Genomic DNA, 115,343 nt, shown 5'->3' on the forward strand with positions numbered 1-115,343 from the left:
ATGGTATGAAGAAGTCAATGAAGCGTATACCACCCAAACGTGTTCGTGCTGTGGCTCACGCTGTAGTAGTCCGAAAGGTAGAGCAGGCTTAGGAATAAGAGAATGGCAGTGTATGGAGTGCGGTACGCTCCATGATCGGGATGTAAATTCCGCACTGAATATTCTTGCGCTCGGACATGAGCGTCTAGTAGTAGGAATCCCCGTCCTTTAGGTCGGGGAGGATGTCAATGGCAGTTGGGTGAGCAGATTGTAGAGCAGCAGCAAAACTACGCATGGGGCGATGGGTTCTTAAAGCAACTTAGCCATGATTTGATGATGGAATTTCCTGAGATGAAAGGATTTTCTAAACGAAATTTGGAATATATCAGGCGTTGGTATTTGTTTTGGTCGAAAGATATGTCAATTGCGCAACAGGTTGTTGCGCAACTAGGGCAAATTCCTTGGGGGCAACTAAAAGATGCTAGCTGGCTTGAGCGTGTAGGTGGAACTCGCGGCTATTGGATGGTTAAAAAAGAATTTGGGGGTGAGGTGTGAGTTTTTATGTACTTTTAAAGGAAATAGCAGAAATTGAAATGGGACAATCCCCTACAAGTAATAACGTGAATAGTAATAGAATTGGTTTACCTTTGTTAAATGGACCGACAGAATTTACATCTAGGTATCCTATTCCTATTCAATTTACAGAATCTGCAAAAAAAATATCCCAAAAGGGTGATATATTATTTTGTGTTCGTGGTTCAACTACTGGTCGAATGAATTATGCAGATAGACCTTATGCGATTGGTCGAGGTTTAGCAGCAATTCGTGGGAAAAATGGTTATCCAACTTCTTATATCAGGGTAATTGTTGAGCAAAATTTAGCTAAACTTTTAGCTGCTGCAACTGGTTCAACTTTTCCTAATGTTGGACGAGATTTGCTATTAAATTTTAAGGTACAAGTTCTATCTAAAAATGAAGCACAATATATAAGTAATATCGTGGATTTAATTGATAATAAAATCCATCTCAATAATCAAATCAACCAAACTTTAGAATCTATCGCTCAAGCCATTTTTAAATGCTGGTTTATCGACTTTGAACCTGTACGTGCCAAAATTGCAGCGAAGCAAGAGGGTAAAGACCCTGAACTTGCTGCTATGTGTGCGATTAGCGGTAAAAGTGAAGTTGAGCTTAAGCAAATGGCATCGGATGATTTTGCAGAATTGCAAGCCACTGCTGTACTGTTTCCTGATGAGTTGGTTGAGAGTGAGTTGGGGGAAGTGCCGAGGGGGTGGGAGGTTGGTTGCATTGGAGATGAGGTTAATACGGTTTCAAAAACTTACCCGTTAAAACAAGTTGAAGAAGTAATATTTTTAAATACGGGTGATATTCTTGAAGGAAAGTTTTTGCATGCGAATAAATCACGCACGGAAAGTTTGCCTGGACAGGCTAAAAAATCTATTCAAAAAGATGACATTTTATACAGTGAAATAAGACCTCAGAATAAACGTTTTGCTTATGTTTATTTTGATGCAGAAGATTATGTTGTATCAACTAAGCTAATGGTATTAAGGAAAAAATCAACGATACCATCTCACTTTGTGTATTTTATTCTTTCTAGACAAAGTACAATTGATTTTTTACAAGTAATGGCAGAGTCACGGTCGGGGACTTTTCCACAAATTACTTTTGATGTGTTGTCAAAAGTAGAATATTTGAAACCAAATAACAATGCTTTAATTGATATATTTACGCGAAAAGTTTTGAGTCCTTTTTTTGATAAAAAAGTGATGAATGAGACTGAAAATAATAAATTGATCGGAGTTAGGGATAATTTATTACCTAAATTATTGTCGGGTGAAATGGATGTGTCGGATTTGCAGAGTGAGGGGGATTAATTATGAATATAATATTCAGATTCCTACTCACTTTAAATTCGACATCATTATTGTTGATAATTTTTCTGATTAAAGAAAAGTATGTTTTGTGGCAAGGAGTGTCTGAATATTTATCATATATTGTATATGTTATTTCACCAATTTTGATGACATATCTTAGTATCCTTTTATCACCAGTTGAAGTTCCTGAAATGCAATTGGCTGCTAAAAGAATTATTGAAAGATTGAGATGTGATGCTGAACAATTTCAAGGCTTATTAATTAGTGTTGGGGAGCAAGAGACTATACTGTGAACGGAAACTCAACCCAAAACCTTTATATAACCTTAAAGGACTAATCATGCCATACCAACCGCCCTATACGTTAACCACACCAATTTTAAATGAAGTTGCTTATATTAGTGAACAAATCGGGCGGATAACGGCACAAACCCAACAACAGGATTTACGATTAAGACGAATTAACCGTATTCGTACCATTACGGGTTCACTTGCGATTGAGGGAAACACTTTAGACGAAGCACAAATCACAGCAATTTCAGATGGTAAACGAGTGCTTGCGCCACCAAGAGAAATACAGGAAGCCCATAACGCCTTACAAACTTACGAGCAGTTGCCGAACTGGAAAAGTGATACTGAACACGATTTATTACAGGCACATCACACCTTAATGATAGGATTAATCACCGAAGTTGGACAATATCGACAAGGCGGTGTTGGGGTGATGTCAGGCGAACAAGTGATTCATATTGCACCACCTGCATCTCAAGTGCCACGTCTAATGAATGATTTATTACATTGGTTGAAACATAGTCCCGATCATCCATTAATTAAAAGCTGTGTATTCCATTATGAATTTGAATTTATTCACCCTTTTGCCGATGGTAATGGGCGTATGGGGCGATTATGGCAAACGCTGATTTTGTCGGAATGGCAGCCGATTTTCCGTTATATCCCTGTGGAAAGCCTGATTCATCAACATCAACAGCAGTATTATCAAGCCATTCAAGAGAGTACACAGCAAACAGATATTGCCCCATTTATCCAGTTTATGTTATCCATGATTCAACAGGCGGTTTATCATCAGGTTAGCCCCCAAGTCACACCTCAAGTCAGCCCCCAAGTCGAGGCTTTATTACAGTGTATGATTGGGGAAATGAGTCGAGAGCAAATTCAGCAAAAATTAGATTTAAAAGATAGAAAGTCATTTAAGAATAGATATTTACAACCTGCATTACAGGCTGGTTTAATAGAAATGACTATTCCAGACAAACCCAATAGCCGTTTGCAACAATATCGTTTAACTGCGCAAGGTAAAATGTTACAGGTACAAGGACTGAACCCATGAACGAAACCCAACTTGAAAACCTATGCCTAGACTGGTTCTCTGAAAATGGCTGGGAAGTCGTTCATGGTGTGGATATTGCACCTGACAGTAGCAATCCTTTACGCAAAGACTATAAGCAGGTTCTGATTGAATCAGATTTACAAACTGCTTTTGAACGCTTAAATCCACATTTGCCAGTGAGTTGTTTTGAGCAGGTTTTACAGAAACTCACTAAACCTGAAAGTCTGGATTTAATCACCAATAACCGTGCTTTTCACCGTATGTTACTGGAAGGCGTACCCGTCAGTTATAAAAAAGAAGATGACTGGGTGAATGACCATGCGTTTTTGGTTGATTTTAATCATATTTACCAAAATCGCTTTGTTGCCATTAATCAATTTACCATCCAAGGTACAAAGCAACCAAGACGGCCTGACATTATCTGCTTTATTAATGGTATACCATTTGCTGTACTTGAGCTAAAAAGCCCCACCGATGAAAATGCAGATATTTGGGATGCGTTTAATCAACTACAAACCTATAAAGAAGAAGTTTCTGATCTGTTTGTATTTAATGAAGCATTGGTGGTAAGTGATGGCATTACAGCTCGGGTCGGTTCATTAACAGCAAGTCAAGAACGTTTCTTGCCGTGGCGTACCATTAAAAATGAAGATGATAAGCCGCAGTTGGAGTGGGAGCTTGAAACTGTTATTCGAGGCTTTTTTGATCGTGAGTTATTCCTCGATTACATCCGTTTCTTTGTGCTATTTGAAACTGATGGTGGATCTCAACAAGCCGCAGGCGCTACCATTAAAAAAATTGCGGGTTATCACCAGTTCCATGCAGTGCGTGAAGCTGTTCAGTCGACTATTGCCGCATCGAATCCTACAGGGGATAAAAAAGCAGGGGTGGTTTGGCATACCCAAGGTTCAGGCAAAAGTATCTCGATGTGTTGCTATGCTGGGAAGCTGCTTCAACAACCTGCAATGCAGAATCCTACCTTATTGATTGTGACTGATCGTAATGACCTAGATGGACAACTCTTTGAAACCTTTAGTCAGGCACAAGAACTATTAAAACAAACGCCAGTACAAGCCAATAATCGTGATGAGCTAAGACAACTCCTTGCTGAACGTGAATCAGGCGGAATTATTTTTACCACGGTACAAAAGTTTGCTTTGCTTGATGGAGAAACTGAACATCCATTGCTGAATGGTCGGCACAATATTGTGGTGATGTCTGATGAAGCACACCGTAGCCAATATGGACTCAAAGCCAAACTGTCTAATGATGGGACTTATAAATTTGGCTATGCCAAGCACATGCGTGATGCTTTAAAGAATGCAGCTTTTATTGGTTTTACGGGTACGCCAATTTCCAGTGAAGACAAAGACACCCGAGCTGTCTTTGGTGATTATGTTTCGATTTATGATATTCAAGATGCGGTCGAGGACGGCGCAACCGTGCCGATCTATTATGAATCCCGCTTGGCAAAATTGGATATTAATAAGGCTGAAATTGAGGAACTCTCTGATCAAGTTGATGAGGTGGTGGAAGATGAAGAAGATGTCGGTAGTCGTGAGAAGACCAAGGGTGAATGGAGTCGCTTAGAAAAGTTAGTGGGTGCAACCCCACGCCTGAAACAGATTGCTGCGGATTTGGTAACACATTTTGAAGCCCGTACTGAAGCCACAGCAGGCAAAGGCATGATTGTGACCATGAGTCGTGAAATCTGCGTGCATTTGTATAATGAAATTATTGCTCTGCGCCCAGATTGGCATGATGATGACCCGAAAAAAGGCAAAATCAAAATTGTGATGACGGGTTCAGCATCGGATAAACCGTTATTGCAACCCCATATCTATAATAAGCAAACTAAAAAACGCTTTGAGAAACGCTTTAAAGATGTGAATGACCCGTTACAGTTGGTGATTGTACGGGATATGTGGCTGACAGGTTTTGATGCACCCTGTACCCATACCATGTATATCGACAAACCAATGAAAGGTCATAACCTCATGCAGGCCATTGCTCGTGTGAACCGTGTCTTTAAAGACAAGCAAGGTGGGTTGGTTGTTGACTATATTGGGATTGCCAATGAGTTAAAGCAGGCATTAAAAACCTATACCGATGCAAAGGGTAAAGGTGAACCGACTTTACGTGCGGAAGAAGCCTATGCCGTGCTTGCTGAGAAAATGGATGCCATTCGTGGGATGTTTGCCAAGACCAATGACCAAGCTGGGTTGGATTTAAGCAGTTATGAAACACAAGCACATCGACTGATTATTCCAGCAGCCAACTATGTGCTGAGTTTGAAAGATGGCAAAAAACGCTTCTTGGATTTAGTACTTACAGTCAATAAAGCCTTTTCATTGTGTGGTACTTTGGATGAAGCCAAGACATTACATAAGGAAATTGCATTTTATTCAGCCATTAAGGCCGTGATCAGTAAACATACTTCTGTGGATCGTAAATTATCGCAAGCAGAAAAGGATAGTACGCTTAAACAAATTTTGGATAATGCTGTCCTTGCTGATGGTGTAGCAGATGTATTTGCACTTTGTGGTTTAGATAAACCTAATATTGGCTTACTGTCGGATGAGTTTTTAGAAGATGTTCGGCAGATGCCATATCGTAACTTGGCTGTCGAATTATTAGAAAAATTATTGAATGATGGTATCAAGGCAAAAACGCGTAATAACCTTGTGCAGGAGAAACGCTTCTCTGACCGTTTGCAGGAAACTCTAAGGAAATATAATAACCGTGCGATTGAAACCTCTCAAGTCATTGAAGAACTGATACAAATGGCGAAAGACTTTCAAGCTGAAATGGAACGTGAAGCGTCGCTAGGTTTGAACCCTGATGAAATCGCTTTCTATGATGCTTTAGCAAATAATGAAAGTGCGGTGCGTGAATTGGGTGATGATACGCTCAAGCAAATTGCCCGAGAGATTACCGAGAAGTTGCGCAAATCAACGACTGTGGATTGGCAAGTACGGGACAGTGTCCGTGCCCAGCTTAAAATCTTGGTACGTCGTACTTTACAGCGATGGAAGTACCCGCCTGATAAAGCGGCAGAGGCGATTGAGTTAGTCATGAAGCAGGCTGAAATGTTATCGAATGCTTGGACAAGTTGATATAAGGTTAAGGAGTAGGTTGTTCTGCTCCTTATTAAGGGCTTGGATTGAAAAATAATTTTTGATGTCATTTTAGAATTCATCAGCAACCGATCAAGTCACCGTACATGATACCGATCAAGCTACCGTACAAGCTGGTGATCATGTTCAATGCTTTGTTTCAGTTATGGGGCAAGAAGAGTATAGTTTGATAGAAGTAATGTCTTTACTGGGCTTATCCCACTATCCAACAGGATTACCTTAATCCAGCAATAGGGGCAGGACTGGTTGAACGTACAATTTCAGACAAACCAAAAAGTCCAAAGCAAAGATATAGATTGAGTGTATAAAACTAGATGGCTCAAACCCATATGAGCGACTGGATGACCCACTATGCCTATATAACTCTAAATCTGCTACAATTACGCCAATTTTGAATTCCCACTTTTTCAGTTTTAGTACATATTTAGAAATGTGTACATAACTGTGTACATATTGTAGATTTTTCTCATGAGTTTTAAAGATGAACTAGCGGCACAGGTTGCCCAGCGACGCACCTTTGCGATTATTTCCCACCCCGATGCGGGTAAGACCACCATGACCGAGAAACTGCTGTTATGGGGTAAGGCCATTCAGGTTGCGGGAATGGTGAAAAGCCGTAAGTCTGACCGTTCCGCAACATCCGACTGGATGGAAATGGAAAAGGAACGTGGTATTTCGATTACCACCTCGGTGATGCAGTTTCCCTATAAAAAGCACACCATCAACCTGCTGGATACCCCAGGACACGAAGACTTCTCGGAAGATACCTACCGTACCTTAACTGCCGTGGATTCTGCCTTAATGGTGATTGATGGTGCAAAAGGCGTTGAGGAGCGTACCATTAAACTGATGGAAGTGTGTCGCATGCGTGACACACCCATCATTTCATTCGTCAACAAAATGGACCGTGAAATCCGTGAGCCTTTAGAGCTGTTGGATGAAATTGAAAACGTTCTCAAAATCAAATGTGTGCCGATCACTTGGCCGCTTGGTACAGGTCGTGACTTCGCTGGGGTGTTTAACCTGATCGAAGAAAAGTTTTATGTGTATAAAGCAGGTTTTGGTTCAACCATTACTGATATTGAAGTGCGTGATGGTTATGACCATGCGGATATTCGTGATAAAGTCGGCGAATTGGCCTGGGCCTCTTTTGAGGAGTCACTTGAGCTGGTACAGATGGCAAATGAACCATTAGATCGCGAGCTGTTTCTGCAAGGCAAGCAAACCCCTGTGCTGTTCGGTACGGCATTGGGTAACTTTGCGGTTGACCATGTACTGGATGCCTTTATCAACTGGGCTCCAGAGCCTAAGGCGCATCCAACTCAGGAACGTACTGTCGATGCCAATGAAGAGGGTTTTACGGGCTTCGTGTTTAAAATTCAGGCCAACATGGACCCGAAACACCGTGACCGTATTGCCTTTATGCGTATTTGCTCAGGTAAATATGAAAAAGGCTTGAAAATGAATCATGTGCGTATCGGTAAGGATGTGCGTATCAGTGATGCCCTAACATTCCTTGCGGGTGAGCGTGAACATCTGGAAGAGGCTTGGCCTGGAGATATCATTGGTCTGCATAACCACGGCACCATCCAGATCGGTGATACCTTTACCAGCGGTGAAAAACTTCATTTCACGGGTATTCCACACTTTGCACCTGAAATGTTCCGCCGAGTTCGTTTACGTGATCCGTTAAAGTCCAAGCAATTGCAGAAAGGCCTGAAAGAGCTGTCGGAAGAGGGCGCGACACAGGTGTTTATGCCACAAATCAACAATGACCTGATTGTGGGTGCGGTGGGTGTGTTACAGTTTGATGTGGTCGCGTACCGTCTAAAAGAAGAATATAAGGTGGACTGTATTTATGAGCCTGTAAATGTACATACCGTGCGATGGATTCATTGTGATGATGAAAAGATTCTGAATGAATTTAAGAAAAAGGCCCATGATCAGCTTTCAGTCGATGGTGGTGGTCATCTGACTTATCTTGCGCCAAGCCGTGTCAACTTGCAGTTGATGCAGGAACGCTGGCCAGATATTCAGTTCCGTAACACACGGGAACACTAAAATATATAAAAACAGCTTCTAATTTAGAGGCTGTTTTTAATTGAACAAACTAAAAATAAGGCATGATGAGATGAACACTTTAAAACCACTTTTTGCTGTCAGTTTAATGATTGGAATGATGGCTTTAACGGCATGTGATCATCCAAAGAAAAATGAAACTGATTCAGCACAGGCAACTGAACAGCATACTGCAGCAGTTGAGAAAGCTGAGGTTTTACCCTATCTCAATATGCAGGAGGCCAAGGCGGACTATGCCTTGCCATTTTGTGAAAAGAAAAACTGTATTGATGTCGATATTCAAACCATTAAGACTCAGGATGAATGGTTGAACGCATGGATTGCAAAAAATCAGGCCAACGTGATCCAGCAACAGATTGAGCAGAATAAAAATCTGACCCTGCAACAGGCCATCAACGCCTATGTGAAAAAGTCAGATGAATGGCAGGATAAATATTCAAAAAACAAGGCCTACGAGCTGCATTTGAATACCCGTATTGCATCACAGCGAAATCAGTATGTGTTGCTGCAAGTGGGGGTAAATGCTCAGCAGGAAGATATTGCGGTCAAGGATCGTTTTTATTTCTTTGTTGCAGACCGTAAACTACAAAAAAGCCTTAGCGTGTTGGATGTGATTCAGAAGAATCAGCAAAATGCACTGAATGACATTATTCAGGCACACTATCAACAATGGATTGAAAAACAATCCCCAGAAGTCAAAAAACAGGTGCCGAAAAAGCTGTATTGGGGACAGGCTGACTGGTTCTTCGATGGTGAGGGCATTGGTGTGCATTACCGTGCCAATGAAATTAGTAAGGATGCACCACAACTGGATATTTATTTAAGCACCGAACAGAGTAAACAGATGCTACAGCCTGATATTTATCAACAAATGTTCTAATCTTTGTAACAAGCGTATAGGAATTGCATGTATCACTAGCGGTTTGCGGTGAAGTCCGCTAGCATTTAAAAATCTTGTGTCATCACAATGCTTGCAGGTTCTTCGATGAAAACATTTTATAAATCTAGCGTTCTGGCGTGTGCAATTCTACTTGCCGCATGCCAGCCAAAATCAGAACCTAAGCAGCCAGAGGACAACCCACAAGAGCAGCCTGTTGTGCAGACACAGACTGAGCCGACCTTGCGTGGTGAAACGGTCAAGGTGCAGGTAAGTTTGCCTGAGTGTAAGGGCAATACCTGTCCAGATTTTAGCGTTGAACGCTTGCAGAGTAACTTTCCGTTTATTGATCAGTTACTTGATCAGGAAATACTGAACCAACTCAGTAAGATGCTTGAAATTGTCGATCAGGATACCGCCGCCTCTAGCGTACAGACCGCTGAGCAAAAGCAAAATCTGGACGCGCAGGCCCAGTTGTATGCCAATTTATTTATCAAGATTGATGAAGAACTGAAAGCATTGAGCAGCAGTCATCAAATCAGTTTGATGATTAAACCAAAGATTTTACAGTCTAAGGGCACACTGGCAACGGTTGTGTTGAATAGCAGCAGTTATTTGGGTGGCGCACATGGTTCAACCTCGCAACGCTACTATAACTTTGACCTGACCAATCAAAAACAGGTGCAATTGAACGACCTGCTATTGCCAAAACAAAAGGCAACGTTGGACAAGCTGGCACATGATGCATTCAAGGTCTGGATTGTAGACACCAAACTTGCCAATAACCCTCAAGAATATGAACAGGCCTGGCCGTTTAAGGTCACTGACAACTTCCTGTTGGGAGAGCAGGGCTTAATTCTGCAATATGCTGAATATGAAATTGGTCCTTATGTGGTTGGCCTGCCACGTTTGGTGATTCCATTTGACAAATTACAGGGGGTGTTAAAACCTGAATATTTGCCAAAGGTGGAAGCACCAGCAGCATCTACGCCTGTGGCAAATAAATCTCCTTAAATCCCTCTTTTATAAAGTGGGATTTTTAATAAAATGATGCAACTATTTGATACCCATACCCATTTTGATGTTGCCGATTTTGACCATGATCGGCAACATTTGGCTGTACAGGCGAAACAGGTTGGGGTAGAGGCTTTGGTTCTCATCGGTTTTATTGAATCCCGATTTGATGAACTCATTCAGACCCACCAACAGTTACAACACTGGGAAAATGTCCCGCAATCCTATCTCGCACCTGGTTTGCATCCTTTTTATATTGAACAACATCGACAGGCCCATCTACAGCGATTGGAGCAGGTGTTAAAGCAACATGATTGTGTCGCCATTGGTGAGATTGGTCTGGACACCTTTTTAAAGCAACATAAACAGCCTGAGCTTTTTGCCAAACAGCAGCATTATTTTAATGCCCAACTTGAACTGGCAACGCATTATCAAAAACCTGTGTTGCTGCATATTCGTAAGGCCCACGCCGAAACCCTTGCCATTTTAAAGGCGCAGAAATTCAAGCTCGGTGGTATTGCGCATGCCTTTAGTGGTGGTGTGGAAGAAGCCAAGGCACTGGTCAAACTGGGTTTTAAAATTGGTGTGACGGGGCAGATCACTAGTCCGAATGCCAAAAAGTTACATCAGGTGGTACAGGCGATTGGGGCTGAACATTTGGTGATTGAAACTGATTGCCCTGATATGACACCGTTGTGTTGCCAGACCTCAACCGAACACCGCACGAGAAATACACCTGTGAATCTGCCTTATGTTTTAGATAGTTTGGCGCAAACCCTTGGGCAACCACGAGACCAGCTTGCTGAGCAATTATGGCAAAACTCATTGGCAGCCTTGCGTTTAGGATAATAACAATAATCCCATTAAAAATAAGATAACTAAAAGGGAACACATCATTTCCTAAACTGGCTTAGAATGAATAAAGCACCTTATAACAAATAAACGAAATCGCCAAACTGGGAGGGTAACCCGATGGCCAGATATAGCAAAATCAATAGCTTTAATTCATTACAAACACTCAGTGTTGGTTCAAGGCAATATCAAATTTTTAGCTTGGCTCAGGCAGCGCAGCGTCTGGGCAATATTGATCAGCTCCCAAAATCATTAAAAGTTTTACTGGAAAATTTACTGCGCTTTGAAGATCAAAAAAGTGTAAAAGTTGAGCATATTCAGGCCTTGGTGGATTGGCAAAAAACCAGAAGTTCCGATCAGGAAATTCAATACCGCCCAGCCCGTGTGTTGATGCAGGACTTTACGGGAGTGCCTGCGGTGGTTGACCTTGCCGCCATGCGTGCCGCGATGGCTCAGGCAGGTGGTGATCCAAACCGTATCAATCCATTGTCTCCTGTGGATTTGGTGATTGACCATTCTGTCATGGTCGATCATTTTGCTAACCAGAATGCCTTTGCCGAAAATGTTGAAATTGAAATGCAGCGTAATGGTGAGCGTTACCAGTTTCTGCGCTGGGGCCAGTCTGCCTTTAATAACTTTAGTGTAGTGCCGCCTGGGACAGGAATTTGCCATCAGGTCAATCTGGAATATCTGGCCCAAGCGGTCTGGCTTGGGGAAGATGAGGGTCTGACTTTTGCCTTTCCAGACACCTTGGTGGGAACAGATTCACATACCACCATGATCAATGGATTGGGTGTGTTGGGTTGGGGTGTTGGTGGTATTGAGGCAGAAGCGGCCATGCTGGGACAGCCTGTCTCCATGCTGATTCCTGAAGTGATTGGCTTTAAGCTGACTGGAAAGTTAAGTGAGGGAATCACCGCCACCGATCTGGTTCTGACCATTACCCAGATGTTGCGCCAAAAGGGTGTTGTGGGTAAGTTTGTTGAATTTTATGGAGATGGCTTGGCGGATTTGCCGTTGGCTGATCGCGCCACCATTGCCAATATGGCACCTGAATATGGCGCGACCTGTGGTTTCTTCCCGATTGATGACGTGACTTTGGGCTATTTGGCCCTGACAGGCCGTCAAGAGGACCGTATTGATCTGGTGGAGGCTTATAGTAAAGCACAGGGTTTATGGCGCAATGTGGGTGATGAACCAATTTTTACTGATGTACTGAGTCTGGATATGGGAACGGTTGAGGCCAGTCTGGCTGGACCAAAACGTCCACAGGATCGGGTGCTGCTTTCAGATGTACCCAAAACCTTTAATACCTTGATGGAACTGACCCTAAAACCTGCCAAGGAAGCAAAGGAACGTTTGGAAAATGAGGGTGGCGGTGGCACTGCCGTGGAAGCCAAAGCCGCAAACCTGCCCCATGAAAATCCATCCTGTACGCTGGATGGACAAAGCTATCCTCTAAATCATGGTGATGTGGTGATTTCAGCCATTACTTCATGTACCAATACATCTAACCCGAGTGTGATGCTGGCTGCGGGCCTGCTTGCCAAGAAAGCCATTGAAAAAGGTTTGCAGCGTAAGCCGTGGGTGAAAAGTTCCCTCGCCCCTGGTTCCAAAGTGGTGACAGACTATCTTGCTGCCGCAGGACTAACCCCTTATCTGGATCAACTGGGTTATAACCTTGTCGGGTATGGCTGTACCACCTGTATTGGTAACTCTGGACCCTTACCAGAACCGATTGAAGAAGCAGTCCAATGCCATGATTTAAATGTTGCATCTGTGCTTTCGGGGAACCGTAACTTTGAAGGCCGTGTCCATCCGCTGGTCAAAACCAATTGGCTTGCCTCACCGCCGTTGGTGGTTGCGTATGGTCTGGCAGGTAATATCCGTACCGATTTAACCACCCAGCCGATTGGTGTAGGCAAGGAGGGGCAGGAGGTCTATCTAAAAGATATTTGGCCGAGTCAGGCGGAAATTGATCAAGCCTTGCAGCAAGTGAATACTGCCATGTTTCATAAGGAATATGCAGCAGTATTTGATGGCGATGCGACATGGCAGGCAATTCAGATTCCGCAAAGTCAAACCTATGCATGGCAAAACAACTCGACCTATATTCGCCATCCACCATTTTTTGAGGAGATCAACCATCCGCCTAAAGCCATTACCAATATTGAGCAGGCGCGTATCCTGGCCGTGTTGGGAGATTCGGTCACCACAGACCATATTTCTCCAGCAGGGAATATTAAAAAGGACAGTCCAGCGGGGCGTTATTTGCAGGATCAGGGGGTGGAACCCAAAGATTTCAACTCTTATGGTTCTCGGCGCGGTAACCATGAAGTGATGATGCGTGGCACTTTTGCCAATATTCGCATTAAAAATGAAATGCTGGATGGAGAGGAGGGTGGCAACACCATTTACATCCCGACAGGTGAGAAACTGGCAATTTATGATGCTGCCATGCGTTATCAACAGCAAAAAGTTCCTTTGTTGATAGTGGCGGGCAAGGAATATGGAACGGGTTCATCACGGGACTGGGCCGCAAAGGGAACCAACCTACTGGGTATTAAGGCGGTGATTGCGGAAAGCTTTGAGCGGATTCACCGTTCCAATCTGGTGGGAATGGGCGTATTGCCCTTGCAGTTTATTGATGGGCAAACCCGACAGTCCCTGAACCTGACAGGTCGCGAAGTGCTATCCATTTATGGATTGTCAGATAATATCCAACCGCATCAAATCCTTGATATTGAGGTGGTACGTGAGGATGGTAGTCAGGAGCAGTTTAAGGTGTTATGCCGAATTGATACCCTGAATGAGGTGGAATACTTTAAGGCAGGTGGCATTTTACATTATGTACTGCGCAATCTGATTGCTGCATAAAGTGTTAGGACACCTCCTCAAGCAAAGATGAAAGCTGGTCTTTCATCTTTTTTATTTGAATTTCAAGCATTCAGCGTTAAGGTAGTCAGGCCCGATGAAACTGGATAAAGGCTTTGAATCAATTACCACGCTATGTTTATTATCTCTTGGCTGCACAGGCACTGAACTTAATTGCGGCGGTCTTATCGGTGACCGTGGCGGCGATTGTCGGCTTAAAGCTTGCACCTACGCAGGCCCTAGCCACAGTTCCTTATGGTTTGCAGTTTTTAGCGATGTTACTGACCACCTTTATTTTTTCTTTTCTAATGAAAAAGTTTGGACGTCATCTGGTGTTTCAATTTGGCTGCATCTGCCTATTCCTAGCGGGTGTTCTAGGCTATCTGGCATTACAGCAGCAACAGTTCTATCTATTGTGTCTCAGCCATTTTTCACTGGGTTTATTTATCTCGACTGCGAATTTTTATCGCTTTGCGGCCTCGGATCGTCTTGCAACAGAACTCATTCCGAAAGCAACAGCCATGGTGATCTCAGGTGGTGTGATTGCTGCAATGATTGCCCCCATATTGGCGATTCAGTTTCAGCAGGTGCAGGGTTTACCCGATTTCACTGCAATCTATTTCATTTTTAGTCTCTTGGCCTTGTTACTCTCTCCAATCCTGTATGGATGGAATAAAAAATTCCAACGTCAACAGACACAGCAGATAACGGTTGAACCAATTCAGCGCGCCAAATTGCCGAGCAGCTTGATTATCGCCGCCGTGATGAGCTGTGCGTTTGCCTACTATATTATGAATGTGATGATGATTATGTCTTCTTTGCATTTAAAGGAACATCATTCATTTCACTATGCCTCGATTTCCATTCAGTTGCATGTATTGGCAATGTTTATTCCGTCATTCTTTGTATCTAAACTGATTCGACGATGGGGCACACACACCACGATTTATGTGGGCTTTGCTTTGCTGATGTTATCGTCATTGATTCCAATGAGTGGACAGGTTGGAATTTATATTAATGTTGCGCTGATTATCCTCGGTGTGGGCTGGAATTTCGCTTATTCAGGTGCATCCACTTTATTGGCTGGTTTAAATGAGCAGCAAAAACATCGAGTACAAGGTATCAATGAGACAGGAATTGCCTTGTTTGCAACTTTAGGAGCGTTTTTACCTGCCCCAATTTTGAGTAGTCTGGGTTGGATCAATGCAAACCTTTTAGCCTTATCCATGAGCTTCATGGTTTTTATTCTGTTGCTGGTTTTAAGTCGCCAAGGTCAATCACCAAGGAAAGTTTCATCGGGCTAACCTAAAAGAAGCTAAACACGCTAAAATACTGCTTTGACTGAAAAGATAGACCACGACTGTTATGACCGATCTCCAAAATGATGAATATGACCGCCGTTTCGCTGGCGTAGCCAAAATTTATGGAGAAAATGCATTTGCACACTATGAGCAAAGCCATGTCATGGTGATTGGTATTGGCGGTGTGGGAAGCTGGGCGGTTGAGGCACTGGCACGTACAGGCATTGGTGAGCTGACGCTGGTGGATATGGATGTGGTTGCCGCATCCAACATCAACCGTCAACTGCCTGCAATGAGCTCGACACTTGGACAGGAAAAAATTGAGGTAATGGCGGAACGTTGCCGTCAAATCAATCCACGAATGAAAGTCAATGTGATTGATGACTATCTCACACCTGAGAATGTCAAAGAGATTCTGGATCCTGTCCCAACCATCGTTTTAGACTGTATTGATGATGTCAAAGCTAAGTTGGCTTTGATACTGCACTGCCGTTTTAACAAAATCCCGTTGATTGTGTCAGGTGGTGCAGGTGGAAAGCTCGATCCCCTCAAGATTCGGGTGGCGGACTTATCCAAAACAGAACAGGACCCAATGCTTGCCAAACTACGCACACAACTACGTTCCAAAGGCATTTGTAAAAAGCCGAAAGACAAGTTTGGAATTACCTGCATTTACTCCATCGACAATCCGTTTTCAAGCGCTGATGTTTGTGCAACTGCAGGTTTGCGCTGTGGTGGCTATGGATCGGCGGTGGTGGTGACTTCAAGCTTTGCAATGGTTGCGGTGGCTGAAGTCCTGAAGAAGCTGGATAAAATCAGGGCTTAAACAGCCCAATAAATTAAGCCTGCGGATATTGTGGTGCCAGGCGGTAATAGCTGTAGGTGACATTGGGATCTTTGTACACGTCATAGCTGGTTTGTTTAAAATCAGAAACCCATTGCGAACCTGTAAAACCTGCAATATGTCCATAACGATGTTTTTTGGTGCGATGAATAATATAAATGTCACCTGGTTGTGGATTATTAAACTCAGGTGTGATTTTTTGATAACCAATCTGCTGCAAGGTACGGCCCCAGTCTGATGCAGCGACAGGATGCTGAACAATATTGGCGCCCGCAGATTGCAGGGCGATCCTAACGAATTTGGCGCACTGGGATGAGCTACGATAGGACGCACGCGTGGTTAACTTTTCAGAAAACTTGCTTACATCAATGGTTGGCGTTGATGGCAGCCTTGGAATCTCCCGATAAGGAATAACCAGTTGATGTGCTGGTGGATATATTATGCTGTGGTCAACTGAAGGTACATCATAAATCATTGTAAATCTCTACCGCATTTTCAAAAAAACTGAACGTGTGCCAGAATCCGTACGCGGCACATAGTAAGCGATAAATTTTAAAAAAACTAAAATGTAATGTAATAATATAACAATTTGGGGTTTTTATAATAAATTATTTAAGAAAACTTTTTGAAGATTTTCTTAATTTTAAATAGCTTATATTTCCATCAATTTGAATCTTAATATTTGTAAAATGATATTTCTTGATGTGACTTATGTCACATTTTTGTGAAACATCAATCAGGATTGATGTTCTGTTATGTAGTCTTCAGTACGTTGCATGGCTGCCTGAATATTCTGAATGGCATTGTCAATATCGGTAATGGTTTTTGCATTGCCACCACTCAGTGCCTGACGCCATTTACGTGCACCTGGCAAGTTCTGGAATAATCCCAGAATATGACGTGTGATAATTGAAAGTGGTGCGCCCTCAGCTACTCTCTGGTGAATATACGGCATCATCTGCTGCATGATGTCAAAACGATTTGGTGCTTCCAAATTCCACAATTGACCCATTTCAGCTAATAAATAAGGATTGTGGTAGGCTTCACGGCCAATCATCACCCCATCGACATGCTGTAAATGTTGCTGCGTTTCTGTAAAGGTTTTGATGCCACCATTGATTTCAATGGTCAGGTGAGGACGTTCCTGCTTGAGACGATAGACATCTTCATAACGTAAGGGTGGTACTTCACGGTTCTCTTTTGGAGACAGGCCCTGCAAAATGGCAATCCGCGCATGCACGATAAAGTGAGTACAGCCCGTTGCCGCAACAGTGTCAACAAAATGCAGCATTTCTTCATAAGACTGCATGTCATCAATTCCGATCCTATGTTTCACGGTGACAGGAATCGACACTGCTTTTTGCATACTATGAATACATTCAGCCACCAAGTCTGGTTCAGCCATTAAACATGCACCAATCTTATTGTTCTGGACACGGTCACTTGGGCATCCGACATTCAGATTAACTTCGTTATAACCCCAATCTTCAGCCATTTTGGTACAGGTCGCCAGTTCCTGTGGATTTGAGCCACCGAGCTGCAACACAATGGGATGTTCTTCCTTGTTGAAATCCAAATGGCGGTTGGCGCCACCATAAATGATCGCACCTGTAGTGACCATCTCGGTATATAAAACGACATTTGGATTAAATAGGCGGGCAAAGAAACGGTAGTCACGAGTTGTCCAATCCATCATAGGTGCAACACTGATGCGAGGTTCTTTCGTGCTTTCAATGGTTTTGTTGATATTCATATTAAAAAACATACCTTTACAGTGTTGCATATTTTGGACTATTTCGGTTTTTTACACCTCATTTCGCACCATTATTTTTGAAATTTACGCCAAATTACGCCATTATGGTCTTTGAAAAAGAGATAAGGCGTAAATTATGGGAACAATTTCACAGCGCAAATTGGCGGATGGAACAATACGTTTTCGTGCTGAAATTAGAATAAGCCGTAAAGGCCTTGCAAATTTCAAGGAGAGTAAAACGTTTAGTTCAATGCGACTTGCCCAAAAATGGTTAGCAATGCGTGAAGAGGAAATCGAAGAAAATCCAGAGATTTTATTAGGCAGATCGGATGTGACCAACATCACTTTAGCCAATGCCATAGAGAAATATCTTGATGAAGTTGGCAATCAATATGGTCGTACTAAAACCTACTGTCTTCGCCTAATTCAGAAATTTCCAATAGCGCAGCATATTATCACAAAAATAAAACCAGCAGATATTTCAGATCATGTTGCTTTGCGTAAGAATGGCTATGACAAACTCGGTACGGTTCAGTCCTTTGAAAGCAGCCTATTCTGAAATTTCCAGTTTTAAAATGGCTGCTGCGTAACATCAGTTATTAAAAGGTTATCCAGTAAACTAAACAGCATACACGCAAGAACCAGACATAGGCCTGCCAAACAGGTCATGGTCCAACCGCCATGATTCCATGCAAAAATGCCAAGTGCGGAACCACAGGCACCTCCAATAAAATAGGCGGTCATATAAATCGCATTGATACGTGACTTGGCATCGGGGCGTAAACGGAAAATAATGCTCTGGTTGCTGGTGTGCACCAATGCCAAAGCCAACTGGATTAGGGCAAAGCCAACAATATAGCTGATGAGGACTGTTTGCCCGTAATAGAAGCAAATCCAGCTGATAATGAATAAGGCACAGCCCATCCAGGTCAGTTGCCTGGTGTAGCCCTGATCAGCATATCGGCCAATATATTGGGTGGATAAGGCACCAAAGATACCCACCAGACTCACCATTCCAATCATGAGGTCAGGTAAATGATGGGCCGAGCTGAGCAGAAGTGCGATGGTTGAATAGAGGATACTGACCGCCGCAAAGGCAAACCCACCTGTAAGTGCCCGTAACAATAGGCGCTTTTCCTGCTTCAAGAGTTGGGCCATCGAAACAAAGATTTGCCCATAATTCATTTTCATGCGCATGACGTAAGGCAAGCGGCTTTTAAGCGCATAAGCCAATATCAGCATCAAGACTCCACTAAGCACATAGATGACTTTCCAGTGAAACAGGTTGGAGAACAATCCTGCTAGACTGGTCGAAAGCAAGATACCCACCAATAAACCACTCATGAGAAAGCCCACAACTTCGCCAGTCTTTTCAGGCTGTACCGTCATGGTGGCAAGAGGGATCAGTACCTGAGCCGCAACTGAAAACAGCCCGACCAGTACGGTTCCCACCCAGAGCATAGGTAGGTTGACCGAGAACGCACTCAGAAACAAACCCATTGCACATAAAGTCATAAGTAGTGGGATAAACTTGGTCTTATTGGCCACATCACCTATAGGTACAATAAACAGCAAACCCAAAGCATAGGAAACCTGTGCAAAAGTGACGGTCAGGGCAGCCTTGCTTTCTGTTACGGCAAAATACTGCTGAATGGAGTGGATTAGTGGCTGGCTATAATAGTTGGCACCTGCACATAGACCGCACGCCGCAGCCATAAACCAGAGTAAGGCCTTATTTTGACTAATATCTTGAGGGGCTGACATAATTTTCTCTATCACGGGTTTATGCAGTATATGCGGTTGCTTTAATTTCAACGAGCATTCCTGCTCATGCCAATCTAGAAACAGGAATCAATGTGCATACAGGAAATGCATGATTTTTCCACAAACTTTGCATGATGCCTGCCAATACCTGAAGTTTTTCAGAATCATGGTCAACAATCAGCATACGCAAAACGGCTATATCTGAAAGTTGTGCCTGAGGGGCGATTAAAGCATGTTGAATATTATAAAAGACTTGTTGTACCTGTTGGTCAAAAAATGGAAAGTTCACCATTTTTGTTTTCTTCTCTCTGACCTGCAATATGGATGATACGCATATTGGGTTCCACAATAACAACATGGCTATAACCATTGGCTGTGGTTGCCTATCACTAGAACAATGTCCACTGAGAAATCCTGATGATTGTCTGGCAGAATGATCAATGGGGACGTATTTTCAGGAAATTTTACTGTTGCTGAATCAGAAAAATAAAATGATGAATGAAATAGAATGATTTTTGCACCAATATTGTGCGTTAAATCTATTTTGATCAGACAAAATTACATAAATATCACTTGAAAAAATGCCGATTCAAGTTTTTACATTTCTTTTTAGTTTTTCTGAGGGATGACATTCATACAATTCAGATTTATTGATAAAACCTACTTTGATGTCTTGAAATAGGCCTTGTACTTTGCGAAATAAATAGTCGCCGAAAAAACCAATAAAAGTTTATGTAAGCCAATTTCTCTACAGAGCTGCACGATTATGATGCGGTTTCAGTCCATAGACCCGTTTTAGCCAAGCCTGAATATGAACAATGTTTAAAGAGTTGCTGTGTATTCTATCTATGATGCTCGATAAAACATGGGGTTATTTAATCTATACCGCTTTGGCATTGAATGAAAACAACGCACAAGGCATATAAATGAACGGATAGATACTGAGAGAATGAAATTTTTATATTGTATATGCATGGTGAAATAGCTTGGCTTTATCAAAAGCTAAACATCATGAGCATACAAGGTTTCAATATCAATATGAATCATCAGTTCAGAATATGGGTATTTATTAAATAAATAGTGGGTGGAATTTTAAAAAAGTTCCATTAGAATCCAAAATTCTACAAAGAATACTCCTGGGGGAAACATTGCTATCCGCGATGTTTACTTAAGAAAAACTAGCTTGAGGAACGCTCATGCAGATCGGAATCCCAACCGAAACTGTTGCAGGTGAAAGTCGTGTAGCGGCAACACCAGAAACAGTTAAGAAGTTGATTAATGCAGGTCATAGCATTGTCATTCAACGTGGCGCTGGTGTTAAAGCAGCCTATATTGACAGTGCTTATGAACAAGTTGGCGCAACCATTACAGACGATGCATATACAGGTAGCCAAATTATTTTGAAGGTACGTGCCCCTAAGGGTGAAGAAATTCAAAAGCTTGCGGCGAATACGACTGTGGTTGCAATGTTTGACCCTTACCGCAATCCAGAACTGGACCAGTTTGCTGCTCAGCAAGTGTCTGCTTTTGCTTTAGAGTTACTTCCTCGTACGCTTTCACGCGCACAAAACATGGATGTACTTTCTTCGCAGGCAAACCTCGCTGGTTATAAATCTGTATTGCTAGCTGCGGCTGAATATCAACGTATGTTCCCAATGTTAATGACTGCTGCGGGTACCGTAAAACCTGCGCGTGTCGTGATCATGGGTGTTGGTGTTGCTGGTCTTCAAGCGATTGCGACTGCAAAACGTTTAGGTGCAGTTGTGGAAGCAACTGACTTACGTCCAACTGCTAAAGAACAAGTTGAGTCTTTAGGCGGTAAATGGTTAGACGTACCAATGTCCGATGAAGAAAAACAACGTGCTGCTGAAGCTGCGAAAAGTGGATATGGTTGGCAGCCGGGTGAGCAATACATCAAGGATCAAGCTGCGATTGTAGATAAAGCTGTATCAAATGCTGACATCGTAATCACGACTGCATTGATTCCAGGTCGTAATGCTCCGCGTCTGATCAAAGCTGAAACTGTTGCCAAGATGAAACCAGGTTCTGTCATTTTAGATATGGCAGTTGAAACGGGTGGTAACGTTGAAGGTTCTAAAGAAGGCGAAACTGTTGTTACTGAAAATGGCGTGAAAATTTTGGGTATTCCAAACATTCCAGGCACAGTTGCAACTGAAGCATCTGCACTGTATGCACGTAACGTTTTCAACTTCCTTGAGACATTATTCGACAAAGATAAAAACTTTGCGATCAATCAAGAAGATGAAATCCAAAAAGCGTTACTCGTGACTCATGGCGGTCAAGTACTGCTCAAGCGCGGTTAAGGAGAGTTCTCATGGTTGAAACGATTACAATTTTCGTCCTTGCCATCTTCGTAGGTTACTACGTAGTTTGGGGAGTAACACCTGCGTTACATACACCACTTATGGCGGTAACGAACGCATTGTCTTCAATCATTATCGTTGGGGCAATGATCCAAACCGTGGGTATGCCTGTGATTGGTGTTGATGCCAATGTAGCTTTCCAAAGCGTAAATGTTGTAAGCATCTTGGGTGCGATTGCTGTGTTCTTGGCAAGTATCAACATTTTTGGTGGCTTCGCTGTAACTGCTCGTATGCTTGAAATGTTCAAGCCGAAGCAAAAGAAAAAAGAGGGCTAATAGATGGAATTTATTCGAGACTATGCGGATTGGTTCTACCTGATTGGTGCCGTCCTTTTTATCTTAACTTTGCGTGGTTTGTCAGGTCCTAAAACTGCCATTCAAGGTAACCGTTACGGCATGATCGCAATGGCGATTGCTGTAGTAACAACATTCTTTGTTGCAGAACATCCAGTTGTTTGGATGATCGTTGGTGCGATGGTATTGGGTGGTGTGGTTGGTATCGCTCGTGCGCGAACTGTTCCGATGACACAAATGCCTGAAACAGTGGCTTTAATGCACTCATTAGTTGGTTTGGCTGCGGTATTAATTGCGATTGCAGCGATTTTACACAACAACCAATTAACAGCATTGTTTGCTGAAAATGAAGCTGCTTTGACTGCTGCTGGCGTACAGCATGCTCATATGAGCAAAGTTCATTTATTTGAATTGTTTGTAGGTTGCTTCGTTGGTGCGATTACATTTACAGCATCAGTATTTGCTTACGGTAAATTAGCTGCTAAAAAATGGGCAAAAACGATTTCTGGTGCATGGGTTAAACCTGTTCAAGCGCTTATCTTTGCTGCAATGCTTGCGGCAGGCATTATGTTCTTCTTGACGAATAACATGACTGCTTTCTGGGCGATGACAGCACTTGCACTTGCATTTGGTTGGGTTTGGATTGCGCCAGTTGGTGGTGGTGATATGCCAGTTGTGGTATCGCTTCTTAACTCATTCTCTGGTTGGGCTGCAGCGGGTATTGGTTTCACACTAGAAAACAATATGTTAATCGTTGCGGGTTCACTTGTAGGTTCTTCTGGTGCGATTCTTTCTTACATTATGTGTAAGGCGATGAACCGTTCAATCATCAACGTATTGTTTGGTGGTGCAATGGGTGGTGCAGCAGTTGCTACAGCGGACAAAGGCGAACAAGTTCAACGTAACTATCGTTCTGGTTCAGCAGATGACGCAGGTTTCTTGATGTCAAATGCAGACAGTGTTGTGATTGTACCAGGTTATGGTATGGCGCAAGGTCGTGCACAAAATGCAGTTAAAGAATTATGTGAAATCTTAAAAGAACAGGGCGTAAAAGTTCGCTTTGCGATTCACCCAGTTGCGGGTCGTATGCCTGGTCACATGAACGTATTGTTAGCTGAAGCTGATGTCGCGTATGAAGACATCTTGGAAATGGATGAGATCAACTCTGACTTCCCAGCAACTGACGTGGTACTTGTGATTGGTGCGAATGACGTTGTTAACCCAGCGGCGAAAGATGATCCAAGTTCACCAATCTATGGTATGCCGATTCTTGAAGCTCACAAAGCTCGTACCATTATGGTGATCAAGCGTTCTATGGCAACAGGTTATGCTGGCTTAGACAATGATTTGTTCTACAATGAAAAAACCATGATGATCTTCGGTGATGCGAAGAAAGTTGTTGAAGATATGACAAAAGCAATCAATGGTGGTGGTCACTAATCTGACCTCATCAGGATTGAAGAAGCCACCGTTAGGTGGCTTTTTTGTTAGCGCATATTTATTAAAGGTATTTTTCTACAAGATTCATCGATTGTGTATAAAGATCACGGGCAAGTTGCTGGTTTTTAGCATGTGGTGATTTCCAGTCTGGCATGTGTGCACTGACATATTCTCCATTACGCTTTGCCCAATCATCTCCAGTCGCCATTTGCGTAATCAACTTTGCAGGAACTGAGGTCGGCACTAAACCAATTTTCATCACTTCATAAACAGGTTTTGGCAGTTCGCGATAGATGTCGGAGGCAACACCCCCTGGATGCAGTGAGTTGTTGGTAATGGTGCTATTCGCCATACGTTCAGCTAAAGCATTACTGAATAAAAGATTCGCTAACTTAGATTGACCATAATAGAACAGGGGATTATAAAAACCCTCAGCACGGAACTTATTCGGTTTGATTGAACCAGCCCAATGTGCAATTGAGGCAAGGTGGATGATGCGAGCTTTTGGTGCCTGTTCCAAGACAGGAATCAGCTTATGTGTCAGTAGAAAATGGCCCAGATAATTCACACCAAACTGTTGTTCAAAACCATCTTGCGTCAGCTGCTTGGTCTTGGCAAATAGTCCTGCGTTGTTAATCAGGACATCAAGACTACCGTAGCGGTCTGCAATTTCATCGGCTGTGTTACGGGTTGATTCAAGGCTGTTTAAATCGAGGGAAACCAAATCAACCTGCCCCTGACCCAATGCACGCAATTTATCTTGCGCAATTTGCGCTTTTTGCGGATTACGGCAGGCAAGAATGACATGCTGTCCCTGCTTTACCAACTCTTCCGCTGTGGCAAAACCAATACCTGTATTTGCACCTGTAATTAGAATTTTCACTTCATCTACTCCAATAATGCTTTTTATTTGATGAATTTTAAAGCAGGTCCTATAGTGCGTTAATTTTGACAACTTGTCATGTCAAATTTGAAATGGAAGAAGAGATTGTTGTTGATAAAAGGTGTATAAAGGTTTGGATATTAAGTATTTAGTTTAGATCATTTTTTTATGATGAATAAATATAAATCGATGAATTATTAAAAGGAAAAAATAATTTATTTTGGCATTTTTTTTGCATTGGATTAGATGATTTTTTAGGGGAATTCTATGAAAAGTATAATTTTAGTATTGCTGTTTTTACTATCTCTCACCTCCCATGCATCTGCTGAAACCACGACAAATATTCAGGAAATCCGTATTTCTCTGGATAGCGTGTGGGTGGTCGTTGGAGGAATTTTAGTTTTCTTTATGCAAGCAGGATTTGCTTTAATCGAAAGCGGATCTGTTCGTAGTAAGAATACCGTGAATGTACTCATGAAGAACTATATGGATACCTGTATTGGAGGACTTATTTTTTGGCTGTTTGGCTTTGGCCTGATGTTTGGCCTGAATCAAACAGGGTGGATCGGACTCAGTCATTTCATGCCAGATCAACTGGATGACTGGCACTGGAACCTGTTGTTCTTTCAGATGATGTTTGCGGCGACAGCCACCACGATTGCCAGCGGTGCCATGGCAGAGCGAATACATTTTGTGGCTTATGTGGTCAGTGCGGTTTTTGTAAGTGGCATCATTTACCCTGTATTTGGTAGCTGGGCATGGGGCGGCCTGTTCGGTGGTGATGGCTGGCTGAAAGCTTTGGGGTTTATTGATTTTGCTGGTTCAACTGTGGTGCATTCAATTGGTGGATGGGTGGCACTCGCAGGCATTATTGTGTTGGGACCACGTTTGGGACGCTTTGGCCGTAAGGGGCAAAGTCATTTTTTGGCAGGACATAATCTGCCCTTGGTGGCATTGGGTGGCTTTGTGCTATGGTTTGCGTGGTTTGGGTTTAATGCGGCATCCACGGTTGCTGCAAGTGTGAGCATTGGACGTATTGCCCTCAACACGCATTTGGCTGCCTGTGCTGCGGCTGCAACGTATATGGTTCTGGCCTTGCTTCAATCCAAGGCGGTGCTCATGCGCAATACTATTAACGCATCACTGGGCGGTCTGGTTTCAATCACGGCGGGTTGTGCCACCATGTCCCCCGTATTTGCGGTTATCACAGGCGCTATAGCAGGTTTGCTGATGACTTTTGTACCTTTGTTGATTGAAAAGATGCGGCTGGATGATGTGGTGGATGCTGTTGCAGTACATGGGGTGTGTGGAGCATGGGGAACCATTGCCGCAGGTATCTTCTTTCTGGAGAAACCGTTTAACCTTGATGTGATCTCAGTTCAGACTTTGGGTGTGGGGGCCGCATTTGTCTGGGGCTTTGGTGCTGCGTTTATCATGTTTAAGGTGCTCGACAAGGTTCTCGGTGGCTTAAGGGTTTCCCCGCAACATGAACAACGGGGGCTGGATTATACTGAACATGCTGAATTGTCATACCCAGAGTTTCAGAGGGATGTCACTTTTGAAACTGAAAATATCACTCATCGCCATTAAGGGAGGTGATTGTTATGGCTGAATTAAGCATTGAACAAAAAAGGCTGGCAGTGGAAAAGGGGCTTGCACAGTTCTTGCCAGATACCGTTTTGCAACGTGTTTTACAGTACTGGGAAAGTGAATATGGTCACCAGCCATCCTTTGTATTAAATCGTTTTCTCAGTGAAATTTGTACCAGTGATGACCTGCGCTTGCAACGCAAGGAGATGTTGCGGCAGGTATTGCATGAAATTTCGGTGGTTGAGAAACAGGAACGCCTCAAGGTAAAAACGGATAAACCAGTTATGGCCGCTGAGACAAGTCCCGAAACACTGGACCTGTTTCAGGTGTTCCATGACTTTGTGATGGGCGTGTTAAAAGGCGTCAGTCAACCTGATTATCTGGATTTTGTGGCAGAAATTCAGGGCAAAATGAAGAAAAATCGTTTACTTGCTGGATATTGGTATATTGCAGGTTTAGAGAAACAGTGCTTGATGCAAATGCCGAAAGAGGTTTATGCGGTCATGATTACAACGCTGTACGCGATCTACTGTAGTTTTTATGGTCCAGGCAAGGCGGACCAACTGTATGCACAAATTAAGCATGAAATAAAACAGCATTACCCAGCAGTCGACTTAAGCCAGTTGTTGTAGGAATGAAAAAAGCGACCTTATCGGTCGCTTTTCTTAAGCTTTAGGCAACGGATTCAGGTGCGCGCCATAAACTTTCAAGGTCATAGAATTTACGGGCTGTTGGCAACATTACGTGTACCACAACGAAACCAAGGTCAATGAGGATCCATTCAGCATCACGTTCACCTTCGACCCCGATTGGGCGAAAACCTGCTTTACGTGCTTCATCAGCAACATTGTCAGCAAGTGCTTTGACATGACGAGTAGATGTTCCGCTTGCAATCACAATTGCATCGGCAATATTACTAATAGAACTTACATCAAGTTCTAGAATATCTTTGGCTTTTACATCAGTAAGGGCTTCATGTACAACTTTTAAACAAGCATGTACATCTTTGTTTGCTGTTTTGATTTTTAGGTCGTGAGAATTAGAAGCGCTGGGCGATGGTTCTAAATTCATAGAGGGTATATTTTCCTGACAATTGCTCATCGTCAAATATAGCGTTTTTCTCTATAAAATTCAAATTTCAGCAGTAACAGTTTATGTATTCACGTCATTGGAAAAGTACTTTTCTTTCCATGCAAAAGATTGATCTGATTGAGTTTTTGGTCGGTATTCTGCACCAATATAACCTCGATAGGCACTTTGACGTAACCAGTCAAAAATTTGCTTATAGGGAATATTTCCTGTGTCAGGTTCGTGTCGGCTTGGACAATCAGCAAATTGAATATGACCAATTTGATGCAAATTTTCTTGCAAACCAGTCAAAACATCTTCACCCATCATGGCCATATGGTAGCAGTCATATTGCATTTTCAGTGCGGGATGGTTGATAGCCTCCAGCATTTCCTGTGCCTGTGCAATATTCTGCACCAAAAAGCGTGGCATGTCGGTGCCGTTGATCATTTCAAAAACAGGTTCAATCCCTTGCTCTGTCAGCATGTGGCAGGCCAGTTTGAGATTGCTTGAGAGGGTGTTTAAACAAGGGAGCAGGTCAGCGTCTAAAGGTTGTTTGCCCGCTAGAATATTGACTCGAGGAACATTCAAGGCCTTTGCATAACGAATTGCAAGCATAAGGGCATGATGAAATTCAATTTCTTTTCCAGGAATACCTGCTAGGCCATTACCGCCCTGCATTAAATCGCCAGCAGGCACATTAATGAGGCAAAGTGAGAGATCGTATTGTTCAAGCTGAGTTTGAATATCAAAAATTTCTAATTCATATGGAAACTGAATTTCGATATGTTGGAAGCCATGTGTATGAGCTAAAGCAAAACGCTCAATCAAAGGGACTTCCTTAAAAATCATAGACAAATTGACTGCAAGATGGCTCATATTCAATCTCCTTCAATCAATTATTATTGTTCTATATATTGAATGATAGTTGCTAAATCTTTCTCAGCAAAGCCGTTTTCTTGGTGGGCTTGTAACTGTAGTAGAGCTTTTTGTGCAACAGGTATATTTAAGTTAAAACTATGTGCAAGTTTTAATGCATTGTTAAGGTCTTTGGATAAGGTCTGTACTTTCCATTGCACAGGCTCGAAAGTATGGGTTGCCATACGAGGAGCTAAAATTTGAAATGGTTTAGAATCTGCAAAACCGCCCGCGAGAGCAGGGGCAAGCAAGTTAGTATCTACACCTGCTTGGCTCGCTAATGCAACCGCTTCTGCGATCAACGTGCTATTTGCTGCAACAATTAATTGATTACAAATTTTGGTGGCTTGTCCAGTCCCTGTTTCACCCATACGGGTGACACGTTGGGATAAGACCTTATAAATAGGCTCGAGTGCTTGGATGACGTGCGCATCGCCACCAGCAAAAATGACCAATGTACCTTGTTCTGCCCCTATAGTCCCACCTGAAACAGGCGAGTCAATCCAAGTCACTTGTTGCTGTTGGGCGGATTGCGCCAATTGCTGTGTCACGGTTACCGACAAGCTAGAAAAATCAATAATCACTTGCTCTGCTTTTAAATAGGGCTGGATTTGGGCAAAAACGCTTTGAACAGCCTGATCATCAGCCAGACAGGTGAGAATAATGGGATAATTTCCAATATCTTCCAATGCTAAAGTTGCCGCGCCCTGTTGAATAAGTGGCTCACATGCATGAGGACTACGGTTCCAAACTGCTACCGTATAACCCGCCTGTAATAATCGGGTTGTCATTCGACTTCCCATTAACCCCATACCTAAAAAAGCGATGGGGGTTTGTTGATCAACACGCATGTGAATTTATCCAAACTGTAATTACTTATACTGACGCGGTAAGAACTGAATCTCAGGATTCTTGTCTTTCTTGCGTGCGAGACTACTGTTTTTACCCAACAAAAGTTTAAGCTGCCATAACTTTTCTAAACGTAGTGCCTTTTCTGGCTGGTGTTCCATGGCATCTAGTACCCGTTTCGCTGCCATGATGGCATCAGGGGAACGTTGTAGCATTTCCTGTGCAATCACATTGGCCTTTGCCAACGGATTGTTGTCCAGATGTGTGACCAAACCAATTTCTTTGGCGTATTCTGCGTCAAAGACACGTGCGGTCAGGGTAAGTTCCTTGGCTAAATCAACGCCGATCAGTCCTTTTAATGAGCGGGTGAGACCCATGTCTGGAACCAGTCCCCAACGACTTTCCATAATCGACATTTGCGTGTTTGGCGTTGCAATACGGATATCCGCAGCAAGCGCAAGCTGCATGCCCGCCCCAAAGCAATAACCCTCAATGGCGGCAATCACTGGAATTGGCAGGTTTTGCCAAATCAGGAATGCTTTCTGAAACAGGCTTTGACCTGGCTTGATCAGTTCCCATGCGGCAAATGCGGTATTTTTAGGGTTGTTCAGGTCAGATAGGTCAATACCCGCACTAAATACCTGTGCCTCACCCGTTAAAATGACGCAACGAATCGAACGGTCTTTTTCAATTTTCTTTGCAGTTGCCACCAGCTCTTTTAATAACGCAAAACTCATGGCGTTGCGTTTTTCTGGACGGTTAAGGTAAACCGTTGCAATACCATTGTTCTTTTCAACTCGTAACAGTGCCATTTGCCTTACTCTTATTGTGTTTAATGATGGGCAGCATAACATGAGTCTTTTAGCTAAAACATGACACCACAGTCACAAATAGCGGTGATGACCACCATCTTGTAGATGCCAGCAGACCCTATGTATCGTGGGAATGTAAAATCAGGCTGGCGGCCTGTCTCACCTGATCAATCGCAAAGTTCAACTCATTAAAACGATGGTTGGTTTCCCGTATAAAGGCATCATCTGCTTTGCGGCGCTCTTTACGCAGGGTTGAAACAAATTGCTCAAATTCCCCTGAAACCTTTTGTAACGCTGGAGTGCCAACGTAACGTGTTGCACCATACAGACGGTGTAGCACATGCTCAAGCTGGGGAAAATCCTCCAGTTCAATCAGTTGCTGCATTTCGGTGAGTTCAGTATCAAAACTATCCACCAACATATTTAATAAGTCTTGTGCCAATTCTTCTTTATTCGCAGCGAGTTGAATGCTTTGCTGCCAGTTTAAAATCTGTGGATCAATTGATTCTGTCGGGTGCTTCTGCTCAGTATTGACAGGCTGAGAAGAGAAGTTATTTTTGGTCCAATGGGTCAGGATTTGAATGATCTGTTCCATCTGGATTGGCTTGGTCACATAATCATTCATACCCACTTTTAGCAATTTCTGTTTTTCATCGGCCAGTGCATGTGCGGTCAGTGCAATAATCGGAAGTTGCATGCCTATATCCAGCGTTGACTCAAGCGAGCGAATGGCTCGGGTGGTATCAATTCCAGACATGACAGGCATTTGAATGTCCATAAACACAAGGTCAAAGGGTGGCAGCTTTTGTTCAATCCGCTGCTGAATCATGTCAATCGCTTTCTGGCCACTTAATGCCTTGGTGGTGGTGACATTCAGTTCACCCAACAGTGCTTCAAGCACAATCAGGTTGGGAAGATGGTCATCAACCGCCAATACGTGTAAGCCCTGACCATTGAAATCCTCAGATTCCTGTTCAAACACAGGCTGATTGCCCAGCAACTGCACCAGTTCACGGCGGCTTAAGGGCTGATACAGTGGACGGGCACGGTATTCATTCAGCATGTTCGGCTCAAGGCTCATTTGATAACCATAAACTGCTAAGTTTCCTTGGTAACGCTGACGAATTTCTTTGAGTAGGGCTTCTGTATCACCACTATGGTCAACAATGAGCCACGTATTTTCTTGCTGATTTAAATGGTTCAGACGACTGAATAAATCCAAAATTGATTGTGTTTCGATATGTGAGACACGGTAGTTTTCTAAATATGAGCGCAGCACACTCGCGGTTGCAGGATGGGCCAGATAAGACACTACTTTCAATTGGTCGAAATGAGGATGCTCTACGGTTTCATCCTCTTCCTCAAGCTTGAATAAGGCGGTAAACCAGAAAGTTGAACCTTTTTCTGTCGGGGCACGTTCTTGGTTGTCTTCAAAGCCAATTTGACCATGCATCAGATGAACAAGTTGTTTGGAAATTGCTAAGCCTAATCCTGTACCACCAAATTGACGAGTAACGGAAGCATCGCCTTGAGAGAATGATTCAAATAGTTTTTTACGGTCGGTACCACTGAGACCAATCCCACTGTCCTGTACACTAAAGTGCAGTAGGCATTGTCCAATGTCCTCATCTTCCATGCGGACACGAACGATGATTTCACCATCTGGAGTGAATTTAATGGCGTTGGAAATGAGGTTGGTCAGAATTTGTTTAAAACGTAAGGCATCGCCAACTACATGCTGTGGGATGTTCTCGGCATAATAAAACGCCATATTGATATGCTTTTGTGCGGCCAAGGGCGAAAGCATATCCATCACATCAAAAATAGCTTCTTCCAAATCAAATGGCGCTGTTTCGAGCTCTAATTTGCCCGCATCAATTTTAGAAAAATCGAGGACATCATTAATGAGTGCTAAAAGATGAGCTGAAGATTTACGAATAGTTTGAAGATACAGGTTCTGTTCATTAGTTAAGTTTTGCTGACGAAGTAAGAGGTGAATAAAACCGTCAATACTGTTTAATGGCGTTCTGAGTTCATGGCTGATATTCGCTAAAAAGACGGACTTGGATTGATTCGATGAAATCGCTTGGTCACGTGCTTGACGATAGGTAATGTTCTGAACTTCCAGCGTATCCAGTGTGCGGCGTAAGTCTTCCTCAGTTTGTTCGGTATGTTCTTTAAGTTCCAGAAAACTAAAATGCAGACGTTTAACCACATTGGCAATGTCTCGCTGGAGCAGGCGTAACTCGCCTGTACTGTTCACCACAATATGCTGATCCAGTGTATCGGCATTCAGGCGCTGCATCTGCATACGGATTTCATACAGTGGTGCCAGCCAGCGCCGTGAAAAAACATTCAGGCAAAATAGTAAAATCATCAGGGTGATCAGCCCTGTCGCTACCAGTGAAAGCAGGATTTTATAACGGGTCAGTTCCAGTGGTTGATTGTCCAGTTCAATCACTAACCAGACTGAATCGGGCTTGCTGCTATTCAGTTTGGCACCATAAATACTGTTGTGGTTGTGTGGAATCGGGCCAAAGAAATTACTGTTGTCAGGGAAAGTTGGCCAGAAGCGATTATTCTGGTAGCCCACGCTTAAGTAGGTCTGCCCCTCGTTGTCAATCAGGGCCGCCCGTTGCAGGTTTCGCTCATCAAACATCTTCTGCATGATGTTCTGGGCGCGGTCATATTGGTCAGGATGTTGCTGTACCAGTTGCAGTAGATCATTTGCGGTCTGGTGGTAGCGTGCCAGAATGGCGGAGGCATCGGAGCGTTGCTGTTGTTTGGCCGCATTGGTGGTTTCAGATAAAACCCAGAAAATTCCCACACCTGTCAAAATTGCGATTGGCACCAGAATGAGGGCAATCAGTTGTCCATAAGCATGATTGAGCCGTAAGCGTTTTGACAGGGTTTTATTGAAATTTGACATAATGCGGTCAGATTTATCATTCTGTGCAATATCTTAGCATGCTTTGTGGCAAACAGAGGTACGGGCTAGCCAATAAAAAGCATAGTGAAAAGGTGCAGTAGTTCCATTTTTTTCATACAATAGGCGCCACCTTAATATCGGTGTCGATCATGACGAATACGCAAACTGATTTTTTAGCAGATGAATTTTTACTGGACTATTATGTTGGTAAAACCCCTTTAGTCCGTTTGCAGCGTTTGGCGTGTCATACACAGGCTACGGTATTGGCAAAACTGGAAGGCAATAATCCCGCGGGTTCGGTCAAGGATCGCCCTGCTTATAACATGATTGTCCAAGCAGAGAAGCGTGGACAAATTCAACCTGGTGATACTTTAATTGAAGCCACTAGCGGTAACACTGGCATTGCTTTAGCCATGGTTGCAGCCATGCGTGGTTATAAAATGAAGCTGATCATGCCAAATAACATGAGTCAGGAACGTAAGGATGCCATGCTGGCCTATGGTGCTGAACTGATTGAGGTGACGCAGCAGCAGGGTATGGAAGGTGCGCGTGACCTTGCCACGCAAATGCAGGCGGATGGCAAGGGCTTTGTCCTGAACCAGTTTGACAATCCAGATAATGTTGAGGCGCATTACCTCACCACAGGACCTGAAATCTGGAAACAGACAGCTGGAAAAATCACCCATTTTGTCAGCTCAATGGGCACCACAGGCACCATCATGGGTGTTTCAAAATATTTAAAAGAACAAAATCCAGACATTCAGATTGTCGGTTTACAACCCGAAGATGGGGCGAGCATTGCGGGAATTCGCCGTTGGCCTGAAGCATATCTGCCGACCATTTTTGACCGTAGCCGTGTGGACCGTATCATTGATATTCCACAGCTTGCAGCGGAACAGACCATGCGTAAACTGGCACGTACGGAAGGTATCAGTGCGGGCACCTCTTCTGGTGGGGCAGTGTGGGCATCACTCAAAATTGCTGAGGAAACACCTGATGCCGTGATTGTGTGCATTATCTGTGACCGTGGTGATCGTTACTTGTCAACAGGGCTGTTTTCAGTTCAAGATGAAGATTAGACCTAACTGATTACATTGAATGATGAGCTTGCGTTTTCCAATTTTAGTTTTTGATATTGAAACACTGACTGACTTAAAGGCTGGTGCTCATCTTTATCATCTTGATTTGCCTGAAACCGATGTGGAACAGGCATTGACCAAAATCCGCCGTCAGGAATCAGGCAGCGATTTTCAGCGTTTGCCCTTGCATGAAATTGTCTGTATTTCAGGTTTATGGCTTGATGAAAAGGGCTTTCGCCTGTTTTCATTTAGTCAGGAGCAAAGTTCAGAAGCTGAAATGCTGACAAAATTCCTGTCCATTTTTGACAAGAAGCAGCCGACGCTGGTGAGCTGGAATGGCTCGCAGTTTGACCTGCCCGTGATTCTGTTCCGTACCATGTATCATGGACTTTCTGCGCCAAGCCTGTTTGATCAGGGTGAAATTGATAACCAGAAGCGCTTTAACAATTACCAGAACCGTTACCATCATCGCCATGTTGATCTGATGGATGTGATGGCGATGTTTAATGGGCGTAATTTCCAGAAGCTGGATGACATTGCCTGTCTGTTGGGATTCCCTGGAAAGCGTGGTGAAACGGGTTATCATATCCCTGAATATATACGTACTGAACAATGGTTGAAACTCACCAGTTACTGTGAGGGTGATGTGCTCAACACATGGTTGGTCTATCTGCGCTGGCTATTACTAAAGGGTCAGTTGAATCTACAGGATCACCAGCAATGGATTCAGGCGACAGCCGATTATTTACAGACACAGACACAACAAACAGAATTTTTACAGGTATGGCGGCAGACATCGCAATATACTGTATTCACCGCAAATACGTTTGCGCCAAAAAATTAGGTTGATCTTTTGAAACATAAAGCGAAACAGCGCCCAGCTCAATATCCAGCATATATCTTTCAAATCGAAGCTTTTTCTCATGAGGGGCGAGGGATTGCGCATTATGGCACGCATCCTGATCATCCAAAAGAAAAGCACGGTAAGAAGGTTTTTATTCGTTATGCTCTCGTGGGTGAAACAGTACAAGCCAAGATTAGCAATCAAACTTCGCGTTTAGAAGAAGCGGATATGGTTAAGCTAGAAAGTGATGCGGCTGTGGGACGAGTCGATCCGATTTGTCCGCATTTTGGGGTCTGTGGTGGCTGTAGCTTGCAACATATTCATCCAGATGAACAGATTTTATTAAAACAGAATGTATTGAAGTCACATTTACAACATTTTGCTGGTTTACAACCAGAGCAATGGTTAGATCCAATCCGCTCTGAAAAAATAGATTATCGCCGTCGTGCTCGAGTGGGCGTTCGCTATATTGCGAAACAAAATCGTTTGGTGATGGGCTTTCGTGAGCATCACAGTAATCATTTAACACCGATTCAGCAGTGTCATGTTCTTGATCAGCGTTTGTCCGAAAGTTTGGTAGAGTTGAGAAAACTACTCGAAAGTCTAACAGGCAAAGCCCACATTGGTCATATAGAATTAGCAATGGGTGATAGCGAGGTTGCATTGCTGATTCGTCATTTAGATGAATTAAATATTTCCGATGTCAACCAATTACGTCAATTTGCGTTACTGAAGGATTGGCAGTTGTATTTGCAACCGAAAGGCGCAGATAGTTTGCATCGTGTTGATGATACTCAAGCACCTATGCGTTTGCACTACAGTCTGGATGAGTTTGCAGTTAAATTTGCATTTTCACCTTTAGACTTTACTCAGGTGAATAGCGGTGTAAATGCAAAGATGATTCAGTTGGCATGTGAATTGCTAGATTTACAGAAAGGAGAGAGAGTGCTCGACCTATTTTGTGGATTGGGTAATTTTTCCTTACCTTTAGCATGTTGTGTTGGTGAGACAGGTCAGGTCGTTGGTGTTGAGGCAAGTGATGAGATGGTACAACGGGCAACTGAAAATGCGGAAGCAAATCAATTGTCTCAGGCACTGTTTTTTTCACAAGATTTAACAAAAGACTTTTCGCATCATTCTTGGGCAAAACAGGGATTTGATGCATTATTAATTGATCCTCCTCGATCAGGTGCATTTGAGGTTATGCAATATGTACCTAATTTTGGAGCAAAAAGAATCGTTTATGTTTCATGTAATCCATCAACACTGGCAAGGGATGCGGGTGTACTGGCACAATATGGTTATCAACTTAAAAAAGCGGCAGTAATGGATATGTTTACCCATACTGAGCATGTTGAATCAATTGCCTTGTTTGAAAAAATTGAGCAATTTGAAAAGACCCAAGAAATAAACGATTAGAGAATGAGTTACATATCCAGAGGAGAATGGTATGGTCACAGTACGTGAGCAGTTACCTGGACGACTCCATGAGTTGTCAGAGGAAACGACTGTAGAACATGCCGCTGAAGCGCAAAGTGGTCTGGTCTCTTGGCTAGATCGAGTGCGTGATATTTTGGATGGGGCAGAGCTAAAGCAACTTCAAAAAGTTGCAGAGCTGACCTTGGCAAAAGAATTAGAAACCACGGTTCATCATCGTACCAATACTTTTAGTACAGGTATTGGTATGGCTGATATTTTGGCGCATTTACATGTTGATGAAGATACATTGTCAGCGGCAGTGTTGTATCGAAGTGTGCGCGAAGGTTTAATTACTTTAGAGGATATTCAACAACAATTTGGCGAACAGGTGCTTGGTCTTGTACAAGGCACGCTTGCGATGGGTAAGCTCTCTGAATTGATTGAAAAAAATAAACGTTTAGAAGATCATTTTAATAACAATCAGCGTGAGCACTTAAACGGCATTTATAAAATGCTGATCTCAGTGACAGAAGATGTACGCGTCGTTTTGATTAAATTGGCTGAACGTACTTATGCTTTACGTGAATTAGCCACTGCAAGTAAAGAACGTCAAGAACGCGTTGCACGCGAGATTTTAACGATCTATTCACCGCTTGCACATCGATTAGGTATTGCACAGCTAAAATGGGAATTAGAAGATCTCGCTTTCCGTTACTTGGCGCCTGAGCGTTATAAAGAAATTGCGTCGTTGCTGAATGAAAAGCGTTTAGAGCGAGAGCAATATATTCAGTTTGTGATTGATAAGCTAAAGACTGAACTGGGTATGCATCATATTCAGGCGGAAATCACTGGACGAGTGAAGCACATTTATTCGATTTATCGAAAAATGAAAAGTAAAAATCTGAGTTTTGATCAGCTTTACGATATTCGTGCGGTACGTGTATTGGTAAAAAGTGTACCAGACTGTTATCACGCTTTAGGCATTGTGCATCAATTATGGCGTCATATCCCGAACCAGTTTGATGACTATGTCACCAATCCAAAAGCCAACGGTTATCGTTCATTACACACAGCAGTGATTGCTGAAAATAAATCTTTAGAAGTACAAATTCGTACCTTTGAAATGCATAACGAAGCTGAACTGGGCGTTTGTTCGCATTTTAATTATAAAGAAGGTGCAAAAAATACCGATCATTCATTTAATCATCGTCTACATTCTTTACGTGCGGTATTGGAACATTATCAAGAGCGTACTGAAACGACGCCACATGGCGAAGATGAAGAGTCAAATGGCATAGATCAAATTCAAGATTTTGAAAATTTTGAAAAGATTTATGTATTTAGTCGTGATGGTGATATTAAGGAATTACCACGAGGTTCAACGGTTTTAGATTTTGCTTACCATGTACATACGGAGGTAGGTAATAAGTGTTATGCAGCACGTGTCAATCAACGTTATGTGCCATTAACTTATACGCTGAAAACGGGTGAACAGGTTGAGATTTTAACCAAAAAAGATCGTGAACCGAACCGTGATTGGTTGGTGAACTCTTTAGGTTATATTAAAACTGCTCGTGCGCGTGACAAATTGCGGCATTGGTTTAGACAACAAGATCGTAGTAAGAATATTGAGGTGGGGCGTGAGTTACTCAATAAAGAGTTAGCACGCTTAGCAATTCACCCTAAAAGTATCGATCTTAAAGACTATTCATCTCATTTCAACCTGAAAGCGGGTGATGATATTTTAGTTGCTTTAGTCAGTGGTGATATCAGTTTGCATGCCTTGATGAATCAAGTGAATCGTCAGATGCATCTGGATCAGGATGAGCCTGAGCTGGTGTTGAAACCTGCCCTGAATCCACGTGCCAGCCATACCTTGTCTGCACATGGCATCCTGATTGATGGTCTGGACAATGTGGAGCTGCATATTGCACAGTGTTGCCAGCCTGTACATGGTGAGTCAATTGGTGGTTATATCACCTTGAACCGTGGGGTGAGTATCCACAAGATTGCCTGTCCTGATTATATCCGTATGACCACACAGGAACTTGAGCGTGCGGTTGAGGCGGACTGGGAAATGCAACCAACCCGTGGTCAGAGTGTGCAGATCGTGGTGGAGGCCTATGATCGTCGTGGCTTGCTTAAGGACCTAACCCAGGTGATTTTCTCAGACCAGATCAATATCCGTCAGGTCAATACCATTTCTGAGGCGGATGGCATTGCCAACATGAAACTGCTGATTGAAGTCAAAGGGTTGGCGCAATTGTCCCGTTTGTTGGCGCGTTTGGAGCAGCAACCCGGGATTATCAGTGCCAGACGTTTGGTTCAGGGAAGCTAATTTCATCATATTTCTGAAAGGATGGTCATACGATGCCTCGTGCAAAGTTAATATCAACCACAGGGTGATATTTAGATGCGGTGATGGAGGTTGATCAGCAGACATATCATGTATTTGATGAATTCGGTATCAAAGGGTGGCAACGGGCTTTAACCATGGTTGAAGCCCCTTTTTATTAGCGTTTAGATAGGAAAATATTCGTGAGGCGATTTAAAAACTGGGGGCTGATACTGGAAAGCTGGTACATCAGTTTGGTTTTTATCCCTACTGGCGTATGGGTTGGAATCAGCGCATGATTCTTCTGCTGGGCCAAGTGCAGCACCTGTTTTGCCACATCGGCGGGGGTTAGGTCCACCCCAATGTTCTGGATGCTGCCCGCATCCATATTCTTCACCATATTGGTCTGTACAAATAACGGCATCACATCCAGCACACGGATATTATATTTTTGCCATTCCACATCTAGTGCCTCGGTTAAACCACGAACCGCAAACTTGCTGGCGGAGTAGGAGGCTAAATCGGCCTGCCCATATATTGCCGAGGCTGATGAGAGGTTAATCACTCGGGCAAAACTGGATTTCTGTAGATGGTTTAATGCAGCATGACAGCCATTTAAAACCCCTTTGACATTAATTTCGATGGTATTGTGATGGGATTGAATGGAGGTGTTTTCAAATGCACCAGAATATAGAATTCCCGCATTATTCACTAAAATATTCAGTTCACCCGCCCAGTTTTTAAATTCCTGTAGTGCCATTTGCCACTGGCGATAATTACTGACGTTTAGATAGCCCGCTTTGGCATTTTCGCCCAGTTCTTTGGCCAGAGCGTGTGCCTGTACCTCATTAATATCGTATATGCCCACTTTATAGCCGTGGTTGTGAAATAAACGCGCGATTTCAGCGCCAATTCCCTGTGCAGCCCCACTAATAAACACACTCTGTTGCATTGCTTTCCCTTACTTTATCTTGATATTTTTTGAATCCGTGTATATTACGCATAAGCAGTTTGCTGCTGCAACAATTTAGCTGTACCTGGTTTGGAGATCATCATGGAAAAGTTATTGGCAATCATGCAGGAATTAAGACAAAAATGTCCATGGGATCAGCAGCAAACACCTGAAAGCCTAACCCGTTATGCGATTGAGGAAGCCTATGAGGTAGAGGCGGCCATTCAGGAGGGCGATGTAGATCAAATCCTCAATGAGCTGGGTGACCTATTGCTACAGGTGGTGTTCCAGTCGCAAATGTACACTGAGCAGGGTGCATTTAATTTTCATGATGTGGTCGATGCGATTAGTGAAAAACTGATCCGCCGTCATCCGCACGTGTTTCAGTCGGAACACTATCAAAACCTAAACCCTGAGCAGGTCAGCGAATTATGGAAACAGATCAAGCAGCAGGAAAAGCAGGGTAAACCACAGTCACTTCTGGATGAAGTCAAGCATGCACCTGCCTTGGTACAGGCACATGAGATTCAGAACAAAGCAGCCCAGCTTGGATTCGATTTTGAAACGGTAAAAGATGCCTATGCAAAGCTGGATGAAGAACTGGAAGAATTACAGGAGGTAATTGCAACGCAGGAAGTCGATAAAATACAAGAAGAATTTGGCGACTGTCTATTTTCTTTAATCAATGTAGGACGTAAACTTGGGCTGTCGAGTGAGACCGCCTTGTTGGCGACAATTCATAAATTTAGAAGCCGCTTTGCTTTTATTGAACAACAGGCACAACGACAACACAAAGACTTGCAGGAAATGAGTTTGGCAGAAATGGATGAACTCTGGGAGCAAGCAAAACGACAATTAAAACCTGAGGAAAAAACCAATGACCTTGCCACATCCGTGCAGCAAATATAACGCTGTTTTATTGATTCTTTTATGTGTGGGGTGCCTTTCTCATCTGCATGCGCAGCAGTTTGACCAGTCTTATGGCCAATGGAAAGCCCAGCAGCAGGCACGGGATCAGCAGTTGGCGAAACAGCCTAACAACAATTATTATCTATCACGTCCAACACAGCAAACCAGCTCAAAGCCTGTTTCATCTTCTGTAAATCAGCAGGGTGATAAAATTAGCCTCAATCAGGCGAATGTACAGCAGTTACAGACCCTGAATGGTGTAGGCGAGAAAAAGGCTCAGGCCATTGTGGAATATCGCCAAAAGAATGGCGGATTTAAAACCATAGATGAATTGGTGAATGTGAAAGGGATTGGGCCAAAGTTGCTGGAAAAAAACAAGGCACGGCTGATGCTTTAAGGGAAATTCTGAAATGGTGTCGCTAATAAAGAGGCATGATCTGTTGAAACTTCAACAGAATAAATTGCCCTTTGTGTGGGTTGGAGCTATGATTAGCGACAAATTGTTATTTACGTCCTGACGTAGGAGACACTGTCTTTTGCAAACCTTGCGCGCGTCAAAATGTGGTCTGTCCACAGCTCAACTTCCTCCCTCAATTCTCGATGTGATTGATAGCCTGAACAAAGCTGGCTATGAGGCATATATTGTGGGTGGCGGTGTTCGCGATATGATGTTAGGTCTTAATCCAAAGGATTTTGACGCAGTCACCAATGCCACCCCAGCTCAGGTGAAAGAAGTTTTTGGGCGACGTTGCCGAATTATTGGACGGCGTTTTGAGTTGGCGCATGTCTACTCAGGCCGTGAGCTGATTGAGGTGGCGACTTTCCGTGCACCTCCGAAAAAAGCGGTGACCAGTGCATCTGGAATGATTCTTCGTGACAATAATTGGGGAACGATTGAGCAGGATTTTGCTCGTCGAGATTTTTCGATCAATACCCTGTATTACCAGCCCCGTAAAGGCATCGTACTCGATTTTTGCCATGCGGTTGATGATATTAAAACCCGTACCCTGCGTTTTCTGGGGGAGCCTGCCCAGCGCTTTGAGGAAGACCCTGTACGCATGCTGCGGGCCTTGCGTTTTGCCGCAAAACTGAATTTCCAGATTGACCAATCCATTCTTGATGTTTTCAGTGTTGAGATGACGCAGTTGTTGCGGGATGTTTCACCGCACCGTTTATATGACGAGTCACAAAAACTATTTACCATGGGGCACCTGACCCAGGTTTTACCAATGCTGATTGAGTTTGGTGTTTGGAAACAGTTGTTTGCTGAAATTCCACCAAATCTAACAGCTTTCATCGAACGTGCAGCTAAAAATACTGATCAACGAATTCAAATTGGTAAGACCATTAATCCCGCATTTTTTTATGCAGTATTGTTATGGAAGCCTTTCTTAGAACGTTGCGATTTTTATTTAAATAAAGGTGTTGTTCCTGCTGAAGCACGTGCCCAAGCTGGTTTGGATGTATTGAAACGTCAAGCCACCCGCACCATTATTCCGCGTTTTGCTGAAACTTTTATTCGTGAAGTATGGGAAATGCAAACCCGTTTGCTCAATCCAAAACCACAGCAAATTGAAGCTTTAGCTGGACATGCACGTTTTCGTGCAGGCTTTGACTTCCTGCTGCTGCGTGAAAAATCGGGTGATAGCAGTACCGAGGGCATGGGTATTTGGTGGGAAGCTTACCAAGAAATGTCAATCGATCAGAAAGAAGTCGCAATTCGTCAATACAACCGTCAACGTAGTAAAACACGCCGTAAGACAGTTGAAGTTGATGAGCCAAAGACCACTGAGATTGAACCTTTGGTCAATGTCCCTGAGCCTAGAAACCGCCGTGCCAAGAAAGAACGTGTCAGGTCGGATGAGTCCACCCCCCGTTTTATGGAAAAGGCTTCAGGTGATTCCAGCCAGGTTGGTGCTGATCATCCAATTCTCAAGCGCAAACGGGTAAAACGTGATTTAAGCCAAGTGGTTTTTGGGCCAACGCAATGACCATTCGTACCTATATTGGGTTGGGAAGTAACCTGGGTGATTCGCAGCAGATTCTGCGTGAAGCGGTTGCCAAGTTGGCAGGTTTGGGACCAGTTCAGGTTTCCCGACTTTATCAAAGCCTACCGATGGGTCCACAGGATCAACCCAATTATTTAAATGCGGTCGTGCAACTGGATACAGCACTTGAGCCTTTAGCCTTACTGGATCAATTGCAGCAGTTTGAGCAAGAGGCGGGGCGAGTCCGTTTGCGACGCTGGGGCGAACGCACCCTTGACCTGGATTTACTGATCTATGGTCAGCAGCAGATTCAAAATGAGCGTTTAACCGTACCGCATATCGGTATTTTAGATCGTGATTTTGTGGTTATTCCCTTATTGGATATCGATACTCATTTACAGTTAAATGGCCATCCATTAAAAGATTTAGAACTGGTGCAGCAAGCAAGCTTGACTGTAATCGCAGACCAGTCTTGGGCAACTGCGTAAGATTGTTTCGTTCTGGAAATGCCTGCAGAGGATATCATCATGATTAGTCTAAGTGACTTAAGAAAATTTAAAGCTGATGGACGTAAGTTCTCATGTCTTACTTGTTACGATGCAAGTATGGCTAAAGCGATGGAATTGGCTGAAATTGATACAATTTTAATTGGTGATTCTCTAGGAATGGCGATTCAAGGAAGAGATTCCACACTTCCTGTGACAGTTGAAGACATGGCTTACCATACAGCGGCTGTGCGCCGTGGTAATTCACATGCATTGATCATGACAGACCTGCCATTTATGAGCTATGCAACGCTGGAAGATGGCCTGAAAAGCGCCAAGGCGGTGATGCAGGTTGGCGCACAAATGGTCAAGATTGAAGGCGGTGCTTGGTTAAGTGAATTAGTCCAAGTTTTGACACGTAATGGTATTCCTGTCTGCGTGCATTTGGGTTTAACACCACAATCAGTACACGTATTCGGTGGCTATAAACTTCAAGCACGAACGCGTGAAGCAGCAGATCAATTAATTGCGGATTGCCAAGCTGTGGTTGATGCAGGTGCTGCGGTATTATTATTAGAGTGTGTTCCAGCTCAGTTAGGCAAGGAAATCGCTGAACTATTTCCAAATACCCCTGTGATTGGGATTGGCGCGGGCAATGAAACCGATGGTCAGGTATTGGTGGTACAGGATATGCTAGGTTTAACCTTTGGACGTGTTGCACGCTTTGTGCGTAACTTCATGAAAGAACAGTCTGGTGAAACCGCAATTCTGGATTCCTTTAAGGCCTATCATGCCGCTGTTCAGGACCAGTCTTTCCCTGCAAAAGAACATACTTTTCAAGTTGAGCTGTAATCCATGAAAACAGAAACCACCATACAAGGCTTGACCGCATCACTTGCTCCTGCACGAAGCACAAAAAAGCTGATTGGTTTTGTACCCACCATGGGCAACCTGCATGAAGGTCACCTGACCTTGGTGCGTGCCGCAAAGAAAATCTGTGATGTGGTGGTGGTCAGCATTTTTGTCAATCCGATTCAGTTTGGCGCGGGTGAAGACTTTGACAGTTATCCACGTACTTTGGAGCAGGATAGCCGTTTACTGGCGGATGTGGATTGCGACATTATTTTTGCACCCTCTGTAGAGCAGATGTATGGCACACAGCCACGCTTGACCAATATCAGTGTCGGTCAAATTACCGATGACCTGTGTGGTAAATCACGTCCAGGTCATTTTGATGGGGTTGCTGTTGTGGTGACCAAACTGTTTAACATCGTACAGCCTGATTTCGCGTTCTTTGGGCAAAAGGACTACCAGCAGCTGGCGGTCATTCGCCAGTTGGTGCAGGACCTGAACATGCCACTGGAAGTGATTGGTGTGCCTATTGTCCGTGCTGAAGATGGCTTGGCTTTAAGTTCCCGTAATGGTTATTTATCTGAACAGCAACGCGCGATTGCACCCACGATTTACCAACTACTCAAGCAAGCCGAACAGCAACTGCATGAGGGGCAGGCACTTGCGCAGGTACTGGAAAGTATCTCTAACCAATTGACACAGGCAGGCTTTGTTGTCGATTATGTGGAGGCCCGTCAAACAAATTTACAGCCAATTGCGCAGTTTGATCGAAATGTGGTTTTATTTGTTGCGGCAAAACTGGGTACAACACGTTTGATTGATAACCTACAGGTCGACTTTAAGACTTAAAACTAGAAAATAAAAAGGGTAAACGTCATGAAGCGTATTCTTATCGTGACAGGACAATCAGGCTCAGGAAAATCCTCTGCATTACAGGTGCTTGAAGACTTGGGCTATTACTGTATAGATAACCTGCCTTTGGCGTTGTTGCCTGAAATTGTGTCAAAACTGGATTACGAGAATAATCTTGAGCAGTTGGCTCTGGGCGTTGATGTCCGTAGCACCCGTGCCGATATGCAGGAGTTTGACCATGTTTTTGAACAATTGCAAAAACACGGTACGGTCGATATCATTTACCTGACTACCCAGGATCAGGATCTGGTTTCCCGCTTTAGCGCCTCACGTAGGCCGCATCCGCTGGCAAACCGTTTTAACAGCCTGTTGCAGTGCATACAGGAAGAAAAACAGCTTCTGATTCCGATCCAGTTCCGTTCCACCGTGCATATTGATACCACCGATAAAAGTGTCCATGATTTAAAGCATATCCTACTGTCCAAACTGGGTCAGTCGGACAAGTTGATCGTGATACTGCAATCATTTGGCTATAAGCATGGCATTCCGCTGGATGCGGATTATGTGTTTGATGTACGTCATCTGCCTAATCCACACTGGGATTTGGAACTGCGCCGTTTTTCAGGTTTGGATGAACCTGTGCGCCGCTTTTTAGAGGGTAGTCAGCAAACCAACGAGATGTTTGAAGATATCAATCGCTTTCTGGAAAAGTGGTTGCCCGCTTTCGCAGAGGGGCATCGCCATTACATGACCATTTCAGTGGGATGTACGGGTGGGCAGCACCGTTCGGTTTATATTGTGGATAGACTCAAGCAGGCCCTTGAGGCAAAATGGACTGTCCAAATCTTACATAGAGAAATGAAGCACTGGTCATGATAGACACAACAATTGATGTAATTAATAAACTCGGCTTACACGCACGTGCATCTGGTAAACTGATCGAGGTAACCACCAGGTTTCGTTCCTCCATTCAAATTGGCAAGGGCGACAAGCTGGTTGATGCAAAGAATATTATGTCATTGTTGATGCTGGGTGCGGGTAAGGGCACCACACTGAGACTGGTGATTGACGGTGCCGATGAAGAGAAGGCACTGGAAGAAATTCAAACGCTGTTCGCAGCAAAATTTTACGAGGCAGAGTAATAGTGGCACGTGGACCCCAGCGTTATACCGATGAAGATTTTGAGTCATTAGAAGGGCGTGCGAGTCGAACCGAGCAAAAAAAGGCGGTTCAGCGTATGGCAGCCTTGGGTGAGCAACTGGCTCAACTCAATCCCAAGCAGATTCAAAAACTTCCTGTCGATGAGCGCCTAATTGACGCATTGCTTGAAGTGCAGAAGATCAGCTCATTTGAGGCACGTCGTCGCCAGTTCCAGCGTGTGGGCAAGTTGCTTCGCAATGAGGATGAAAGCACCATTTTATCCTATTTAACGCCGCAGCAGGGCGCGAAGAAACAAATGCAACTGATGCGTTGGGTAGACCGTATGATTGACCAGGGTGATCCAATTATTAACGAGTTCAGCAAGGTGTTTAACGCCTCTGAACGTCATACCCTACGCCAGCATGTACTGCGTATTCATCGGGATATCAAGCAGCAGGTCAGTGAGGAGGAGCTTGAAGCCTCTAAACGCAAGTTTGTCAACTATGTACAGCAAGTGGCCTTGTTATCAGATCAGGGTTAAAGCTCCAAAGAGTGTGTCTCAAAACAAAATATTCTTGTAAATTCTGTTCGAAATTCACTCAAATTGAGCACATAAAAGTAAGCGTCCGATGAACACACCTTATGAATTCGTCCTATAAGCCTTTAAGCCTTAATTTAGTCCCCACTTAAAAACAAGTGGGGACTTAAATTTATGACTACAAATAACCAGACAGAGGTGGCCCCACATGTTTGAACAACTAAAAGCTTATTTATAAGTGATATTCTGCTCTAGTTAAGCTACCTTATTTTGTTGTGGTAGCTGGTCATAGTAAAACTCATCTGGAGTCATTTTGTCCAGACTCGAATGAGGCCGTTTCAAATTATAAAATTCAAAATATGCGTTTAATTGCTTCTTCGCATCCAAAACATTGCTGTAGGCTTTGAGATACACCTCTTCATATTTAACGCTTTTCCATAACCGTTCAACCATCACATTATCAATCCATGAGCAGTATACTGCGCAAGTTTACCATCCATGCTGATTTGGATGTCATTTGATTTCAATGCTTCAATAAATGCATCACTGGTGAACTAACTGCCTTGGTCTGTATTAAAGATTTCAGGTCGGCCATATTTTTTAATCGCTTCATTTAAAGCCGAAATACAAAAATCCACCTCCATACTCATCGATACCCTATGCGCAAGTACCTTGCGGCTATGCCAATCAATCACAGCACATAAATAAACAAAACCTTTTGCCATAGGGATATACGTTATATCCGTAGACCACACTTGATTACTCCGCTGAATACTCAATCCTTTGAGCAGATGTGGATATTTACGCTGAGCTTGATTGGCCTGACTTGGATTTGGTTTACGATATAACGCATTAATGCCCATTTTCTTCATTAAAGTACGTGTATGACGTCGTCCTATATGATGTCCTTGACGATTCAACAAATCACGCATCATACGGCTACCTGCAAAAGGATATTGCATATGTAATTCATCCATACAGCGCATCAGCTTCAGATCTGATGCACTCGCAGGTTTTGGGCGATAATAATAACAACCACGGGAGACTTTCAGCAGCTTAGCTTGCTTAGATACTGAAATCTGAAGTGAGTCGTCGATTAACTTTTGTGGTTGAAGCGGACCAGTTTCTTCAACACACTTTCTAAAAAAACGTGAATTCGGGATAAGGAAGTTGTAAAAGGATAGGCATTTAAGTCAAAATTTAACCATGACAAAAAACAATGATCTCAAAATGCCTATCGACACACCGCTTACAACACTTTTCTGCCTAATTGATGATTTCTGCACTGATATTTCAGAGCAGGTTGAGCAATACATGCTCACTTGTGGCAAGATTAATCGTGTATTTGCCGATAGTGCAACTCGGGGGAAAACTTCTGTCGGCTGGTTTTATGGTTTTAAGATTCATTTGATTTGTGATCATATCGGACGCTTAATTTCTTATTGTATTACAACGGGTAACGTAGATGATCGTAAAGTATTGCCCGATCTAATTGAACATTCACAACTCACAGGTAAATTGTTTGGTGATCGTGGCTATGTGGGTAAGAATTGGAGATCTCGTCTTGCGGAAGTCGGTGTTCAACTCCTCACACGAGTAAAAAGAAATATGAAACCCCAATCCCTGGATGCTTTTGATAGTGCAGTATTAAGAAAACGAGGAATGATTGAAGCTCTCATCTGATGAAAAGCCAGTTTGATCTTGAACATACTCGCCACAGATCAAAAATAGGGCTACTGACTACAATATTTGCTGCTTTAACATTATATGCTTTGATGTTTGTAAATGGATATAAGTCTGGGATTCAGCAGATTTTAAAAAACCGATTGAAGTAAAATCTGCTTAAACCGAATTCACGTTACATAAGTGAATCATTAATAAAACGAGCAGAAAAAGTCTTGTTCTATATTTGAAAGAAATGTTGGAATTGTTTAGTCTTATTGAAAAGTTTTTGATATGTGATTAAAATTTTGATTAAAAAATGATAGACTTCATGCGCTAGAACAACGTTGCATGAAAATTTACTTAGCTGCTATCTTGAGTGGGGGATAATATCTTTCGAGAGTCGAGGGCTAAATATTGCTAAATGCTTGGAAAATTTCTCAAGTGTTTGTATGATTCAACGTGAAATGAATGACTGAGACAGATAGAATAAGTCATCAGTGTTCAAAAAATTACTAGAGCAAGCTTAAATAATTTTTATCTTTGGAGGATATCCATGAAATTGAGTCGTATTGCACTTGCTATGCTTGTTGCTGCCCCTTTAGTTGCTAATGCGGGTGTCACTGTTACCCCTTTAATGCTTGGTTATACAAAGTATGATACGGAGCATAATAATAATGGTGATAAAGGTAGTTTAACAACAGGCGCAGAACTTGATGATGATTTATTCGTTGGCGCTGCGTTAGGTATTGAATTAACGCCTTGGTTAGGTGCTGAAGTTGAATATAGTCAAATCAAAGGTGATGTAAGTAATGGTGGTGAGTATAAAGGTCGTAACCTCGCGGGTAACCTTTATGTTACTTCTGATCTAATCACAAAGAATTACGATAGTAAAATTAAACCATATGTGCTTGCTGGTGCAGGTCACTATAAATATGACGTAGATGCGGTACGTGATGGTGAAGAAGGTACGCTAGCAAATGCTGGTGGTGGTGTTTTCTGGCGTATTAATGATGCTCTATCACTTCGTACTGAAGCTCGTGGTACATACCATTTTGATGAAAAATTTTGGAACTATACAGCGCTTGCTGGTTTAAACGTTGTTCTTGGTGGCCATTTGAAGCCTGCTGCCCCTGTGGTGGAAGTTGTTCCAGTACCAGTACCAGTACCAGTACCAGTTCAGCCACAGCCACAAGAGTTGACTGAAGACCTTAACATGGAACTTCGTGTATTCTTTGATACCAACAAGTCAGACATCAAGCCGCAGTACAAGTCTGAAATTGCGAAAGTGGCAGAGAAATTGTCTGAGTATCCGAATGCGACTGCTCGCATTGAAGGTCACACAGACAACACGGGTCCACGTAAGTTGAACGAACGTTTATCTTTAGCTCGTGCCAACTCTGTTAAGTCTGCACTTGTGAATGAATACAATGTTAACGCAACTCGCTTGACAACTCAGGGCTTCGCTTGGGATCAACCGATTGCAGACAACAAGACTAAAGAAGGTCGTGCTATGAACCGTCGCGTATTCGCTGCGATCACTGGTAGCCGTACTGTTGTTGTACAACCAGGTCAACAAGCTCAGTAATTGAGTCTTGATGATATGAAAGGGCGGCTCAATTGAGCCGCTTTTTTACTAGAGCCAAGCAGTTTTGTTCAGGAACTTTTTGGTATCTTTACGTTCCTTACGATGTTGGGATTTCGGTTTTTCGCTTTCATGAATGCCTCCCTTGTGAAGTAAAGGAGAGAGTGCAACAGGATTGCGAGCCTTAATTTTTGGCATATCTTTAAGTTTCATCGTCTTAGCCTTTAATACATAAAATTTGTTTGAGTGTATGTACAATTTCAATCAAGTCAGACTGGTTTGCCATGACTTGATCAATGTCTTTGTATGCACTCGGAATCTCATCAATTACACCTGCATCTTTACGACATTCTATCCCTTGGGTTTGTTGAATCAAATCATCTTGACTGAACAGTAACTTTGCCTTGTTACGACTCATTTTTCGTCCTGCACCATGTGAACATGAACAGAATGATTCAGGATTTGCCTTGCCCTTAACAATATAAGAGCGAGCACCCATTGAACCTGGGATGATACCGAGTTCATCCTGACCTGCCCGAATAGCGCCTTTACGGGTAATTAATAAATCTTTGCCAAAATGATTCTCCCGACTGACATAGTTATGGTGGCAATTAATCGCTTCTTTAGTCATTTGAAAGGGGGGGAGAAGTGGGCGAATGGCTTCCAGAATTAGTCGCATCATTTCCCGACGATTCTCAAAAGCATAGTTTTGTGCCCATTCCACTGCTTCCACATAGTCATTGAAACTGGCTGAACCCTCAGCAAAGTAGCTTAAATCCTTGTCAGGGACATGACCAAAACGGTGCTGCGCTTCTTTCTTTGCCAGTTCGATAAAATAGGTGCCAATCACATTACCCAAGCCGCGACTACCTGAATGCAGCATGATCCAGACATCCTGATTTTCATCCAGACATAGCTCAATAAAATGGTTGCCACCACCTAAAGTGCCGAGTTGTTTTTGCCAGGTTGCATCAAACTTTCGCAGCATCCGAACCAAGCCTGGATGTTTTTGAATGATCGGCTGCAAGCGTTTTTCCAATGGAATAATGCTGGAAGCCTTGGCTTTGATTTGCTTGTGCAATTCAAAGCCGACAGGAACCTTGCGTTCAATTGCATGCCGTAACGGTGCAAGATTGTCTGGTAATTGGGATGCCTTGAGGTTGAGTCGAACTGCATTCATGCCACAACCAATATCCACACCTACCGCCGCAGGAATAATCGCGTTTTTGGTTGGAATCACGCTGCCAACGGTTGCACCTTTACCCACATGCACGTCTGGCATGACCGCAATATGTGAATAAATAAATTGCAGTTGTGCCATTTTCTTGAGTTGTTCAATACTGTCGCTATCAATGTCGTTGGTGAATATTTTCACTGGAACGCCATAATGCGCTTCTGCATTGAGAATTTTTTGTATGCCCATTTTCTTATCTCGGTTATTTTAATTTTTCTGTCCGAATAGGCATAAAAAAACCTAGCGAATGCCAGGTCTAATAAAGCATTCGGACAAGTGATCAGCAGATTTGTCACTTGTCCGTGAGACGACAACGTGCCAAACCTTAGTAAGTTATTCCTTGTAGTAATGGCATGATGTTGTCCTCCTATAAAATAGTGCCGTTGAAAATATGAGCGTGAATTTTACTCAAATTTTCATAATGGTCAAGTAAAAAATGGTTTTTTATTCGCCCTCTTTCACATTCATGTCTTTGTAGGCAATCAGTTTGGTTTTATGTTTCCATTTATAGCCTAACCAAATGATCAGGAATAATGGAATGCTAATATAGGTTGAAAGTAAGCCTAACCAGTCAATTTTGCCACCCAGAACTGCCTGATAATTTTGACCTAAAATAATGACTGAACAAAGAATAAATGCAAACCACGGTGCGAATGGGAAGAACTTGGCACGGTAGGCAAGGTCTATGATTTTATAGCCCTGTGCTGTATAGCCTTTGCGGAAACGGTAGTGTGAAATGGCAATGCCGAGCCAGACGATAAATCCGCACATGCCTGACATATTCAACAACCAGTTAAAAACCTGTTGCTCGCCAATAAAAGTGGTCAGGAAACAGAGCGCCGCAACGGCTGTGGTTGCATACAAGGCATTCATGGGAACGCCACGAGTATCCAGTTTGGAGAACCATTTTGGCGCACGCCCCTCTTTTGCCATATCAAACAGCATACGGGTAGAGGAGTACATGCCAGAGTTACCTGCTGACAAAATTGCACTCAGAATCACTGCATTCATTAAGCCTGCGGCAAAGGCCAAGCCTGCTTTTTCATACAGTAAGGTAAAGGGTGACAGGGCAATATTTTCACTTTCGGCTGCATGTAATAACAGTGGATTATCATAGCTGACCAATGTACCAATGATAAAAATACACAGGATATAGAACAGCAAAATCCGCCAGAAAATCTGTTTAATTGCCAATGGAATGGTTTTCTTTGGATCTTTGGATTCACCTGCGGCAACGCCCACCATTTCAGTGCCCTGAAACGAGAATCCTGCAATCATGGCGACTCCGACCAGTGCTTGCAGCCCCCCCCACAAAAGGCGCATCCCCCTTGGTCCAGTTGCTCCATACCGATACATCAGGTGTAAGCATGATTTTTACAATCATGGCGATCCCAATGATGATAAAGACGATAATCGCAACCACTTTAATCATGGAAAACCAGAATTCGCTTTCACCAAAACCTTTGACCGTCATGGCATTAATGCCAAAAATCACGGCAAGGAAAATGGCACTCCAGTAAAAACCTGCAATCTCAGGAAACCAGAATTTCATAATGAACTGTACTGCAACCAATTCAAAAGCGACAGTAATTGCCCAGTTATACCAGTAGTTCCAGCCCAGTGCGAAGCCAAAACCCTCTTCAACATAGCGGCTGCCATAGGTAAAGAATGCACCAGAGCTTGGGTTATGGGTGGCGAGTTCCCCTAGACTGGTCATCAGAAAATAAATCATGATACCAATTAAAGCATATGCCAATAACGCACCACCTGGACCTGCGGTGGCAATGGTAGAACCCGAAGCAAGGAATAAGCCTGTGCCAATTGAACCGCCAATGGCAATCATATTTAGGTGGCGTGCCCCAAGCTTACGCTGGAGATGCTGGGGAGCAGATGTATCGCTCATAAAAATTCCTTAAACTGTATAAGGGTCTGTTGACACTTTATATATGGGTTGCGTTATAGGCTGAAATTTCATCAATCAAGGCATGAAACGAAAGTAATAGCGACTCTATTACTAAGTTTCATAACGAAGAGTGAGGGAATTTCAACCATAACCCTTCGGGGCAGGAATATTTTTTGCCGCTATAGCGTTATGGCTGATTCATTTAGAATCACTAAATTTCATCACCCATGCCTTATACCGCCTAAAAAATATTCTCTGCCGCAACCATAGATAAAGTATCAGCTGACCCTGTTTGCACAGGCGTATAACACTTTGAATCCCTGTTGATCTGCTTTCACAAGACATTGACCAAAGCTCTGCTCAATCAGAGGTGGATAATTTAGAAAACGATTAGCCACGATCCATAGTTCACCTGAACTTTTCAGATGCTTTTTCGCCAATTGGCAGAGTTCTTCACTTGCATCGTAATTGGTATGAATACCTTGATGAAAAGGTGGATTACTGACGATGGCATCTAGATCTTTAGGTGCATCAACAAAACCTGTGACAGGCTGTAGATGTAGCTGTGTTAAATTTAAACCGTTTCGTTGAAAGGTCAGTTCAGTGGAGCGTAATGCAAATGCATCAACATCAAGTGCAAAAATGTGCTGGTTTGGATTAAGTTTGGCTAAATAAGCACTAATAATTCCAGCACCGCAACCAAAGTCGGCAATCTTGCCTGATTTTATTTGATTCAGGTAAGGCAATAGTACGGCTGTACCGACATCTAAATGGTTCTGGCTAAATACACCAGGTAGGGCGGTGATTTCTAGCTGCTCTTCTCCAATCTGAATGCTATAGCTTTTAATCCAATGTTCAAGTGGCTTTAATTGCCCAGTTTTTTCGATGATCATCTGCCAAAGTTGACAATGACGTGCGCTGTCAAGTTTCAGGGTTTTACCGTATTGCTGCAATTGTTTGGCAGCACGTTCAACACCGCCTTTTTTTTCACCTACTAAAAATACGCTTTGACCGAGTGTTAACTGGCTAACCACGACATGAAGAATATAATTCAATAACTCTTTAGATTTTGGAACGAAAATAACAACCTGATCAAAACTTGCTTGTGGCAACTCAACTGAAAAATGTGAGTTGATTCCTGCATTGAGAAAAGCTTGATGATCAGCATAATTCCAAGTCCAGACGGAAGCCTGAACCTGCTTGGGTAAATTTTTGGCAAGCTGATCATTTGGGGCATTGATCAATAGCACTTGCCCATTTAAATAATTCTGTTGTCTTAAAACAACTTCACTACGTGGATCCATTTTGATCTCTCATCAAAAACAAAGCCCAGTGGTAAAACTGGGCAGTGCGATTGCCAGATGGTTATTTGTGCGTTTCAGGTAAAACAATATTTAAAATCAAAGCGGCAATACCACCTGTTGCCACGCCTGAACTAAAGATGTTTTTAAATAGTTCAGGTAGGTGCTCCAGAATCTGGGGAACCTGCGCCACACCTAAACCCAATGCAAGTGAAATCGCAATAATCAGCAAAGCGCGGCGGTCTAGCTGGATACTGGCAAGGATATTGATTCCAGACGCAGCAACAGCACCGAACATCACCATTACCGCACCACCGAGCACAGCTTGGGGTACGGCCTGAATGACCGCTGCAACAGCAGGGAATAGTCCCAAAATAACCAGCAGCATGGCAATCCAGATCCCGACATAACGGCTTGCCACACCTGTCAATTGGATGACACCATTGTTTTGAGCAAACACAGAACTTGGGAATGTATTGAAAATACCCGCCAGAAATGAGTTCGCACCATTGACCAATACACCACCCTTAATTCGCTGCATCCAGATTGGACCATCAACAGGCTGGTTGGAAATTTTACTGGTGGCGGTTACATCACCAATCGCTTCCAGTGAAGTGACCAAATAGATAAATGCCATTGGAATAAACAGGCTCCATGAAAAGCTTAATCCAAAATGCATAGGCGTAGGAATCTGAATTAATGGGGCGTCTTGCAATACGGAAAAGTTTAAATGACCCATAAAGCCTGCAAGAATGTAACCAATGACCAAAGCAATTAAAATTGCTGAACTTTTCACCCAAATTATACGGATACGATTGAGTAGAATAATAATTCCCAGCACAGTACAGGACATGATCAGGTTATCTGCATTGGCAAAGGTATTGTCCTGCATCGCAGTATAACCACCGCCCATGCTGATCAAACCTTCTTTAATCAAGGTTAAGCCAATCAGCAAAACCACAATGCCTGTCACAAGTGGAGTAATCAGCTTTTTAACCCAGGGTAGAATTCTGGAGACACCCATTTCAATGAATGAACCCGCAATCACCACGCCAAAAATGGCTGCCATCACCTGTTCAACTGGCGTACCTGCTGCAACCATGGCACTACCGATTCCAATAATCGGACCAATAAAATTAAAGCTGGTCCCTTGGACAATTAGCAATCCTGCACCAAATGGTCCAACTTTTTTGCACTGTAAAAAGGTCGCAATCCCTGAAATAATCAATGACATGGACAGGATCATGTTGGTGTCTTCGCGGGACACGCCAAGTGCCAGACAGATCAATAACCCAGGGGTTACGATAGGCACCAGGATTGCCAAAAGATGCTGTAATGCTGCTAAAAATGCAACAAAAGGTTTCGGTTGATCATTGAGTCCATAGACCAGATCAAGCTGTTGTTGAGGTTGGGAATTTGGCATGGGAGTATAAAAAAGCGATAAGCATTAGTGGAATATTCTAATAGAGTTGGCCTACTTTACCAACGATTCTGTAACGTTTCGTCAGAAAAAAAGTACTCTGTCAATAAACTGTCACTACTAAAGTTTAGGATTCTTCTGTATAATTTGCCCTCAAATTTAAAGCGTATCGAATTTTACATGTCAGATATTAAAACTCTCCGTAACATTGCCATTATTGCGCACGTCGATCATGGTAAAACGACTCTTGTAGACAAACTTTTACAACAATCAGGTGCTCTTGGCGATCGCGCAGGCGAGATTGAACGTGTTATGGATTCTAACGCGCTTGAGTCTGAACGTGGTATTACCATTCTTGCAAAAAACACTGCAATCAAATGGTTAGATGCACGTACCAACACTGAATATCGCATCAACATCGTTGACACCCCAGGACACGCCGACTTCGGTGGCGAAGTTGAACGTGTAATGTCGATGGTTGACTGTGTATTGCTTCTTGTTGACTCTCAAGAAGGTCCAATGCCACAAACTCGTTTCGTAACGCAAAAAGCGTTCGCACGTGGTTTGAAGCCAATCGTAATCATTAACAAAGTTGACAAGCCAAGCGCTCGTTGTGATTGGGTTATTGATCAGGTATTTGATTTATTTGATAACTTGGGTGCAACTGATGAGCAATTGGATTTCCCAATCGTTTATGCTTCAGGTCTTCGTGGTGTTGCAGGTCCATCACCAGAGGAACTTGCTGATGATATGACACCATTGTTCCAAACAATTGTAGATATCGTAGAACCACCAGCAGTTGATGTTGATGGTCCGTTCCAAATGCAGATTTCTTCACTTGACTATAACAGCTTCGTTGGTGTTATTGGTGTTGGTCGTATTCAACGTGGTTCTGTAAAATTGAACACTCAAGTGACTGTAATTGATAAAGAAGGTAAGACACGTAACGGTCGTATCCTTAAAATTATGGGTTACCACGGTTTAGAGCGTGTTGATGTTGAATCTGCATCAGCAGGCGATATCATCTGTATTACAGGTATTGATGCACTCAATATTTCTGACACGATTTGCGACCCGAAAAATGTTGAAGCGTTACCGCCATTGTCTGTAGATGAACCTACAGTTTCGATGACGTTCCAAGTGAACAACTCACCATTTGCGGGTAAAGAAGGTAAATTCGTGACTTCACGTAATATTCGTGAACGTCTTGACCGCGAATTGATTCACAATGTGGCATTACGTGTTGAAGATACGGATAGTCCAGACCGTTTCAAGGTTTCTGGTCGTGGTGAACTTCACCTTTCAGTATTGATTGAAAACATGCGTCGTGAAGGCTTCGAGATGGGTGTTTCTCGTCCACAAGTCATCATGAAAGAAATCGATGGTGAAAAACAAGAGCCATACGAAAATGTAACGTTTGATGTTGAAGAACAGCATCAAGGTTCAGTTATGGAACAAATGGGCTTCCGTAAAGGTGAAATGACCAATATGGAAGTTGATGGTAAAGGTCGTATCCGTATTGAAGCGACTGTACCTTCACGTGGTTTGATTGGTTTCCGTTCAGAGTTCCTGACCATGACCTCTGGTACAGGGATTATGACATCAAGCTTCTCACATTACGGTCCAGCAAAAGCAGGTACTGTGGCGAAGCGTCAAAACGGTGTGTTGATCTCTATGGTTCAAGGTACTTGCTTGGGCTATGCATTATTTACACTTCAAGACCGTGGTCGTTTATTTGCTAAACCACAGCTTGAAGTATATGAAGGCATGATCATCGGTATTAACTCCCGTTCAGACGATATGGTTGTTAACCCAACTAAAGCGAAACAGCTCACCAACGTCCGTGCATCTGGTACTGATGAAGCATTGACTTTAACACCTGCACTGGAATATACGCTTGAACAAGCGCTTGAATTCATTGAAGATGATGAGCTAGTTGAAGTAACACCAAAATCAATTCGTATTCGTAAGCGTTACTTGACTGAAAACGAACGTAAGCGTAACCGTGATAAATAATTTTTCTTAACTGAAAAAGAAAAAACCGCTAATTCTGTTTAGCGGTTTTTTATTATATAAAATAAATGAATACATCATGCTTAAGTTCATATTTTTATTACAATAAAATATGTTGTTAAAGTGTGAAATAACTTTCTTTTTTTCAGAATAATATAATATTATCAATATTATGATGAATAACTGTGCCTATGTAATAAACAATGCAAAAGTAGGTGCGATCACGTCAATTCTGGAGAGTTATAAATGAGTATTATTCAAGAATTTAAAGAATTTGCCATCAAAGGCAATATGATGGATCTTGCCATTGGTGTCATCATTGGTGGTGCATTTGGTAAAATCATTGATTCATTGGTGAAAGATATCATCATGCCACTTATTTCAGTTATTACAGGTGGAGGTGTTGATTTTACCCAGAAGTTTATTGTGCTCGGAGACAATCCAAATAATTTACAGTCTTTAGATCAATTAACAAAAGCAGGTGTCAATGTTTTGACCTATGGTAATTTCTTAACCATCTTTCTTAATTTCATTATTTTGGCATGGGTTGTGTTTCTTATGGTGAAAGTGATGAACCGTATTCGTAAACAACAGGAAGTCGCTCCTGAACCAGCAGCAACACCAGAAGATATTCAGTTGTTACGTGAAATCCGTGATGAATTGAAAAAACAGGGTTAAAAATTCCTGAAAATAAAATGGCATCTCGATATGCCATTTTTTATGCCTGATTGAAAAATAATTGGTAAAAGTTATTTCAATAATTGGAGATACTAAACATGGAAAGTTTAATTATTTCACTTTAACATGCTGAAAAATATTAAAGTGGGATAAATCTATGAATCGCTTGTTTGTCTACGGCACACTTTGCCCAAATCGGGAGAATGCCCATATTCTTGCTGGAATAGGTGGTGACTGGGAAAAAGCTTCTATACATGGAACAATTCATATTTTAGATTGGGGACCAGATAAGGGTTTACCCGCCATTATTTTAAATGAAAAAGACGCATTGGTAGAAGGTTATCTGTTTAGCACTGAAAAATTGGCAGAAAATTGGCAAATGCTGGATGATTTTGAGGGTGTGCAATATACAAGAGTGCAAGTAAAAACCTTTTTAGATTCTGGTGAAATTGTACAGGCATGGACTTATGTCATGAATGAGCAGATATGGGTCCCTCATTCACGATAAAAGAAAGGCTTCAATCAAAAACCCTCCATACGAAATTTAATTTCAACCAGATGAAAACCAAACTGGCTTTTAATTGGACCGTGTAAGACTCTCTCCGCGGCAGTAAAAACCAGTTTGTCGATCACAGAAACAAGCTGCCCTTTTTTCACTTCACCGAGTTCACCACCACGTTTTGCTGAGTTGCATGTTGAATATTGCTTGGCAATTTTCGCAAAGTCCGCGCCAGAATGAATCCGCTTTTTCAGTTGTTCTGCCAAGTCTTTATCCTTGACGAGAATATGTCGAACAATTGCGGTTTGCATAAATCACTCTCCTTGAGAAAACATTGAAATAACTAAGCTTTCTTATTTAAGGGTTGACACTGTGGGCAGAACACACTGGCGCGTTGTCCCAACTTTAAATTCTCCAGCGTGGTTTCGCAGTTGACACACATTTCACCTGCACGACCATAAGCAAGCAGCGTTTGTTGGAAATAACCATTTTCACCCATCGCATTACTATAGTCACGCAAAGTTGATCCACCTAAATCAATTGCTTGTTTTAGGATGCGCTTGACCTCAATCACCAACTTTTCAACTTGTGCTTGAGTTAAAGTTAAAGCAGGTTGCGCAGGATGAACTCCAATATTGAAGAGACTTTCAGTTGCGTAAATATTACCAACACCTACCACCACATGATTATCCATAAGTGCAATTTTAATACCGACATTCTTCTTATTTAGCTTTTCTAACAAATAAGTCGCATTAAAATCTTCACTTAAAGGTTCTGGACCAAGTGTGTCAATAAGCTTGGACTGATTGTCCTGATCTAGCCAAAGAATACAGCCAAAACGACGTGGATCATGATAGCGCAGTTGAATATCTTCAAAATCAATAATTAAATGATCATGTTTCCGCAATTCGTCACTGGGTTGGCACAAGCGAAAACTACCTGACATGCCTAAATGCCAAAGCATTTGATCTTGTTCGAATTCAGCCAAAATATATTTGGAACGACGTTTGAGTTGAATTAAACGTTGACCAATTAATTTTTCAAGATCATCAGGGATAGGCCAGCGCAAACTAGGATTGTGTACTCTTATAGCTTGTACACGTTGCTCTAAAAGCGGCAGTAAACTGGTTTTTGTGGTTTCAACTTCTGGAAGTTCGGGCATTCTGTAATTCCATGCAATGTAATACAATTACTAAGGTATTGATTAATAAAAATATATATGATTTTTGCAATGTATCTAAATGTATGGCAATGCATTGCTAATACCGTCATTTTGACGGTATAATTTAATATACCGTCAAGTAAAATATGAGCCAATTATCAAACATAATGTGGTTCCGTTAATTAGACCACTCAATTCAGTTTTATAAGTGATAAATCCGCTCTAAATATTTAAATTATGCTGCCATTACTTTTAGTAAATGTTGATCATAAAATTCATTTGGTGTTGCCTTATTCAAACTTGAATGAGGACGTATCATGTTATAAAAATCCAAATATTCAGCAATTGATTGTTTCGCTTGTTTAACCGTATCGTAAGCCTTCAAATAGACTTCCTCATGCTTCACGCTGCGCCATAACCGCTCAATCATCACATTATCTCTCCACCGTCCTTTCCCATCCATACTGATACGGATATTTCGCAATTTTAACTCATTCAAAAATGCCTCGCTTGTGAATTGACTGCCTTGGTCTGTATTAAATACCTCTGGACAACCATATTTCACAATTGCTTCTTGCAACGCATCTATGCAAAAGTCTGTTTCCATACTGATCGATACACGATGAGCCAGTACTTTACGACTATGCCAATCTATAATTGCACACAGATAGACAAAGCCTTTAGCCATAGGAATGTATGTGATATCTGTACACCAGACTTGATTAGAGTGATCGATGACCATGTTTTTCAACAGATATGGGAAAATACGGTGTGCAAGATTAGGCTTACTGGTATTGGGTTTTGGATACAAGGCATGTATTCCCATCAAGCGCATTAAACGTCGGACTTTACGCCGACCTATTTGATGTCCTTGACGCTGTAGCATATCTCGTATCATTCGACTGCCCATAAAGGGGTAGTCGAGATGAATTTCATCGATCAGACGCATCAAACTCAAATCAGTTGATGAAATCTCTTTGGGCTTGTAATACAACGTACTGCGATTGATTTGAATCAATTGCGATTGTTGTCGTACCGAAAGTTGATGGGTCTTATCGATCATTTTTTGCCGCTCAGCTGCCCTATTTTTCTGAGCGCACCTTCTAAAAAATCAATTTGCAATGCCTGATGTCCTATCTTGGCATGTAAAGCTTTGAGGTCAATCTCAGGTTCTTGTTGTGCTGTTGGTCGTGAAAAAATATTGACTGATTGCTCAAGCAGTTGATTTTTCCAATCGATGATTTGGTTTTGATGTAAATCGAATTGAGTAGAAAGTTCAGCGAGTGTGTGGTCGCCTTTAATTGCTGCGAGAGCAACTTTAACTTTAAACTCTGCTGAATGATTACGACGTTTTCTTCGTGTCATGGTTGACTCCAAAAACAAGCATTTCCCATGCTTATTGGGGAGTAGATTATCACTTATAGACGTGGTCTAAAATCCTAGAACCACATCACTTATATCGGACAGCGGCAAGTCATTCAATATCAGTCTATTCCTGATATAGTTCAAAAAAATCCAAATACACCTTATCAGGTGGGTGGGGTGATTGATTTTAAACGTGACTACTATGGAACTGATTTCCGATGGACGGGTAAGGATTTACTTCCTCAAACCCAATTTACCGCTGGTGTTTCTATAGATGCCATGAATGAAGATCGGCAGGGTTTCCAAAATTTTAATGATCAGGGTGATAAAGGGATTGTGGGTGCTTTGCGCCGAGATGAGCGAAATAATTTATGGAATATTGATCCTTATCTACAAGCACCATGGTCATTTCTACCCAAAATGCGTTTAGATACGGGGATACGATACAGTAACGTACATTACAAATCCAAAGATCATTATATTGTTGGTCTAAATGGTGATAATAGCGGTAAAACAACTTATGAAGAAATCTTGCCATCCGTTGCTTTAAGTTGGCAATTCATGCCACAGGCATTGATCTATGCAAGTTATGCCAAAGGCTTTGAAACACCAACATTCATGGTTTTTCTCGGGTAGATAACCTGTTTAATAAAAATTATATCGGTTCAGTGATCGTAAATGATGGTAATGGGCGTTTCTATGAACCAGCAGATGGGCGTAACTGGAGTGCGGGTTTTTCCGTAACTAAGCAATTCTAACCATATGAATCACCAAATACCTTATCTTGAAAGAATAGGTATTTGGTGAATTTTTACAATATTTATGGCTTTGCGCCAGATGCTTTAGCTTGCTTTTGTTGAGCTTCAATCTGTTCTACTTTGGCCAAGGATTCTTTAGCTTGAGGGATACCTTGTCTCGCTAGCTCGGTAAAAATCTTTTTCGCCTCAGGTAGATTTTGCTGAAGAATATCACCATTTGCGAGCATATTACCCAAAGCCATTAAAGACGGTGCATAACCTTTTTCAGCAAGTGATTGGATAGATCTAATCGCTTGTTGACGCGTAACAGGATTCTTATTTTTAACCCCTTGTCCAAGATCATATATCGCTCTGATATGCATTGCAGGGTAATAATTCTTCTGAATTAATGGTCTGAGTTGGCGAATTGCAATTTGATCTGTCTCAGGTTTACCCTGAGCAAATAATAAAGTTGCGATTTCAACAATAGCTTCTTCGGACCCTTGTTTAGATGCTTTATCGAGGTACTCTTTAAATTTTTGAGTGTCTTTGCTTAAACCTAAGTTACCTTGACGATAGGCTTGGGCAATCACGAAGCTTGCTTTCCCGAAACCTTTATTTGAAGCATCTTGATAATATTGCAGTGCTTTCTTTTCATCTTTATTGGTTCCTTGACCATGTTGGGTCATGGAGCCAAGATTATAGATTGCTTGAGCATTTCCAGATTCTGCAAGACGTTGCATTTCTGCAAATGCTGCTGGGTAATTTTTTGCCTCGTAGAGTTGAGTTGCTTTTGCAAATACATCGGGCTTATTGGTTGCTTTGTTGTCTGCTGCCAATGTTGAGTGGCTTGCAACGATCATTAGACTGGCAATGAGCAACTTTTTCATCTTTTTTTCCTTTCCTTCATTTCTGCTCAAATCCTTTGTTGTTGGCAGAAAACAATGTTGTGACCCAAGTAAGTTTAAGAGTTTGGCATAAAATGTAAATGTAAATTTTGTATGTCAATATTTATGGCTAAATATATTCTAGCTTTGTAGTATTTTGAAATATATAAATTATTTCAAAATACTGATAAAGAAAAATGTGAATACATCATGTAGAAATAGTCAGTCTACTGTTAATTTATTCATTTATTTAGATTGCTTGCCTGAGTTTAGTAATTGTTCAATCTGTTCTGCATTTTGTGGCATACCAGCGATACGGACACCATTTTTCAAAAATAGGGTGGGTGTTCCGTTAATTTGTAGTTTTTGTCCCAAGATCAAATTCTTTTGAATTGGGGTGGAACATTGTCCTGAATTTTTTGGAGCTTTGCGATGTAGCATATAATCTTCCCAAGCTTCATACTGGTTTTTAGCACGCCAGATTTTGTTGGCAACTTTTTCTGCCTGAGGATGTAGAGTTTTTAATGGGAACGGAAATAAATAGACAGTCACATTATCAATGGCGGTCATATACTGTTCCAGTTTCTGACAATAAGGGCAGTCGGGATCTGTAAATATATAGAGTGTACGTTTAACATCACCTTTAACATATCGAATAGCTTGCTCTAATGGCAGTTGTTTAACATCAATTTTATTGAACTCAATTAAACGTTTTTCGGTTAGATTTTTTTGGTTTTTTGGATCGACCAGTTGACCAATAAACAGATAGTATGATGGAACAATAGCGCCCATTTGAATATTGGGCAATCCTATCGCATAAAAATTATTGAGGCCTCGCCACGTCACCATTTAAAGCTTCTGGTAAATCTAAAACGGTTAGATGAAGTTCTTCCAGTGCGGTCGGTTTGGCAATCACCAAAGCTAAATAACCATCTTCAAAAGCGATACTATTAACGACTTCTACATCTTTACTGAGTTGGGTTGCAGGAGCGGGTACAGCATCATTCCCTTGAATCAAATGCAACCAGTGTTTAGGTTTTGCCTTAAACCATAGGCGTGCCACAATTTCCTGTCCTAGATAACAACCTTTATCAAAATGCACACCCTCTCGTTGATGCAGACGCAGTTCCTGGGGCTGGAACAGATGTTCAGTTGCTTGGGTAATCCAGGCCTGTCCAGATTGAATGGCTTGTATTTGCCATGCATTTATATCTGTTTCTGTTGAAGAAAACTCGGTATGGTTGCCTATAAAACTTGGAAAAACTTGACCAACCTCTTCCAGTTTCATTTTTGAGAAAGCACCAAACTTTTTAATATGTCTGGAAAACTCTTCTGCCTGATCCTGAGTTGTCACCAGTTCAAAACTTTCTGGATTTAATCTTTTGATCCACACACCAAAATGAATACGCCCTTTTAAATCACAAATAGCGGTGTAGCGACTTTCATTCTCTGGCAGACGCTCAACATGTACAGTCACCTGACCTTGTAGGAATTTTTGTGCATCTACACCATTTAAGCTAAAAGCAGTAAAAGCAAGCTGACTCATTGATTCATCCTAAGGCTGTGTTCTAGTCATTAAAATATAGGGAGTTATTTTGCGCTATTTTTCACAAAAAAACAGCTTTAGATTCTGCTTATTTATTTATGACAGAATGGGCAACCAAAGCTATCGCAACGATTGATTCATGGTGATGACAAATATAACAATAGTGATCAACAATGATGGAAAATAAAAATGACAGGTACAGTTAAATTACATCGAGTATTCAAGGCCCCAGCAGAGCGTGTCTTTAAAGCTTTCCTGGTTCCAGATGCATTGGCGAAATGGATGGCAGGAATCCTTATATTTATTGGGCTTGTTGGTGGAAGCTGAAATTCCTGATGAATAAAATGAATGATTGATAAAGTTTTAGTGACATAAATTTTCTGGAGTGATGAAAAATAATAAAAACTAAAATTTTGCAAAAAGCATTCTATCTCGCATAATAATGCTTTTGAGATTTTTTATGTCTTTTCCAAATTGCCCACAATGCCAATCAGAATATACTTATCAAGATGGAGAATTATTCATCTGTCCTGAATGTTCACATGAGTGGAAACAGGGTGAGGGGCAGGCATCAGAGAAACAGGAAATTATTAAAGATGCCAATGGTAATGTGTTGGCGGATGGTGACAGTGTCACAGTGGTTAAAGACCTGAAAATTAAAGGTTCCTCATCAGTAGTGAAAGTTGGTACGAAAGTAAAGACCATCCGTTTGATTACTGATGCGAGTGATGGTCATAATATTGACTGTAAGATTGATGGCATTGGTGCCATGAAACTGAAATCTGAGTTTGTCAAAAAAGCTTAATGCAATTGGTTTAGGAAAGAGCATCAAAATGCTCTTTCCTATTAGGATGATGTTTTATCAACCTACTAATTTTGCAAGCAATTCATCTTTGCTGAGGTTGCTGGCTTCCGTATCACGGCGACCCTTATATTCAAAAGTGCCTGCATCCAGACCTTTTTCACCGATGACAATACGATGTGGAATCCCCATCAATTCAAGATCAGAGAATTTTACGCCTGGGCGTTCATTACGGTCATCCAATAACACATCATAACCCTGTGCCTGCAACTCTGCATAAAGTGCCTCGGCAGCTTCCAGAGTGCGTGGTGATTTATGTGCATTCATTGGCACAATTGCAACTTCAAAAGGTGCAATGGCCTGTGGCCAGATAATGCCTTTGTCATCATAGTTCTGTTCAATGGCAGCAGCAACCACACGGGTCACACCAATACCATAACAACCCATGGTGACTGTAAATGGCTTGCCATCTTCACCCAGAACCTTACAGCCCAGCGCTTCAGAATATTTGGTGCCTAACTGGAAGATATGACCCACTTCAATACCACGTTTGATGAGTAGTGTACCTTTACCATCTGGGGATGGATCACCCTCAACCACATTACGCAGATCATAGACTTCAGTAAAATGTGCATCGCGTTGCCAGTTGACACCTGTGGCATGTTTGTCAGCTTCATTTGCACCTGCAATAAAGTCAGACAATACCGATGCCGCACGATCCACAATTACGGTTAAACCTTTTTTCAGTAAACCTTGAGGACCAATAAAACCAGTCTTCAATCCCAGTGCACTGATTTGCTCTTCAGTGGCAAAGCTAAGTGGAGCAGCAATGAGTGGATGCTTCTCAGCCTTAATTTCATTCAGTTCATGATCGCCTCTCAAAAATAGGGCAATCACAGGAGTGTTGCCATGTTCATCAACCTGACCCTGAACCAGTAAAGCCTTAACCGATTGTTTGGCATCAGCGTTCAGGAACTGGCAAACCTCTGCAATGGTTTTCTGGTTTGGTGTGTCAACAATCGCCAGTGCTTGAGCTGGTGCCGCACGTTCGCCGACCAGAATGGCTTCGGCTTTTTCCATGTTCGCTGCATAGTCAGATTCAGTTGAGAAGATCACATCATCTTCACCGCTTGAAGCCAGTACATGAAATTCATGCGAACTTGAACCGCCAATTGAGCCTGTATCCGCTTCAACAGGGCGGAAATCCAGACCAAGACGAGTAAAGATACGGCAGTAAGTGTCGTACATCACGTCATAGGTTTGTTGTAATGAAGCTTGATTTGCATGGAATGAATAAGCATCTTTCATGATGAATTCACGGGAACGCATCACACCAAAACGTGGGCGAATTTCATCACGGAACTTGGTTTGAATCTGATAAAAATTGACAGGCAACTGCTTATAGCTTTTTAGCTCATTGCGTGCCAAATCGGTAATGACTTCTTCGTGCGTTGGACCCAGTACAAAAGGATTCTCATGACGATCTTTAAAGCGTAACAGTTCTGGGCCATACTGTTCAAAGCGTCCAGACTCCTCCCACAACGCCGCAGGCTGGGTCACTGGCATAAACACTTCTAAAGCGCCCGAACGATTCATTTCCTCACGGACAATAGCATCCACTTTCTTTAAAACACGTGTTCCCATGGGCAACCAAGAGTATAAGCCAGAAGCGAGTTTACGAATCATCCCCGCACGTAGCATGAGCTGGTGTGAAATGACTTCAGCATCATTTGGGGTTTCTCTTAACGTTGCAAATAAAAAGCGGCTTGCGCGCATGGAAACAATCCTAAAGTTAAGTGTGATTGAAAAAAGCTGCGACAGTGGCGGAAAAGATCTCTCCACTTGTGAGTCTTGGCATTATGCCATGAATCATGGAATTTCGGGAAAAGTAAAGTGAGGCAATTCGATCAGGATGATAAAAAGAAAATTAAGGATCTGAAAATAAAAAGTGTTGAATAGGGGGGTTATGGGATATTGGAGGGGTTATTCTGTTCAAATTTACTAAGGCGATTAATAATGTCAGCATATTCTATCTCTGTTCTGCTGTAGGCATTCCTTAAGCTTTCCACCGTTTTTTTCACGCGCTCAATATTCTTAATGTTATTTTCTAAATTGTTTTTGAGCTGGGGGGGGAGGGATTCACCTTTACGGTAATATTCCATTTCCTGACGTTTAAAGCTGATCTTGTCCTGTTGCAGTTGTTGCAATTGCTGTTGTTGATAATTCAACTGTTTCTTTAGGTTGGCCAGAATCAGGTCCCTTTTTGCAGTCGCGATCTTGCTGTTGCCATAAGCGCGTTTAAGTTTTAAGTCCTGTTCGCGCTGACGTGCCAATGATTCGCGGCGTGTGGACTGTTGAATATCCTGGGTGGCATTATAGGGCTGGTTGCGCTTGATCACCTGCATGTTGCGGTCAAGCGCCTCATAGCCATAACGGATATGTTCTGGAGTGACTGAGCTGCTTACATTGGCAATGCCATTCTTGTCATAGTAGCGATACCAGACTGCCCGAGGTTGCTCTGTGGCCGCAAAACTTGAGCCATAAAAAAGAAACATTAAAACCAATGTACAAATGCAATTACGAGTTATCGTTGTAAAGTGACCAATGCGGAAACCGCACTTTAACGAACCAGTCATTACATTCCCCGCAAAAAGTTAACTAAATCACTTATTTTTAAATAATAATCACTTGTATATTAGTGGCTATTTATACAATTAAAAATAGTTAGTATACAAAAAATTTAGAAATTTGTTCAAAAGTGTGCGCTATTTGTTATTGTTAAGGAAAACTGATAAGTTGGTTCAAAAAGCTTCGTTGATAATGCAAGTAAAGATATGTTAAAAATATCAAATAATCTGTATAAAACAAATTAAACCAAACATAATTTGTATTGAGTGATGGGGCAGGACAATTATATGGAAGATAAATTTCAAAATTTGAAAGTAATGGTGATTGACGATTCAAAAACGATTCGCCGTACAGCGGAGACTTTGTTGCAACGTGAAGGCTGTGAGGTCATTACGGCGGTAGATGGTTTTGAAGCATTATCAAAAATTGCGGAAGCAAATCCAGATATCATTTTCGTTGATATCATGATGCCACGCCTGGATGGTTATCAGACCTGTGCATTGATTAAGAACTCTTTAAACTACCAAAATATTCCAGTGATTATGTTGTCAAGCAAAGACGGTTTGTTTGATCAGGCTAAAGGGCGTGTTGTGGGGTCGGATGAATATTTAACTAAGCCATTCAGTAAAGATGAGCTGTTAACTGCGATTCGTAACCACGTTAGCGCATAAAATTAGATTGAGGAAAAAATGGCTCGTATTCTTATAGTAGATGATTCACCTACTGAAACATTTCGTTTTAGAGAAATTTTAACTAAGCACGGTTATGAAGTTTTAGAAGCGACCAATGGGGCGGATGGTGTTACCATGGCGCAGGCAGAGTTGCCAGATTTGGTCCTTATGGATGTGGTGATGCCTGGAATGAATGGATTTCAGGCAACACGCCAGATTAGCAAGGGTAAAGACACACAGCATATCCCTGTTGTGATCGTAAGTACGAAAGACCAGGCGACAGACCGCGTATGGGGTAAACGTCAGGGGGCTTGCGACTATTTGACCAAGCCGATTGATGAACAGCAACTTATCGATGTGATTAAACAACTTTTAAGTTAACCAATACGAGCCTTTTCATTACTCAATACGGGATAGGGTATGGCAGCAAATGGATTTATCGAATTGCTTCGCTTATCCAAGCGGGGCAATAAACAATATGCTTCAACTCAGAATGAAGTCAGCCGATGGTCTGGTATCGCTTTTGAGATGTTAGGGCAATATTTTGTTGCACCATTGGGGGAAATTTCGGAGGTGATCTATCCACCGAAATATACTCCTGTTCCAAATACTCAGGCATGGGTACGTGGCTTGGCAAATATTCGTGGGCGATTGCTTTCAGTTTCTGATTTAAGTCAGTTTATTTCAGGACAACGGAGTCAGTTTTCACCAACACAAAAAGTGATATGTATTAGCCATCAAGATCATTATGTAGGACTGGTTGTTGACCAGGTTCTGGGGATTCAGCACTTTAACAAGAAAAGTTTCTTTTCTCAAAATGCTGAACTCGACAGTAAGTTAAAAGACTACTGTCAGGGTTACTTTCACCAGCATAATCAGCAGTGGCATGTGTTTTTACTGAGTCGGTTGTTGAAAAATCCTCAATACATGAATGCATCAATAAAATTTATAAACTAATTTGTACGCTACGGAAGATAAACGCGTATTCAGGGGAGAAGCTGATATGGGCTTTAAACTCAAAAAGAAAAATGGTGGCGATAGCGCTGGTTTGAAGAAAGGCGGAGCGTTTCTGGAAAATATCCGAACGCAACTGGATCAATTTTCCCGTTTGTTCGGTGAAACAGAAAAATCCAAACCGATTATCTATCGTGCTTTAATTGCTTTGGCCCTTGCAGTCATCCTCTTAATTTACCTATTTGTGAGCGTACCACGTTCCAACCAATTGACTCGTAGTCTGGGTGAATTGCGTCTGTTGTCGCAAATGATCTCGCGTCAGGCAACGGAAGCAACCGCATCTGGTACACCAGAAGCGATGAAAAGTCTGGTTGAGTCGAAGAAGCAGTTTGCTGAAAACCTTGAAACCGTTGAAAGTGTCTATGGTAAAGGTTCTGATGAGTATAAAAAGGTTAACGAGCTTTGGGAGAATGTTTCCAAGAACATTGATCTAATCGCATCTCAACAAAAAATCATTAACCAGCTTTATGACACTAACATCTCGATCAGTGAAACCATTCCTGAAATTCAGGCTGAATATAACCTGATGGTTGACCAGATGGTTCGTGAAAACATGCCAAGTAGCCAAGTAATTATCGCGAAAAACCAGGTGTTCATCGCAGAGCGTATTTTACGCTCAATCAACTCGGTATTGGTGGGTACAGATAATTCGAATGTTTCTGCGAATGACTTTGGGGCGGATATTGATACCTTTGGTGTTTACCTCAATGCACAGCTCAATGGTAGCTCTGAGCTGGGCGTTGACCGTATCACCTCACCAGATCTACGTGAGTCTCTAGAAAGTATTAAGTCTGACTATGACGCTGTCTTGAAATCAGCGGCGGCAACGGTTCTACAAAACGCGAACCAGATTGTTCGTGTACGTCAGGCATCTTCACAAATCTTCTCTCAATCTGATGCCTTATTGACTTCATTGAATGACTTGTCGAAAAAAGCTGAGAGTGGCTGGGGTAATGTTATTGCAGGTATCGTGTTAATTGCCGCATTGGGCTTACTGGTGTTCTCTGCACTGCAATTACTTGCTCTACGTAGTAATACGGATAAAGAGCGTGTAACGCGTCTGCAAGATGAATATGACCGTAACCAAAACGCGATTTTACGTTTACTGGATGAAATCGCCGATTTGGCGGACGGTGACTTGCGTTCTTATGCAACGGTATCGGAAGACTTCACAGGCGCAATTGCGGATTCGATTAACTTCGCGATTGACCAGTTGCGTGACCTTGTATCCCGAATCACGGATACTTCACAGGAGGTTGCACGCTATACCCAGAAGACCCAGGATATTACTAACCAGTTGGCAGAAGCATCTGAACATCAGGCGCAAGAAATTGCAGGTGCGTCAGCGGCGATGAATGAAATGGCATTGTCCATTGATCAGGTATCTGCAAACGCATCTGAGTCTGCTGAGGTGGCACAGCGTTCTGTACAAATTGCATCAAATGGTGCGGAAGTTGTAAACCGTTCGATTGAGGGGATGGACCACATTCGTGAGCAGATTCAGGAAACATCAAAACGTATTAAACGTTTGGGTGAGTCTTCTCAGGAAATTGGTAACATCGTTTCCCTGATCAACGATATTGCCGACCAGACGAACATTCTGGCTTTAAACGCTGCAATTCAGGCATCTATGGCTGGTGAAGCGGGCCGTGGTTTCGCGGTTGTAGCCGATGAGGTACAGCGTCTAGCGGAACGTTCAGCGTCAGCGACCAAACAGATTGAAGGACTGGTAAAAACCATTCAAACTGATACCAACGAAGCCGTTATTTCAATGGAACAAACGACTTCCGAGGTCGTGCGTGGTGCCAACCTGGCAAAAGATGCGGGTATTGCACTGGATGAGATTCAAACGGTATCAGGTGACTTGGCAAAACTGATTGCGAGCATTTCTGATGCAGCGAAACTTCAGTCTGCATCAGCAAGTCATATTGCAACCACGATGAATGTTGTACAGGAAATTACCTCACAAACCACCACAGCAACGTTTGATACAGCACGTTCGGTTTCTGAACTGGCGAACATGGCTGAATCATTACGTGAATCAGTAACTGACTTTAAGTTACCTGAGTAAGCAGCATAGGAAAGACAGAGTGGGGCGCTGTCTTTCCTATTTAGAGATGTAGAATATCTCAACAAGGTGGTGGTGGAATGCAACGACATCTTGTGTGATAGATACACGTAATTTTTACCCACAACTGGTGGATAAAAACGAAAGAAGCAGCTATGAAACAAATATTAAAAACGTTAGTTGAAACGATGACGCTTCCTGAAGATAGCTATCTTGAACAAGATGCCGAGATTCTTGAGATTTTTATTGAAGAATTGGATGAAATCTTTGCTGAATTAGAACCTTTGTTGGTTAAATGGATGGAACAACCTCATCAACAGGATGTACTTACAGATGTGCGCCGCCACTTCCATACCCTCAAGGGTTCAGGGAGAATGGTGGGTGCGAAATCCTCTGGTGAGTTGGCCTGGACGGTTGAAGACACTTTAAACCGTGTTATTTCAGGAACGGTTTCCCTGAACACGGAAATTCAACGCTATGTTCAGACGGTTTTCAATATTTACCGTTTTAAGCTTGTACATGATTTTAAAGTGGTTCAAAAACATTTGATTGATCTAAAACCACTGGTTTTATTGGGGCAGCAATTACAACAACAGCAAAGCCCAGAGCCTGCACTTTATGAGCTATTAAACCTTGCAAACACTTTAACACATGATGATGTTCAGACGGGTCTTGAGCTGATTGATGGTGTTGAGGATGCCATTGATGACACAATTGCGGCTGATCAGGTGCAACAGGATATTGAGCCTGTCTTGGCGTCTATTGAAACTGAGCAGGATGAAGTGCTTGCCAAGGAAACCTTGGCCATCTTCCTGGAGGAGTCAGAAGATCATCTTAGGGCCATTGATCAGTTCCTGTTGAATGAACGTCCAAATAATGATCACTACAATACCTTGATCAGGGCTTTACATACCCTTCGTGGTAGTTCCTCAATGGCGCATGTGGATCAGGTATTTGAAGCAAGTGCTAAAGTTGAAAACCTGTTTAAGACCTTGTTGCAGGATGAACTGGATTCCAGTTCTGATGAAACCGCATTGCTCACCCATTATGCCCAGTTTGTCCGCGATTACCTGCATACCTTAAGGCAGCAGGGCGCGAAACAGAAACTGGATGAGATTTATGACACATTCAATGTGGCATGGGATAGCTATGACTTCCAGCTAGAAGAAAAACATGGTGAGGCAATACGACCACAGGGGCTGGTTTCTGAATTACTAGAATTAAATATTAATGATTTACTGGATGTGGAATTTGATTTTGAAAAACGTGCCCGAAATGAATTTCCTCAATATATCCAGCTGTTAAGTCATCAGGCGGAAATTCTGTTACAGCATACGCATCATCATGCCACGATTGGGATGTATCAATATACCAGCCTATTGCGTTCAAGCTATCAGGACCTGATTTTTAAACCGAGTCTGTTGAATCTTGATTATGCGTTTGAGCTGTATCATCAGGTGCATCAACAGTTTATTCAGTTGTTTGATACCTTGGCTGCTGGACAGCGTGTCACCTTAACCAAGACACATGAAAGTGTCCTGAATGAATTAAGTTTATTTACCCAGCAGAATATTGACTTCTTGGAACAAACATCCACAGATGTTATGGATACTGTACCTGAAACAGTCCAAGATTCTGCGTCTGTTCTTGATATTACAGACTTGTCAGCACAGTTTGCGCTGGACAAGCAACAGTTACAGTCAGATGAGGCAAATAGTGACTTCGATCCTGACTTATTGGACATCTTCCTTGAAGAGGCAGATGAATTGCTGGTGGGGATTGATACCGATCTCAATACATGGACTGCTGACCATAAAAATGTAGGTGCGCTGAAAAACCTGATGCGTTATTTGCACACCCTAAAAGGTGGTTCAAATATGATTCAGGCGCGTCATATCGGCCTGATTGCGCATGAGCTGGAAACAATTTATGAGAAGCTGATTAACCAGCAGATACAGGCAACACCACAGCTTATCACCGTGATTCGTTCAGTTCAGGATGATATTGCAGATCGTATTCAAACGATTCGCGACCAGCAGGTTGACTACCCATCGGCTCATGTCTTGCAGGTTCTGGCAAACCTTGATCAGATGACGGGTACATTCGAAGCCAAACCTGTGGCGGTTAAACAGCTTGAAGAGACAGATGAAGAGATTGATTCAGTTGGTGTGGAAGAAGAGACAGCTGTTTCTAACCTTTCTGTTCAGACAGAATCTCCACATACCGCAGTTGATGTTACGGTATTGGCAGCCCAGCTTGGACTCGATAAGAAGCAATTGCAGTCAGCCGAATCAAACAGTGACTTTGATCCTGACCTGTTGGATATCTTCCTTGAAGAGGCAGATGAGTTGCTGGTGGGAATTGATGCTGACCTCAGTACTTGGGCAGCAGACTATCAGAATGTGGATGCCCTGAAAAACCTGATGCGTTATTTGCACACCCTAAAAGGTGGTTCAAATATGATTCAGGCGCGTCATATCGGCCTGATTGCACATGAGCTGGAAACAATTTACGAGAAGCTGATTAACCAGCAGATTCAGGTAACACCACAGCTGATTGCCTTGATTCGTCTGGTACAGGATGATATTGCGGATCGTATTCAAACCATTCGCGACCAGCAAATCGATTATCCATCAACGCATGTGGTACAGCTACTTCAACAAGCGGATCACTCGGCTGATCTGGTTGTAAGCGAGCCTGCAACTGAAATCACTGCACTTTCTGATCAAGATGAGAGCAGTGGACTGGAAGTGTTGCAACTTGTTGAAGAAGAAGTTTCTGAAGAACCAAGTCTTGCGGCAGATGAGCTGAGTGGCAATGATATAGAAGAACAGGTTGAAGATACCTCCTCTCTTCAAACTGTGGAAAATGCTGGTCAGTCTCTTGAAGATGATGTTCGTTCACTAGTGGAACAGACATTCCTTGAGGAAGCTGAAGAACTGCTTGAACAGGCTCAGGGCTTGTTGAAACAGTGGTTTGACCAGCGCGGTAACCGTAGTTTGCTGTTACAGCTCCAGCGTAATGCCCACAGCTTGAAAGGTGGCGCACGCATGGTGGAAATGGATGCGATTGCAATCATTGCCTACCATCTGGAAAACGCCTTTGAACAGTTTGGTGTGCATCATTTCAGCTCAAACGTTTATGACAATCTGCTTAATACTGCGCTGGCATGGCTCAATGATGCGATCTTTAAGCGTCAATATGCCAACTTTGATGGTTTAAAACAAAGTCTGGAGAAGATGGAATTTGTGGATGTTGCGGCACAGCTTCCTCAAAAATTCTCTGCAACAGACATCTTTACGCCTGAATATACTATGGAGTTTGTTCAGGGTGATGGTACTGAACCACCATCAATGTTGGGTGAGTGGGAAACCACAGAGCGTATTGAACAGAACAATGAAATGATTCGTGTTTCTGCTGACGTTATCGAGAAGATGATTGACTTGTCAGGGGAAAATGCGATCAACCGTTCACGTATCGAAATGGACCTGGGCCAGCTGGGTGGTACGTTGATGGAAATGGAACTTGCAATCAAACGTCTGGCTGATCAGCTACGTCGAATGGAAGGTGAGCTGGAAAGTCAGATCATTGCACGACATGGCGGAGAAAATTCCCGTTATGCCGATTTTGACCCATTGGAGATGGACCAGTACTCATCGTTGAACCAGTTGTCAAAATCGCTTGCAGAATCCGCTTCGGACTTGGTTGACTTTAAAACCACACTTTCTGAGAAGATTCGTGATACTGAAGGTCTACTGTTGCAGCAGTCGCGTATTCAGGCAGAAATTCAGGAAAGCCTGATGCGTACCCGTCTGGTGCCATTCTCACGCTTGTTACCACGTTTACAACGTATTGTTCGCCAAACGGCTTCCACCCTGAACCGTCCAACTGAATTGGTGGTGAACAATACCGAAGGTGAATTGGACCGCAGTATTCTTGAAAGGCTGGTTGCACCATTTGAACACATGCTGCGTAACGCGATTGACCACGGTATTGAAGACCGTGAGCAGCGTTTACAGGCTAAAAAACCAGAAACAGGGCATATTGTTCTGGACATTGGCCGTCAGGGTACCGATATCGTGGTCACATTCAGTGATGATGGTAAAGGGATTGATGTCAACCGAATCAAGGACAAGGCGATTCAGACAGGTTTGATGACCACGGATCAAAAACTTGATCAGGAAGAAGTTTTACAGTTTATCTTCCATCCTGGTTTCAGTACCGCTGCACAGGTGACCCAGATCTCTGGCCGTGGTGTCGGTCTGGACGTTGTACAGAGCGATATCAAGGCCTTGGGTGGTCACGTGAGTGTCAGCTCCGTTCTGGGCAAGGGAACCACCTTTACCATCCGCGTACCAACAACCGTGGCGGTAAGTGACGCCTTGATGGTGAAAGCAGGTGACCAGCAATTCGCATTCCCACTTGCACAGATTGACCGTATTGTGCGTATCTCGCCAATGGCATTGGAACAATACTTTGATAGTCAGGAAGACTACTTCAAGATTGATCAGGAACGTTATCGCCTGCGCTACCTGTCGGAGTTTGTTGCAGGGCAGCCAATCCCGCGTTTAAACGGTGTGGTTCACTCTTTACCTGTGCTTCTGATTAAGGGTGCACAAGGACAGACTACCGCATTATTGGTAGACCAGTTAATTGGTTCACGTGGCCAGATCGTGGTAAAACCAATTGGCCAGCAATTCTCAAGTATTGGTGTGATCGCGGGTGCCACCATCCTTGGTGATGGTCAGGTCTGTCTGATTCTGGATGGCCAGAATATTGCCCGTCAGGCACAGTCAACAGCGCGTAGCAAGCAGGTGGATGAGACCTATACCAAACAGCGTTATGATGAGCGCCGCCTGATCATGATTGTGGATGACTCAGTGACAGTACGTAAAGTAACATCCCGTCTGTTAGAGCGTCAGGGCTATGATGTGGTGACGGCCAAAGATGGTGTCGATGCAATTGAGCAGCTTGAAACGATCAAGCCAGACTTGATGCTGCTTGATATTGAGATGCCGCGAATGGATGGTTTCGAAGTGACCAACCTTGTTCGACACCATGAAATCCATCGTGATTTACCAATCATCATGATTACATCACGTACAGGCGAGAAGCACCGTGAACGTGCATTGTCACTGGGGGTAAATCAATATATGGGTAAACCATTCCAGGAAGAAACGCTTCTGGAAAATATTGAAAGTTTACTTACAGTGCGCTAAGGGGTAATGAATAATGGTTAAAAAAGGCGCAAACTCGGCATTGGGGCAAATTGACCAGCAAGAGTTACAACACTTAATTACGGTATCAACAGGATTCATTGATGCCTATATTATTCAGTGCCATCAAAAGGTTCCCATGCTGTTGCCACAAAATATCGTGTTGTCAGCAATGGATACCCAAACCAACGTTGACCACATCGAATGGCATGACCTAAAGCTTCCCGTTTATGCGGTGAATGACCCGAACGAGAAGCAGGGCGTGGCCTTGGTTATTGAGGGTGATGATGTCTCCGAGCGGTTTGCCTTGGTCTGTAATGAAATGCCTGAATCCATCCGTGTACGTATTTCGGAAATTGTAGATGAAGAGCGAGACGTGGATGACAATAAGGTCTTTAAGTATGTGAAGATGGGCGAAAAGCAATTTTTTGTTCCCCATTTGCAAAATATCCAGACCCAGCTCGGTCTCTAATAAAAAAAGGAACTCATCGGAGTTCCTTTTTTTATGACTATAAAATTTATTAAGTCAAAAGCTCTTCCAGAATTTGTTCATAAATTTCAGCCAGAGGCTCCAGATCATCAACATTGACATGCTCATTGATTTGGTGGATGGTGGCATTTAACACCCCAAGTTCCAGAACCTGGGCGCCTGTAGGTGCAATGAAGCGTCCATCAGAGGTACCACCACCGGTTGAAAGTTCAGTTTCAATGCCTGTCACATTTTTAATCGCTGTTCTTGCCGCATTCACCAATTCGCCCACTGGGGTGAGGAATGGTAAACCTGACAATGTCCAGTCAATGCTGTAATTCAGTTGATGTTTATCCAGTGTTTCAATGACGCGTTGTTTGAGAATTTCGGCCGTTACTTCAGTGGAGTAACGGAAATTAAAGGTCACCTCCAGTGTGCCTGGAATGACATTGGTTGCACCTGTTCCCGCATGGATATTTGAAATCTGGAATGAGGTTGCGGGGAAATATTCGTTACCGTTGTCCCATGTGATGGCACATAGCTCATCCAGTGCTTTGGTTGCCAAATGAATTGGATTCTGTGCAAGATGAGGGTAGGCGACATGGCCTTGCTTGCCTTGTACGGTCAATACCCCATTTAAAGAGCCACGGCGGCCATTTTTAACAATATCACCAAGTTGATGGGTACTTGAAGGCTCGCCAACCAGACACCATGTCATTTTCTCATTACGTTCTTCCAGGGTTTCAACAACTTTAACCGTGCCATTGATGGATGGACCTTCCTCATCGGAAGTAATCAAAAAGGCAATCGAACCCTTATGGTTAGGATGCTTGGTGACAAAACGCTCCGAGGCGACCACCATTGCGGCCAAGGCGGTCTTCATGTCGGCAGAACCACGGCCATATAATTTACCATCACGGATGCTAGGCAAAAACGGGTCTGAATTCCATGCATCCAATTGTCCAGTCGGAACAACATCAGTATGCCCCGCAAAACAGAACACAGGGCTTTCTGTACCACGACGGGCCCATAAATTATCAACATCTTCAAAACGCATGTTTTCGATCTTAAAACCCACCTTGGCCAATCGTTCAGCCATGATGTTCTGGCAGTCATGATCAATAGGCGTGACTGAGGGTTGGCGTAGGAGTTGTAAACTGAGTTCAAGTGTATCGGAATGGTTCATGCGAGATGTGGCTAAATCTGGTGAAATCTGAACCGATATAATAGGGGAATATTGCTGAGAAAGGTATGTAAAAATAAACCTTATCTAGGTTGTAGATAAGGTTTTGTGAGCGTTGTTCTATGGAACTACAGTTTATCCTGGGTTTTTTCAGCAGTTTGGGTCACTTTGTCGCCTGCTTTGGAAACATCCTGCCCAAAACCCTTAAAGGTGTTACAACCAGTTAATACAAAAGCGGCCATGATAGAAGCAACTAAAATTTTTTTCATCATCTTCTCCGTGTGAATTTAATTATGATGTCATTAGAGGCTAAAAAAATAAATGGAAAATGAACATGATGGTTTGATTGTAGATCTGTTATAAAATGTTATTTACTTGCGGTTGAGCTAAATAACAGGGCGGGTTGACGAAACATATAAAACATGGGTTCAGTGTCTGCATTGTGATAAAGTCCATTGGTCCACCATTCGGCAGTTTGTGAAGATGGATGCTGATCAGGGCAAATCCATTCATGCCGTTGTAGGCGATAGTAGGGTAGTACAGGGATTATCGTTCCCCATTGACCTAAACGTCTGGATGTGTTGATCCATTCTGGAATAGATGATGCGTAATGAGGTTCTGGTAAATACAGTTGTCCTTTCATGACTGCTAATTTACGCCGAATTGTGTACTGGCTGGTCTCGGAAAACTGAAACTGGCGTTGGGTAAAGTGCCGTAGTTTTCGCTGTAGGGTATCTTGCCGATTTAGGCCGAACCATTCAGATAAATTGAGTTCGTTCTCACCCAAATAATATTTCAATGCGACTTCCCAATGCTCGATTTCCTGGGTCTGTTTGTTGAGTAACAGGAAATCAAGCTCACCCAGGGTGACTGCCCCCGCAATTTTCTGGATGCTGTGGCCTAATAACTGGTAGGGGTGATAATTATCATCCTCTAGCCAGAACCAGAGCAGGTATTCAAAACGCAAACCTAAACGGGTACTTTTCAGGCGTGCCATAAAGTCAATTAAGGGTTGAGGTTGCTGATCCAACTGTTGCAACCGCACCTCATAAGCTTGATAGTGCTCTTGCCAAACGGTATTGGAATGAAGTTCAAAATAATTTTCAATTTTTAAATCATCGGGTATTTTGGTCAGGATATTGGGACTGGCAATGCAAAAGGCCAACTGCCGAACAATAGGCTGCTTAAACTGTAACCACGGTTCAAAAAAGCTGGGTGAATCAATCTTCTCAGGCATAGTCACCCATCATCGAGAAATAATAAGTTCAGTTTGATAAACAACAATAAAAACACTTTATACTAGCACGGTTGTATTGACGTGTCGGTTAATTACTAAATGAAAACATTGTTCTGGCGTAGCTTGGTGGTGATTTTTATCACATTGGGAATTATTGGAGCAATTCTACCTGGTATGCCAACAACAGTTTTCCTGATTCTGGCGGCATGGGCGGCATCAAAAGGCTGGCCGCAAATGGATGCATGGTTACTGAACCATTCCAAATATGGTCCCACACTGCGTAACTGGCGTGAAAATGGGACTGTACCACGCAAGGCCAAGTGGATTGCCACTATCATGATGCTGTTCAGTGGGATTTTAATGCTGTTTACCAATGCGCCGTTCTGGGTCAAGATATTTACTGATGTTACCATGTTGATTGTGGCGATCTGGTTATGGCTACGTCCTGAGCCTGAGCAGCGTTAAAAAAAGCGAAGCTTTTGCAGAATATATCTTGTATATATAAAGCAGATTCAAAAAGAACACCATTTTCCTAAATCATTGGGTCAGCCTCCTATCAGTTCTAAAAATCAAAATTACAGAAAGCGCAGCATTTTTATGTTCAAATAAATCAGCAAGACCGAAATATTTAGAGATAGAAAATGTCCTATACATTGGAACAGGCAGACATATTGATTGATTTGGTACAACAAACTTTACGATTGCCGAAACATAACAAGTTTTATCTGATTTCCTCTGGCAAGAATGGAATTGGTGAACAGGAAAACAGTGGTAAAACCCCAAGAGGCTGGCATCGTGTTGCCCAAAAGATCGGTCATGACGCTGCAAAATATTCAGTCTTTATTGCGCGCCAGCCCACAGGCGAAATTTACAATCAACAGCTTGCACAACAGTTTCCACAAAGGGACTGGATTTTATCGCGAATTTTATGGCTGGATGGTTTGGAGGCTGGTTTTAATCAGGGGGAGGGTTGTGATACCTTTAAACGATATATCTACATCCATGGGACACCTGATACGGAACCGATGGGCATTCCGATGTCTCATGGCTGTATCCGAATGAAGAATGATGAAATTATCGAGCTTTTCGGGCTTGTTCCTGAACATGCACTGGTCTATATTTCAGAACAGACATTGGAAAATAAGCAGCCAGATTGTAAATAAGTGCCTAAATAAAATACGAAAATCCTGTGTTTTATCAAGAATGACCTATTTTTTAATCATTCACACGGTTTTTTCCGAAAAGAGCATGAAAAGCGTTTGACAGGCTGTGAAGATTCTCTATAATGCACCTCACAAACGATGAAGACGTTAAGGGCGCTTAGCTCAGTTGGTAGAGCGTCTGCCTTACAAGCAGAATGTCGGCGGTTCGATCCCGTCAGCGCCCACCAAACCTTTACGTTAAAACTCAAGTGCAGCGGTAGTTCAGTTGGTTAGAATATCGGCCTGTCACGCCGAGGGTCGCGGGTTCGAGCCCCGTCCGCTGCGCCACTTAAGTTTTAATATCGTTTAGCTCATAATTGCAAAATTATTATAGTGCAGCGGTAGTTCAGTTGGTTAGAATATCGGCCTGTCACGCCGAGGGTCGCGGGTTCGAGCCCCGTCCGCTGCGCCATTTTCTTGGCTCCCTGTTTAAGAAAATGTTTGTTTTAACAAGTATGTTTATACTTGCTTCTCTGAAACGAGAGTTAATTAGAAAAATTAAAGATTTTTTTCTTGCACTCGCACAAAGCTTTGCTTTGTTTATCTTCGTTCAGGGCGCTTAGCTCAGTTGGTAGAGCGTCTGCCTTACAAGCAGAATGTCGGCGGTTCGATCCCGTCAGCGCCCACCATATCCCATCATCTTAAAAATCAATTCATTGTAATCACTTCAAGCTTGATTTATCATGTGCCGCGATAATCATTCTAATATTGAAGTCATTTATTATGAAAAATCCATATCAACGCAAGGCTGCGTCGAAATCTCAAACTACGATATCCAATTCACCGCCTAAACAGCTTTATCGCCAGTTTATTGAAAATATTATTGTCCAGCGTCGTGTGGTTGCCCTGTATCATGAGGGTTGGGCACTATGTGCAACGCCAACAGGGCAGCATGCCATGTCTATTTGGCAGAACAAGGGAATGGCAAAGTTACTGATCAAGGACAATTGGGCCAATTACGAGGTTCAGGAATTGCCCTTGATGGCATTCATTGAAAAGATGATTCCTTTTTTAAAGGAAAATAACACCATACTTTCTCTTGACCTAACGCCTGAGGGGAATAACCTACTGGTTAGCCCTGATTCATTATTATTGGATATTAAGAATTTTCTGTATCAGATCTATTTGCAGCGCCCAGAGGTTTTTGCTGAGTTGCAGTTGCCGTTGCCACGGGACATTCGTTTGCATCAATAAGCAATAAGATATTGATAGGGATAACCCTATCAATACTCATCCAGTAACCAGCCACTTGCGTAGGCAAAATACTCCCTTAGCCATGCATTATAACGTGTGGCTAAAGGTGTGGTGGCACCCAGCATGCTGATATGGCGATATCCCTGTTTTCGCGCAATTGCGGCCGCCCGCAGTGTATGGAAATCACTGGTCACGATTACAATTGGTTGCTGGATATTAATGTGTTGTGCCTGCAACAAAGGCTGACTATTTTGAAGATTCAGCTCAGTGCTGGTGCTCTTATCCTCCAAAAGTATTTGCGAAGCGGGAATGTGGTGCTTCTGCTGTAGATAGCTGGACATCACCTCAGCCTCACTTTGAGTTTCACCAAAATCAATACCTCCTGTCAAAACCAGTTTTGCATTAGGTTGGGCCAGGGCCACTGGAGCAGCTCGGTCCAGTCGCTTGGCAAGGGTGGCGGATGGCTGCCCATTTTCAACACCACTACCCAACACAATAATTGCCCGTACTGGGGGTATGGTCTGGGTTTTTGCATTGTTCTCTGCCAGATAATTAAAAAAATAGCCTAAGCTAATCAACCAGATCCAGAAGCATAACCAGCCAAAGCGCCAAATGGAATGTAGGCGGAAATGATAGAAAAAGAAACGTTCAATATGATAATAAAAGAACGCATATACACAGAAAAAAAGGCCAAGCAGCAGTGGAAGCACTGTCCCAATATGAATCTTTTTAAATGCGATCAGCACCGCACCATCAATGAACAGGACTGAACCGACAAGGGCAAATAAGAGACGAAGCCATGAACTGAGTTGCATAATTTGAATTGTGGTCGATTTGAATCGTGTTAAGTGTATGCAAATTTAGGAGAAAGGCAAATTTTGATGCTGTTGTATAAAAAACGGGTGTGAAAACACCCGTTGTTCTTGGAGGAAAGTGAACTACGAGTTAATAGACATCCCGACGATAACGTCCTGCCTGACGAAGTGCATCCACTTTTTCTTCACCTAGGATATCGGTAAGTGCCTGATCTACACCTGAAGCCATGCCATCAATACTACCACAGACATAAATGACCGCACCCTGGTCTAGCCAGCTAATTAACTCATCAGCCTGTTCACGCAAGACATCCTGTACATAGATGCGCTGCGCCTGATCTCTGGAAAAAGCCAGATCAAGGCGTTTGAGCGTGCCCATATTTTTCCATGCTTCAATCGTTTCCTGATAGAAGAAATCATGTTCGCGTTGGCGTTCACCAAAGATCAGCCAGTTGGTGGTGTAATTCTGACGGTTACGCTGCTGTAACAGGCCCATTAGTCCTGCAATGCCTGTACCATTGCCGATACAGATAATAGGGCGGTTGTCATCAATCAAATGGAAAGATTCATTGCTACGAATGCGTAAGGCAATGGTTTGCTTTAAGGATGCAAACTCGGTGAGCCAGCCTGAACCTAGTCCTAATTGGCCATTTTCATCACGTTGTTGACGCACCACCAATCGTAGAACTTGCTGTGACGGGATGCTGGCAATAGAGTATTCCCGTGTTGGCAGAGTGGAAAGTTGTTGCAGCAGTTCCTCAAGCTTGGTAAATGGCTGAATCTCAGTGCGTAGGTTTTTATTCCACAGCCATTGTTCAATCGGTTGTTTGAGTGAAGCAACCTGAATGTTGGCAGGAATTTGATGCTTGGCCAGAAAGGCTTCAATCTCAGTCATACTATTGGCTGGTTGAATCTCTGCAATATCTCCCGCATGCCAGCTAATGTCATAAGGTGCTGTCAGTTCAATATTATAGGCTGCCTGTCCCAAACTATTTGGATTAAGTACATGGCGTTTACTGAGTGTCCATTGATCGAAGACCTTTTCAATATTCATGGCATGCAGTTCATGCTGAGTCACCGCAGACAAGGCTTGATTCCAGCGTTGAATGTCATTGGCATTTGCATTGTCCACTTCGATTAACTCGAAAAATGCCTCCGCATTGCATTGTTTTAACCACTTATCAACTGCATAGCCAAAACTACAGTAACTGTCTGGATATTCTCTGGAACCGAGCGCCAATACCGCATATTGCATGTGACCGAGGTTAGGCCTCTGTTGCATGAGCTTTTTACAGAACCCTGTTGCCAGGTCGGGTGCTTCACCTGTGCCATAGGTGCTGACCACGAATAGAACCTGCTGCGCCTGCTGTAAGTCCTGCTCGGTAAGTTGCTGAATGGGTTTCACTACAGTCGGCTGCTGTGCCTCCTGTAGGCTGGTGGCGGTGCGCCAAGCCAACTGTTCAGCAACACCTGTTTGAGACGCATAAGTAATCAACCATGGTTTTGCATTTGGATCGACCTGTTGTGATGTTTGGGATTGACGCGCTGCCAAAGTCAGTTTCTTCTGTTGACGGCGTTTGAGGTACAGCATCCAGCCTGTCACAAAGAATAAAGGCATGCTGAGAGAGGCCAGCAAGGCAATAAACTGGTAGGTCGAACCAAAGAAACTACCCCGATGCACAGGTAGCATGCTGCTCATGATTTTCTCATTAAGCTTTTTATCTTCATATAATTCTAAATTTTCAATTTTTTGCTGCTGATAGTTATAGACAGCCTGATTGCGTGCACGTTCATGCTGTGGAATATTGTCAACGAATGATAGCTCTAGCTTTGCGTCATCGTGCTTGGGAATATTTAGGGTGAGGGCAGAGTATTTGCCGCCAATCTGTGCATTGACGTTTGTCCATGTCTGCTCAAGAATTGTATTGATCTGTTGCTGGGATAATTCAGATTGCTTGGCTTGGTCACCCTCATTGTCATGCTCTTTGCGTTGTGGCTGTTCGACTCCCATCACCTTGAACATGCCTGCACGCCACCAGTCATAGGACCAGTATAAGCCTGTACATGCAAACAACAGGTAGAACACCACCGCCCAAGTGCCCACAACGGCATGTAAATTCCAGATAAAATTACGGCCTTTCAGCTTGGGCTTGATAAAAAACCATTGTTTAAAGGAGTGTTTCTTCGGAAAACGCAGATAAAGTCCGCTTAATACAAAGAAAATCAGCATCAACGCAGACGCACCTGTCAACTGTTTGCCAAAATCACCCATCGTCAGATAACGGTGCAAACGCTGAATAAACTGAAAAAACTCCTGTCCCTTGATCTCAGGCAGAACCTCGGCAGTATAGGGATTGACCATCATGTTATAGCCACGCCGTTCGCCATCTTTCTTGATATTGACTGTAGAGGATGCGGTAGGGTCAGCAGAGAGGGTGATGCTGTTGATCTTAATCTCAGGTTGTTGCTGGCTGAAATGCTGATAAAGTTGCGCTGGTGTCAGCTTGGGAGTTGTTGCAGCTTGTACCACATAACTTTGCTGATTAATCATTTTTAAGATTTGTTGATCGTAGGAGTAAATGGCTCCTGTCACTCCCATGATGGAGAGGATTAAACCAGCCGTAATCCCTAAAAACCAGTGGATTTGGAAGAATACTTTTTTAAACATGGGGAAAAATAGAAAGATGATGAAGTTTCTGTAAATATAACCCAATAATAAGAATAGAATAAGGATTTTGTAGATAATATTGATTTTGATTCTTATTTTCAAATTGAGTGATTTAAATCTGGCTTAAACCTAAACGAGGGAAGTGCTATTTTAAGAAAAAACCCAGCTTGGGCTGGGTTGTTCTATATTGCTGATGACCGCATCCGATTACAACGGTTTAGCCTCACCAACTGTCTCTTTTAAGTGCTTGCGTACTGTATTAAATGAGAAATTCTTTGAATCCATGCGTTTTGGCAGGATATAGGCACCTTGCTGAACTTCGCCTTTTGGTGTCTTTACCTTGAAATTAACCAAAATAAAATCAGGGGTATTGTACCATTCGTAAATGTCTTTCCAGCCGATGGTCGCTGTACCTTCCTGAAGTCCCATTTTCTGGCGCATCACAATCCCGTGGGGCTGTACACCTAAACGAATCCCCTTGATTTCCTGTACAGGAAATTCGTTCATTTTACGTTTCACATACCATTCCAGACCAAACTTCTTGATGAGGTAGAACAGTACCACACCAATGATCACCACCCAGCAAATCGCGGTTGAGTAGGTGGAGTAATACTTGATCAGGCCTGCTGTAACCAGTGAAAGCACCACAAGTGCAATCATAATCAGCCAGGCCTTGCGGCTGAACTTATTGGTACCACGCCAAATCATAAGTTGGGCTTGACGTTGTTCTTGTTCAGAAACTTCGTAGGGAACGGGTTGTAGCGTATAAGCGTATAGCGTTTTGGCGGTCATAGTTTAAAAAATGAGTTTAGAACTGGGTTAAGTTTATCATTGATTGGCATGCAAAGATATTAGGCCAATAGCGAATCATAGGGACGATTAAAATACCAATAGCCCCTAAAGTGAGGCAAACTCGGTGCCATCTTCATGGGGTTCATAGCTTAAACTCTGTTTCAGCATACTTAAACGGGTCAGGATACTCAGGATCAGGGAAAGCTGCTGTAAGATAATCAGCGATTTCTGGTCATTTTCATCATTGCGGCTCAGGCGTTCGCGTATGCTTTGTAGCATATTTTGTGAAGACAGGTCAGGTACTTCATCTCGTAACAGTGCACCCTGAATATCATCCAGTGCCTGATCCAACAGGCTTAATATCGCAGGCTCATCAATACGTTCACGGTGCGCACCCAAGGCCGCGATATAACTGAGAAAGGTATGGCTTAAACAGAGAAACTCAAATGCCTGTGCTTTCTTGGTGGGATCAATATTGGGTTCGGTTGCAAGGGTGGAAATGAGTGATGCAACTTCCGCATCATTATTATGTGCCGCCCGTCGGACCACTCGATAGTTCAGGGCATTATTACGCCCTTCATGATATTGGGTTACTACTTCCGCCAGATATTTACATTGGGCTTGCAGTGAACGTTGAATGGTGCGTGGCAGGCGGCGGAACTTCCAGTCGGGCCAGATAAAGCTGACTCCAAACCATGCCAGTGCACAGCCAATGATGGTGTCGATCAGGCGTGGCAAACCTGCGGCAAATGCGGAACCATCCAGATTAAAGTTGATCAAGGCCAGAATGGTGATAAAGGCAGTTGCCTGGGCATACTGTTTACTACGCAACTCGAAAAATAAAACGCCACTGAGCACCAACATGACTAATTGCCCTTGAAGTGACGGAATAAAGTAAATAATCGCCAGACCGACAATAATCCCAATCAGGGTGCCGACAATTCGTAAATACAGGCGGCGTTTGGTGGCGTTAAAGTTTGGCTGACAGACAAACAGGGCAGTCAGTAGAATCCAGTAGCCATAGGCAATATGGGTTAACTGAATGAAGATGTAACCGATAAACAGCACAATCGACAGACGCACCGCATGGCGGAATAACACCGATTCGGGAGTGAGATGCTGCTTGACCCGTACCATCATGTCATTCCAGCCTTTCAGGTCATCATCCTTGAGCTGGTTTTCCGCCTGCTGGGCATTGATCAGTTGAATGTTACGTTCAGTCTCCAGATTCTGGAGCTGAGCATCAATCGACTTTAAGTTTTGATAAAGTGCAAACAGGGCATTAATCCGTACCTGATCATAGACTTGGTCTGCATGCAACTTTTCCAGCGACAGCCTTAAGTTTTCAAAGCTGTGCTTAAGGCGTTTGTTATGTAGATAGCGGGTACGGGTTAAAATACAGTTCGCCAAGTCCTGACAGGCTTTGCCCTGAATGGTCAGGATACGCTGGAAGCGGAATAAAATATCACTGTGCTGAAAAATCTTGGCCAGTTTCTGATAGTCGATATGAGCTGAATCCGCCCGCTCATGAATATCCTGCGCAACAAAATAATACTGCAAGCTACGCCGTGTATCTTTCTGACCACGATCACCCTTGAGGCGGGTCAGCAGCGCCATACGCATGTCATTGAAGATGGAGATCAGCTTGCCATTTTCCAACGCTAGATCAATCATGCTTTGCTGATAGCTTGATGGCGTCATATCGACATCGAACAGATTGGATTTGGCAAATAAAAAGCTCCCCAGCGCATGATAAGAGGCAGAGAGCTGGTCCTGCAATTTACGAACAGGAAATAACAGGAAGCTAATGGTGGAAAGCAGTCCGTACCAGGCTGCGCCAGCTACCAATAAGGCTGGTTGTAGATACCATTGTTCGAACAGGTGTACACCCAGCATTGAGTAGACCGAAACCACCAGACAGCCATAGGCAATGGTGGCATAACGCCGACCGAGTGAACCCAGTAAAATCCAGCCGATACAGGAAACAATCAGCCCGATTGCAAAGGCAGCAGGATAGGGAAACAGCAACTGAACCGATGCCGCAGTGATAAAGAAACCGATATAGGTATAAATCAGGTTCATGATGCGCACGGAAAAACGGTCATCAATGTCACTGATACCTGCGGCAACCACACCCAATGTCAGTGGAATGGTGGCAAGTTGGAAATTGAGCAGATAGGGAACAAAAGCCGTGCCTGTAAAGGCAATGAGCATACGCACGTTATACATAAACGTGGTGTTGTAGGTTGCCTGTTTTAAACGTCCGAACCAGGGATTCAAGGTTGATCCTTTTTGTATTCTGCTATCGATTTTATCACTCATATTATGCACAAATACAGTGAGGATGCTAAGCTTGCAAACGTGATTAACATGAAAAGTACAGTATTATGCAGGCAGAGCAAGCTCGTCAGCGTCAATATTCAACAGCATGGATATTATTGCTGGCTTTATTGACAGCTTTAGGTCCGTTATCGATTGATATGTATTTACCCGCGCTGCCACAAATGGCGGATGAGTTTGGGGTAAGCATGCAGATGATTGCCAATACCTTACCTGCATATTTTTTGGGACTTGCGATTGGACAACTGATTTATGGGCCTGTAAGTGACCGTATTGGACGCAAAACCCCCTTATATTTTGGCTTGGCCTTGTATGTGGTTGCCAGTTTGGCCTGTGTTTTTGTGAGCAATGAATGGGCTTTAATCGCTGCTCGGATTTTTCAGGCTTTGGGTGGCTGTGTCGGGGTGGTGATTGCCAGGGCTGCCATCCGTGATCGTCTGGATATGCAGGGTTCTGCGCAGGCCTTTTCCAGCATGATGATTGTGATGGGACTGGCACCGATTCTTGCACCAATGTTTGGCGCCTGGATTCTAACATTCTTCCCGTGGCAGGCTATTTTTATCACTTTGGCTGTGATTGGGGTAATCTGCTGGTTGTGTGTACATTTCTTCTTTAAGGAATCCTTGCCTGTAGAACGCCGTTTAAATTTGTCTCTTTATCAGGTAACGACCCTTTACGCCGCAATCTTAAAAGATGAAAGTTTTAGAAGACCGATGTTTGCAGGCTGTCTGACGGGTGCGGCATTGTTCTGTTATATCAGCTCTGCCTCTGCGGTGTTTATGGGGCAGTATGGGTTGTCACAGCAGCAATTCTCCTATGCCTTTGCAATGAATGCAGGTGGAATTATGCTGATGTCCTCACTGAATAAACATCTCAATACCCGCATGGACATTTTTCCACGTTTGCGCTTAGGTGGAACAATTCAATGTTTTGGCGCATTGATTGTGGTCAGTGCTGGCTTGATGAACCACGCGCCACTTTGGCTGTTAATGTCAGGTTTATTTCTAGTTGTTTCTGGGATTGGTTTAACTGGACCCAATGCAATGGCATTGGCCATGTCGAAACAGGGCGCGCGGGCAGGAACAGCCAGTGCCATTATGGGGAGTATGCAATTCGCCTGTGGCTTGTTGGGCGGGGTAATCTTAAACTTCCTGATTTGGAAAGCATCACTCAATATGGGATTGATGATGTTGATGTTTACCAGTGCGGGACTATTTGCAATTTTTAAGGTGGGGAAACAGCAAGACAGTATCTTCAGCTAAAGATACTGTCCAATAAATGAATTACTCATCTAAAAATACAGTAAAGTTTTCCACAGGCTCACGAGGCGTGATAAATGTATTTACAATGTGATCAGGGTCTGCATAGCCCAAGGCAACAGTGCACACCAATTCTTCATCGTCAGGTGCGCCAAGCACATCCAGTACGATTGGATGGAAATGGTTCCATGCGGCTTGCGGGCAGGTATCCAAACCGCGTGCTTTAGCTGCAACCATAACATTCTGGATCATCATGGAAATATCCATTTTTGAACCAATCCCCATTGCTTTGTTCACGGTGAAATACAGGGCAACAGGTGCATCAAACAACTGGTAGTTACGCAATTGCTGTGCCGCCATTTTTTCCTTTTCCCCTTTTTGAATCCCTAGCAAACCATAGAGTCCCCAGCCATTTTCACGACGGCGGTCAATAAAAGGTGAAATCCAGGTTTCAGGATAATAGGCAAAGGTTTCCTGATACTGCCCAGCGAGTTCTGGCTTTTGAAACATTTCAATTTGTGCATTACAAACACGGTTAATCATTTCAGCTCGTTTTTTACCTGTCAGCACATATACTTTCCACGGCTGTGTATTCGTGCCAGACGGTGCTCGGCTGGCAACCGCCAAAATATCCTTAATGGTTTGGGTTTCAACGGGGGTATCCAGAAACGCACGTACTGAATGGCGCGATGTAATGGCATCATCGACGTAGCGGACTTGTTCCGTGTTCATAAAAATTCCTCATCATTTATGATCTTTCTCATAGAATGAGACTATAAAGTAATAAATAGCTTTTGCAGATACTTTTTAAGTCGTAGATTGGAGTTTTGAGTGAAAAGTAAGCGATATATAGATGAGACCTACCAGTATTGTATTTCATTTGTATTTTGTTTCTTTATGTGAAAATTAAATGTATTTGTAACACAATGAAATAGAAGTAATATTTATTGATATATATTGGGGCTGTGATTGCCCCTAGAATAAAAAAATACACACAATATTCTAAATTTATGCATAATACGCCCTTTTTTAAAATTGATTAGGCTTTCCTTGCTGACACGGTGAGGGGGATTTTCTAGCTCAGGCATATCGAATTTATCCAATTTTGTGCCTGTGGAAAATGTTGAAATATACACCAGATACAGGAGCTTCTCATGAGTTTACCTCTCATCCGTAAGCCATTTATTCACGACTTGGCAATCACTGTTGCAACTTCCATGATGAACAATGCCTATGCCAGTGGGCAAGAACAGATTCAACACTTTCGTGCCAGAGCTACAGCGCTTGTTTATTTACATAACAAATAGAATAAATGGAATAAAACATGGAATTTACTTTTAATGGTTTCTACACGCTAATTTCGGCAGTGATCGTTCTGTTATTAGGACGTTTACTGGTCAACAAAATTGACTTCTTAAGGCGTTACAACATCCCTGAGCCTGTCGCAGGTGGTTTGGTGGCAGCAGTGGTATCCTTGTTGGTGCATTCATTCTGGGGCTACAGTATTGTTTTTAGCAGTCAGTTGCAAACCAGTTTTATGTTGATCTTTTTTGCCTCGATTGGCTTAAGTGCAAACTTTATGAAGCTCAAAGAAGGCGGGATCGGCTTAGTTTTATTCTTGATCTGTGTCGCTACATTCATCATCGTACAGGATGTTGTCGGGATGAGTCTTGCATCTTTATTAGGTATTGATCCTCTGATCGGTTTGATCGCAGGTTCAATCACACTAACAGGTGGTCACGGAACCGCAGGTGCATGGGGTGAAATCCTTGAAACTCAGCATGGTATTCAGGGCGCTTTGGCATTGGGTATGGCAAGTGCAACTTTCGGCCTGATTATTGGTGGGATTATCGGCGGTCCATTGGCCAAGCTGCTGATTAACCGTTACAGCCTTGCCCATGCCAAAACCTCTTCCGAGATCAAGGATCGTGATACTCATCTCGACCAGCACCCTGATGAACTTGCACCATTCGAAAATCCGCATCAAGTTCGTTTAATCACTGCGGATAATGCCATTACCACACTTGGTCTGTTTGCTGCCTGTTTGGCATTTGCTGAATTCATGACAGGTTATAGTAAAGGCACATGGTTTGAGCTGCCAACTTTCGTCTGGGCATTGGGCGGTGGTGTGGTTTTGCGCAACATTCTGGAAAGCATATTAAAGGTTGATATTTTTGACCGTGCAATTGATGTATTTGGTAATGCATCATTATCACTGTATTTGGCAATGGCTTTGCTTTCATTGAAATTATGGCAACTGGCTGATTTGGCTGGTCCACTTGTTGTGATTCTTGGCGCGCAAACATTGACAATGGCGCTTTATGCTGCGTTTGTGACGTTCCGTGTCATGGGTAAAAACTACGATGCAGCCGTATTGGCAGCGGGTCACTGTGGTTTTGGTATGGGTGCAACCCCAACAGCTGTTGCAAACATGCAGGCAATTACCAATATGTATGGCCCATCGCATAAAGCATTCCTGATAGTGCCGCTTTGTGGCGCGTTCTTTGTTGACTTGATTAATGCAACTGTCATTCAACTCATTTTGAAATTCTTTATCTAAGTTAGATCAAAAGCCCATACGGGGCTTTTTTGATTCATCCATTTTTTTGAATATGTGATTGACGCACATAAAATTTTTAAGTGAATAAGTGATGAATGAACAATTAAATGCCACGCTGATGTCGTGGGTACAGTTCTTGAATGATCCGCTTTGGAATTTCCTAGTCGTATTACTGGTTGCGGTTGGGGTGTTTTACACATTTGTTACGGGTGCGGTACAGCTTCGCTTGTTCCTGCATAGTATCCGTGTGATGAAAGGCAGTCGTAAAGAAACGCAGGATGAACATGGCATTACACCATTTCAGGCTTTTGTCACTGGGCTTGCAAGCCGTGTGGGCGTGGGTAATGTTGCTGGTGTTGCGATTGCAATCGCAATTGGTGGTCCTGGTGCTGTGTTCTGGATGTGGGTCACTGCCTTTCTTGGTATGAGTTCTGCATTTGTCGAGTCATCGCTCGCCCAGTTATTTAAAGTAAAAGATCATCAAAACAAGCAGTTCCGTGGTGGACCTGCGTACTACATTACCAAAGGCTTAAAACAAAAATGGTTAGGTATCGTTTTTGCACTGTCACTTATTCTGGCTTATGGCTTTGTATTTAATGCCGTTCAGGCAAATGCGATTATTGGTGCGACCTCACATGCCTGGGGATGGGATAAAGCCAATTTTGTATTGGGGCTTGGTGGTCTTGATCTCGAAGTGTCATGGGTTGGGATTGCATTGGTCATTATGACGGCATTGATTATCTTTGGTGGGATCAAGCGTATCGCTAAAGTTGCTGAAAGTATCGTTCCTTTCATGGCATTGCTTTATATCATGGTCGCTTTGTACATTGCGATAGCCAACTTGCCGATGTTGCCTGAGATCTTTAAATTGATCTTTAGCAAGGCATTTCAGTTTGAGGCTGCGGCAGGTGGTTTCTTCGGTGCGATGATTTCTATGGCAATGATGATGGGGATCAAACGTGGCTTGTTTTCCAACGAAGCAGGTATGGGGTCAGCGCCAAATGCCGCCGCGGCCTCTGATGTGAAACACCCTGTGAATCAGGGTCTGGTCCAGATGCTAGGTGTATAGTCAAACTACTTTATTATTCATACAGGATTCGAAAAAAACTCGAAATAACTCATCGACTGAGTCGATCAACCATTCTTTACGCTTACGTTTAACCCATGCCCACATCTGTTCTATAGGATTTAAATCAGGGCTGTATGCAGGAAGCCAAAGAATTTTATGCCCTTGTTGTTCCAATAACTCCTGAATATCTGCTCTTTTATGAAATGCTGCATTATCCATAACCACTACACTATTTTCAGGTAATGCTGGTATGAGGAATTGCTCAATCCAAAAATGAAAAACATCTGAATTGATTTTGCAATCAAATAAACCGACTGAAAATAAATCCCCTTTATGGATTGCTCCAATGGCATTGGTCTGATTCTTTAATTGCCAATTATATTGCCCTAAACAGGGTACTCCTTTTCGTGAATAGCCATGAGGTCTATAATCATGTGACTTAAAACCACTTTCATCCAGATAAATAATCGGGTGGTTTTTTTCTAATTCTTTCACTTGCTGAATAAATTTATCCCTAAGCCTTGTATCTGCTTTAGGATGGCTTAACGTCTTTTTTTAACTGTAATATTTAAGCGCTTTAATGCAGCACCAATAGATGAAACACCACAATTAAAACGTGCAGCACGTTCATATTGATAAGCATCAGGATACTTTTCAACATCTTCACGTAAAGCATCATCGTTAATTTTAGAAGGTTTACGTACACGAGTTTTTTTAATCTCTATACGTTTCTTCCATTCAACAATGGTATTTTTATTAATTTCAAATTGTGCAGCTACCGCTCGAATAGAATAACCTTCCTCAAGCTTAGCTAAAATTTTACGTCTAAAATGTTCTGAATAACTCATTGCACCATTGTATTAGTTTTATAATGATTTGACTATATTTGTCGATACTTTCGTGGTGTGTTCATGTACCGCGATCATCATTATGGTGTCTGGTCTCTATCACGAAGCTGGCTTTGAAGGCGTGACATTGACCCAGAAAGCTTTGGAGAGCCAAATTGGTAGCTGGGGCGGTGGTTTGCTGGCGATTATTCTGTTCCTGTTTGCCTTTACGTCGATTATTGGTAACTATGCCTACGCTGAAAGTAATGTGCAGTTTATCAATAACAATCCTAAAATCATGCTTGTTTTCCGTATTTTAGTATTGGTTATGGTGTACTTCGGTGCAATCACTAGCGTTCCATTGGTTTGGTCTATGGCAGACTTATCGATGGGATTGATGGCAACTATTAACCTGATCGCAATTCTATTGCTGACTCCGATAGCATTGATTTTATTGAAAGACTACACATCTCAGTTAAAGAAAGGTATTAAGGAACCAGAGTTCAAGATTGATCAATATCCTGAACTAAAGAAAAAAGTTGGTTCAGATATCTGGTGATCTTGATAAAAGCTCCTTTCGAGGGGCTTTTTTATGAATTGGCAGTCACAACAGCAAAAAAACTGATACAGCATTTCAGGCTGGGAAGAGCTAAAATTTAAGTTGGAAACACAGTAAATATGGCAACAACTGCATATGAAACGGCTTAAATCATGCATACTCGGACTATCAGTAATCATTTTAACAGGTTGCCAAACAACCTCACATTTACGTCCAGCAATTGAAGATGCCCAGGCACGGGTGCTGAGCCAGCCTTTTAGCTATATCAAACAACAGCAAAAACGTCCCGTAATCGCTTTGGTTTTGGGGATTGGTGGTGCACGTGGCTATGCCCATATTGGGGTGATACAAGTGCTGGAACAACAGGGGATTCGTCCAGACTTTATTGTAGGCACTAGTGCAGGGAGTATCGTTGGCTCAATCTATGCCAGCGGCAAAACCGCCGCCGAGTTGCGTGACATTGCCCTAAAGCTGAAAGCCAATGACGTTCGTGATGTCAATGTCAGCTTGAAAGGGTTCTTTAATGGTAAAAAGGTTGAGGATTACATCAACCAGCAGGTGCGCAACACACCCTTGCAACAACTCAAGATTCCAATGTATGTGGTGGCAACTGAACTTAAGGATGGCAGCAGAACAGTCTTTAACTATGGCAATACTGGACAGGCGGTTCGTGCCTCGGCCTCAATCCCCAGCATGTTTGTACCCACCAAAATTCATGATGTTGAATATGTAGATGGTGGGCTGGTCAGTCCTGTGCCTGTTCAGGTTGCACGTGAACTGGGAGCGGATGTGGTGATTGCAGTGGATATTCTGGCCCAGCCGATTCATTCTGAAACCAGCAATGTCTGGGGACTGTTTAACCAGAACATTAATATTATGCAGGGCCGTCTGGCTGAAGAAGAACTGAAAGATGCCGATGTGGTGATTCAACCTGATCTGCGTGAAAAGGCCCATATTTTTGATGTTAAGGGGCGTGAAATGACTATGCAGGCAGGGATTGATGCGGCTCAGTCAAAGCTTTCTGAAATTGAACTTGCCATTCAAAGTAAGAAAAACCTTGTTCAACCTGATCAGCAAGATTTTGCCTTAAAGACCTTTCCAGCACATCCTTAAGGTTTATATGGCCACAGAGAGTCGTAACAGGATTAAAATCGTTTCGATGTCCTAAACAAATTGTAAATACTCATCAAAATGCTATGAAAATTTTGGAAAAGCATGTAAATAACTACAACTTACCAAAGTTTCTATCAGACAAAGTTAAGTTTGGGGTTATAGCATGACGTACTTGCGTCAATTGCAGCACAACAAGGATTGTTAAACACGATGTTTAAATCATTTTTTCCCAACCCACGTCCATTTTTTATTTCAGTGGTTGTATGGATGGCCCTGAACATGCTGCTCTGGTATACAGGTGGCCATGGATGGGGTGAATATTTGGGGTTCCCAAAGGGCTATGCTGAAGCAGAGTTGCAAATTGGGGTGAGCCGTTTCTGGTCGCCTGCATTTATTTGGTTCTATCTCTGGTTTCTGCTTTCAACCGCCTTATTTGCAGGTTTTTGGGGATTCCTTTCTGATCACAAATGGCAGAAGTGGTCAATCTGGGGGTCAGCATTTATCCTGTTTAATATCTGGTTTGGGGTGCAGGTCAGTGTTGCAATCAATGCTTGGTATGGACCATTCTGGGACATGATTCAAAAGATGCTAAGCGATGGCGGCGGTAATATTAATGACCTATATAATGGAACTTTGACTTTTCTTTATATTGCAATGGTTGCTGTCACATTCGCCGTAATCAATGCATTCTTTACCAGCCATTATGTATTCCGCTGGCGTACCGCCATGAATGAATACTACACTGCAAACTGGGATCGGCTTCGTCATGTCGAAGGGGCTTCGCAACGTATTCAGGAAGATACCATGCGCTTTGCCACCATTATGGAAGACTTGGGGGTTGAACTGATTAAGTCAGTGATGGTGCTGATCGCGTTCCTGCCGTTATTATTTAAAATCTCAGAGAAAGTGCCAGTGCTTCCAATCGTGGGTGAGATTGAACATTCACTGGTATGGGCTGCAATTGTCTGGGCGGTCTTTGGAACTGTGGTGTTAATGATTGTCGGTCAGAAATTACCAGGCCTACAATTTAATAATCAAAAGGTTGAGGCAGCCTACCGTAAAGAGTTGGTTTATGGTGAAGACCATGAGAATCGTGCTGATCCACTCACATTAAAAGAGTTATTTGCTCGAGTACGTGTAAATTATTTTAGACTTTATTTTCACTATGCTTATTTTAACCTTGTCGCGATTTGGTATAAGCAACTGGATGTTTTATATAGTCTGGTGGTGCTATTTCCTGCAATTGCCGCAGGTAAAATGACTTTAGGCTTGATCAACCAAATTAGTAACATCTTTGATAAAGTTCGTGAATCATTTCAATATCTCATTAGTTCTTGGAAAACGATTATTGAATTACTCTCAATTTATAAACGTTTAAAAGCTTTCGAGTCAATTTTAAAAAAATAAGTGTGATTAAAAAAACCTGCAACTAGCAGGTTTTTTTGTGTCCATGATTTGATTAATGAGTCGCATTGTAAAAATTTAGAATAGTTCCAACTAAATGCTGTTGGGATTGATCAACGGTGACTTTGATTTCTCTAAAGTTAAAGGTGTCTTCATCTTGATATTTGGCTACGCCATGTGTTCTGTTATTCAGCTTAGGAATTTGATAACTAAAGAAAGCGATTTGTTTTGAAGGGTGTACGATCTTCAGTAATTTAAGCGGATCTTGATAACCACCGTATTCATATTCCACACTTTGTTTTAAAAGATGTGGAAAATAAAGCGTCGCATTTGGCATGCCGCAACCTACACAAAATGATGAATCATAAAGCTGAATTGCTTGTTTCTGATTTGGACTTATGATTAAGGCAGATCCAGTACCATTCGCTCCTGCACTTGATTGTATGTCTTGCCAATCTCTAGGTACAAGTACAATTCCTATTTCAGGAATAGCCCATAACTTGAGTTGTTCAGCTTGTTTAGCATCTAATTTAAAATCGAAATGACAGCTTTTTGCGGAACATGATTTAAAGTCTTTTAATAAACCATCTTCCACAGGGTTGAGTGCGGTTACCCCGTAAAAAGGCACTCGAACATCATTTGCAAAAGAAGCTTCACCGAGAGGGTAAATTTGATTTTCTGCTTTTCGTTCTTTTGCACTATTTGAAAACTGAGGGAAATTTGCTTTAAATACTGTAATCTCAGCATGAATGGCTGAGGAGAAGATATTCATTAAAATCGTGGGAAATAAAATTGTTCTTTTCATTTTTAAATTTGACCAAACTCAGTTTGCTTTAAGCTAATATCTTCTGCAATAAAATGACATATGACAAGTGTAGATCAGTCCTTTAAATTGTTTTCAAGTTTGATAATAAATATGAGTAATACAGAATGATACCAGTGAAGAATATACTTTCAGTTTGCTGCTTTATGGCACTAAGTTCTACTAGCTTCGCACAAGAAATCAAAGGTATTTCATTTTCACATCAAGATTGGGAAATTTACTGTAGCAATACAGGAACCTGTCGAGCTGCGGGCTATCACAATGAATCTAGTGATGATTATCCAGCATCAATCTTATTGACACGTCAGGCGGGCAAAGCTCAGCAAGTCACAGGCGAGTTTGCTTTGGGTGATGGGTTTACCGAACCTCAAATTCCTAAAAATCAGCTTAAAAATATTCATTTTTATGTCAATGGCAAGGATTTAGGGGCTGTTTTGGTGGATGGCACTGAATTTCCACTTATGGGTAGATTGACCGCAGCACAGGTGAATGGATTGTTGCAACAGGCCAGTGGAAAAGCAGACATTGTATTTAAAAATAACCGACTGCAATGGAATATTTCGGATGCGGGTATGACTGCAACATTATTGAAAATGGATGATTTTCAGAAACGTGTTGGAACAATAGGGGCATTGGTCAGGAAAGGAAAAATAAACGAAGCAAAAGTTTTAGCGGCTCAACCGAAATTGGTGGTGAAACAGGTTAAAACAGCCAGCAAACCTTATCTAACTTTGCAGCCCAACAGCAAGCAGTATCAGTCCGTGTATAAATCATTGATGGCAGCACAACCTACACCCAAACAAGATGGTTTTTGTGAGGGAGTTTATAGCAGTGATGGCGTAAAACCTCAGTCGATTGAACTCTACAAATTAAGCAATAAAAAAGTATTGGCAACGACTCTGTGCTGGCGAGGAGCATATAACGAGGGATATGGAGCCTGGGTGCTGGATGAATCTTTAGCAGGAAAAGCAATCTTTGTGACTGAACATGCCTCAGATTCTGGGGATGCGATAATCAGTAGCTCACAAAAAGGACGCGGAATTGGAGACTGCTGGTCAAGTGATGAGTGGGTTTGGGATGGGCAGAAATTTGTACATACCAAAGATATGTGGACGGGTATGTGCAAGGGCTTGGCGGCAGGTGGGGTTTGGGAACTGGATTTGATTGAAAGTGTGGTTAAGTAAGACTTTATTTCAATAGTTTAGAATGTTAAAAATGACTGATATTTATAAAGTTTAATCTAAGAGCTGGGTTAAAAATTTAGATCTAGAACAAAGTAGAGGATAAATTCTTGAGTCGGTAAGTGCAATATTGTAGTCTTTAATGGAACATAATAAATTACTCCATACCCTATATGCAAATTCTAGCCAACCATGAAGATTTATATCATGCTTTTGAAGATTTATTAGAGCATTGTGATCAATTTTATTTTGCAACGGCTTGGGCAACAGATAAACATGATTTATTTAATCTCTTGCAACAGGTTTCTCATAAAATTAAGTTAGCAGTTGTTGGGCTACATTTTTATCAAACCAGCCCAAAATTTATTGAAGCTTTTAAAGATCATCAGAATTTTTATTTTAAAAAATCTGTAACAGGTGTATTTCATCCAAAGTTCTATATTTTTGAGTTTGAAGCATATTATAAAGTAATTGTGGGGAGCGCAAATTTTACAAAAGGTGCTTTTGAACTTAATGATGAGGTTTCTGTACTGTTAGAGGTTACAAAAAATCATGAGTTTGTAGAAGATTTATTTTTATTGCTTGATCATTATACCGAAGATTATCAATATATTGATGATCTATATTTAGAGTTGTATAAAGAAAAATATTTGTTGAAAATTGAAGTGACTAAAACTATCCGTGAAATAAAAACAACAACACAAATTGAAAAACTTAATATCGCTATTCCAGTCGATATATTGATCAATATGACTTGGTTAGATTTCAAAAAAATGGTCGAAAATGATAATTATGATGGTTATCAGTCAAGATTGGAATTATTAGATCAAGTGAACGTATTATTGCAAAAGAGTACTTTCAGTCAACTAGATAAAGAGTCAAGAAAATTTATATCAGGTATGAAAAATAATGCAAATTTTGCGATAGATTATGGTTGGTTTGGTTCTTTAGAGGGTGCAGGCTTTATGAAGAATGTTGTTAATGAGCATGCAGAAGCATTAGAAAAAGCTTTATCTGAAATTCCTTTAGAGGGAGAGATTAAATTAGAAAATTTTAATCAGTATATTGATAAATTTAATATCGCTTGTGTGCAGCAGAAAAGAAAACCTAAAATTGCTTCTTATACAAGGTTTTTAGCATTAATACGACCAGATTTTTTTGTCGCCATTAATGATAAAAATAAAAAAGGTATTGCTAAAGCATTTGGTTTTAAAACAATTTCAAAAGATAATTATTGGGAACTTTTAGAAAAGTTACATCAACTGACTTGGTATAAAGAGCGTATTTCTAAAGATAATCCTGATTATCATTTATGGATAAAACGAGCTGCAATGTTAGATGCTATCTATTATGAGCATGAATCATAAAAGAAAACGCCATTATAGCGTTTTCTTTTACAAAGCTTTTTGAATTAACCAATCAATTTCTTCATTAATTTATTCACTTGTGTGGGGGAATCTTACAAACTTAATCTTTGGCTTTCCATGAGTATTTTACAGGGTTACTAGCCCCTTTTTTTCTGAACTTTTCAGGAATTCTTTTGCCTAAATATTTGGTCTGAAATTCTGGAGGTGCATTTTTCCCAATAAACCCATATCTTTTTGAGCGTATTTCGTGATTATAGACATCCTCACCTAACAGCATAAAGTTCGGGAAGTTTTCTTGTGTGGCTTCTAACCATTGTTCAGCCACAAATACGCCTTTGATCACACCTTGTACCGTCGCTAAAATTATTTTTGCTTTATTGGCTTCTGAAGGGGTGAGTTTCCATGCAAATCTAACTGCATCATATACGCCACGTTCTAAAGCAGTTCTATTGATTGAAATCAATAGAGCATCATCTGTAATTTCTACAGTTTCAGCTTGATATGCTGTAACAATTTCATGAATATTAGCTACTCCATATTCATTGCTACCTTTGCCACTCATAATATTTGTTAGACCTGAATAAGCATCAATTAATGAAGCCTCAACAACTTCAGCCATATTTTTGCTTTCTAAAGCATGGCGATGAATAATATGGATAACATCTAAACCCGATAATTGAATATCTCTGATCTGTTTCATTTTTAAGCTAAGAAGATCTTCTTCTGTTTCTTTATCAGTTAGCAGCCCATTTACATGATCAAATATTCGATTGTTAACTCCACGACCTATGTAAAAGGTCAAACCATCTCTTGGATCGACTAATCGATAAACATACCATTTAAGATTTTCACAGACTTCTGGACTAAACTTTTCTATTTTCATATTATTAACCCTAAAAACCCCACATAAAGTGAGGTTTTATCTCACAAAAACAATAGAACAGTCAATTCATCAACCAATCAATTTCTTCATTAATTCATTTACTTGAGCTGGATTAGCTTTACCTTTTGCAGCTTTCATGACTTGACCCACGAGACCGTTAAAGGCTTTTTCCTTACCAGACTTGTACTCTTCAACCATTTTTTCATTGGCGGCAAGCACGTCTTTGATAATCGCCTCAATCGCACCTGTATCGGTTTCTTGCTTCAAGCCTTTTTCAGCAATGATGTCATCCGCAGATTTTCCGTCTGCTTCCCACATAAAGCCAAACACTTGCTTCGCAATCTTACCGTTAATGGTGTTATCCACGATACGCGCGATCATGCCACCCAACTGCTCAGCAGAAACAGGGGAGTCTGCCAATTCCAGGCCTGCCTTGTTTAAAGCACCTGAGAATTCACCCATCACCCAGTTTGCAGAGACTTTACCTTGCTTCGCACCACCAGCAGCAGCTACAACCGCTTCATAAAAGTCCGCCATTTCACGGGACAGCGTCAATACGTGTGCATCATATTCCGTTACGCCAAAGTCAGCCATAAAACGGGCACGGCGAGCAGCTGGCAACTCTGGAAGTGCAGCACGAGCCGCTTCAATTTGTTCATCGGCAATGATCACTGGCAATAAGTCTGGATCAGGGAAGTAGCGATAGTCGTTGGCTTCTTCTTTCGAGCGCATTGAACGGGTTTCCATCTTGTTCGGATCGAACAAACGGGTTTCCTGATCAATTGTGCCGCCGTATTCCAAAATTTCCATTTGGCGTTCAATTTCAACATTGATCGCTTGCTCAATGAAACGGAAAGAGTTGAGGTTTTTCAACTCACAGCGTGTGCCAAAAGGTTGACCTGGACGACGCAAAGACACGTTACAGTCGGCACGGAAAGAACCTTCAGCCATGTTACCGTCAGAAATACCTAACCAACGCACCAATGTATGAATCGCCTTGATATAAGCCACAGCTTCTTCAACTGAACGCATATCAGGTTCAGACACGATTTCAAGCAATGGCGTACCAGCGCGGTTTAAGTCGATACCTGACATGCCCTCAAATTGGTCATGGATGGATTTACCAGCATCTTCTTCAAGATGGGCACGAGTTACGCCAATACGCTTCACCGTACCATCTTCAAGCTGAATGTCGATATGACCCAAGCCAACAATCGGATTGTCCATCTGGCTGATCTGGTAGCCTTTTGGCGAATCTGGATAGAAATAGTTTTTACGGGCAAACACAGAGGCTTGGTCGATGTAAGCATCAATACCCAAACCAAAGCGAATCGCAAGATCAACTACTTCAGCATTCAATACTGGCAATACGCCTGGCATGGCCAAATCAACAAGGCTGGCTTGGGTATTTGGGTCTTGACCAAATTCAGTGGATGAACCTGAGAAGATTTTAGACTTGGTGGCAAGCTGAGTGTGGATCTCGATCCCGATAACGACTTCCCAACCGTCAATAAGCTTTAACTTTTGAGCTTCAGTCATTATACATTCTCCTCAGCAATTGCCGCACGTTTAGTATGCCAGTCTGTATTTTGTTGATATTGATGCACAATCGAAAGCAATTGTGATTCTGACCAGTAGTTACCAATCAACTGTAAGCCCACAGGCAAGCTGTCTTTATCAAAGCCAACAGGTGCGTTGATGGCGGGTAGACCTGCCAAGTTCACCGCAAGGGTATAGATATCGCCTAAATACATTTCATTCGGGCTGAGGTTTGCGCCGATTTTGTATGCAGTGGTTGGTGCAGATGGCGCAGCAATCACGTCGACATTTTCAAATGCTTTGAGGAAGTCTTGTTGGATTAAACGACGTACTTTTTGTGCTTTGACATAGTACGCATCGTAGTAACCCGCAGAAAGGGCATAAGTCCCAATCAGGATACGGCGTTGCACTTCCGCACCAAAACCCTCAGAGCGTGAGCGTTTATACAGGTCTAAAATGTCTTTTGGATTGTCACAGCGATAGCCATAACGAACACCATCGTAACGTGATAGGTTGGAAGATGCTTCCGCAGGGGCGATCAAATAGTAAGTCGGCACATAGGCTTCAGTCATGTTGAGATCAATCTCAACCAAGATTGCACCCATCTCTTCAAGCTTTTTCAATGATTCTTCAACGCGCGCTTTCACGTCTGCATCTAAACCAGCCACATTGAAGTACTGTTTTGGAATACCAATGCGTAAGCCTTTGACTGCCGTACCGTTTAGTTTGGCAACGTAATCGTCCACATCTTTATTTACTGAAGTAGAATCTTTGCTGTCATGACCTGCAATCACATTCATCAAATAAGCACAGTCTGCTGCTGATCGTGCCATTGGACCGCCCTGATCCAGTGATGATGCATAGGCAATCATACCAAAGCGAGACACACGACCATAGGTCGGTTTTAAGCCCGTTAAGCCACAGAATGAAGCAGGTTGGCGAATCGAGCCACCAGTATCCGTTCCTGTGGCAATCGGTGCAAGGTCAGCTGCAACAGCCGCTGCGGAACCACCAGACGACCCTCCTGGAACACGATCAAGCGCCCAAGGGTTGGAGGTTGCACCGAAGTAAGAGTTTTCAGAGGTTGAACCCATTGCGAATTCATCCATGTTTACCTTGCCCAAAGTCACAAGACCTGCAGCCTTGGCTTTGGCAACCACAGTTGCATCATAAGGTGAAATAAAGTTATCCAATATTTTTGAACCCGCAGTGGTTTTAATACCCTGGGTACAGAAAATGTCCTTATGTGCCAGTGGAATACCCGCTAGCGCATGTGCATTGCCTGCTTTCAGTGCAGCATCAGCCGCATCAGCTTCAGCAAGTGCCTGTTCTGCCGTCACCGTCACATAACTTTTTACTTTTGGGTCAATATGGGCAATACGTTTTAAATAATGTTCGGTCAATTCACGTGATGAAAACTGGGCCTGTTTTAAGCCCTCGGAAAGTTCACGGATTGATAAGCGATGTAAATCTGTCATATGAAAAATTTCTTTACATTCTAAATATAAAATATTGACTAATCGAATAAATCTTATTCAATTACGCGAGGTACAAGGTACAGACCTGCTTCTGTTGCAGGGGCGACTGCCTGATATTCATCACGGTGATTGCTTTCACTCACCACATCGGCGCGTAAAGGCTGTGGATGGTCAAATGGGCTTTTTAAAGGCTCAACATCATCGGTATTAATGTTTTTCAAGCTTTCCATCATGCCAAGAATTTTATTTAAACTTTGAGCATATTCAGCAGATTGCGTTTCATCTAGGGATAAACGGGCAAGATGCGCAATCCCTGAAACGGTTTGTGCATTTAAGTCCGTCGTCTGCTGAGCATCTGATGATGTAGACATAACTTTACCTAATTCAGTATCAAAAAATTGCAAAATATCGTGCGTTATAATAAGCGATTGACTTGTTCAAAGCATCACATTTCGTTAAAGTTGCCACCTTGTATTCACACAAAGTTTAATTGAGAACGCCCCCGTGATTCTAAAACGACTAATTGGCTTGTTTTCGCCGGATTTAGCCATTGATCTAGGTACTGCAAATACCCTTATTTATGCACCAGGCCGTGGCATTATATTAAATGAACCAACAGTTGTGGCCATTCGTCACAGTGGCTCACAAAAAATTGTGGCGGCTGTAGGGATTGATGCTAAACAAATGTTAGGCCGTACACCAGCGAATATTTCAGCAATTCGTCCAATGAAAGACGGTGTGATTGCCGATTTTGAAGTCACTGAGACCATGTTGAACCAGTTTATTGGCAAGGTGCACGAAAAGCGTCTGTTTCCACCAGCACCGCGTGTGGTGGTGTGTGTGCCATGTAAATCAACATTGGTTGAACGCCGTGCCATTCGTGAGGCTGTGTTTAATGCGGGCGCGCGTGATGTGCGTTTGATCGAAGAGCCGATGGCTGCCGCAATTGGTGCGGGTATGCCAGTTGAACAGGCATGTGGTTCGATGGTGGTGGATGTGGGCGGTGGTACGACCGAGATCGCAATCATTTCATTACAGGGTTGTGTCTACGCAGATTCACTCCGTATCGGTGGTGATGTCTTTGATGAACAGATTATCAACTATGTTCGTAAGGCACACGGTTGCCTGATTGGCGAAACAACGGCTGAAACCATTAAGAAAGAAGTGGGTATGGCGATTGCTGATGGCAAAACGCTACAAATAGAAGTGCGTGGACGTAATTTAGCTGAGGGTGTTCCTCGTGCGATTACCGTAACTTCTGATGAAATTACTCAGGCGATTTCTGATCCACTACAAAGTATTGTCAGCGCTGTAAAATCTGCTTTAGAACAAACTCCACCTGAACTTTCTTCTGATATTGCTGAACGTGGCATTGTTTTAACAGGCGGTGGTGCATTGCTGCGTAACCTGGACAAACTCCTTGCCCAAGAAACAGGTTTACCTGTGATTGTTGCTGATGATCCTTTAACCTGCGTCACCCGTGGTGGCGGTAAAGTCTTAGAGTTTTTTGACAATCCAAACCATGATATGCTTTTCGTTGGTTAAACCATAAGGATCAGGCGGTGCAACCGAATCTTTTTTCAAGACAACCGCCATCTTTTCGCTCCTTTATCATTGCGGTCATTACATGTCTGGTGGTGCTTTTCTTTGACTGGCGCATGCCCTATGTCATCCAGCCTGCAAGGGATGTTCTGTACGCCGCGTATAATCCGATTTATGCGCTGGCAAGCTATCCTGTACTGTCGCGAGAATGGCTGAACCAACAAACCAAATCTGAAACCCAACTGCGCCGTGAAAACACTGCGATGCAGGCTGAACTCTTACAGGCACAGGTTCGACTCCAAAAACTTTCAGAACTCTCTGCGGAAAATAACCGTTTAAGGGGGCTTTTGGATACGCCATTGATTATTGATGGCCGTATGCAAATTGCAGAAGTGATTGGAACAGATGCTGACCCTTTGCGTCATATCATCATTATCAACCGTGGTTCACTGGACCATTTAAAGGTGGGCCAGACTGTTCTGGATGATAAAGGCATTATGGGGCAGTTGATTAGTGTCTATCCGCACAGTTCGCGGGTGATGTTGCTGTCTGATAAAGAACACTCTCTCTCTGTACGTTTGGAACGTACGGGGATGCGTGCAATCGTCTCGGGTACAGGGGATTTGGGACAGCTCAAAATGGAGTATGTACCTACCAGTGCCAATATTCAGGTGGGGGACAAGGTGTTCAGTTCAGGCTTGGGTGAACATTTTCCAGCAGGTTATTTAGTGGGAACGGTGTCTAAGGTGAGCCGTCATACTTCGGGTGAGTTTGCCGAAATTGATGTGAGACCAGCGGCCCAACTTGCCAGTGGCCATCATGTGGTGGTGCTGTTCTCTGAATCCTTAGCGCAGGAGCAACCTTATGCCGATCGCTAAGCTGAATTATGAAAAACGCAAAGACCCACTTTGGATGATCATCATTTCGATTGTGATCGGATCAATCCTGATGGTCTACCCAATCGCCTATGAAGCCTCAGGCTGGCGGCCATCCGTGATGCTGATGATCATGTTGTTCTGGATTCTTTACCAGCCTGTCTGGTGTGGAGTCTGGTTTGCATTCGGCATGGGACTGTTCGTTGATTTGCTGTTGGATGCACCTTTCGGTTTAAATGCACTGAGTTTTGTATTTATTGCCTTTGCGACACGCTATTTTATTCGTGAACGCCGTATCCTCACTTTTGGAAATTCATGGGTGATTGCGATGATTGCGATTGTGACGCATATCATTTTTCTGTGGATTAGCCAGACCATTGCAGGGACACATTTCTCGATTGCGCGTCATTGGCAGCCCGTGCTGACCAGTATCGTGACGTGGCCTCTGGTTTATTATTGTTTACATAAATGGCGCATATAATTCTCGCATCAAGCTCACCCCGTCGGCAGGAGCTGTTAAGGCAACTCAGTCTGGACTTTGATAGTTATAGTCCAGATGTTGATGAGGCTGTGCAGGACGGTGAAACTGTTGAACAGTATGTTGAACGCTTGGCAAGGGACAAGGCTCAGGTTGTTTTAAACCAGTACCCAGAAGCGATTGTGATTGCAGCGGATACCAGTTTAAGTTGTGCTGGAAAGATTATTGGAAAGCCAGAGTCAAAGCAGCATGCCTTTGAAATCTGGTCAGCACTTTCTGGACAGTGGCATGATGTCTACTCTGGAATCTGTGTGGCAAGCAGCTCGAAAATCTTGAGTAGAGTAGTGCGTACCCAGGTTGAGTTCCAACGTTTAAGTCATGTGGAAATGGAAAAATACTGGGCTACTGGCGAACCTATTGGTAAGGCAGGTGCCTATGCGATACAGGGAATTGCGGCGCAATATATTCCACAGATTCGTGGAAGTTACAGTAATGTCGTAGGCTTACCCTTATATGAGACAGTACAGTTATTAGAAAGCGTTAAGGCCTCCGTATAAAATTACCAGGCTGATACTTTCGGATATAAGAATTTTTATAAAATTTTGAGTTGGTTATGGCAGAAGAATTGCTGATTAACGTCACACCGATGGAATGTCGTGTGGCCTTGATTGAAAATGGAACGGTTAATGAATTATTCGTTGAGCGTACGGTAAAGCGTGGTTTAGTGGGTAATATCTACAAGGGCAAGGTGGTGCGGGTGCTGCCAGGAATGCAGGCCGCCTTTGTTGATATTGGTTTGTCCAGAACCGCTTTTTTACATATCAATGATATGGTGTGGTCCCGTTCACAGCCAACTCCCAACGTTTTTGAGTTGCTACATCCTGGGCAAATCCTGACGGTTCAAGTCATGAAAGACATGCTTGGCACTAAAGGCGCCCGACTTAGCACTGACCTTTCTATCCCATCCCGTTATCTGGTGATGATGCCTTTTGGCAAGCATATTGGGGTTTCCCAGCGCATTGAGTCCGAAGAGGAGCGTGACCGTTTACGCAGCATGATTGAGCGTATTCAGGTCGAACACCAGTTACCAGGCAGCGTGATTGTGCGTACTGCCGCAGAGGGAGTGGATGAAGCGGCGATTGTGCAGGACATGTGCTATCTCGCCAAGCTTTGGGAATATATTCAACGTACCCAGCAAAGTACCGTTGTTCCATCCCTGATCTTTGAGGAATTGCCTTTGCCGCGCCGAGTGGTGCGTGATCTGGCCAGTGAACAAACTGCCAAAATTTATGTCGATTCACGGGAAATCTACGGCAAGCTGCAAGAATTTATTGATGAATTTATGCCGAGCATGCATGATCGTCTGATTCATTATCCAGGTGAAAAACCACTGTTTGACTTATACAACGTTGAGGATGATCTACAGAAAGCCTTGCAGACTCGGGTGGCGCTCAAGTCTGGTGGTTACCTGATGATTGACCAGACCGAAGCCATGACCACGATTGATGTCAATACAGGCTCTTATGTGGGTGGTCGTAGTTTAGAAGACACTGTGTTTAAGACCAATATGGAAGCCACACAGGTGATTGCAAGACAACTGCGTCTGCGTAATCTTGGCGGGATTATTATTATTGACTTCATTGACATGCAGGAAGCCGAACACCGTGACGAGGTGATGCGGCAGTTTGAAAAGATGCTGGAACGGGATCATGCTAAGACCAAGATTACCCAGGTTTCGGAACTTGGTCTGGTTGAAATGACCCGCAAACGTACTCGCGAGTCTCTGGAACATTTACTGTGTGAATCATGCCCAACTTGTCAGGGGCGTGGTTATGTGAAGACCGCGGAGACAGTATGTTACGAAATATTTCGAGAAATCCTGCGCTATGCCCGTGCATTTGATTCCAAGGGTGGCTTTACTGTCGTTGCACATCCAGCGGTCATTGATCGGCTACTCACAGCAGAAGCCCCAGCCGTGGCGGATCTGGAACATTTCATTAATCGCGTGATTAAATTTCAGGTCGAAAATCTGTATACGCAAGAGCAATACGATATCATTTTAAGCTAAAGTTGTAACAATATTTCGCTTAATCCTTGTTACAACTGAAATTTTACTTTCGATCACAAATTTTAAATACTAGAACAATAAAATGAGCCATAGGCACTATTGGGTGTCTTAGCAAAATATAAGAGGTATATAACTATGAATGTTAGTGAAAGATTAGTGAATCACGGTTTTAAGCATGTTTTGGACAGTAATCCTGTAAATACGTGCTATATGGTTGATAGCCAAGGTAAAGAGGTTCAGATTACCACCGCCATGATTCGTTCCGCTTGTCATCAGCTTTTACAACGTTGCCGTGCAATTAAAAAATAAGGGGCTATGTAAAGCCCCTTAATTTTTTCTGCGAACTTAATTCGCAACTTTCTGTTCTGGCAAGTCCTGAATCGCCTGTTCAAAACGCTGAATTTCATCCTCTAAATGCGTAAGAAGTGTCTGCATTTTTGGTACAGTATTACGACACGCAATTAAACCGACTTCCAACTTGTCCAGATAACTGGTCATGGTGATGTTGAGTGCTTGACCATCCATGACGATAGATGCAGGGTAGAGCGCATCAAGTTTCGCACCATTCCAGTATAAAGGTTCACGTGGGCCTGGTACATTCGAGATCACAAGATTAAATGCCTGATGTTTTGGAAGCATGCCTGAAGCAATGTTTAAACCTGCTGGCCCATAGACTAATGCACTATAGTTTAGGATTTCGTTTGCACTCATGCGGCTAAACCGCTGTTTTGAGTTCTGCACGCTACGGCGAATAATTTCTAAACGTTCAATTGGGTCCGCAATATGGGTGGCTAAATTTGCCAGAATCATGGTGATACGGTTGCTGAACTCAGAATCATCTGTACGCAATGAAGCAGGCACCATTGCAATTAACGGTTTTTTCGGCAAACTATTTTGATTGATCAAATATTCACGTAATGCACCAGAACATACCGCCAATACCACATCATTAAGGGTAACGCCCAGTGTTTTGGCAATACGACGGAAACGTTCCAGCTCAAAAGACTGGGCAGCAAAACGGCGGGAAGAGCTTACACGTTGGTTTAAAATTGACGGTGGTGCCTGAAATGTTGACACATGGTCAGGGTTTTTCCCAATTTCCTTAAACAGTGTTTGTGAAAGTTCCTGCATCACTTTAGGTGCAATTTCACACTGGGATTTAATCGTATCCAGAACTCCCCTGATTTTACTGACAGCAGGGGTTTTAGGTGCTTTCAAGCGTTTAGTACGCTTTCCTTCGACACACCATAATGGCACGACATGCTTTTCATTCGGATCTTTTGAAAGCGATTTTTCAATCAGACGCATACCTGCAACGCCATCTACCATCGCATGATGAATTTTGAAATACATCGCAAAACGATTCCCTTCGATTCCTTCAATCACATCGCAGGTCCAAAGTGGTTTTGCACGATCAAGCAGTGAGCTATGTTGCTGCGAGATATAGACCAGCAATTCACGGATACGGCCTGGGTTTGGTAAGGCAATATGGCGGAAATGGTGGTCAATATCGAACTCTTCATCCTCTCCCCAAAATAGCCCATTGAGCTGGTTGTTGAATGGTGGAACAGGAATACTTTTTGATTGTCGGATATCTTGAACTAGGTCATGAACGAAAGTAGGCGATGCATTTTCTGGAATCTCAAATAAAAACAAGCCACCTACATGCATAGGTTGCTGTCTTTTCTCTAAAGAAAGAAAAATGAAATCGATTGGGTGTAATGGGCGCATGTATATAGCCTCTCCTTGCATTTTTTATAAGATACTTGTAGGGTCTGATGACACTTCAATCATGCCGTGCATAGTCTAAACAATGTGCTATATCGCAATGGAACATAGCTCGCAAGATCGCATCCAACACACCCTATAATTCTTATTAGAATTATTGAACCGTTGTATGAAGTATATACGGTTTGTTCTGGTTAAAATATGACTTTGTACAGAGGAGTCAGAAAAAATAAAACCACTGACGAATCAGTGGTTTTTATATACCAAATCTGCTAGGCACTATTATTTAAGATTGCCTGCATGCAAACCACATTCCTTATGGGTTGCCTCTTCCCACCACCAGCGACCTTCACGTTCATGCTGATTCGGAAGTACAGGGCGAGTACATGGTTCACAACCAATCGAGATAAAACCACGCTCATGCAGTGGGTTGTATGGAATCTCCATCATCCGAATGTAACTCCATACATCCGCGCTGCTCCAGTTGGCAAGCGGGTTGTATTTAATCAGTTGTTTGCCCTCGCCAGAGAAGCCGACATCGGCTTGAATCACAGGAACATCACTGCGGGTTGGACTCTGGTCCTTACGTTGCCCTGTAATCCAGCCATCTAAAGTGGCAAGTTTCTTACGCAAAGGTTGCACTTTTCGAACACCACAACATTCCTGATGCCCATCTTCAAAAAAGCTAAACAACCCTTTTTCATTAACCAGTTGTTGTACTGCTGCGGATTCAGGGAAGCAGATTTCAATAGTGATATTATAGTGCTTACGGACCGTTTCAATAAATTGATAGGTTTCCGCATGCAAACGACCTGTATCCAGACTAAACACGCAAAAGGGTTTGCCAAGACGTGAGGCAATATCAATCAGCACAACATCTTCCGCACCCGAAAATGAAATTGCAATCTCACCTTGCTGGCTAAGTGCGAGTTCTAAAATTTCTCGTGGCGATTTGTCTGCGTATTCAGCAGCGAGCGCATCTACAAGGTCAATAGTAGGAATAACAGTCATGAATGTTCCTGGCGATAGGCTTGGGCACAATTGTAAATCATTATAAGCAAAGCTGTTGGCCTGCTTGTGGTTTTAATCTTGCAGAATAAAACCGTTTTATTCAACAACAGCGCAAAATTGAAAATGTTAATGGTATGATACAGCAATTTTTAACCAACATTGGAAGCATTCATGGAAATCGTCTGCCTAGATCTTGAAGGGGTTTTGGTTCCAGAAATCTGGATTAATTTTGCAAAGAAAACTGGTATTAAAGAACTCGAGGCAACAACTCGTGATATTCCAGATTATGATGTATTAATGACCCAGCGTTTAAACATCCTGAAACAACATGGTTTGGGTTTAAATGACATTCAAGACGTTATTGCAGACATGGGGCCTTTTGAAGGTGCGAGAGAATTTGTGGAATGGGTGCGTACTCATTTTCAACTGATTATTTTATCTGATACATTCTATGAGTTTGCCCATCCATTGATGAAGCAGTTAGGCTGGCCAACAATTTTCTGTCATAAACTTGAGACCGATGAAAATGGCATGATTACTGCCTATAAACTGCGTCAACCAGATCAAAAGCGTCAAGCTGTAAAAGCATTACATGGTTTGAATTTCCGCGTGATTGCTGCTGGTGATTCCTATAACGACACAACCATGCTGGGTGAGGCTGATCACGGTTTCCTGTTTGATGCGCCAGACAATGTAATTGCTGAATTTCCACAGTTTCCACCACTGCATGGTTATGAAGCATTAAAGCAGGCGATTCGTTCAGTATCTCAGCGTAATATTCCAGAATAGATCTCTTGCAAAACCCCCTATAGTTCCCCCTTGAGAAGGGGGAAAACAAAGGGGTTGTAAATATTTTTACAAGAGGTCTAATAATTTTAAATTTTTGAGCACTAAAAAAGGCGAGTCATGAATGACTCGCCTTTTTTATAGATTGGGGTTGGCTTAGAAGCGGTAGCCCAATTTTAAACCATAAGCGATAGCGTTGTTGTCTTCAAATTCAGCAACATAGTTTGGAGTGTCAAATTGAGAAGCAGCTTGAGCTTTGGCATCACCTAACCAGAAGTATTTTACGCCACCAGCAATAAAGGTCGCAGGGGTAGGGCTGTATTGAACACCAACACCTAAGTTCCAGTAACCTTCGGTAGGACCTAAGGTTGATACAGGGTTACCTGCACCAGAGTCCCAACCTACAGAGACATTACCTGCCCATTTGTCAGTCACTTTGCGACCAACACCAGCGTTTACAGACCATTGGTCATCAGTATATGCAACAAGAGCAAATTCAGGTTTACCTGTTGATGCTTGTACAGCAGGATTTTTGCTTGCTGTAGTAAATTTATCAGGCTGGATTGAGAAATCCTTCCAATTTACCCAGCGAATGTTAGCAAAGGCAACTGTGTCCGCCATGATCCCTGTTTGTAAATCAAGGTTAACAGATTGAGGTGTTGTAATATCTGTTTCTTTGGCTGGAATTGCATTTAAGCCAGCAAATAATCCAAGAGAGCTAAAACTTTCTTTTGCATCAGTTGAGTGTTTAATTTCAGAACGATAGGTTACAGATGCTTTTAATGCAATTTCTGGAATTTGATATGCAGCACCAGCTAACCAACCGATATCTCCAGTTTCTTTGATATCTGCGTTATATCCACCGAAAGTTGCAGAACCACCGTAAGCAGTACCACGGAGTTGAATATTACCTTTTACAGTTTGGTAGACTGGACCAGCATAAAAGTTTAAATTTTTATTTGGTTGAAAACCAAGAATCATAGAAAGGTTCTGAGTTTCAACTTCTACAGAAGTTCCTTGAGTGCCATTATGAAATGCACCTTGTCCTTGAAGTGCAGCAGCGGCACCAGGAAGCGCAGCAGGTAATTTTGCTGTATCAGTTGAATAGGTTGCTTTTGCTCCAAATGGTTGATCATAAATCAAACCAAATGAAAGTTGGTCAGCAAGTTGTAATTTTAGTGCTGCATGAGCAAACTGATAAGAATCAGCCATTTCACCAACACTAGTATTGGAGAGTAATGGTAGCGCAGCATTCGGGTAATTGGCTTTAGTTGTTCCTGAAACATCTGCATCTAGAACCGAAAGACCAGCTTCAAAATAGTTACCTGGTTGGAAAAAAGCAGACATTGACTGACCTGAACGATCCAGTGCTGCTGCAAAAGCTCCAGTTGCAGGTAGCGTCGCTAAGACCATGGCAGTGCTAAGATATTTTAATTTCATTTTAAATCTTTCCTTGAACTTCAAGATTCTAAGTATTGACGAAGCTATGATTGGCTATAGCTTCATGTAACAAAAATACCATAATTAAAATAAGAGTAAATGTTCTAAATGAACTACACAGTACGATTTTTTACATGAAATTTAACAAAAAAATGCTATAAAATTTAATATACATCTGTGTTTTTATTGATAATGTGATGAAAAATATAAACTATTTTTCTAAGATCATAAGGTCAAATTTTTGCATTTTTACTAAAAAATTTTTTTGTAAGGTCAAGAGTTTTTTGTAAAAAATAGAATTTTTATAGAGGTGTTCCCACTTTTTTGAACAACTAAAAGCTTATTTATAAGTAATATTCTGCTCTATAGCTGAATACGTAATTTATCCATTGGAGCGTAAAACCTCGGGGTTTAGCCCGAGGATATAAGCGACTGGCGTAAGCCATACGACATGAAATGTCGTTTTAAATACTTTTGCTATAATCACTATTAAGAAAAATACGGTTAAAATAATTGTATGAAGACACTCAAATTACGAATAAAAGACAAACATTGCAAGATGCTAGACCAACTAGCGTTGGAGGTAAACTTTGTTTGGAATTATGTCAATGATTTGTGTTTCAAGCATCTACAACGCAAACAACAATTCTTTTCAGCATACGATATTGCTAAATACACGAAAGGCACATCGAAAGAATGCAATTTGCATAGTCAAACCATTCAAGCCATAACAGAAGAACTCATTACACGCAGAAAGCAATTCAAAAAAGCAAAACTGAAATGG

Annotated in this window: 98 protein-coding genes, 4 tRNA genes and 15 pseudogenes (1 of these 117 cut by a window edge); 74 read left to right on the forward strand and 43 right to left on the reverse strand. The window is 42.6% G+C overall.

Annotation, left to right across the window (positions count from 1 at the left end):
- The 14 genes and pseudogenes from F973_RS14575 to F973_RS06700 form a co-directional block, all read left to right on the forward strand.
- Positions 1 to 211: zinc ribbon domain-containing protein (locus F973_RS14575; protein WP_155756466.1), on the forward strand; the 211-nt coding region annotated here is incomplete at its 5' end.
- A gap of 23 nt (positions 212 to 234) precedes the next feature.
- Positions 235 to 441: pseudogene (locus tag F973_RS06645) on the forward strand (DUF1016 N-terminal domain-containing protein); the annotation flags it as partial.
- Between the two features lie 89 nt (positions 442 to 530).
- Positions 531 to 1,877 (forward strand): restriction endonuclease subunit S, encoded by a 1,347-nt coding sequence (locus F973_RS06650; protein ID WP_004760780.1) that lies wholly within the window; start codon positions 531 to 533, stop codon positions 1,875 to 1,877.
- A 2-nt stretch (positions 1,878 to 1,879) separates the two neighbouring features.
- The gene (locus F973_RS06655) at positions 1,880 to 2,170 is read left to right on the forward strand and encodes a hypothetical protein (protein WP_004760782.1); all 291 of its coding nucleotides are present in this window, start codon (positions 1,880 to 1,882) and stop codon (positions 2,168 to 2,170) included.
- Positions 2,171 to 2,216: 46 nt separating this feature from the next.
- On the forward strand, positions 2,217 to 3,224 hold the full coding sequence (locus F973_RS06660) for a Fic family protein (RefSeq protein ID WP_004760783.1): 1,008 nt from the start codon (positions 2,217 to 2,219) through the stop codon (positions 3,222 to 3,224).
- The gene (locus tag F973_RS06665; RefSeq protein WP_004760784.1) at positions 3,221 to 6,340 is read left to right on the forward strand and encodes a type I restriction endonuclease subunit R; all 3,120 of its coding nucleotides are present in this window, start codon (positions 3,221 to 3,223) and stop codon (positions 6,338 to 6,340) included. Before F973_RS06660 ends, F973_RS06665 begins: the two co-directional genes overlap by 4 nt.
- Before the next feature lie 100 nt (positions 6,341 to 6,440).
- Positions 6,441 to 6,669 (forward strand): annotated as a pseudogene (locus F973_RS15670) (Fic family protein); the annotation flags it as partial.
- A 160-nt stretch (positions 6,670 to 6,829) separates the two neighbouring features.
- On the forward strand, positions 6,830 to 8,422 hold the full coding sequence (locus F973_RS06670) for a peptide chain release factor 3 (RefSeq protein WP_004760786.1): 1,593 nt from the start codon (positions 6,830 to 6,832) through the stop codon (positions 8,420 to 8,422).
- Between the two features lie 70 nt (positions 8,423 to 8,492).
- Positions 8,493 to 9,320, forward strand: coding sequence for a hypothetical protein (locus F973_RS06675; protein WP_004760788.1), 828 nt, complete (start codon positions 8,493 to 8,495; stop codon positions 9,318 to 9,320).
- A 105-nt stretch (positions 9,321 to 9,425) separates the two neighbouring features.
- Complete coding sequence (locus F973_RS06680; RefSeq protein ID WP_004678385.1) at positions 9,426 to 10,331, forward strand: RsiV family protein; 906 nt, start codon at positions 9,426 to 9,428, stop codon at positions 10,329 to 10,331.
- 36 nt (positions 10,332 to 10,367) lie between these two features.
- Positions 10,368 to 11,180: a TatD family hydrolase gene (locus F973_RS06685; protein ID WP_034432463.1), complete on the forward strand. Its 813-nt coding sequence runs from the start codon at positions 10,368 to 10,370 to the stop codon at positions 11,178 to 11,180.
- Positions 11,181 to 11,303: 123 nt separating this feature from the next.
- Positions 11,304 to 14,060: an aconitate hydratase AcnA gene (acnA, locus tag F973_RS06690; protein ID WP_004760789.1), complete on the forward strand. Its 2,757-nt coding sequence runs from the start codon at positions 11,304 to 11,306 to the stop codon at positions 14,058 to 14,060.
- Positions 14,061 to 14,173: 113 nt separating this feature from the next.
- Positions 14,174 to 15,361: an MFS transporter gene (locus F973_RS06695; RefSeq protein WP_004760791.1), complete on the forward strand. Its 1,188-nt coding sequence runs from the start codon at positions 14,174 to 14,176 to the stop codon at positions 15,359 to 15,361.
- A 61-nt stretch (positions 15,362 to 15,422) separates the two neighbouring features.
- Complete coding sequence (locus F973_RS06700; RefSeq protein ID WP_004760792.1) at positions 15,423 to 16,184, forward strand: tRNA threonylcarbamoyladenosine dehydratase; 762 nt, start codon at positions 15,423 to 15,425, stop codon at positions 16,182 to 16,184.
- Positions 16,185 to 16,197: 13 nt separating this feature from the next.
- Here the strand turns inward: F973_RS06700 and F973_RS06705 are convergent, their stop codons facing one another.
- Positions 16,198 to 16,677 (reverse strand): CHAP domain-containing protein, encoded by a 480-nt coding sequence (locus F973_RS06705; RefSeq protein ID WP_004760795.1) that lies wholly within the window; start codon positions 16,675 to 16,677, stop codon positions 16,198 to 16,200.
- Positions 16,678 to 16,938: 261 nt separating this feature from the next.
- Positions 16,939 to 17,955, reverse strand: coding sequence for a tRNA dihydrouridine(20/20a) synthase DusA (gene dusA / locus F973_RS06710; RefSeq protein ID WP_004760796.1), 1,017 nt, complete (start codon positions 17,953 to 17,955; stop codon positions 16,939 to 16,941).
- Between the two features lie 136 nt (positions 17,956 to 18,091).
- Between dusA and F973_RS06715 the strand changes: the two are divergent.
- Positions 18,092 to 18,478 (forward strand): annotated as a pseudogene (locus F973_RS06715) (integrase); the annotation flags it as partial.
- Between the two features lie 47 nt (positions 18,479 to 18,525).
- Here F973_RS06715 and F973_RS06720 read toward each other — a convergent pair.
- Both F973_RS06720 and F973_RS06725 read right to left on the reverse strand, forming a co-directional pair.
- Complete coding sequence (locus F973_RS06720) at positions 18,526 to 19,719, reverse strand: MFS transporter (protein WP_004760799.1); 1,194 nt, start codon at positions 19,717 to 19,719, stop codon at positions 18,526 to 18,528.
- 64 nt (positions 19,720 to 19,783) lie between these two features.
- Positions 19,784 to 20,093: pseudogene (locus F973_RS06725) on the reverse strand (Rid family hydrolase); the annotation flags it as partial.
- Here F973_RS06725 and F973_RS15440 point away from each other — a divergent pair.
- From F973_RS15440 to F973_RS06740, 4 genes and pseudogenes are all read left to right on the forward strand, one after another.
- Positions 20,088 to 20,231, forward strand: a pseudogene (locus F973_RS15440) (redox-sensitive transcriptional activator SoxR); the annotation flags it as partial. The pseudogenes F973_RS06725 and F973_RS15440 sit on opposite strands and share 6 nt — an antisense overlap.
- Before the next feature lie 684 nt (positions 20,232 to 20,915).
- Positions 20,916 to 22,043 (forward strand): Re/Si-specific NAD(P)(+) transhydrogenase subunit alpha, encoded by a 1,128-nt coding sequence (locus F973_RS06730; RefSeq protein ID WP_004756075.1) that lies wholly within the window; start codon positions 20,916 to 20,918, stop codon positions 22,041 to 22,043.
- Positions 22,044 to 22,054: 11 nt separating this feature from the next.
- On the forward strand, positions 22,055 to 22,378 hold the full coding sequence (locus tag F973_RS06735; RefSeq protein WP_004678363.1) for a proton-translocating transhydrogenase family protein: 324 nt from the start codon (positions 22,055 to 22,057) through the stop codon (positions 22,376 to 22,378).
- 3 nt (positions 22,379 to 22,381) lie between these two features.
- A complete protein-coding gene (locus F973_RS06740; RefSeq protein ID WP_004760801.1) occupies positions 22,382 to 23,836 on the forward strand; it encodes an NAD(P)(+) transhydrogenase (Re/Si-specific) subunit beta in 1,455 nt (484 codons plus the stop codon).
- A 61-nt stretch (positions 23,837 to 23,897) separates the two neighbouring features.
- Here F973_RS06740 and F973_RS06745 read toward each other — a convergent pair whose 3' ends face one another.
- Positions 23,898 to 24,719, reverse strand: a complete 822-nt coding sequence (locus F973_RS06745; RefSeq protein ID WP_004760802.1) for an SDR family NAD(P)-dependent oxidoreductase — start codon at positions 24,717 to 24,719, stop codon at positions 23,898 to 23,900.
- Between the two features lie 267 nt (positions 24,720 to 24,986).
- Here F973_RS06745 and F973_RS06750 point away from each other — a divergent pair, with 267 nt between their 5' ends.
- Positions 24,987 to 26,309: an ammonium transporter gene (locus tag F973_RS06750; RefSeq protein WP_004681725.1), complete on the forward strand. Its 1,323-nt coding sequence runs from the start codon at positions 24,987 to 24,989 to the stop codon at positions 26,307 to 26,309.
- A gap of 14 nt (positions 26,310 to 26,323) precedes the next feature.
- The gene (locus F973_RS06755) at positions 26,324 to 26,941 is read left to right on the forward strand and encodes a hypothetical protein (protein ID WP_004760804.1); all 618 of its coding nucleotides are present in this window, start codon (positions 26,324 to 26,326) and stop codon (positions 26,939 to 26,941) included.
- A 40-nt stretch (positions 26,942 to 26,981) separates the two neighbouring features.
- Here the strand turns inward: F973_RS06755 and rsfS are convergent, their stop codons facing one another.
- The 5 genes from rsfS to F973_RS06780 all read right to left on the reverse strand — a co-directional run bounded on the left by rsfS (position 26,982) and on the right by F973_RS06780 (position 32,885).
- Complete coding sequence (gene rsfS / locus F973_RS06760) at positions 26,982 to 27,380, reverse strand: ribosome silencing factor (RefSeq protein ID WP_004760805.1); 399 nt, start codon at positions 27,378 to 27,380, stop codon at positions 26,982 to 26,984.
- 81 nt (positions 27,381 to 27,461) lie between these two features.
- Complete coding sequence (locus F973_RS06765) at positions 27,462 to 28,256, reverse strand: hydroxypyruvate isomerase family protein (RefSeq protein WP_004760806.1); 795 nt, start codon at positions 28,254 to 28,256, stop codon at positions 27,462 to 27,464.
- 23 nt (positions 28,257 to 28,279) lie between these two features.
- On the reverse strand, positions 28,280 to 29,146 hold the full coding sequence (locus F973_RS06770) for an NAD(P)-dependent oxidoreductase (protein ID WP_004760808.1): 867 nt from the start codon (positions 29,144 to 29,146) through the stop codon (positions 28,280 to 28,282).
- 21 nt (positions 29,147 to 29,167) lie between these two features.
- Complete coding sequence (locus tag F973_RS06775) at positions 29,168 to 29,956, reverse strand: crotonase/enoyl-CoA hydratase family protein (RefSeq protein WP_004760809.1); 789 nt, start codon at positions 29,954 to 29,956, stop codon at positions 29,168 to 29,170.
- A gap of 118 nt (positions 29,957 to 30,074) precedes the next feature.
- Positions 30,075 to 32,885 carry a GacS-like sensor histidine kinase gene (locus tag F973_RS06780; protein WP_004760811.1) on the reverse strand — a complete coding sequence of 937 codons (2,811 nt, stop codon included), beginning with the start codon at positions 32,883 to 32,885 and terminating at the stop codon, positions 30,075 to 30,077.
- A 149-nt stretch (positions 32,886 to 33,034) separates the two neighbouring features.
- Between F973_RS06780 and cysM the strand changes: the two genes are divergently transcribed.
- From cysM to F973_RS06800, 4 genes are read left to right on the forward strand one after another with little or no spacing between them, the layout of a single operon-like run.
- Positions 33,035 to 33,964: a cysteine synthase CysM gene (gene cysM, locus F973_RS06785; protein WP_004760813.1), complete on the forward strand. Its 930-nt coding sequence runs from the start codon at positions 33,035 to 33,037 to the stop codon at positions 33,962 to 33,964.
- Between the two features lie 28 nt (positions 33,965 to 33,992).
- Complete coding sequence (locus F973_RS06790) at positions 33,993 to 34,808, forward strand: 3'-5' exonuclease (RefSeq protein ID WP_171062322.1); 816 nt, start codon at positions 33,993 to 33,995, stop codon at positions 34,806 to 34,808.
- A gap of 9 nt (positions 34,809 to 34,817) precedes the next feature.
- Complete coding sequence (gene rlmD, locus F973_RS06795) at positions 34,818 to 36,227, forward strand: 23S rRNA (uracil(1939)-C(5))-methyltransferase RlmD (protein ID WP_004760817.1); 1,410 nt, start codon at positions 34,818 to 34,820, stop codon at positions 36,225 to 36,227.
- 31 nt (positions 36,228 to 36,258) lie between these two features.
- Positions 36,259 to 38,565 carry a RelA/SpoT family protein gene (locus tag F973_RS06800; protein ID WP_004760818.1) on the forward strand — a complete coding sequence of 769 codons (2,307 nt, stop codon included), beginning with the start codon at positions 36,259 to 36,261 and terminating at the stop codon, positions 38,563 to 38,565.
- A gap of 175 nt (positions 38,566 to 38,740) precedes the next feature.
- Here the strand turns inward: F973_RS06800 and F973_RS06805 are convergent, their stop codons facing one another.
- Positions 38,741 to 39,514, reverse strand: coding sequence for an SDR family oxidoreductase (locus F973_RS06805; RefSeq protein WP_004760820.1), 774 nt, complete (start codon positions 39,512 to 39,514; stop codon positions 38,741 to 38,743).
- A gap of 102 nt (positions 39,515 to 39,616) precedes the next feature.
- Here F973_RS06805 and mazG point away from each other — a divergent pair, with 102 nt between their 5' ends.
- From mazG to yjgA, 9 genes are all read left to right on the forward strand, one after another.
- Positions 39,617 to 40,423 carry a nucleoside triphosphate pyrophosphohydrolase gene (gene mazG, locus F973_RS06810; RefSeq protein ID WP_004760822.1) on the forward strand — a complete coding sequence of 269 codons (807 nt, stop codon included), beginning with the start codon at positions 39,617 to 39,619 and terminating at the stop codon, positions 40,421 to 40,423.
- On the forward strand, positions 40,392 to 40,820 hold the full coding sequence (locus F973_RS06815) for a ComEA family DNA-binding protein (protein WP_004760823.1): 429 nt from the start codon (positions 40,392 to 40,394) through the stop codon (positions 40,818 to 40,820). Before mazG ends, F973_RS06815 begins: the two co-directional genes overlap by 32 nt.
- A 139-nt stretch (positions 40,821 to 40,959) precedes the next feature.
- Positions 40,960 to 42,414 carry a polynucleotide adenylyltransferase PcnB gene (pcnB, locus tag F973_RS06820; RefSeq protein WP_004760824.1) on the forward strand — a complete coding sequence of 485 codons (1,455 nt, stop codon included), beginning with the start codon at positions 40,960 to 40,962 and terminating at the stop codon, positions 42,412 to 42,414.
- Positions 42,411 to 42,899, forward strand: coding sequence for a 2-amino-4-hydroxy-6-hydroxymethyldihydropteridine diphosphokinase (folK, locus tag F973_RS06825; protein ID WP_004760825.1), 489 nt, complete (start codon positions 42,411 to 42,413; stop codon positions 42,897 to 42,899). The genes pcnB and folK overlap by 4 nt, the downstream gene beginning before the upstream one ends.
- 39 nt (positions 42,900 to 42,938) lie before the next feature.
- Positions 42,939 to 43,748, forward strand: coding sequence for a 3-methyl-2-oxobutanoate hydroxymethyltransferase (gene panB, locus F973_RS06830; protein WP_004760826.1), 810 nt, complete (start codon positions 42,939 to 42,941; stop codon positions 43,746 to 43,748).
- Between the two features lie 3 nt (positions 43,749 to 43,751).
- Positions 43,752 to 44,597, forward strand: coding sequence for a pantoate--beta-alanine ligase (gene panC, locus F973_RS06835; protein WP_004760828.1), 846 nt, complete (start codon positions 43,752 to 43,754; stop codon positions 44,595 to 44,597).
- A gap of 27 nt (positions 44,598 to 44,624) precedes the next feature.
- A complete protein-coding gene (rapZ, locus tag F973_RS06840) occupies positions 44,625 to 45,476 on the forward strand; it encodes an RNase adapter RapZ (RefSeq protein ID WP_004760830.1) in 852 nt (283 codons plus the stop codon).
- Complete coding sequence (locus F973_RS06845; protein ID WP_004760832.1) at positions 45,473 to 45,742, forward strand: HPr family phosphocarrier protein; 270 nt, start codon at positions 45,473 to 45,475, stop codon at positions 45,740 to 45,742. Before rapZ ends, F973_RS06845 begins: the two co-directional genes overlap by 4 nt.
- 2 nt (positions 45,743 to 45,744) lie before the next feature.
- Entirely contained in the window at positions 45,745 to 46,281 is a 537-nt protein-coding gene (yjgA, locus tag F973_RS06850) for a ribosome biogenesis factor YjgA (RefSeq protein ID WP_004681698.1), read from the forward strand.
- A 252-nt stretch (positions 46,282 to 46,533) separates the two neighbouring features.
- On the opposite strand, the pseudogene F973_RS15045 reads toward yjgA, so the two are convergent.
- Positions 46,534 to 47,426, reverse strand: a pseudogene (locus F973_RS15045) (IS3 family transposase); the annotation flags it as partial.
- Positions 47,427 to 47,508: 82 nt separating this feature from the next.
- Here F973_RS15045 and F973_RS06860 point away from each other — a divergent pair.
- Positions 47,509 to 48,124: pseudogene (locus tag F973_RS06860) on the forward strand (IS982 family transposase).
- 372 nt (positions 48,125 to 48,496) lie between these two features.
- Entirely contained in the window at positions 48,497 to 49,528 is a 1,032-nt protein-coding gene (omp38, locus tag F973_RS06865; RefSeq protein WP_004760836.1) for an outer membrane protein Omp38, read from the forward strand.
- A 48-nt stretch (positions 49,529 to 49,576) separates the two neighbouring features.
- Here omp38 and F973_RS15225 read toward each other — a convergent pair whose 3' ends face one another.
- From F973_RS15225 to F973_RS06885, 5 genes and pseudogenes are all read right to left on the reverse strand, one after another.
- Complete coding sequence (locus F973_RS15225; protein WP_004681689.1) at positions 49,577 to 49,738, reverse strand: hypothetical protein; 162 nt, start codon at positions 49,736 to 49,738, stop codon at positions 49,577 to 49,579.
- A 4-nt stretch (positions 49,739 to 49,742) separates the two neighbouring features.
- Complete coding sequence (locus tag F973_RS06870; RefSeq protein ID WP_004760838.1) at positions 49,743 to 50,948, reverse strand: RtcB family protein; 1,206 nt, start codon at positions 50,946 to 50,948, stop codon at positions 49,743 to 49,745.
- 255 nt (positions 50,949 to 51,203) lie between these two features.
- A pseudogene (locus F973_RS15050) lies at positions 51,204 to 52,662 on the reverse strand (amino acid permease).
- A gap of 278 nt (positions 52,663 to 52,940) precedes the next feature.
- A complete protein-coding gene (locus tag F973_RS06880; RefSeq protein WP_004760843.1) occupies positions 52,941 to 53,966 on the reverse strand; it encodes a class I SAM-dependent methyltransferase in 1,026 nt (341 codons plus the stop codon).
- Positions 53,967 to 54,027: 61 nt separating this feature from the next.
- Positions 54,028 to 55,386 carry a uracil-xanthine permease family protein gene (locus tag F973_RS06885; RefSeq protein WP_004760845.1) on the reverse strand — a complete coding sequence of 453 codons (1,359 nt, stop codon included), beginning with the start codon at positions 55,384 to 55,386 and terminating at the stop codon, positions 54,028 to 54,030.
- Positions 55,387 to 55,563: 177 nt separating this feature from the next.
- Between F973_RS06885 and typA the strand changes: the two genes are divergently transcribed.
- From typA to F973_RS06900, 3 genes are all read left to right on the forward strand, one after another.
- Complete coding sequence (gene typA, locus F973_RS06890; RefSeq protein WP_004681681.1) at positions 55,564 to 57,399, forward strand: translational GTPase TypA; 1,836 nt, start codon at positions 55,564 to 55,566, stop codon at positions 57,397 to 57,399.
- Positions 57,400 to 57,642: 243 nt separating this feature from the next.
- Positions 57,643 to 58,074 (forward strand): large conductance mechanosensitive channel protein MscL, encoded by a 432-nt coding sequence (gene mscL, locus F973_RS06895; protein WP_004678293.1) that lies wholly within the window; start codon positions 57,643 to 57,645, stop codon positions 58,072 to 58,074.
- Between the two features lie 157 nt (positions 58,075 to 58,231).
- Entirely contained in the window at positions 58,232 to 58,582 is a 351-nt protein-coding gene (locus F973_RS06900) for a gamma-glutamylcyclotransferase family protein (protein WP_004760846.1), read from the forward strand.
- A 14-nt stretch (positions 58,583 to 58,596) separates the two neighbouring features.
- On the opposite strand, the gene F973_RS06905 is transcribed toward F973_RS06900, so the two are convergent.
- From F973_RS06905 to F973_RS14605, 3 genes are all read right to left on the reverse strand, one after another.
- The gene (locus F973_RS06905; protein WP_004678291.1) at positions 58,597 to 58,884 is read right to left on the reverse strand and encodes a peptidylprolyl isomerase; all 288 of its coding nucleotides are present in this window, start codon (positions 58,882 to 58,884) and stop codon (positions 58,597 to 58,599) included.
- A gap of 32 nt (positions 58,885 to 58,916) precedes the next feature.
- Complete coding sequence (gene mutM / locus F973_RS06910) at positions 58,917 to 59,735, reverse strand: bifunctional DNA-formamidopyrimidine glycosylase/DNA-(apurinic or apyrimidinic site) lyase (protein ID WP_004678290.1); 819 nt, start codon at positions 59,733 to 59,735, stop codon at positions 58,917 to 58,919.
- Positions 59,736 to 59,970: 235 nt separating this feature from the next.
- Positions 59,971 to 61,100, reverse strand: a protein-coding gene (locus tag F973_RS14605) for an IS3-like element ISAcsp5 family transposase (RefSeq protein ID WP_155756461.1) whose coding sequence is annotated in 2 segments (ribosomal slippage) — positions 59,971 to 60,848 and positions 60,848 to 61,100 — 1,131 coding nt in all. Because the reading frame shifts where the segments join, the coding sequence is not laid out codon by codon here.
- Between the two features lie 84 nt (positions 61,101 to 61,184).
- Between F973_RS14605 and F973_RS06925 the strand changes: the two are divergent.
- A pseudogene (locus tag F973_RS06925) lies at positions 61,185 to 61,718 on the forward strand (TonB-dependent receptor domain-containing protein); the annotation flags it as partial.
- Between the two features lie 202 nt (positions 61,719 to 61,920).
- Here F973_RS06925 and F973_RS06930 read toward each other — a convergent pair.
- The 3 genes and pseudogenes from F973_RS06930 to F973_RS06940 all read right to left on the reverse strand — a co-directional run bounded on the left by F973_RS06930 (position 61,921) and on the right by F973_RS06940 (position 64,270).
- Positions 61,921 to 62,727, reverse strand: coding sequence for a tetratricopeptide repeat protein (locus F973_RS06930; protein ID WP_004760852.1), 807 nt, complete (start codon positions 62,725 to 62,727; stop codon positions 61,921 to 61,923).
- Positions 62,728 to 62,970: 243 nt separating this feature from the next.
- A pseudogene (locus F973_RS06935) lies at positions 62,971 to 63,492 on the reverse strand (DsbC family protein); the annotation flags it as partial.
- Positions 63,493 to 63,547: 55 nt separating this feature from the next.
- Entirely contained in the window at positions 63,548 to 64,270 is a 723-nt protein-coding gene (locus F973_RS06940) for a CAF17-like 4Fe-4S cluster assembly/insertion protein YgfZ (protein WP_004760855.1), read from the reverse strand.
- A gap of 189 nt (positions 64,271 to 64,459) precedes the next feature.
- Here F973_RS06940 and F973_RS15230 point away from each other — a divergent pair.
- Both F973_RS15230 and F973_RS06945 read left to right on the forward strand, forming a co-directional pair.
- Positions 64,460 to 64,558, forward strand: a pseudogene (locus F973_RS15230) (hypothetical protein); the annotation flags it as partial.
- Between the two features lie 172 nt (positions 64,559 to 64,730).
- Positions 64,731 to 65,075 carry a zinc ribbon domain-containing protein YjdM gene (locus F973_RS06945; RefSeq protein WP_004760857.1) on the forward strand — a complete coding sequence of 115 codons (345 nt, stop codon included), beginning with the start codon at positions 64,731 to 64,733 and terminating at the stop codon, positions 65,073 to 65,075.
- A 57-nt stretch (positions 65,076 to 65,132) separates the two neighbouring features.
- Here F973_RS06945 and F973_RS06950 read toward each other — a convergent pair whose 3' ends face one another.
- Positions 65,133 to 66,848: a proline--tRNA ligase gene (locus tag F973_RS06950; RefSeq protein ID WP_004760859.1), complete on the reverse strand. Its 1,716-nt coding sequence runs from the start codon at positions 66,846 to 66,848 to the stop codon at positions 65,133 to 65,135.
- A gap of 188 nt (positions 66,849 to 67,036) precedes the next feature.
- Complete coding sequence (locus F973_RS06955; RefSeq protein WP_004760860.1) at positions 67,037 to 67,708, reverse strand: hypothetical protein; 672 nt, start codon at positions 67,706 to 67,708, stop codon at positions 67,037 to 67,039.
- Positions 67,709 to 67,987: 279 nt separating this feature from the next.
- Here F973_RS06955 and pilG point away from each other — a divergent pair, with 279 nt between their 5' ends.
- The 8 genes and pseudogenes from pilG to F973_RS06985 all read left to right on the forward strand — a co-directional run bounded on the left by pilG (position 67,988) and on the right by F973_RS06985 (position 77,141).
- A complete protein-coding gene (gene pilG, locus F973_RS06960) occupies positions 67,988 to 68,371 on the forward strand; it encodes a twitching motility response regulator PilG (protein WP_004678261.1) in 384 nt (127 codons plus the stop codon).
- 18 nt (positions 68,372 to 68,389) lie between these two features.
- Positions 68,390 to 68,752 (forward strand): response regulator, encoded by a 363-nt coding sequence (locus tag F973_RS06965; protein ID WP_004664659.1) that lies wholly within the window; start codon positions 68,390 to 68,392, stop codon positions 68,750 to 68,752.
- A gap of 39 nt (positions 68,753 to 68,791) precedes the next feature.
- Positions 68,792 to 69,328, forward strand: a complete 537-nt coding sequence (locus F973_RS06970) for a chemotaxis protein CheW (RefSeq protein ID WP_004681658.1) — start codon at positions 68,792 to 68,794, stop codon at positions 69,326 to 69,328.
- Positions 69,329 to 69,374: 46 nt separating this feature from the next.
- Positions 69,375 to 71,456 (forward strand): methyl-accepting chemotaxis protein, encoded by a 2,082-nt coding sequence (locus F973_RS06975; protein ID WP_004760861.1) that lies wholly within the window; start codon positions 69,375 to 69,377, stop codon positions 71,454 to 71,456.
- A gap of 152 nt (positions 71,457 to 71,608) precedes the next feature.
- A pseudogene (locus tag F973_RS15675) lies at positions 71,609 to 72,139 on the forward strand (Hpt domain-containing protein); the annotation flags it as partial.
- A 171-nt stretch (positions 72,140 to 72,310) separates the two neighbouring features.
- Positions 72,311 to 72,460, forward strand: a pseudogene (locus tag F973_RS15680) (Hpt domain-containing protein); the annotation flags it as partial.
- A 597-nt stretch (positions 72,461 to 73,057) separates the two neighbouring features.
- Positions 73,058 to 76,672, forward strand: coding sequence for an Hpt domain-containing protein (locus F973_RS06980; RefSeq protein WP_416201895.1), 3,615 nt, complete (start codon positions 73,058 to 73,060; stop codon positions 76,670 to 76,672).
- 13 nt (positions 76,673 to 76,685) lie between these two features.
- Positions 76,686 to 77,141 carry a hypothetical protein gene (locus tag F973_RS06985; protein ID WP_004678257.1) on the forward strand — a complete coding sequence of 152 codons (456 nt, stop codon included), beginning with the start codon at positions 76,686 to 76,688 and terminating at the stop codon, positions 77,139 to 77,141.
- Between the two features lie 49 nt (positions 77,142 to 77,190).
- Here F973_RS06985 and dapE read toward each other — a convergent pair whose 3' ends face one another.
- The 3 genes from dapE to F973_RS07000 form a co-directional block, all read right to left on the reverse strand.
- On the reverse strand, positions 77,191 to 78,324 hold the full coding sequence (gene dapE / locus F973_RS06990) for a succinyl-diaminopimelate desuccinylase (RefSeq protein ID WP_004760865.1): 1,134 nt from the start codon (positions 78,322 to 78,324) through the stop codon (positions 77,191 to 77,193).
- A gap of 125 nt (positions 78,325 to 78,449) precedes the next feature.
- The gene (locus F973_RS06995; protein ID WP_171062311.1) at positions 78,450 to 78,593 is read right to left on the reverse strand and encodes an entericidin A/B family lipoprotein; all 144 of its coding nucleotides are present in this window, start codon (positions 78,591 to 78,593) and stop codon (positions 78,450 to 78,452) included.
- A gap of 95 nt (positions 78,594 to 78,688) precedes the next feature.
- A complete protein-coding gene (locus F973_RS07000) occupies positions 78,689 to 79,558 on the reverse strand; it encodes a DUF1853 family protein (RefSeq protein WP_004760867.1) in 870 nt (289 codons plus the stop codon).
- Positions 79,559 to 79,657: 99 nt separating this feature from the next.
- On the opposite strand from F973_RS07000, the gene F973_RS07005 reads away from it, so the two are divergent.
- The 7 genes from F973_RS07005 (at position 79,658) to F973_RS07035 (ending at position 81,954) form a co-directional block, all read left to right on the forward strand.
- Entirely contained in the window at positions 79,658 to 80,023 is a 366-nt protein-coding gene (locus F973_RS07005) for a YbaN family protein (RefSeq protein ID WP_004760869.1), read from the forward strand.
- Positions 80,024 to 80,199: 176 nt separating this feature from the next.
- Positions 80,200 to 80,721 carry a cell wall-recycling L,D-carboxypeptidase ElsL gene (elsL, locus tag F973_RS07010; protein ID WP_004760870.1) on the forward strand — a complete coding sequence of 174 codons (522 nt, stop codon included), beginning with the start codon at positions 80,200 to 80,202 and terminating at the stop codon, positions 80,719 to 80,721.
- 151 nt (positions 80,722 to 80,872) lie between these two features.
- Positions 80,873 to 80,948 (forward strand) — tRNA-Val (locus F973_RS07015).
- A gap of 23 nt (positions 80,949 to 80,971) precedes the next feature.
- Positions 80,972 to 81,048, forward strand: a tRNA-Asp gene (locus F973_RS07020).
- A 47-nt stretch (positions 81,049 to 81,095) separates the two neighbouring features.
- Positions 81,096 to 81,172: transfer RNA gene (locus F973_RS07025), tRNA-Asp, on the forward strand.
- Between the two features lie 141 nt (positions 81,173 to 81,313).
- Positions 81,314 to 81,389, forward strand: a tRNA-Val gene (locus tag F973_RS07030).
- 94 nt (positions 81,390 to 81,483) lie between these two features.
- The gene (locus F973_RS07035) at positions 81,484 to 81,954 is read left to right on the forward strand and encodes a DUF2750 domain-containing protein (RefSeq protein ID WP_004756030.1); all 471 of its coding nucleotides are present in this window, start codon (positions 81,484 to 81,486) and stop codon (positions 81,952 to 81,954) included.
- Positions 81,955 to 81,983: 29 nt separating this feature from the next.
- On the opposite strand, the gene F973_RS07040 is transcribed toward F973_RS07035, so the two are convergent.
- The 4 genes from F973_RS07040 to yccS form a co-directional block, all read right to left on the reverse strand.
- Entirely contained in the window at positions 81,984 to 82,769 is a 786-nt protein-coding gene (locus F973_RS07040) for a YdcF family protein (RefSeq protein ID WP_004760871.1), read from the reverse strand.
- 130 nt (positions 82,770 to 82,899) lie between these two features.
- A complete protein-coding gene (locus F973_RS07045; protein WP_004760873.1) occupies positions 82,900 to 85,437 on the reverse strand; it encodes a PepSY domain-containing protein in 2,538 nt (845 codons plus the stop codon).
- A 207-nt stretch (positions 85,438 to 85,644) separates the two neighbouring features.
- Positions 85,645 to 86,229, reverse strand: coding sequence for a YcxB family protein (locus F973_RS07050; RefSeq protein WP_004681639.1), 585 nt, complete (start codon positions 86,227 to 86,229; stop codon positions 85,645 to 85,647).
- A 105-nt stretch (positions 86,230 to 86,334) separates the two neighbouring features.
- The gene (yccS, locus tag F973_RS07055) at positions 86,335 to 88,509 is read right to left on the reverse strand and encodes a YccS family putative transporter (RefSeq protein WP_004678239.1); all 2,175 of its coding nucleotides are present in this window, start codon (positions 88,507 to 88,509) and stop codon (positions 86,335 to 86,337) included.
- A gap of 107 nt (positions 88,510 to 88,616) precedes the next feature.
- Here yccS and F973_RS07060 point away from each other — a divergent pair, with 107 nt between their 5' ends.
- A complete protein-coding gene (locus tag F973_RS07060; RefSeq protein ID WP_004760876.1) occupies positions 88,617 to 89,831 on the forward strand; it encodes a multidrug effflux MFS transporter in 1,215 nt (404 codons plus the stop codon).
- Between the two features lie 21 nt (positions 89,832 to 89,852).
- Here F973_RS07060 and F973_RS07065 read toward each other — a convergent pair whose 3' ends face one another.
- Positions 89,853 to 90,560: a nitroreductase gene (locus F973_RS07065; protein WP_004678233.1), complete on the reverse strand. Its 708-nt coding sequence runs from the start codon at positions 90,558 to 90,560 to the stop codon at positions 89,853 to 89,855.
- Positions 90,561 to 90,982: 422 nt separating this feature from the next.
- Between F973_RS07065 and F973_RS15235 the strand changes: the two genes are divergently transcribed.
- The 3 genes and pseudogenes from F973_RS15235 to F973_RS07075 all read left to right on the forward strand — a co-directional run.
- Positions 90,983 to 91,135 (forward strand): hypothetical protein, encoded by a 153-nt coding sequence (locus F973_RS15235; RefSeq protein ID WP_004760877.1) that lies wholly within the window; start codon positions 90,983 to 90,985, stop codon positions 91,133 to 91,135.
- A gap of 17 nt (positions 91,136 to 91,152) precedes the next feature.
- Positions 91,153 to 92,388, forward strand: a complete 1,236-nt coding sequence (gene gltS / locus F973_RS07070) for a sodium/glutamate symporter (RefSeq protein WP_004760879.1) — start codon at positions 91,153 to 91,155, stop codon at positions 92,386 to 92,388.
- A gap of 91 nt (positions 92,389 to 92,479) precedes the next feature.
- A pseudogene (locus F973_RS07075) lies at positions 92,480 to 93,454 on the forward strand (alanine/glycine:cation symporter family protein); the annotation flags it as partial.
- 3 nt (positions 93,455 to 93,457) lie between these two features.
- Here F973_RS07075 and F973_RS07080 read toward each other — a convergent pair.
- The gene (locus F973_RS07080) at positions 93,458 to 93,952 is read right to left on the reverse strand and encodes an IS630 family transposase (protein ID WP_004760103.1); all 495 of its coding nucleotides are present in this window, start codon (positions 93,950 to 93,952) and stop codon (positions 93,458 to 93,460) included.
- A 47-nt stretch (positions 93,953 to 93,999) separates the two neighbouring features.
- Positions 94,000 to 94,305, reverse strand: coding sequence for an IS630 transposase-related protein (locus F973_RS07085; protein ID WP_000122230.1), 306 nt, complete (start codon positions 94,303 to 94,305; stop codon positions 94,000 to 94,002).
- A 28-nt stretch (positions 94,306 to 94,333) separates the two neighbouring features.
- Between F973_RS07085 and F973_RS07090 the strand changes: the two are divergent.
- The 3 genes and pseudogenes from F973_RS07090 to sbmA all read left to right on the forward strand — a co-directional run.
- Positions 94,334 to 94,843 (forward strand): annotated as a pseudogene (locus F973_RS07090) (alanine:cation symporter family protein); the annotation flags it as partial.
- A 135-nt stretch (positions 94,844 to 94,978) separates the two neighbouring features.
- Positions 94,979 to 95,956 (forward strand): patatin-like phospholipase family protein, encoded by a 978-nt coding sequence (locus F973_RS07095; RefSeq protein WP_004760884.1) that lies wholly within the window; start codon positions 94,979 to 94,981, stop codon positions 95,954 to 95,956.
- Between the two features lie 210 nt (positions 95,957 to 96,166).
- Positions 96,167 to 97,363, forward strand: coding sequence for a peptide antibiotic transporter SbmA (sbmA, locus tag F973_RS07100; protein ID WP_004760886.1), 1,197 nt, complete (start codon positions 96,167 to 96,169; stop codon positions 97,361 to 97,363).
- 52 nt (positions 97,364 to 97,415) lie between these two features.
- Here the strand turns inward: sbmA and F973_RS07105 are convergent, their stop codons facing one another.
- Positions 97,416 to 98,165 (reverse strand): DUF4850 domain-containing protein, encoded by a 750-nt coding sequence (locus tag F973_RS07105; RefSeq protein ID WP_212749543.1) that lies wholly within the window; start codon positions 98,163 to 98,165, stop codon positions 97,416 to 97,418.
- Positions 98,166 to 98,290: 125 nt separating this feature from the next.
- Between F973_RS07105 and F973_RS07110 the strand changes: the two genes are divergently transcribed.
- Positions 98,291 to 99,367 (forward strand): DUF1176 domain-containing protein, encoded by a 1,077-nt coding sequence (locus tag F973_RS07110; RefSeq protein WP_004760889.1) that lies wholly within the window; start codon positions 98,291 to 98,293, stop codon positions 99,365 to 99,367.
- Positions 99,368 to 99,537: 170 nt separating this feature from the next.
- The gene (locus tag F973_RS07115) at positions 99,538 to 100,731 is read left to right on the forward strand and encodes a phospholipase D family protein (protein WP_004760891.1); all 1,194 of its coding nucleotides are present in this window, start codon (positions 99,538 to 99,540) and stop codon (positions 100,729 to 100,731) included.
- 100 nt (positions 100,732 to 100,831) lie between these two features.
- Here the strand turns inward: F973_RS07115 and F973_RS07120 are convergent, their stop codons facing one another.
- From F973_RS07120 to gatC, 4 genes are all read right to left on the reverse strand, one after another.
- Entirely contained in the window at positions 100,832 to 101,614 is a 783-nt protein-coding gene (locus F973_RS07120) for an LEM-3-like GIY-YIG domain-containing protein (RefSeq protein ID WP_004678216.1), read from the reverse strand.
- Positions 101,615 to 101,683: 69 nt separating this feature from the next.
- Positions 101,684 to 103,153, reverse strand: a complete 1,470-nt coding sequence (gene gatB / locus F973_RS07125) for an Asp-tRNA(Asn)/Glu-tRNA(Gln) amidotransferase subunit GatB (protein WP_004760892.1) — start codon at positions 103,151 to 103,153, stop codon at positions 101,684 to 101,686.
- Positions 103,153 to 104,631: an Asp-tRNA(Asn)/Glu-tRNA(Gln) amidotransferase subunit GatA gene (gene gatA / locus F973_RS07130; RefSeq protein ID WP_004760894.1), complete on the reverse strand. Its 1,479-nt coding sequence runs from the start codon at positions 104,629 to 104,631 to the stop codon at positions 103,153 to 103,155. Before gatA ends, gatB begins: the two co-directional genes overlap by 1 nt.
- A 53-nt stretch (positions 104,632 to 104,684) precedes the next feature.
- The gene (gene gatC, locus F973_RS07135) at positions 104,685 to 105,002 is read right to left on the reverse strand and encodes an Asp-tRNA(Asn)/Glu-tRNA(Gln) amidotransferase subunit GatC (protein ID WP_004678212.1); all 318 of its coding nucleotides are present in this window, start codon (positions 105,000 to 105,002) and stop codon (positions 104,685 to 104,687) included.
- Between the two features lie 133 nt (positions 105,003 to 105,135).
- Here gatC and F973_RS07140 point away from each other — a divergent pair, with 133 nt between their 5' ends.
- The 6 genes from F973_RS07140 to F973_RS15055 all read left to right on the forward strand — a co-directional run bounded on the left by F973_RS07140 (position 105,136) and on the right by F973_RS15055 (position 109,903).
- Positions 105,136 to 106,176, forward strand: coding sequence for a rod shape-determining protein (locus tag F973_RS07140; protein WP_004678210.1), 1,041 nt, complete (start codon positions 105,136 to 105,138; stop codon positions 106,174 to 106,176).
- A gap of 17 nt (positions 106,177 to 106,193) precedes the next feature.
- The gene (mreC, locus tag F973_RS07145; RefSeq protein ID WP_004678209.1) at positions 106,194 to 107,051 is read left to right on the forward strand and encodes a rod shape-determining protein MreC; all 858 of its coding nucleotides are present in this window, start codon (positions 106,194 to 106,196) and stop codon (positions 107,049 to 107,051) included.
- Positions 107,038 to 107,529: a rod shape-determining protein MreD gene (gene mreD, locus F973_RS07150; RefSeq protein WP_004760895.1), complete on the forward strand. Its 492-nt coding sequence runs from the start codon at positions 107,038 to 107,040 to the stop codon at positions 107,527 to 107,529. Before mreC ends, mreD begins: the two co-directional genes overlap by 14 nt.
- Positions 107,517 to 108,083 carry a Maf-like protein gene (locus F973_RS07155; protein WP_004760897.1) on the forward strand — a complete coding sequence of 189 codons (567 nt, stop codon included), beginning with the start codon at positions 107,517 to 107,519 and terminating at the stop codon, positions 108,081 to 108,083. Before mreD ends, F973_RS07155 begins: the two co-directional genes overlap by 13 nt.
- Before the next feature lie 56 nt (positions 108,084 to 108,139).
- On the forward strand, positions 108,140 to 109,594 hold the full coding sequence (rng, locus tag F973_RS07160) for a ribonuclease G (protein WP_004760899.1): 1,455 nt from the start codon (positions 108,140 to 108,142) through the stop codon (positions 109,592 to 109,594).
- A gap of 135 nt (positions 109,595 to 109,729) precedes the next feature.
- The gene (locus F973_RS15055; RefSeq protein WP_004681609.1) at positions 109,730 to 109,903 is read left to right on the forward strand and encodes a PA1571 family protein; all 174 of its coding nucleotides are present in this window, start codon (positions 109,730 to 109,732) and stop codon (positions 109,901 to 109,903) included.
- 36 nt (positions 109,904 to 109,939) lie between these two features.
- Here the strand turns inward: F973_RS15055 and F973_RS07165 are convergent, their stop codons facing one another.
- Together F973_RS07165 and F973_RS07170 are read right to left on the reverse strand one after the other, a co-directional pair.
- Positions 109,940 to 111,325 carry a WS/DGAT/MGAT family O-acyltransferase gene (locus F973_RS07165; protein ID WP_004760901.1) on the reverse strand — a complete coding sequence of 462 codons (1,386 nt, stop codon included), beginning with the start codon at positions 111,323 to 111,325 and terminating at the stop codon, positions 109,940 to 109,942.
- 279 nt (positions 111,326 to 111,604) lie between these two features.
- Positions 111,605 to 112,333 carry a phosphoadenylyl-sulfate reductase gene (locus tag F973_RS07170; protein WP_004760902.1) on the reverse strand — a complete coding sequence of 243 codons (729 nt, stop codon included), beginning with the start codon at positions 112,331 to 112,333 and terminating at the stop codon, positions 111,605 to 111,607.
- A 171-nt stretch (positions 112,334 to 112,504) separates the two neighbouring features.
- Here F973_RS07170 and thrH point away from each other — a divergent pair, with 171 nt between their 5' ends.
- The gene (gene thrH / locus F973_RS07175) at positions 112,505 to 113,122 is read left to right on the forward strand and encodes a bifunctional phosphoserine phosphatase/homoserine phosphotransferase ThrH (RefSeq protein ID WP_004678194.1); all 618 of its coding nucleotides are present in this window, start codon (positions 112,505 to 112,507) and stop codon (positions 113,120 to 113,122) included.
- Positions 113,123 to 113,275: 153 nt separating this feature from the next.
- On the opposite strand, the gene F973_RS07180 is transcribed toward thrH, so the two are convergent.
- Positions 113,276 to 114,559, reverse strand: coding sequence for an OmpP1/FadL family transporter (locus F973_RS07180; RefSeq protein WP_004760904.1), 1,284 nt, complete (start codon positions 114,557 to 114,559; stop codon positions 113,276 to 113,278).
- 517 nt (positions 114,560 to 115,076) lie between these two features.
- Here F973_RS07180 and F973_RS07185 point away from each other — a divergent pair.
- Positions 115,077 to 115,343: the 5' portion of an RNA-guided endonuclease InsQ/TnpB family protein gene (locus tag F973_RS07185; protein WP_034432381.1), read on the forward strand. 792 nt of this gene lie beyond the right edge of the window; 267 of the gene's 1,059 nt are visible here — the first part of the coding sequence; the start codon lies at positions 115,077 to 115,079; its stop codon lies off the right edge, out of view.

Origin of the sequence: Acinetobacter sp. CIP 102129, from assembly GCF_000368305.1 — a bacterium.
Lineage (GTDB): Bacteria > Pseudomonadota > Gammaproteobacteria > Pseudomonadales > Moraxellaceae > Acinetobacter > Acinetobacter parvus.

Coding starts and splice junctions, on each gene's coding strand:
- F973_RS06730 (WP_004756075.1), top strand. CDS start 20,916: ATGCAGATCGGAATCCCAACCGAAACTGTTGCAGGTGAAAGTCGTGTA.
- typA (WP_004681681.1), top strand. CDS start 55,564: ATGTCAGATATTAAAACTCTCCGTAACATTGCCATTATTGCGCACGTC.
- F973_RS06765 (WP_004760806.1), bottom strand. CDS start 28,256: ATGAGCCATCTTGCAGTCAATTTGTCTATGATTTTTAAGGAAGTCCCT.
- rsfS (WP_004760805.1), bottom strand. CDS start 27,380: ATGAATTTAGAACCATCGCCCAGCGCTTCTAATTCTCACGACCTAAAA.
- F973_RS15225 (WP_004681689.1), bottom strand. CDS start 49,738: ATGAAACTTAAAGATATGCCAAAAATTAAGGCTCGCAATCCTGTTGCA.
- F973_RS06740 (WP_004760801.1), top strand. CDS start 22,382: ATGGAATTTATTCGAGACTATGCGGATTGGTTCTACCTGATTGGTGCC.
- F973_RS06905 (WP_004678291.1), bottom strand. CDS start 58,884: ATGCAAACCGCAATTGTTCGACATATTCTCGTCAAGGATAAAGACTTG.
- F973_RS06755 (WP_004760804.1), top strand. CDS start 26,324: ATGGCTGAATTAAGCATTGAACAAAAAAGGCTGGCAGTGGAAAAGGGG.
- F973_RS15235 (WP_004760877.1), top strand. CDS start 90,983: ATGAGTTTACCTCTCATCCGTAAGCCATTTATTCACGACTTGGCAATC.
- panC (WP_004760828.1), top strand. CDS start 43,752: ATGAAAACAGAAACCACCATACAAGGCTTGACCGCATCACTTGCTCCT.
- omp38 (WP_004760836.1), top strand. CDS start 48,497: ATGAAATTGAGTCGTATTGCACTTGCTATGCTTGTTGCTGCCCCTTTA.
- F973_RS07060 (WP_004760876.1), top strand. CDS start 88,617: ATGCAGGCAGAGCAAGCTCGTCAGCGTCAATATTCAACAGCATGGATA.
- panB (WP_004760826.1), top strand. CDS start 42,939: ATGATTAGTCTAAGTGACTTAAGAAAATTTAAAGCTGATGGACGTAAG.
- F973_RS07120 (WP_004678216.1), bottom strand. CDS start 101,614: ATGAAAATAGAAAAGTTTAGTCCAGAAGTCTGTGAAAATCTTAAATGG.
- F973_RS06885 (WP_004760845.1), bottom strand. CDS start 55,386: ATGCCAAATTCCCAACCTCAACAACAGCTTGATCTGGTCTATGGACTC.
- F973_RS06805 (WP_004760820.1), bottom strand. CDS start 39,514: ATGCAACAGAGTGTGTTTATTAGTGGGGCTGCACAGGGAATTGGCGCT.
- F973_RS06930 (WP_004760852.1), bottom strand. CDS start 62,727: ATGAAAAAGTTGCTCATTGCCAGTCTAATGATCGTTGCAAGCCACTCA.
- F973_RS07050 (WP_004681639.1), bottom strand. CDS start 86,229: ATGACCGCCAAAACGCTATACGCTTATACGCTACAACCCGTTCCCTAC.
- F973_RS06950 (WP_004760859.1), bottom strand. CDS start 66,848: ATGCGCGCAAGCCGCTTTTTATTTGCAACGTTAAGAGAAACCCCAAAT.
- gltS (WP_004760879.1), top strand. CDS start 91,153: ATGGAATTTACTTTTAATGGTTTCTACACGCTAATTTCGGCAGTGATC.
- mreD (WP_004760895.1), top strand. CDS start 107,038: ATGCCGATCGCTAAGCTGAATTATGAAAAACGCAAAGACCCACTTTGG.
- F973_RS06775 (WP_004760809.1), bottom strand. CDS start 29,956: ATGGCACTGTTACGAGTTGAAAAGAACAATGGTATTGCAACGGTTTAC.
- gatA (WP_004760894.1), bottom strand. CDS start 104,631: ATGACAGATTTACATCGCTTATCAATCCGTGAACTTTCCGAGGGCTTA.
- F973_RS06880 (WP_004760843.1), bottom strand. CDS start 53,966: ATGGATCCACGTAGTGAAGTTGTTTTAAGACAACAGAATTATTTAAAT.
- F973_RS07095 (WP_004760884.1), top strand. CDS start 94,979: ATGAAACGGCTTAAATCATGCATACTCGGACTATCAGTAATCATTTTA.
- F973_RS06720 (WP_004760799.1), bottom strand. CDS start 19,719: ATGTCAGCCCCTCAAGATATTAGTCAAAATAAGGCCTTACTCTGGTTT.
- F973_RS06670 (WP_004760786.1), top strand. CDS start 6,830: ATGAGTTTTAAAGATGAACTAGCGGCACAGGTTGCCCAGCGACGCACC.
- F973_RS07035 (WP_004756030.1), top strand. CDS start 81,484: ATGAAAAATCCATATCAACGCAAGGCTGCGTCGAAATCTCAAACTACG.
- rng (WP_004760899.1), top strand. CDS start 108,140: ATGGCAGAAGAATTGCTGATTAACGTCACACCGATGGAATGTCGTGTG.
- F973_RS06995 (WP_171062311.1), bottom strand. CDS start 78,593: ATGATGAAAAAAATTTTAGTTGCTTCTATCATGGCCGCTTTTGTATTA.
- F973_RS07085 (WP_000122230.1), bottom strand. CDS start 94,305: ATGAGTTATTCAGAACATTTTAGACGTAAAATTTTAGCTAAGCTTGAG.
- F973_RS06970 (WP_004681658.1), top strand. CDS start 68,792: ATGGCAGCAAATGGATTTATCGAATTGCTTCGCTTATCCAAGCGGGGC.
- mazG (WP_004760822.1), top strand. CDS start 39,617: ATGGAAAAGTTATTGGCAATCATGCAGGAATTAAGACAAAAATGTCCA.
- folK (WP_004760825.1), top strand. CDS start 42,411: ATGACCATTCGTACCTATATTGGGTTGGGAAGTAACCTGGGTGATTCG.
- cysM (WP_004760813.1), top strand. CDS start 33,035: ATGACGAATACGCAAACTGATTTTTTAGCAGATGAATTTTTACTGGAC.
- gatB (WP_004760892.1), bottom strand. CDS start 103,153: ATGACTGAAGCTCAAAAGTTAAAGCTTATTGACGGTTGGGAAGTCGTT.
- F973_RS06975 (WP_004760861.1), top strand. CDS start 69,375: ATGGGCTTTAAACTCAAAAAGAAAAATGGTGGCGATAGCGCTGGTTTG.
- F973_RS06985 (WP_004678257.1), top strand. CDS start 76,686: ATGGTTAAAAAAGGCGCAAACTCGGCATTGGGGCAAATTGACCAGCAA.
- F973_RS06870 (WP_004760838.1), bottom strand. CDS start 50,948: ATGGGCATACAAAAAATTCTCAATGCAGAAGCGCATTATGGCGTTCCA.
- F973_RS06675 (WP_004760788.1), top strand. CDS start 8,493: ATGAACACTTTAAAACCACTTTTTGCTGTCAGTTTAATGATTGGAATG.
- F973_RS06770 (WP_004760808.1), bottom strand. CDS start 29,146: ATGCGTGTTGATCAACAAACCCCCATCGCTTTTTTAGGTATGGGGTTA.
- F973_RS06750 (WP_004681725.1), top strand. CDS start 24,987: ATGAAAAGTATAATTTTAGTATTGCTGTTTTTACTATCTCTCACCTCC.
- F973_RS06660 (WP_004760783.1), top strand. CDS start 2,217: ATGCCATACCAACCGCCCTATACGTTAACCACACCAATTTTAAATGAA.
- F973_RS07040 (WP_004760871.1), bottom strand. CDS start 82,769: ATGCAACTCAGTTCATGGCTTCGTCTCTTATTTGCCCTTGTCGGTTCA.
- F973_RS06955 (WP_004760860.1), bottom strand. CDS start 67,708: ATGACTGGTTCGTTAAAGTGCGGTTTCCGCATTGGTCACTTTACAACG.
- F973_RS07045 (WP_004760873.1), bottom strand. CDS start 85,437: ATGTTTAAAAAAGTATTCTTCCAAATCCACTGGTTTTTAGGGATTACG.
- F973_RS06940 (WP_004760855.1), bottom strand. CDS start 64,270: ATGAGTCAGCTTGCTTTTACTGCTTTTAGCTTAAATGGTGTAGATGCA.
- F973_RS06845 (WP_004760832.1), top strand. CDS start 45,473: ATGATAGACACAACAATTGATGTAATTAATAAACTCGGCTTACACGCA.
- F973_RS07065 (WP_004678233.1), bottom strand. CDS start 90,560: ATGAACACGGAACAAGTCCGCTACGTCGATGATGCCATTACATCGCGC.
- F973_RS06735 (WP_004678363.1), top strand. CDS start 22,055: ATGGTTGAAACGATTACAATTTTCGTCCTTGCCATCTTCGTAGGTTAC.
- F973_RS07155 (WP_004760897.1), top strand. CDS start 107,517: ATGGCGCATATAATTCTCGCATCAAGCTCACCCCGTCGGCAGGAGCTG.
- F973_RS07000 (WP_004760867.1), bottom strand. CDS start 79,558: ATGCCTGAGAAGATTGATTCACCCAGCTTTTTTGAACCGTGGTTACAG.
- F973_RS06705 (WP_004760795.1), bottom strand. CDS start 16,677: ATGATTTATGATGTACCTTCAGTTGACCACAGCATAATATATCCACCA.
- F973_RS07105 (WP_212749543.1), bottom strand. CDS start 98,165: ATGAAAAGAACAATTTTATTTCCCACGATTTTAATGAATATCTTCTCC.
- rapZ (WP_004760830.1), top strand. CDS start 44,625: ATGAAGCGTATTCTTATCGTGACAGGACAATCAGGCTCAGGAAAATCC.
- F973_RS06655 (WP_004760782.1), top strand. CDS start 1,880: ATGAATATAATATTCAGATTCCTACTCACTTTAAATTCGACATCATTA.
- F973_RS06685 (WP_034432463.1), top strand. CDS start 10,368: ATGCAACTATTTGATACCCATACCCATTTTGATGTTGCCGATTTTGAC.
- F973_RS06900 (WP_004760846.1), top strand. CDS start 58,232: ATGAATCGCTTGTTTGTCTACGGCACACTTTGCCCAAATCGGGAGAAT.
- sbmA (WP_004760886.1), top strand. CDS start 96,167: ATGTTTAAATCATTTTTTCCCAACCCACGTCCATTTTTTATTTCAGTG.
- F973_RS07165 (WP_004760901.1), bottom strand. CDS start 111,325: ATGCGCCCATTACACCCAATCGATTTCATTTTTCTTTCTTTAGAGAAA.
- F973_RS07110 (WP_004760889.1), top strand. CDS start 98,291: ATGATACCAGTGAAGAATATACTTTCAGTTTGCTGCTTTATGGCACTA.
- F973_RS07170 (WP_004760902.1), bottom strand. CDS start 112,333: ATGACTGTTATTCCTACTATTGACCTTGTAGATGCGCTCGCTGCTGAA.
- F973_RS07115 (WP_004760891.1), top strand. CDS start 99,538: ATGCAAATTCTAGCCAACCATGAAGATTTATATCATGCTTTTGAAGAT.
- F973_RS15055 (WP_004681609.1), top strand. CDS start 109,730: ATGAATGTTAGTGAAAGATTAGTGAATCACGGTTTTAAGCATGTTTTG.
- mscL (WP_004678293.1), top strand. CDS start 57,643: ATGAGTATTATTCAAGAATTTAAAGAATTTGCCATCAAAGGCAATATG.
- acnA (WP_004760789.1), top strand. CDS start 11,304: ATGGCCAGATATAGCAAAATCAATAGCTTTAATTCATTACAAACACTC.
- F973_RS07005 (WP_004760869.1), top strand. CDS start 79,658: ATGAAAACATTGTTCTGGCGTAGCTTGGTGGTGATTTTTATCACATTG.
- F973_RS06700 (WP_004760792.1), top strand. CDS start 15,423: ATGACCGATCTCCAAAATGATGAATATGACCGCCGTTTCGCTGGCGTA.
- F973_RS06665 (WP_004760784.1), top strand. CDS start 3,221: ATGAACGAAACCCAACTTGAAAACCTATGCCTAGACTGGTTCTCTGAA.
- F973_RS06780 (WP_004760811.1), bottom strand. CDS start 32,885: ATGTCAAATTTCAATAAAACCCTGTCAAAACGCTTACGGCTCAATCAT.
- dapE (WP_004760865.1), bottom strand. CDS start 78,324: ATGAACCATTCCGATACACTTGAACTCAGTTTACAACTCCTACGCCAA.
- F973_RS07180 (WP_004760904.1), bottom strand. CDS start 114,559: ATGAAATTAAAATATCTTAGCACTGCCATGGTCTTAGCGACGCTACCT.
- pilG (WP_004678261.1), top strand. CDS start 67,988: ATGGAAGATAAATTTCAAAATTTGAAAGTAATGGTGATTGACGATTCA.
- F973_RS06680 (WP_004678385.1), top strand. CDS start 9,426: ATGAAAACATTTTATAAATCTAGCGTTCTGGCGTGTGCAATTCTACTT.
- mutM (WP_004678290.1), bottom strand. CDS start 59,735: ATGCCCGAACTTCCAGAAGTTGAAACCACAAAAACCAGTTTACTGCCG.
- elsL (WP_004760870.1), top strand. CDS start 80,200: ATGTCCTATACATTGGAACAGGCAGACATATTGATTGATTTGGTACAA.
- thrH (WP_004678194.1), top strand. CDS start 112,505: ATGGAAATCGTCTGCCTAGATCTTGAAGGGGTTTTGGTTCCAGAAATC.
- F973_RS06965 (WP_004664659.1), top strand. CDS start 68,390: ATGGCTCGTATTCTTATAGTAGATGATTCACCTACTGAAACATTTCGT.
- F973_RS06980 (WP_416201895.1), top strand. CDS start 73,058: ATGGATACTGTACCTGAAACAGTCCAAGATTCTGCGTCTGTTCTTGAT.
- dusA (WP_004760796.1), bottom strand. CDS start 17,955: ATGAATATCAACAAAACCATTGAAAGCACGAAAGAACCTCGCATCAGT.
- gatC (WP_004678212.1), bottom strand. CDS start 105,002: ATGTCTACATCATCAGATGCTCAGCAGACGACGGACTTAAATGCACAA.
- F973_RS06945 (WP_004760857.1), top strand. CDS start 64,731: ATGTCTTTTCCAAATTGCCCACAATGCCAATCAGAATATACTTATCAA.
- F973_RS06800 (WP_004760818.1), top strand. CDS start 36,259: ATGGTCACAGTACGTGAGCAGTTACCTGGACGACTCCATGAGTTGTCA.
- F973_RS06815 (WP_004760823.1), top strand. CDS start 40,392: ATGACCTTGCCACATCCGTGCAGCAAATATAACGCTGTTTTATTGATT.